This is a genomic window from Methylobacterium sp. 2A, from assembly GCF_009806555.1.
Taxonomy (GTDB): Bacteria; Pseudomonadota; Alphaproteobacteria; order Rhizobiales; family Beijerinckiaceae; genus Methylobacterium.
Genome location: NZ_VUOK01000029.1, coordinates 55620 through 167594, shown reverse-complemented (window position 1 = coordinate 167594; position 111975 = coordinate 55620). Strand labels below are relative to the sequence as shown.

Below are 111975 nucleotides of genomic sequence, written 5' to 3'. Positions count from 1 at the left end.
GACCTTTCGCGGGTCCAGGGCAGAGCCTTGGGTTCTTCTTCAGGGGCTCTGCCCCCGAACCCCTGCCCAAGGGCTCGCCCTTGGGAAACCCGGACTTTCAGAGCGGGCGGGCGCTGCCGAGCCGTGCCCCACGGGGCCGCCGGGCCGGTTTGTGCCGGGTCAGCGCGCTGAGCGCGGGAGCGGCGGCGATTCCGGCGCTGAGGACGGGGGCGCTGCCGGTGCCGGGCGTCGCAACCGCCACGGCGCTGGGCAGCCGGTCGGGGACCGGGCGGGCCGCCGAAGCCGGCGCCGCGCAGACGAGGAGCAGGGCGGCCGACAGGATCAGGGACTTGGTGGTCGTCTCGGCACGCATCCCCGGACTCTCCCTGCCGACAGGGTCGCGGCATCGACCGGGAACAACGCCGCCGGAGGCTTCGCGTTTCACCCCGCGGTCGATGGGAAGTGCCGAGCCAGCACGGCCCGAACCTGCGCCACCAGATCGGCTTCGGGACACGAGAACTGCGCCGGCCGCGCCGCCTTCCATTCGGCGTTGCTGGCGATGGATTCCGCCGCCCGGGCGCCCTCGATCAGGTCCTTGATCTGAACCTCCCCGGCCAGCCGCTCGTTCGAGCCCTGGATGATCGCCACCGGGGCGCGGCGGCGGTCGGCATACTTCATCTGCGCCTTCATGCCCGCGGACCCGAGATAGAGCTCGGCCCGGATGCCGTCGGCGCGCAGCAGCGCCACCAGCCGCTGGTAATCCGCCATGTTCTCGCGATCGAGGACCAGCACCACCACCGGCCCAGGCGCTTCGGAGCCGGCGAGCAGCGGGCTGTTCACGAGCTGCAGCGCCGAGAACAGGCGCGAGACGCCGATCGAGAAGCCCGCCGCCGGCACCGGCTCGGCCCGGAAGCGCCCGACCAGCCCGTCGTAGCGCCCGCCGCCCGCCACCGAGCCGAAGCGCACGGTCTGGCCGTCCTCGTTGGTGACCGGGAAGGTCAGCTCGGCCTCGTAGACCGGCCCGGTATAGTATTCGAGCCCGCGCACCACGCTCGGATCGGCCTGGATCACGTCATGGCCGTAGCCGGCGGCGGCGCACAGGCGCATGATCGCGTGCAGCTCGGCGATGCCTTCCCGGCCGGTCTCGGATTGGCCCACCGCGTCGTGCCAGCCGGCAAAAAACTTTTCCCAGAACGCCACCTTGTCGGCGCTGTCCGCGGCATCGGCCTGGAACGACACGTAGGCCAGGATCCGCCCGATCGCCGCCTCGTCGAGGCCCGCGCCCTTGGTGAAGTCGCCGCTCTCGTCCTTGCGGCCGGCACCCAGCAGCTGGCGCACCCCGTCGACGCCGAGCCGATCGAGCTTGTCGATGGCGCGCAGCACGGTGAGGCGCTGGCCGGCCCGGTCGTCACCCGCCAGCCCTGCGGCCTCCATCACGCCGTCGAGCACCTTGCGGTTGTTGACCTTGACCACGTACTGGCCGCCGAGCCCGAGCCGGTTCAGCGTGTCGGCCATCAGCATGCAGATCTCGGCATCGGCCGCGACGCTGCCGGCGCCCACGATGTCGGCGTCGAACTGCATGAACTGGCGGAAACGGCCCGGCCCCGGCTTCTCGTTGCGGAACACGTAGCCCGCCCGGTAGCTGCGATAGGGCTTCGGCAGCGCGTCGAAATGTTCGGCCACGAACCGGGCGAGCGGCGCCGTGAGGTCGTAGCGCAGCGAGAGCCACGCCTCGTCGTCGTCCTGGAACGAGAACACGCCCGCGTTCGGCCGGTCGAGGTCGGGCAGGAATTTTCCCAGCGCCTCGGTATACTCGACGAAGGGGGTCTCCAGGGCCTCGAAGCCGTAGAGCTCGAAACTCCGCCGGATCGTCTCCAGCATCCGGTGCTGCGCGGCGATCTCACCGGCGCGCCGGTCGACGAAGCCGCGCGGCAGGCGGGGCTTCAGGGTTTCGGGCTTGGCAGTTTCGGGCTTGGACATGTGAAGGCGTTCGCTTCTCGCGGGCTAGAGCCCGGATCCGGCATCGGATTGAGTCGCCCCCGGCGGCCGGGGATCCTGGCCCGGGCTCTAGAGCATGCCGGGCGAAAGGGGAATTCGGTTTGCGGAACCGTCAATGGGCCGGGACGCGCTCGTCTCCCCGCGAGGGCTACGCCGTCCGCCTATCGGGTCCGAACCCGCGCGTTTCCCTCCCCCGCAGAGGGGGGAGGGAGAGATGCGGGACCGCTTGTGACCTGTTTTCAAACGGAGTTGAGCTGATCCGGCAGCCAACACGAAAGCTGGGTCCGATTGCTCGGATCACCCTCAATACGGCGCCGTCAGCTTCAGCCAGAGCAGCACCGCGAGGCTCACCACGGCGATCGGCATCTGGAGCGGGCGCAGGCGGGCATGGGCGAGCGGCACCTCGCCGGAACGGGCCTGGATCGGGTCGAGGATCCCGATGAGGGCGTAGCCGAGGATCAGCAGCGCCAGGGCCGGCACCGCCTTCCCCATCACGGCGGCCAACAGGCTGAACAGCCCGAGCGCGTAGAGCACCAGCATCGTGACCATCTGCGACAGCCGTGGGCCGCCCTCGGTCCGGAAGCTGACGCCCCGGTGGACGCCGGCCAGGAACAGCAGGATCGAGGCTGCGTAGAGCAGGGTGAACAGGGCCACGAGGTAGTCGAGCGGCTGGCCGTTCAGCCACCACGCCGCCGCGGCGCCGGCCGCGATCGGCACCATCGGTCCGAAGCCGAACACGACGTCGAGCCAGGGGATCCGGCGCGGCTCGTGCGTGGTGAGGGTGCGTCCGGCGGCGTCGTCGCGCATGGCGGTCTGGCAGGCTCTCAGGTCGAGGACAGGGACAGGCTGGACGTCTGTTGCGCCGCAGCGCCGGGACGGTGAACGATCCCGCGCGGACCGGGTTCCGGGACCGGCCGCCGCGTCGCCGGTCTAACCCCGGCCCGTCCCATCCGCGAGGGTCTTCGCGAAGCTCTTGAGTGCGGCGGGGAAACGCGTTATCTGTGACGGGCCCTCACCACAAGGTCTGCGCCGCAGCGCGCCCGTGAGCCTGAGGGTCCTGCCAGTACGGTTTCGCCAATCTGATCCTCGGGCCCCTCGCCGCAGCGCGGCCCGCCCTTCGGCGCCCGTCCCCCGGGTGCTTGGCACAGAACCGGCCCTCCCACCTTCTCCGTCGGTTGCAAGACACCCATGACGCCACACCCCGACGCCCTCGCCGAGATCGAGACCGCGGAGCCGGCCGATCTGCCCGCCGATCGGCCCACCATGCCGGCCGCCCTCGAAGGCGTCCGCGAGGTCAAGCTCCAGGACCTCAAGTCGAAGACGCCCACCGACCTGACCGCCTTCGCCGAGGAGGTCGAGGTCGAGAACGCCTCGACCATGCGCAAGCAGGAGCTGATGTTCGCCATCCTGAAGCAGCTCGCTGCCAAGGAGGTCGAGATCATCGGCTCGGGCACCGTCGAGGTGCTGCAGGACGGCTTCGGCTTCCTGCGCTCCTCCGACTCGAACTACCTGCCCGGCCCGGACGACATCTACATCTCGCCGACCCAGATCCGCCGGTTCGGCCTGCGCACCGGCGACACCGTCGAGGGCCCGATCCGCGGCCCCAAGGACGGCGAGCGCTACTTCGCCCTTCTCAAGGTCAACACGATCAACTTCGAGAACCCGGAGAAGATCAAGCACAAGGTCCACTTCGACAACCTGACGCCGCTCTTCCCGACGAAGCGGTTCAAGCTCGAACTGGACAACCCGACCAAGAAGGATTTCTCGCCGCGGATCATCGACATCGTGGCGCCGATCGGCAAGGGCCAGCGCGCCCTGATCGTGGCGCCGCCGCGCACGGGTAAGACCGTGCTGATGCAGAACATCGCCCAGTCGATCACCCTCAACCACCCCGAGTGCTACCTGATCGTGCTGCTCATCGACGAGCGGCCCGAGGAGGTCACCGACATGCAGCGCTCGGTGAAGGGCGAGGTCATCGCCTCGACCTTCGACGAGCCGGCCACCCGCCACGTGCAGGTCGCCGAGATGGTGATCGAGAAGGCCAAGCGCCTCGTGGAGCACGGGCGCGACGTGGTGATCCTCCTGGATTCCATCACCCGCCTCGGCCGCGCCTACAACACGGTGGTGCCGTCCTCCGGCAAGGTGCTGACCGGCGGTGTCGACGCCAACGCCCTGCAGCGGCCCAAGCGCTTCTTCGGCGCCGCCCGCAACATCGAGGAGGGCGGCTCGCTCTCGATCATCGCCACCGCGCTGATCGACACCGGCTCGCGCATGGACGAGGTGATCTTCGAGGAGTTCAAGGGCACCGGCAATTCCGAGATCATCCTGGACCGCAAGGTCTCCGACAAGCGCATCTTCCCGGCGATCGACATCACCCGCTCGGGCACCCGCAAGGAGGAGCTGCTGGTCCCGCCGGATGCGCTCAAGAAGACCTACGTGCTGCGCCGCATCCTCAACCCGATGGGCGTCACCGACGCGATCGAGTTCCTGCTCGACAAGCTGCGCCAGACCAAGAGCAACAGCGACTTCTTCGACTCGATGAACACCTGAGGCGCCGGTTCAACGGGCGTCCCAACCCTCCACCTCATCCTGAGGTGCGGCGCAGCCGCCTCGAAGGAGGGCTCCAGGGATCGCGTGGCCGGCTGGAAGGCTCCTTCGAGGCCTCCGCTGCGCTCCGGCACCTCAGGATGAGGGGGGCGATTGGAGCGCCGGTGCACCTCTGCCTCTGTCCCGCTGCGGCACGAAAACCAGCGGCCGCACGATACGGCCGTTGACCTTCCCCTAACCGGACCCTGCCAAGAGTCCTCTCCGGGCGCCAGGTTGCGTAACGGCCCCGCGACAGCCCCGCCGGCCGGTCCATTCCGACGGCGGGGCTCGTCGCAGCGCCTCGGCTGGCGCAATCGCCGTCTTGCGCCCGTCATCGGATCCGTGACACTGGCGCGATGCCCCGCTCGCCCTGGACCGGCCCGCACCCGCTCCTCCTCGCCTCGACCAGCCCGACCCGGCGCCTCCTGCTGGAGGGCGCGGCGCTGCCGGTCGAGACCATGGCCCCCGAGGTCGACGAGCGCGCCCTGGAGGCTCGGAGCGCCGGCCTGTCTCCGCCCGATCTCGCCCTGCACCTCGCCCGCGCCAAGGCCGAATCGGTGGCGGCCCGGTGCCCCGGACGCCTCGTCCTCGGCGCCGATCAGGTGCTCGCTTGCGACGGCACGGTGTTCCACAAGCCGGCCGATGCCGCGGCCGCCCGGGCGCAGCTCGCCCGCCTGTCCGGCCGCACCCACGCGCTGCATTCCGCCGTAGCGCTGGCTGGGACTGTCCAAGATACCTTCGTGGAGACCGCCCGGCTGACCCTGCGCCCCCTCGATGACCGGGCGATCGCGGCCTATGTGGACTGCGCCGGCGAGGATCGCGTGCGGGCGAGCGTCGGCGGCTACCAGCTCGAAGGGCCCGGGATCCACCTGTTCGAATCGGTCGCGGGCGATCACAGCACGGTGCTGGGCCTGCCGCTGCTGCCGCTCCTCGCACGGCTGCGCGCCGCCGGGCTTCTGGCGTTCTGAAGGGGAGTTACCGTCTTGGCCGGACACGACCATTCGCACGGCGGCCACGGGGGGCATTCCCATGGTGGTCACGGCGGCCATGCCCACGGCGGATCTGGCGGCCACGTCCATGTGCCCAAGAATTTCGGGCCGGCCTTCGCGACCGGCATCGCGCTCAACACCGTCTTCGTGGTGATCGAGGCGATCTACGGCTATCTCGGCAACTCCATGTCGCTTGTGGCTGATGCCGGGCACAACCTGTCGGACGTGCTGGGCCTCGTGGCCGCCTGGGTCGCGGCGATCCTCGTACGCCGCCGCGCCACCGCGCGCTTCACCTACGGCTATCGCGGCTCCTCGATCCTGGCCGCCCTGTTCAACGCGGTGTTCCTGCTGATCGCCATGGGGGCGGTGATCTGGGAGGCGCTGGTCCGCTTGGTCCACCCCGAGCCCGTGGCCGGCATCACCGTGATGGTGGTGGCCGCCATCGGGATCCTGGTGAACGGCGTCACCGCGTGGCTGTTCGCCAGCGGCGCCAAGGGCGACATCAACATCCGCGGCGCCTTCCTGCACATGGCGGCCGATGCCGCGGTCTCGGCCGGGGTGGTGATCGCCGGCCTCGTGATCCAGCTCACCGGGCTGGCCTGGCTCGACCCGGCGGTCAGCCTCGTCGTCGCCGGCCTCGTGGTCTGGGCGACCTGGGGGCTCCTGCGCGACAGCGTGGCGATGTCGCTCGATGCCGTGCCGCCGGAGATCTCCCCCGAGGCGGTGACCGGCTTCCTGCGCGAGCGGCCCGGCGTCGCCGACCTTCACGACCTGCACATCTGGCCGATGAGCACCACCAGCGTCGCCCTGACGGTCCATCTCGTGATGCAGGAGGGCCATCAGGCCCATCGCGTGCCCGGAAACGGCTTCCTGTCCGAGACCGCCGAGGGCCTGCGCGCGCGCTTCGGCATCGGCCACGCCACGATGCAGATCGAGGAGGCCGGCGGCCCGGCCTGCCGGCTGGCGCAGGATTGCGCGGCGTGACCACCGGAACCCCCCGCGCCTTCGTGGTCGGCCACCCGATCGCCCATTCGCGCTCGCCGCTGATCCACGGCCACTGGCTCGCCGAGCACGGCATTGCCGGCTCCTACGAGCGCCTGGACGTGGCCCCGGAGGCCTTTTCGAATTTCGTCCGGGCCCTGCCCGCATCGGGCTACCGGGGCGGCAACGTCACGATCCCCCACAAGGAGGCGGCCTGCCGGCTCGCCGACACCCTGACGCCGCGGGCGGAAAAGATCGGCGCGGTGAACACCCTGGTGGTCGGTCCCGATGGGCGGATCCATGGCGACAACACCGACGCGCCGGGCTTCTGCGCCCATCTCGATCACAGCCTGGGGGCGGACTGGCCGGCGCGGGGGACCGGCACCGCCGTGGTGCTGGGTGCTGGCGGCGCGGCCCGGGCGATCGTGGTCGGGCTGGCCGAGCGGGGGATGCGGCGCATCCGCGTCGCCAATCGCACCCTGGCCCGGGCCGAGGCGGTGGCGGCGCTCGCCCCCGGTATTGCCGACGCCCTCGCCTGGGACGACCTGCCGGCGGCGCTGAAAGAAGCCGGGCTCCTCGTCAACACCACCTCGCTCGGCATGAAGGGCCAGCCGCCCCTCGCCCTCGATCTCGCGCCCCTGCCGCGGGAAGCCGCGGTGGCCGACATCGTCTACGCGCCGCTCGAAACCGATCTTTTGGCAGCGGCGCGCCGCCGGGAACTGGCCGCCGTGGACGGGCTCGGCATGCTGCTGCACCAGGCGGTGCCGGGTTTCGAGGCCTGGTTCGGGCCGCGCCCGGCCGTCACCCCCGCTCTGCGCGACCGGATCGTGGCGGATCTCGCCCCGGCTCTGGCCCCATGAGGCCGAAGGCCGGGTCCGGACCGATCGTGCTCGGGCTCACCGGCTCGATCGGCATGGGCAAATCGGCCACCGCGGCGCTGTTCGCCCAGCGGGGCGTCCCGGTCCACGACGCGGATGCCGCCGTCCACGCGCTCTATGGGCCCGGCGGCGCGGCCGCGGCGGCGATCGGGGCGGCTTTTCCCGGCGTGCTCGACGCGGACGGCGGCGTCGACCGGACACGCCTGCGCGCGGCGGTTCTGGACGCCCCCGACCGGATGGCCGCCCTGGAGGCGATCGTGCATCCCCTGGTCCGGGCGGCCAGCACGGATTTCCTGGCCCGGCACCGGACAGCGCCGCTCGTCGTCCTCGACATTCCCCTCCTCTACGAGACCGGCGGCGAGGGCCGCTGCGACGCGGTCGCGGTGGTGAGCGCGCCGCCCGAGATCCAGCGCGCCCGGGTGCTGGCCCGCCCCGGCATGAATGAGGCCGCCTTCACGGCGATCCTGGCCAAGCAGATGCCGGACGCCGAGAAGCGGGCGCGGGCGGATTTCATCATCGACACGAGCCGGGGCTTCCCCGCGGCAGAGGCCGAGGTGGCGCGGATCGTCACCCGGCTGACCCAGGACGGAGAATCGGGTTAAGGCGAAGGCCGAACAGCGCCTCGATTCTCGGGTCGGTGCGCTTCGCGGCGAGTGATGCCATGGCGGACCGGCTTCGGGACAAGGTGACGCTCGTGACCGGCGCAGGCCGCGGCATCGGTGAAGCCATCGCGCGGGCCTTCGCGGCCGAGGGCGCGTTCGTCTGGGTCACCGACCGGGACACGCCGGCCGGTTGCGCGGTCGCCGAGACGATCGGCTGCGACCGGGCACGGTTCGCACCGCTCGACGTACGCGACGAGGCGGCCTGGGAGGGCGTGATGGCGGATCTCATGGCCCGGCACGGCCGTCTCGACGCGCTCGTCAACAATGCGGGCGTCACCGGGTTCGAGGACAGGCCGGTCGCGCACGATCCCGAGACCGCCACCCTGGCCGATTGGCGGGCGGTCCACGCGACGAATCTCGACGGCGTCTTCCTCGGTTGCAGGGCTGCGATCCGGGCGATGCGGCGGACGGGGAGCGGCGCCATCATCAACATCTCGTCGCGTTCTGGCCTCGTCGGCATTCCGATGGCGGCGGCCTACGCCTCCTCCAAGGCGGCGATCCGCAACCACACCAAGACGGTGGCGCTGTACTGCGCCGCTCAGGGGCTGAACGTGCGCTGCAATTCGGTTCATCCCGCCGCGGTGCTGACGCCGATGTGGGAGCCGATGCTGGGGAATGGCCCCGACCGCACAGACCGCATGGCCGCCCTGGTTGCCGATACGCCGTTGCGGCGCTTCGGGACCCCGGAGGAAGTCGCGGCGGTCTGCGTCCTGCTCGCGTCCGACGAGGCCGCCTACATGACCGGTGCTGAGATCAGCATCGACGGCGGGTTGCTCGCCGGCACCGCAGCTACCCCCGGAGGCTAGAGCCGACACGTCCCGCGCCGTGAGATATTCAAGGCGGAGTGCGTGTCATCTTGGAGGCACATGCGCGATGAGAGGCCGCCCATGATGCGAACAGGGTGGATGATCCGGTCGCCACAGGCTTTCGTCCGCCGCTTCGGGTCGAGGCCTGGGTGGCGCGCCGGGCGAGGGGCCTGCTTCATCCTGGCTCTGCTCGCCATTGCGCCGGCCCGCGCGCAATACACCGCATCCTGCCCGCCCCCCAAGAAATTCGCCGCTGGCGCCTGCGTCACGGCCTGTCCGGCCGGCTACGAGGACCAGGGACGTGTCTGTGTCTATCGCAACATGTCCCGGTGAGTGCCGGATGTCGATGAAGGGCCGGGCTCTCGATTATCCTCTTGCTGAACCGCCCACACGCCGTGTCGCGGGTGCAGCGCGCTCAGGATGCGGCGGTCACATCCCGCTCTTCGGGTGAACCGAGTATCTCCTCGACCAGACGCGGCTTTCTCTCGAGCATCGCGAGAAGGACGAGCGCGGCGCCCTGTGGCCGCCGACGCCCCTGCTCCCACTGCCGGAGGGTATCGACCGGCACGCCGATGCTGCTGGCAAAGACGGGCTGCGAATTGCCGGTGCGTTTGCGGATCGCCGCGACGTCGACCTGCTTCGGAATGTGCAGGCGAAGACCGTGATCGGGATCCCCCGCATCGTGTCGGCGAATTTGCGCGAACCCGTCCATGAGGTCGTTGAAGATGTCGTCGGTCACATCGTTCATGTCGAAGGCCTTTCCCAAGAGAATGCGCTTCCCAGCGTCTGAAACAACGAGATCACATCATTCAATCTTGTGGGATCGACGTGCATCTTTGATGGATTTGATCTCTGCATGCAAAGATTTGATCTGTGCATCAGTAAAATTCGCCTGCTGATTTTTGGCCAGGATGGACATGAGAACGGCAGGCGACGCGGCATCGAAGTAGGCGACCAGGATGCGGTAACCGCCAGGTCCGCCCCAACGTACTTTCCGCAAGCCGCCGGAGCCTCGCACGATCGCGCCCGCACTTGGGGCCCGCGCAACTTGCAGGACCATGTCGTCCCGGTCGGCCTCCGTCAGCCCGAGCCGGGCACAGCGCGCCATGAAGGCAGCTGTCTCATGCGTCTCATGCAGAGGCTTCTTCACGGGTTCCTCCGTAGGTCATTGACCTATGGCGATCAAGGTCCTTCCCGGTCGGCGAACGGAACGTGCGACTCATTTTGATCCTTGCGCGGGGAAGCTTAACTGCGCTGGCCTATCCAAATAGGATCCGCCCCCAACCTGCTGAGCCGCGAGACCCATGCTGCGCGAGATCGTCCTCGACACCGAGACCACCGGTACGGAGGCCAAGGGCGGCGACCGGCTGATCGAGATCGGCGCCGTCGAGCTCCTCAACCACATCCCCACGGGCCGGACCTTCCACCGCTACTGCAACCCGCAGCGGGCGGTCTCCGAGGGGGCGTTCAACGTCCACGGCCTGTCGGACGCGTTCCTCGCCGACAAGCCGGTCTTCGCCGAGATCGTCGGCGAGCTGCTGGATTTCCTCGGCGACGGGCGTCTCGTGATCCACAACGCGCCCTTCGATGTCGGCTTCCTCAACATGGAATATGCCCGGCTCGGCGACCGCGCCCCGCCGCCGATCCGGCTGGAGGACGTGGTCGACACCCTGCCGATGGCCCGGCGCAAGCACCCGGGCGCGGCCAACAACCTCGATGCCCTCTGCGCCCGCTACGGCATCGACAACACGAAGCGCACCAAGCACGGGGCGCTGCTCGACGCCCAGATCCTGGCCGAGGTCTATGTCGAATTGCTCGGCGGCAAGCAGACCAGCCTCGGGCTCATGGAGGCGGCGGTCGCCGCCCCCGCCGCAGGATCGGCCGCCCGGCAGGCGAGCGCCGCGGCGCCGCGCCCGTACCGGAGCCGCCTGACCGAGGACGAACGCGCCCGCCACGACGCCTTCCGGGCCAGCCTCGGCGCCGCCGCGATCTGGGGCGACTATATCGGCACCGACGAGCCCGCCTGACGCGACCGGCAGACCCGCGTCCCGAGGTGTTGCGGCGCAGCGGGACGGGGTTTATTGCAACGCACAATCCACGCTCGGCCTACCATCGGTCGGATGGTGAGGATGGTCCATGCGGTGGCTTCGGCGCGTAGGTCCCAGCCGTGACAGGAAGGCCGCGACAGCGAGGCGCACACGCATGACCGACGATCTCGGCAGCCACGACGGGGAGCCGACCCGCGGGTCCGGCGCCTCGCCCTGGGCCGACCTGATCGAGGCGACCCGACTCACCGGGCTCGGCCGCCTGGACGAGGCCACCGCGCTGATCCAGCGCAGCCTCGGTGGTGCCCCGCAGGCCCGCCGTGAGGCGGCCGCCCCCGAAGCGCATCCCGTCCCGGCACGGGATCCGGCCGAATCCGGCCCGCGGGTGCGCGAGGTGGTCGAGCAGGTCGTGCGCGGTCTCGCGCCCGTCCTGAAGGGTTTGGGCAAGCCCCTGCGTCAGCCCGCGCCGCCCGCCGACCCCTCGGGTCCCCCGGGGGGCCGGTTCGTCGCCCTGAGCCATACGGAAGCCGCCGGCAGCCGCGACTACAAGCTGTTCATCCCGAGCCGTCCGGATGCCCGGGCGCCGCTCGTCGTCATGCTGCACGGCTGCACGCAGAACCCGGACGATTTCGCGGCCGGCACCGGCATGAACATCCTGGCCGAGCGCGCGGGCGTGTTCGTGGCCTATCCGGCGCAGAGCCGGCAGGCTCATGCCCAGCGCTGCTGGAACTGGTACGATCCCCGCGATCAGGCCCGCGGCTCGGGCGAGCCGGCGATCATCGCGGGCCTCACCCGCGCGATCATGGCCGAGCACCCGATCGACCCGGCCCGGGTCTACATCGCGGGCCTGTCGGCGGGCGGCGCGGCGGCCCTCAACATCGCCCGGGCCTATCCGGATCTCTACGCCGCCGTGGGGGTGCATTCGGGCCTCGCCGCCGGCTGCGCCCGCGACCTCGGCTCGGCCCTGATGGCCATGCAGGTCGGGGCGCCCGGCCTCGCCGCACCGATGCCGTTCGGGGCGCCCGCCGCGGCGACCCGCGTGCCCACCATCGTCTTCCACGGCGAGGATGACGGGACGGTCAGCGTGCGCAACGCCGATCAGGTGCTGGCGCAGGCCAATGTCGCGGGGCTGACCGCGCGGTCCGAGACCATCGAGGGCCGCGGCCATCCCTTCACCCGCACCCGCTACCGGGATTCCTCCGGCCGGGTCGTGGTGGAGGATTGGCGGGTGCGCGGCGCCGGCCACGCGTGGTCGGGCGGCCACCCCGAGGGCAGCTACACGGACCGCGACGGCCCCGACGCCTCCCGGGCGATGCTCGACTTCTTCGCCGAACATCGGTTAGGCCCGAAACGCCGGTAAGGGGTTCCCAAAGGGCGAGCCCTTTGGCGGGGTCCAGGGGCAGAGCCCCTAGGTCTTTGCAGGGCTCTGCCCTGCACCCGCAAAAGGTCCCGGACCTTTTGAAACCAGGACTTGCGATGACCACCATTCCGACCCTGAACGGCCTCGGCGCCATCGCCGACCGGTACGACCTGATCCTCTGCGACGTCTGGGGCGTGCTGCATGACGGTCAGAAGGCCCACGGGCCGGCCGGCGCGGCGCTGATCCGCTTCCGCGGCCTGGCCGGGGACCGGCCGCGCCGGGTGGTGCTGGTCTCGAACGCGCCCCGGCCCGGGGACGGCGTGGGGCGGATCCTCGACCGGTTCGGGGTGCCGCGGGAGGCCTACGACGCGATCCTCACCTCGGGCGACCTCACCCGCGGCCTGATCGCGGCGCGGCCCGGCGCCCGGATCCGCCATATCGGGCCGGAGCGGGATCTCGGCATCTTCCAGGGCCTCGATCTCAGCCTCGTGCCGGAGGAGGAGGCCGACCTCGTGGTCTGCACGGGCCTGTTCGACGACCGCAGCGAGACCGCCGATGATTACCGGCCGGAGCTGACGCGGCTCGCCGCCCGCGGGCTGACGATGATCTGCGCCAACCCCGACCTCGTGGTGGAGAGCGGCAACCGCCTGATCCCCTGCGCGGGCCTGCTGGCGGCGGCCTACGCGGAGATCGGCGGCGCCGTGGTCTATGCCGGCAAGCCGCACCGGCCGGTCTACGAGGCGGCGCTCGCCAAAGGCAGCGATCTCGCGGGCGCCCCGGTCGACCCGGCCCGGGTCCTGGCGATCGGCGACGCGATCCGCACCGACATCGCGGGCGCGCGGGGCTTCGGCATCGCGAGCCTGCTGGTGGCCCGGGGCATCCACGCGGAGGAACTCGGCGTCACGGCCGAGCACCACCGGCTGGGCGACATCGCGGACTGGCTCGGCCGGCAGGCGGTGCATCCCGATGCGGTGATCGAGCGGCTGAGCTGGTAGCCGGCCCTCGACCTGCCGGATGGGAGGCCAGCCGATCGGGGCGGTGGCCGGAACGTCATGGGTGCGGGTCCCCTCGCCGCCCTCGGTCATCTCGTCGGTGTGCTGGCTAACGACCCCGGCTCCCCACCGCTCACGGTCGGTGAGAGTATCACGACCGGCACCTTGACCGACGCATTGCCGGTGGCGTCCGGCGAACGCTGGCGCACCCGAATCGGCGGATTGCCGCTGCCCGATATCGATCTCACCTTGATCTGGCGCGATCGGCCGGGTTTATCGTGGGATTTGGCGAGACACGCTGCGCTTAAGCCTGAAATCGGGCCTTGGCGTTACTTAGCCGACATACCACATTCGGAAGCATGCCCGGTCGCCCACGGAGACGCTACACCGCCTTCCTCGTCGCCGTGACGCCGGAGCGCTCCCGCAAGGCGCCGCGTCCCGTGGTCTACGCGGTGATGAAGCCCAATGCCGAGGAGGCCCTGGAGGCCGTACGCGGCGTGGCCGACGCCCGGGCGGCGGTCGCCCTGGTGGGCAGCCTGTCCACCCGGATCGCCAAGGCGCTCAAGCTGAAGCCCGACGAGCCGCGGACGGTGTGATCCACCCGCCTCCGCCGGCCCCTCAATCCACCGCGAGCCGGTAGCCGACGCCGCGCACGGTCTGGAGGAAGACCGGATTGGCGGGATCGACCTCGGTCTTGCGGCGCAGGCGGTTGATCTGCACGTCGACCGTGCGCTCCGCTGCCGCCCCATCGGGGCCCGCGAGCTGCTCGCGCTCCACGTTGGCGCCGCCCGCCAGCGCCAGGATGGTCAGGATCTCGCGCTCGCGCTCGGTGATGCGGATCAGTTCGTCGTCCCGGCGCAGCTCGCCCCGGTCGATCCGGAACGCGAAGGGCCCGAAGGTCACGGTCTCGGGGGCCGCCTCGCGGGGACGCACGCCGCGCTTGATGATGTTGTTGAGCCGCAGCGTCAGTTCCCGCGGCTCGAAGGGTTTGGGCAGGTAATCGTCCGCCCCGATCTCCAGGCCCATCACGCGGTCGTTCGGGTTGGAGCGGGCGGTGAGCATCAGGATCGGCACCCGGGAGGTCTCGCGCACGCTGCGGGCGTAGTCGAAGCCGTTCTCGCCCGGCATCATCACGTCGAGCACCATGGCGTCGAACACCACGCTCTGGGCCCGGGCCCGGGCCTCGGCGGCGCTCGCGGCCGCGGTGACCCGGAACCCCTGGTCGGTCAGGTAGCGGGCGAGCAATTCGCGCAGGCGGCGGTCGTCGTCGACCACGAGGACGTGCGGGGCCTCGTCGGGCAGGTCGGCCCGGGCGGGATGGCTCATGCGCCGCCCCCGCCGGAGCCGTTCCCGATCGCGCCGCGATCGGGCGTGGCTCTCAATCGTCGTTGGGCCGCGCTCTCCTGCGCCGAACCGGTGCCCCCGTCGGCGGCGGGCGCTCCCGTCCCGCGGCGCGCCATCAGGCGCTGGACCGCCGGGCGGTCCTCGGGCTCGATCATCGCCATCAAGAAGTCCTCTGGCGAGCCCCGGGAATCCGGTGCCGCCAGCGCCCGGGCGAGGCGGCGCGCCTGGACGCGGGTCAGGTCGGCGGCGAGCTCCGCCCCCGATTCCGTGCAGTACAGGAGGCGCTGGCGCCGGTCGCTCGGGCCCGGCTTCTGCGCGACGTAGCCCTGGCCGATCAGGTCCTTCAGGACCCGGTTGAGGCTCTGCTTGGTGATCCGCAGGATGTCGAGGAGCTCGGCGATGGTCAGGCCCGGATAGCGGTCGACGAAGTGCAGCACCCGGTGATGCGCCCGGCCGAAGCCGTAGGCCGACAGGATCCGGTCGGGATCCCCCACGAAGTCGCGATAGGCGAAGAACAGGAGCTCGATCAGGTCGTCGCTGCCGAGGGCGGCCGGCGCGGCGCCCGGGACCGGTGTCGCCGCGAAAATCTCCTCACGCGGGGCTGTCCGTGGCACGGGGCGGCCGCTCCCAACGGGTGATAGGTCAGTCCCCGTGACGTTTCTCAAGGCGGCCCGAATCCGTCAACCCTGGCCGCCGCGCCGACGCGGCTGTTGCGGGCACTCCGTCCCGTCCGCTACGCAGGGCCGTCGGGGCAATGGGAGCGGTCGGACGCATGGCGCAAGCAGCTGGACCGGCATCACGCCGCCTCTGGATCCGCAACCCCCTCGCCATCCTGGCCGCTGGGGCGGAAGGCGGGATCGTGGTGGAAGGCACCCGGATCGTCGAACACGTGGCGGCGGGCGCCCGGCCCGCGGCCCCGGTGGACGAGACCTTCGACGCGTCCCGCCACGTGGTGATCCCCGGGCTGATCAACACCCATCACCACGCCTTCCAGACGCTGACCCGCGCCCATCCGATCGCGATCAACAAGCCGCTCTTCCCCTGGCTGAAGGCGCTCTACACGATCTGGGGCCGGATCACCCCGGAGGCGTTCCGGCTGGCCACGCGGGTGGCCTATACCGAGCTGCTGCTCTCGGGCTGCACCACGGCGGGCGACCACCATTACCTGTTTCCGAAGGGGCTGGAGGATTCGGTCGACGTCCAGGTGGACGAGGCCCGGGCTCTCGGCATCCGCGCCTTCGTGACCCGCGGCTCGATGAGCCTGTCCGACCGGGAGGGCGGCCTGCCGCCCCAGGCGCTGACGCAGGACGACGACACGATTCTCTCCGACAGCGAGCGGGTGCTGAACCTGTTCCACGATCCCGCCCCCGGCGCGATGGTGCAGATCGGGCTCGCGCCGTGCTCGCCGTTTGCGGTGACCCAGCGCCTGATGCGCGAGAGTGCGGATCTCGCCGCCCGCCACGGCTGCCGCCTGCACACCCATCTCGGCGAGACGCTCGACGAGGACGATTACTGCCAGTCGATGTTCCAGTGCCGGCCGGTGGAGTATCTGGAGGAGGTCGGCTGGCTGAACGACCGGGTGTGGCTCGCCCACGGCATCCACTTCAACGATGCCGAGGTCGCCCGGCTCGGCAAGGCGGGGGTCGGCGTGTGCCATTGCCCGACCTCCAACATGACCCTGGCATCCGGCCGCTGCCGCACCTGCGAATTGGAGGCGGCGGGGTCCCCCGTCGGCCTCGGGGTCGACGGCTCGGCCTCGAACGACAGCTCGAACCTGATGGAGGGCGTGCGCCACGCGGTGATGCTGAGCCGGCTCACCTATGGCGCGGAGGCGGTGACGCATCTCGACGCTTTGCGCTGGGCGAGCGAGGGGTCGGCGGCGTGCCTGGGCCGCTCGGACATTGGGAAGATCGAACCGGGGCGGGAGGCGGATCTCGCGCTGTTCACCCTGGACGAATTGCGCTTCTCCGGCGCCCACGACCCGCTGGCGGCCCTGGTCCTGTGCGGGGCCACCCGAGCCGACCGGGTGATGGTGGCGGGGCGCTGGCGGGTGATCGACGGGCAACCGCTCGGGATCGATGTGGGTCGCCTGCGCGCGGATCATTCGCGGCTGGCGGTGGCGCTGTTCGGGGACGCGTAAGTCCTGGTTTCAAAAGGTCTGCGACCTTTTGCGGGTGCAGGGCAGAGCCCTGCGGACGGTTTCGCCGAGTCCCTGGGAGCGTTCCGCGCGGCCTTGAGCCAACCTTGGCAAGGCCGCGCGCGTCTCTCAGAACAGCCCGTCGATCTGCCCGTTGGCATCCAGCCGGATCGTGTCGGCGGCCGGCACCCGGGGCAGGCCCGGCATGGTCATGATCTCCCCGCAGATCGCCACCACGAAGCCGGCGCCGGCCGAGAGCCGGACGTCGCGCACGCCGACGATGTGGCCCTCCGGCGCGCCCATCAGGGTCGGGTCGGTGGAGAAGGAGTACTGCGTCTTGGCCATGCAGATCGGCAGGTTTCCGTAGCCGTCCTTCTCGAAGGTCGCGAGCTTGCCGGCGGCCTTGGTCTCGATCTGGATGTCGGCGGCGCCGTAGAGCCTGGTGGCGATCGCCCGGATCTTGTCGGTGAGCGGCGCTTCGGTCTCGTAGGCGTACCGGATCGGCGCCGGCTGGGCTTGGGCAAGCTTCACCACGGCGCGGGCGAGATCCTCGGCCCCGGCCCCGCCCTCGGCCCAATGGCGGCAGGTGATCGCCTCGACGTCGAGGCGCTCGCGGCACAGCTCCTTGAGCCGGGCATGCTCGGCATCCGTGTCGGCGTAGAAGTGGTTGACGCCGACCACCACCGGCAGGCCGAAGCCGCGCAGGTTGGTGACGTGCCGCGCCAGATTCGCAAACCCCTTCTCCAGGGCGTCGAGGTTCTCGGCCCCGAGGTTCTTCTTGTCGACGCCGCCATGCATCTTGAGGGCGCGGATGGTCGCCACCACCACCACCGCCGAGGGAGTGAGGCCCGCCTGCCGGCACTTGATGTCCAAAAACTTCTCCGCGCCGAGATCGGCACCGAATCCGGCCTCCGTCACCGTGTAGTCGGCGAGCCGCAGGCCGGCCCTCGTGGCGATCACCGAGTTGCAGCCATGGGCGATGTTGGCGAAGGGGCCGCCATGGATCAGCGCCGGGTTGCCCTCCAGCGTCTGCACGAGGTTCGGCTGCAGGGCGTCCTTGAGCAGCACCGTCATGGCGCCGGTCGCCTTCACGTCCTTGAGGGTGACGAGCTTGCGGTCGCGGGTCTCGGCGATGACGATCCGGCCGAGGCGCTCCTCCAGGTCGGCCAGATCCTTGGCGAGGCAGAACACCGCCATCACCTCGGAGGCCACGGTGATGTCGAACCCGTCCTCGCGCGGGAAACCGTTGGCGACGCCGCCGAGCGACTGGGTGATCTGGCGCAAAGCCCGGTCGTTCATATCGACGACGCGGCGCCAGTGGATGCGGCGGACGTCGATGTTGAGCTCGTTCGCCCAGTAGACGTGGTTGTCGATCAGCGCGGCCGCGAGGCTGTGGGCCGCCGTGATGGCGTGGAAGTCGCCCGTGAAGTGCAGGTTGATCTGCTCCATCGGCACGACCTGCGCCTTGCCGCCGCCGGCAGCCCCGCCCTTCATGCCGAAGCACGGCCCGAGCGAGGGCTCGCGCAGGCAGATCATGGTCTTGGCGCCGATGCGGTTCAGCGCGTCGCCCAGGCCCACCGTGGTGGTGGTCTTGCCCTCGCCGGCCGGGGTCGGGGAGATCGCGGTGACCAGCACGAGCTTGCCGGGCTTCTTGTTCTCCAGCCCGGCGATGTAGCCGTGGTCGATCTTGGCGATGTGCTTGCCGTAAGGGTGGAGCGCGTCATCCGGGATGCCGAGCGTCTCGGCGACCTGCGCAATCGGCTTCAGGGTCGCGGCGCGGGCGATCTCGATGTCTGACGGCATGGGCGTTCCCCTCCTGAGTCGCGGGCTCGGTGCCCGCCGCCGGCTGTTGCCGTGCGGATATCCACCCGTGCGGGCGGCCGCCCGCGAACGGCGGCGCAGTGTGCGTCAAACGGATGGGAAATGCGCGTCGATTTTTCTGAGGTGGCGGACAAAACAAGTTTTTTGGTTCGCAGCCTGACACGCGCCTGCAGGGTGCCACCGGGCGGGCTTTCCTGCCCACACCCTCATCCTGAGGTGCCAGCGTCAACGCGCTCCGAAGGAGGGCTCCAGCCGGCACTGTGATCCCTGAAGGGCTCCTTCGAGGCCCGCTGACGCGGGCACCTCAGGATGAGGTCTGTGGATGGGATTGCCCGTGCCGCAACCGGGGCCCGTCAGCCCCCCGATTTCTTGGCCTTGTCGGCGGCGCCCGGCGCCTCGTGCGGCTGCGGCGCGCCCTTGGGCAGTTCCGGGTTCTCGGGGTTGTGCGGCGCGGCCACCGGGGCCGGCACGGTCTCGGCGGTGGCGGTCGGCTTCTCGATCTCGGGCAGCCCGTCCTTGAGCTTCGCGTTGATCTGCGCGAGGTCGTCCGGCTCGGGGTTCAGGTCCTTGGCGTGCTGCCACTGGAACTTGCCTTCGAGCCGCCGGCCCGCGCGCCAGTAGGCGTCGCCCAGGTGATCGTTGATGGTCGGATCGCCGGGCTTCAGCTCGACCGCCTTCTCCAATTCGCGCACCGCGTCGTCCCAGCGGCCGAGGCGGTAATAGGCCCAGCCGAGGCTGTCCACGATCATGCCGTCCCGCGGGCTGGCCTCGACCGCCTGCTGCAGCAGCTTGAACGCCTCGTCGATATTGGTGTTCTGATCGACCCAGGAATAGCCGAGGTAGTTCATCACCTGGGCCTTGGCGGCCGGCTGGCCGGCCGGCACCAGGGACAGCGCCTTCTTCAGGTCGGCCTCGGCCTTCGGCCATTGCTTGGCGCGCTCGTAGGCGGTGCCGCGGAAGTAGTAGGTCGTCCAGTAGTTCGATTGCGGCCGGTTGCCGATCAGGTCGATGGCGCGGGTGTAGGTGGCGGCCGCCTCCTCGTACTTCTTGTGCGCGCGCTGGACGTTGCCGAGCGCCGTGATCACGTCGATGTCGTCGGGATGCGCCTTCATGGTGGCGTCGAGGTGCTCCAGCGCCTCGTCGCTCTTGCCCATCTGCTCCAGGTTCAGGCCGATCTGGATGTCGGCGTTGAGCTTGAGCGGGGAATTGGCCGGGATCTGCGCGTAGGCCTCGTTGGCGCGCTCGGGCTGCTTCATCCGGTCCAGCGTGTCGGCGAGCGTCAGCCGGGCGAGCGCGTGGTCGGGGGCGAGGTAGAGGGCGAGCCGCAGGTAGATCACGGCGGGCAGCTCGTCGCCCTGGGTCGAGCCCGCCGAGCCCAGCCCGTACAGCACCTCGGCGGCGCCCTCCTGGGCGTTGGCGATCAGCCGCGTGAGGGGCTTGCCCTCCTTGAGCTTGTCGAGGGCGTCGCGCACCAGCGGGTGGCGGGGCGAGAGCTGGTCGAAATCCGAATAGGCCTGGATCGCGAGGTCGGTGCGGCCGAGGCTGGCTTCGAGCCGCGCGTAGGCGTCGACGATGCGCAGGGTGTTGTGATCGGCGTCGTAGGCGGCCTTGAGGCGCCGCTCGGCCTCGGCGTTGTCGCCGGTCACCGAGGCGATCAGGCCGGCATGGTAGTCGCGGAACGTGTTGTAGTAGCGCTCGCCGCGGAGCTTGTTGACGGTCTCCAGCGCCTTCTTGCCGTCGCCCGCGCCGGCATACGACCAGGCGGTGAGCAGCGTGGCGGTGAGATCGGTCGCCGCACCCCGGCCGCTGCGCGAAAAATTCTGGCGGGCGGCGGCCCACTGGCCGGCCTTGATCTGGCGCACCCCGAGGGAGAGGTTGGCGAGCCCGTTGGTCGGATCGCGGGCGATCAGCTTCTCGGCGGTGCGGAACGCATCCGGCAGGGCGCCGTCGGCCAGGAGCGAGATGAAGGCGCGCTCGACGAGTTCGGCGTTGCGCGGGTCGGCCTTCACGGCCTCGCGGTAGAAGGTGGCGGCGGCCGCCGTGTCCCGGGCGGCGCCCGCGATGTAGGCGGAGAGGAAGTTGCCCTCCAGCGAATCCGCGGGCTCGAAATCGGTGACGGGGGCCGATTCCTTCGGCTGCGCGGCCAGCACGGCCTGCGGCAGACCGGCGGCGAGCAGAAGGGCGAGCGCCGAAACGCTCCGGCGGGCGCGGGATGTCATCATGAACCGATCGCGGCTCCTGGGCGCCGGGCCGCCAAGGGGCCGGGCGCGAAACGGGCGGGTTATCCCCGAAAAATCGCCGGGGACACTGAACCCATCCCGCCAGCCCCGCAAGGCGAAAGGATGGCGCGGGGCGTGGTCCGGATCAGGCGGACATCACCAGTTCGACAGCCAGACTGTCGCGCACGGCCGTGAGGGAAGCGTCCTGCAGGAGTTCGGTGACGGGCTCCGCTGCCAGCGCCGCGACGGCGCGGTCATAGACGGCGCAGCAGGCCGCGCTGGTCAAGCGCGAGCCGTACAGGATGCCGTCGGCATCGCTCATCGTGTGGATCGCGCGGCTGAGATGCGGGCCGTGGTGATGGGCCTTGGCGCGGGCGGCATCCGTGGAGATACCGAGGCGGAGCAGGCCGGTGGTGCGCAGGTCGATGACGGTCAGCGGCCTGGACGCGCTGACCCGCGTCACGCCCCAGCGCGCGATTTCCGCCGCGCCGATGCGGCGTCGGCGGCGGTTTTCGAAGCGATCCCGGATCAGCGTCTCGGCAATGCCTGTCGTCAGGTCCGCGGCGAGGTAGAGGACTTTGAAGCCGTCGTCGGGACTGGAGAAACGTGACCGGCCGAAGCCCATGCCGAGGGGAGTCGATCGATATGACAAGGGTGTGACGCGGTAATAGCTGATCGGCTGGAAGGCGAGGGCGAGGCTGGCGAGAACCGCGTGATCGAGCCTCGGCTCACGCGAAGTCATCGCGGGCCGCGTCGATGACGGGAGCAACCCGTCCGCGCTTCAGGTCTTCGAGCGGTGATCCGCCGCGCGCATACGGTTCGATCAGCCACAACCAGGCGGTGCGCGGATCGCCGACAATCGCCAGCACCGGTGCCAACCCTTCGACCGGGCGGCCATCGACGAACTGGGCGAGGGGGAACAGGTGCTTGCGTGTCCCACTCAGCAAGCCCACCACCGCGCCGTTGCGCCGCCAGTCCTGCAGGGTGGATCGCGCGATCCCGAGGCGGGCCGCAATCTCGCCCGCGCCTGCCAGGGGCCCGGCCCACTCTTCCAGCGTCACCGGAAGCGCGCGGGCCGCGAGCCGCTTCAAGCCCTCCCGCCGATCGATCATTGCGCCCGCCGGCGCGCCGCGACTGACTTCGAGGGCGCCCTGTGGGTTCAGGATGAGTGTCTGCGCCGCCCCTTCGCCGGATTTGGACGGGCCCGGTCCTTCATCAGCCTTCAGATGGTCCAGGACGGCGTGCATGGCCCGGACTGCATCACCCTGCCCTACTGCCCGGCCGACCGCAGCCATCAGGCCTGCCGTATGCTCCAACGATTCCGGCTTCGCCCCCGGATTGCGCCTCCGGAGCACGGCCAGCACGTCGTCGGACCGGATATCGAGTTCGTCCCGCCCAGCCGCGAAATCCCGTGCCATCGGGGCAACCCTCCAGCTTCGCGTATTTTCGTCCGGATTGTGCGGATTGTCCAGAGCGTGGGTCCGCCCTCACATATTCGGATAATTCGGCCCGCCCGGCCCCTCCGGCGTCACCCAGTCGATGTTCTGGTTCGGATCCTTGATGTCGCACGTCTTGCAGTGGACGCAGTTCTGCGCGTTGATCTGGTAGCGCACCCCGTCGCTCGCCGAGGCGTCCTCCACCCATTCGTAGACGCCGGCCGGGCAGTAGCGGCCGGACGGCCCCCCGTAGACGTCGTGCTCGGAGCGCTTCTGCAGCTCCATGTCCCGCACCTTGAGGTGGGGCGGCTGGTCCTCCTCGTGGTTGGTGTTCGACAGGTAGACCGAGGAGAGCCGGTCGAAGGTCAGCTTGCCGTCGGGCTTCGGGTAGGTGATCGGCGTCACCTCCGCGAGCGGCTTGAGGCAGGCATGGTCCGGCTTGCCGTGCGAGAGCGTGCCGAACGGCGAGGCGCCCAGGATGCTGGTCGCCCACATGTCGATCCCGCCGAGCCCGACGCCGACCAGCGTGCCGTATTTCGACCAGAGCGGCTTGACGTTGCGCACGGCCTTCAGGTCCTGCCCGATCGGGCTGTCGCGCCAGCCGGCCTCGTAGGCGGTGAGCTCGTCCCCGGCGCGGCCCGCCTTCAGGGCGTCCGCGATGGCGTCGGCCGCCTGCATGCCGGACAGGATCGCGTTGTGCGAGCCCTTGATCCGCGGCACGTTCACGAAGCCCGCCGAGCAGCCGACCAGGCAGCCGCCGGGGAAGACGAGCTTCGGCACCGATTGCCAGCCGCCCTCCATGATGGCCCGCGCGCCGTAGCCGATGCGCTTGGCGCCCTCGAAGGTCTCGGCGATCATCGGATGCGTCTTGAACCGCTGGAACTCCTCGAACGGCGACAGGGTCGGGTTCTCGTAGTTCAGGTGCGTGACGAAGCCGACCGAGAGCAGGTGGTCGTCGAAATGGTAGAGCCACGAGCCGCCGCCGGCCTTGTTGGGCAGCGGCCAGCCCATCGTGTGGCGCACGAGGCCGGGTTCGAACTTGCCGGGCGCGAGCTGCCAGAGCTCCTTCACGCCGAGCCCGTACTTGAAATGGTCGCTGTGCCGGTTGAGTTCGAACCGCCGGATCAGCCCCTTGGTCAGGTTGCCCCGGGCGCCCTCGCCGAACACCGTGTACTTGCCGCGCAATTCCATGCCGCGGGTGTAGTCGTCGCGCGGCTCGCCGGACTTGCCGATGCCGAGATCGCCCGTGGCGATGCCCGCCACGGCGCCGTTCTCGTCGAACAGCACCTCGGAGGCCGGGAAGCCCGGATAGATCTCGACGCCGAGCGCCTCGGCCCGGGCGCCCAGGTACTTGCACGTGTTCGAGAGCGAGCCGACGAAATTGCCGTGGTTCGACATGAGCTTGGGGAAGAACAGGTTCGGCAGGGTGAGGCCGCTGTTCTTGGTGAGCATCATGAATTCGTCGCGCTGGACCTGCGTCTTCAGCGGCCGCTCCGGGTCCTGGCGCCAGTCCGGCAGCAGCCGGTCGAGGCCGATCGGGTCGATCACCGCCCCCGACAGGATGTGGGCGCCGACCTCCGAGCCCTTCTCGACGACGACGACCGAGATCTCCTCGCCGATCTCGGCGGCGCGCTGCTTCAGGCGGATCGCGGTGGCGAGGCCGGCGGGGCCTGCGCCCACCACGACCACGTCGAAATCCATGCTCTCGCGTTCGGGCAGCGCCATCCTCGCCTCTCCGTGTTCTTGTCTCAGGGGCGCCGCGGCGACCCTCCTGCTGCCGTCTCAAGCGATTCCAGGCTAGAAAGGCAAGTTGCCGACGCTCACGCTCAAGGCAAAGTTCCCTTTGCCGCACCCGAGAGGGTTATCGGGGTCCTTCCATCCACTCCCTCATCCTGAGGTGCGGCCTGAGGTGCGGCGAAGCCGCCTCGAAGGAGCCCTCCAGCCAGCCGCACGATCCCTGGAGCCCTCCTTCGAGGCTTCCGCTGCGCTCGGCATCTCAGGATGGGGGGTGGGACGATCCGTGTCCGGGGATTCCGGCACCGCGTTGTTCGGTCACGCAAGTCGGTCACACAAGTCGGTCACACAAGTCCTTGGCGGCTGACGCGTTTCAAGAGTTGTCCACAGGCTGCTGTGACCCCACATGATCATCCTCATGCCGAGCCCCACCGACGCGCAAGCCGACCTGATCGCCTATCTCGACTTCCACGTGGAGGCCGGCGCCGACGCGGCGCTCGACGAGCACCCGCACGACCGCTTCGGCGAGGCCGACGCGCCCGCACCCGCCTTACGCGCGCCGCGCCGGGCGGCGCCCCGGCCCGCCGAACAGCCCGTCAGCCCCGTCGCCAACACGCTCGTGCCGCCCCCCGGCTCGGCCCCGCCCGCCGCGGCGCCGCGGACCTTCGGCCGTGCCGCCAGCGCCCAGCCCGACGAGGCGGCGAGCGACGCCCGCGCCCGGGCGCGTCAGGCCAGGACCCTCGACGAGCTGGAGCGGATCCTGGCGGATTTCGACGCCTGCCCGCTGCGCTTCACCGCCAAGAACCTCGTCTTCGCCGACGGCAATCCCGAGGCGCGGGTGATGTTTCTGGGCGAGGCGCCCGGCGCCGACGAGGACCGGATCGGCAAGCCGTTCATGGGCCGCTCGGGCCAGCTCCTCGACAAGATGATGAAGGCGATCGGCCTCGACCGGACGAGCGCCTATATCGGCAACATCGTGCCCTGGCGGCCCCCGGGCAACCGCAACCCGACGCCCCAGGAGGTGGCGGTGTGCCGGCCCTTCGTGGAGCGGCAGATCGAGCTGGTCGATCCCGACATCATCGTCTGCCTCGGCGCGCCCGCGACCCAGACGCTGACCGGCTCCAAGGACGGCATCCTCCGGACCCGCGGCCGGCTGTTCCCGTACAAGCTGCCGAATCGCGAGGTGAAGCTGCTCGCCACGCTCCATCCGGCCTTCCTGCTGCGCCAGCCGGTGCAGAAGCGCCTGGCGTGGCGGGATTTTCGCGCCCTGCGCGCCCTGCTTGACGGGAAAGCTTGACCGCGCAAGCGGAACCGGCTCTCCCCTCCCGCCATTAGAGCTTCGGTCCCGCCGGCGGTTCGCCGCCGTCCGGACAGGACGACGCACACCCTTTGCGTCCCGCCCGCGGCGGCCGGCGCAGCAGCATCGATGGCGGGACCCCATGCGCTGGGAAGATCTACGCAGCTCCGACAACGTCGAGGATCGCCGGGGCGAGGGCGGCGGTGGCGGCATGGGCTTTCCCGGCGGCGGCGCCGGCGGGCTCGGCATCGGCACGATCGTGGTGCTGCTGATCATCAGCTACTTCACGGGCATCAACCCGGCGATCCTGATCGGCGGCGCCGAGCGGATCGGCGGCGGTCACAGCCAGCAGGAGCAGCCCGCCGATCCGCAGACGCAGGCCAAGCGCCGTCAGGCGCCCACCGACGAGAGCGGGCGGTTCGCGTCAAAGATCCTGGGCAACACCGAGGATGTGTGGAGCCAGATCCTGCCGCAGCAGACCGGCAAGCAATACACCCCGACGACCCTGGTGCTCTATACCGGCGGCACCCGCTCGGGCTGCGGCTCGGCCCAGGCCGCGATGGGGCCGTTCTACTGCCCGCTCGACAAGAAGGTTTACCTGGACACGGGCTTCTTCAAGGAGATGGCCTCGAAGTTCGGCGTGAAGGGCGATTTCGCCTACGCCTACGTGATCGCCCACGAGGTCGGCCACCACGTCCAGGACGTGCTCGGCATCCTCGGCAAGGTCCAGGCGCGCCAGCAGCAGGCGTCGAGCAAGACCGAGGCAAACGCCCTGTCGGTGCGCATCGAGCTGATGGCCGATTGCCTCGCGGGCGTCTGGGCCAAGAACTCCAACGACAAATACGCCGAACTCGACCAGGGCGACATCGACGAGGCCCTGAACGCCGCAGCCCAGATCGGCGACGACGCGCTGCAGCAGCGCGCGCGGGGCTACGTGGTGCCGGATTCCTTCACCCACGGCTCCTCGGCTCAGCGCCAGCGCTGGTTCTCAGCCGGCTACAAGAGCGGCCAGACCAAGGCCTGCGACACGTTCCGGACGGCGGCGGGGAACTGAGCCCGGATACCCGCTTCAGAATCCACCCGCTCTTCGCGCGTGGAGCCCAGTGAGCCAGGGCAGAGGGCAGCGCCACGCTTCCGGATGTCGCGGCTCCCCCGAGTCGCTTCCGTGCGCTCGCGATGACGAGAGGGACTGCGGGTCGGACCGATCCACGGACCCCGCGCTCAATCGCTGAGCGCGGGTTCTGCCGTTCCGTCGGCAGCTGGAATTGATGGATGTGGGATTCTGCAGTCCTGTTTCATCCCGGGCGATCTTAAGGAGGCCGCAATGGCATCCCTCGCGGTGACAGCGAAAGGGCAAGTCACGCTCGAACGGGACCTGCTCCAACATCTTGGCGCCGGACCCGGGCAGCAGCTCGACGTCGAAAAACGACCGGGCGGTGAGCTGCGGATACGGGTTGCGCGACCGGCCGGCACCATCGATGATTTCTTTCATGTCCTCGATGGCAAAGTGAGGCCGGATAAGCCCCTGACGATCGAGGCGATGAACGACATCACCGCCGCGGGCTGGGCCGGCGTGCAGGACGGCGAATGAACGTCTCCGTCGATACAAACGTGTGGGCGCGTGCGATTCTGGCCGACGATCCCGAACAAACGCGCGGCGCGAAACCTGCTCCGGAACCCGGCCTTGATCGCGGTCCCGCTCCCGTGCCTGTGCGAGCTGGTCTGGATCCTGCGGCGGGGCGCCAAGCTCGCGACGGCCGATGTGGCGGCCGCGATTCGCGCGTTGCTCAATGCCGGGAACGTCGCCCTGAACCGGCCCGCCGTGGAAGCCAGGCTCGCGCTGCTCGAAGCCGGCGGTGATTTCGCCGACGGCGTCATCGCCCATGAAGGCCGCTGGCTGGGCGGCGAGACCTTCGTCTCCTTCGATCGGAAGGCGGTCGCGCTGCTGTCGCAGCAGGGCGAAACCACCCGGCTCCTGATCTGATCGCAGATCCGGGCGGACCCCCGCCGACCGGGGCGGGTCAGGCCTTGCTCAGCCGCCGCGCGTTGGCCTGGACCTTCCGCCGGTAGCTGCGGATGACCTTGCCGTTCGAGGCCCCCGCGGCGAGCATGAGGGCGGCCTCCCCGGCGGCCAGCATCTTCTCGGTCACCATCAGCTGCGCCTCGGCCTGAGCCGCGGGACCGCCCAGGGCGAACATCGCCAGGCGCTGGGCGATCACACCCTGCGCCTCCAGCCCCAACATGGCCAAGTCCATGCCTGTCATCCACCAACCGAACAGCATCGCGTTCCTCATGTTGCCCTAGGCAACGGCCGAGCCTGGATCGGGGTCCCGGCATGTGCCCAGGCCTGCGCTGGATGCAAGCGTTATCCCGCATTGCGGCATCATCGCTTTGCGCCGCTCCGGCGGATGCCGTAAGCGCCCGGGAGATTTCCGGACAGCGCCCGCCCCATGATACGCCTGGACAAGATCACCAAGCAGAACGGGCGGCAGCTCGTCTTCATCGAGGCCTCGGCCGCGCTCCAGCGGGGCGAGAAGGTCGGGCTCGTCGGCCCGAACGGGGCCGGCAAGACCACCCTGTTCCGGATGATCATCGGCCAGGAGCAGCCCGACGAGGGGCAGGTCTCGGCCGACCGGGGCATCACGATCGGCTATTTCAGCCAGGATGTCGGCGAGATGTCCGGCCGCAGCGTCGTCACCGAGGTGATGGACGGCGCCGGCCCGGTGAGCGCGGTGGCGGCCGAGCTCGCCGAACTCGGCGCGGCCTTGGCCGACCCGGACCGGGCCGATGAGATGGACGCCCTGGTCGAGCGCTACGGCGAGGTCCAGGCCCGGTTCGAGGAGCTCGACGGCTACGCCCTGGAGGGCCGCGCCCGCGAGGTGCTCGACGGTCTGAGCTTCAGCCAGGCGATGATGGACGGCGATGTCGGCGCCCTCTCGGGGGGCTGGAAGATGCGCGTGGCGCTCGCCCGCATCCTGCTGATGCGCCCGGACGTGATGCTCCTCGACGAGCCCTCGAACCACCTCGACCTGGAGAGCCTGATCTGGCTCGAATCGTTCCTGAAGGCCTATGACGGCGCCCTGCTGATGACCTCGCACGACCGCGAGTTCATGAACCGCATCGTCACCAAGGTGATCGAGATCGACGGCGGCGCGCTCACCACCTATTCGGGCGATTACGCCTTCTACGAGGGCCAGCGGAAGCTGAACGAGGCGCAAGCCCAGGCGCAGTACGAGCGCCAGCAGGCGATGCTGGCGAAGGAAATCGCCTTCATCGAGCGGTTCAAGGCCCGGGCCTCCCACGCCGCGCAGGTGCAGAGCCGGGTGAAGAAGCTCGACAAGATCGAGCGCGTCGAGCCGCCCCGGCGGCGGCAATCGGTGGCGTTCGAGTTCCAGCCGGCGCCGCGCTCCGGTGACGACGTCGTGATGCTGAAAGGCGTGCACAAGCGCTACGGCAGCCGCACGATCTACGAGGGGCTCGACTTCTCGGTGCGGCGCAAGGAACGCTGGTGCGTGATGGGCATCAACGGCGCCGGCAAGTCGACGCTGCTGAAGCTCGTGACCGGCACCACGGAGCCCGACGACGGCTCGGTCACGGTCGGCGGCAGCGTCAAGCTCGGCTATTTCGCCCAGCACGCCATGGACCTGCTCGACGGCGACCGCACCGTGTTCGAGACCCTGGAGGATGCGTTTCCGCAGGCCGGCCAGGGCTCGCTGCGGGCGCTCGCCGGCTGCTTCGGCTTCTCGGGCGACGATGTCGAGAAGCGCTGCCGGGTGCTCTCGGGCGGCGAGAAGGCCCGGCTGGTCATGGCGCTGATGCTCTACGACCCGCCGAATTTTTTGGTGCTCGACGAGCCGACCAACCACCTCGACATGGGCACCAAGGAGATGCTGATCGCGGCGCTGGCCAATTACGAGGGCACGATGCTGTTCGTCTCGCACGACCGGCATTTCCTGGCCGCGCTCTCCAACCGGGTGCTGGAGGTGACGCCCGACGGCATCCACCAGTATGGCGGCGGCTACACCGAGTACGTGGCCCGCACCGGCCAGGAGGCGCCGGGCCTGCGGAGCTGACGGCCGACCCTGCGACGGCGGCTCCGCTTAACCCATCGGACAACCCGGGTTAGGCTCGCCCGAAACGGCTGGGTGCCAGACGCCGTGCGACGCCTGCTCAAATTCCTCCACACGATGGGCTCGGCCGGGCTAATTGGGGCGCTGGCCTCCCTGGTGGTCATGCTCGCGTTGACCCCGCACCCCTCCGCCCTGCCGGGCTACGCCGCCATGCGGGGCGCGATGGGTGCTGTGGCCACCTGGGTGTTCCTGCCCTCGCTCGCCGTGACGCTGATGTCGGGCCTGATCGCCATGGCGGTCAACCGGGCCTACATCAACGCTGGCTGGGCGTGGCTGAAGCTCGCGACCGGCGTGCTGATGTTCGAGGGCGGGCTGGTCTACGTGCAGGGGCCGATGAGGCAGGAGGCGGAGCAGAGTGCCCGGGCGCTGGCCGGCCGCCTCGATCCGGCGGCACTGGCGGTCTCCTTGCCCGGCGAGCGTGGAACGCTGTGGGTTCTCCTGGCGATTTCGGCCGCCAACGTCGCCCTCGGGATCTGGCGGCCGCGCCTCCTGCGGATCCCGGGCTAGGCCCGACGCTCGCTTATTTCCCAATACAGAAGCCGGCAAACAACCGATCGAGCACGTCCTCGACCCTGACATGGCCTGCGACCTCGCCGAGCGCCCGAACGGCGAGGCGAAGATCCTCGGCGACGAGTTCCGGCGGCCCGTCGGCCCCGGCGACCAGACGGTCCAGATGGGCGGTGCAGGCCTCCAGGGCGGAGCGGTGGCGCGCCCGGGTGATCAGCGCATCGCCCTGCCCCACACCAGCTTCAGCTTGCGCCTGGATGGCGTCGAGAAGGTCCTGCAGGCCCTGGCCGGTCCGGGACGAGACCCGCATGACGCCGTCCGATCGCGGCTCTTGAAAGCCGGCTAATAGATCGGCTTTGGTGTGCACCGTCAGGACTGGGACGGCGGCGTCGGCGAGGTCGGGTTCCTCGCCTCCCGGCGGCACCAGCGCCAGCACGAGATCGGCCGTCTCGATCCGCGCACGGGTCCGCCGGATCCCTTCGGCCTCCACGGCCTCGGCCGTCTCGCGCAGCCCCGCGGTATCGACCAGCAGAACCGGGAGGCCGCCGAGATCGAGCCGCACCTCGATCGCGTCCCGCGTCGTGCCGGGCGTATCCGCGACGATGGCGACCTCCCGCCGGCTCAAGGCGTTCAGCAGCGTCGATTTTCCAGCATTGGGCGCGCCCGCCAGAACAACGGTGAACCCGTCGCGCAGACGCTCGCCCCGGCGCCCATCGCGCAGGACGGTGGCGATCTGGTCGCGCAGGGCGGCGGCCCGGCCGAACAGGGCGGCGTCGAGCCCGGCCTCGTCCACGTCGCCCTCATCGGCGAAATCGAGGGCGGCTTCCGCGGCGGCGAGGCAATCGATCGCTTCCGCGCGCCAAGCCGCGACCTGTCGGCTGAGGGCGCCGTCGAGCTGGCGCAGGGCCTGCCGCCGCTGGCCCTCCGTCTCGGCGTCGATCAGGTCGGCGACCGCCTCGGCCTCGGCGAGATCCATCCGGCCATTGAGCACCGCCCGCCGTGTGAACGCACCGGGACCGGCCGCGCGGCATCCCGGCATCCGGGAGAGGACGGTGAGAACGCCCATGCGCACCGCCGGCCCGCCATGGAGGTGCAGTTCCGCCATGTCCTCGCCGCTATAGGTGTTCGGCCCCGGAAGCCACGCGACGAGCGCCCGGTCGAGCTCGGCCCCGTCGGCCGGGTCCCGGAGCACCCGCAGGGAGAGCCGGCGCGGGGACGGCAGGGCGCCGCACAGGGCGATGAGGACATCGCGGGCGGCCGGTCCGCTGAGGCGGATGACCGCGACGGCCGCCCGACCGAAGCCGCTGGCGGGGGCGAAGAGGGTTTCGGTCTCGGTCATGGCTGCAGCGTCGCGCAAGCTTCGCCTTCTTCGGGCCGCGGGAGGTGTTTCACGTGAAACAGCCCGAGCCCTATACCCCATCCGGCGGCCGGGCCGATCCCGCTCGACGCAGAACCGTCGAGCCCCGATGGAGGCCAGGATGCACCCCACGCGCCGCACGCTCTGCCGCAGCCTGCTCGCCGCACCGCTGATCCTGTCGATGCGGCGCGCGACGGCCGCGGCCGACCCCGACATCACGGCGATCGAGCGGCGCATCGGCGGCCGGATCGGCGTCGCGGCCGGCTCGGCGGACCGCATCCTGCTCCACCACCGGGCGGATGAGCGCTTTCCGATGTGCAGCACCTTCAAGGTCCTGGAAGCGGCGGCGGTGCTGGCGCGGGTCGATGCTGGGTCCGAGACCCTCGACGCGATGGTGTCGTACGGGGCAGGCGACCTCCTGAGCTATGCCCCCGTAACCCGGAAGGCCCTGGCGGCGAGCGGCGGCACCGGACGGCTCTCCGTGGCCGAACTCTGCGCCGCCGCGCTCGTCTGGAGCGACAACACGGCGGCCAACCTGCTCCTCGCACGTATCGGCGGACCGGCTGGCCTGACCGCGTGGCTGCGGGGCATCGGCGATCCCGTCACCCGGCTCGACCGCGATGAGCCGACCCTGAACAGCGCCCTCCCCGGCGACCCGCGCGACACCACCACCCCGGAAGCGATGCGTAGGACGCTCGGCCGGATTCTGCTCGGCTCCCTCCTGGCGCCGCCGTCGCGGGACCGGCTGGAGGCCTGGATGGCCGGGAGCCAGACCGGCCTCAAGCGGCTCCGGGCCGGCCTGCCCCGGGACTGGACCATCGGCGACAAGACCGGCAGCGGCGACAACGGCACGGTCAACGACGTGGCGATCCTGCAGCCGCCGGGGCGTGCGCCCGTCACGGTGGCGGTGTACATCACCGGCTCCACCCTGCCCGCCGCCGCGGTCGAATCGGCGCATGCCGAAATCGGCCGGCTCGTCGCCGCGCGGATCGCCGCCGCGTGAACCGTCCTGCGAACGTCATGGCCAAATCAGCCCCGAAGACCACCCGGGCGACCCAGGCCCTCGATAGAGCCGGCCTCCGCTACAGCCTCCACGCCTACGATTACGATCCCGATGCCCCGCGCATCGGCCTCCAGGCCGCGGAGGCGCTGGGCGTGCCGCCCGGCCGCGTGCTGAAGACCCTGATGGCGGCGGTCGACGGGCGCACGGTGTGCCTGCTGGTCGCGTCCGACCGGGAGGTTTCGATGAAGCGCGTGGCGGCCGCCTTCTCGGGCAAGGCCGCCGCGATGCTCAAGCCCGCCGATGCCGAGCGGCTGACCGGCTACCATGTCGGCGGCATCAGTCCGCTCGGGCAGAAGCGGCCGTTTCCGACGGCGATCGATGCCGGTTCCCTCGGCGACCCGGGCGCCGAGATTCACATCAACGGCGGCGGACGGGGCCTGCAGATCCGCCTGACCGAGGGGGATCTGGTTGCGGTGCTGAAGGCGCTGGTCGTGCCGCTGGCCGGGGAGCCGAGGGAGGGTTAAGCGCCCGTTTACCCTGTTCCGCCACGGTGCCGAGCTGTCTCGGAACGGGTGCGGCATGCGGATGATGGGGCGCAGAGAGACGATGGCGCTCGGATTCGCCCTGCTGCTCGCCGGCCCCGGCGCGGCTGCGGATCTCGACGTGCGGGGTCCCTACGCGCCGCCGCCGAGCGCCCGGCTCCGCTTCTTCCCGCGCAGCGACGGCGTCGACCGCCCGCCGGTCTACGCGTTTCGGACCCGCCCGGTGCCGGTCGGCTGCACGCCGCGGCGGGCGCCTGTGCCCACCGACGCGCCGGACGACCCGAGCTATGTCGGCTCCGAATACGGTCTGGCGCATCCGAGCTATTACGGCTTCACGCCGCCGCTCGGCGTGGACGATCCGTTCGGTCGCTCCCTGTTGCCCTACTGTCCCTGATTCCCCTCCCCCGCATCATGCTCTAGACGGGCGGTCCCGCCCCTCCGGAGCCCCGTGCCGTGCCCGATTCGGTCCCCCAGCGCTTCAGCGATCCCGTGGCCCTGCGCCAATGCGTGGCCGCCTGGCGGGAAGCGGGCGAGCGGATCGTCCTGGTGCCCACCATGGGCGCCCTCCACCGGGGGCATCTCGCCCTTGTGGCGGAGGCCCGGCGGCTCGGCGACCGCGCGGTGGTCAGCATCTTCGTGAACCCCACCCAGTTCGGCCCCAACGAGGACTTTTCGCGGTACCCGCGGGATCTCGAAGCCGATCTGACCCTCCTGGGCGAGGCGGAGGCCGACGCCGCCTGGACCCCCACGGTCGAGACCATGTACCCGCCGGGCTTCGCCACGCGGATCGAGGTTGGGGGCCTGTCGGAGGGTCTCTGCGGGCCGTTCCGGCCCGGTCACTTCGCCGGGGTCGCCACGGTGGTGACCAAGCTCCTGAATCAGGTCCGGCCCGACATCGCCCTGTTCGGCGAGAAGGATTTCCAGCAGCTCCGGGTGATCCAGCAGGCGGTGGCCGACCTCGACATCGGGGTCGAGATCCGCGGCGTCCCGACCCTGCGCGAGCCCGACGGCCTCGCCCTGTCGTCGCGCAACCGCTACCTGTCGCCCGAGGAGCGCGCCATCGCCCCGAAGCTGCACGCGGTGCTCTCCGAGATCGCCCTCGCCTCCCGCAACGGCACGGGCGTCGCCGGACGGATCGCCGCCGGCCGCGCCGCCCTGGAGGCGGCGGGCTTCCGGGTCCAGTATCTCACAATCTGCGATGCCCGCACCCTGGCGCCGGTCGAGCGCGTCGACGGCCCGGCCCGGGTTCTCGCAGCCGCCTTCCTGGGCCGGACGCGGCTGATCGACAACCTCGCGGTCTGAGGCACCTCATCCCGTCATGGTTTCGAAAGGTCGTGACCTTTCGCGGGTCCAGGGCGGAGCCCTGGTCATCATCTCAGGGCTCTGCCCCGAGACCCCGCCAAAGGGATGATCCCTTTGGAATCCTCCGGGTCTTGCGGATCGGCCATCAAGGGCTCCCGGGCTGCTCGGCCTCCCCCGTCCCGGCCGCGTCGAAGAGCTTCCGGAGCACACGCAGCACCTCGAACGGCTCGAACGGCTTCTCCAGCCGGCGCACGCGGGCGAAGCGGGTGGGCAGGGACGATCGGTCGTAGCCGGTGGTGAACAGGAACGGGATGCCCCGGGCAATGAGCCGATCCGCGACGGGGTAGACCATCTCGCCGGCCAGGTTCACGTCCAGAACTGCCGCCTCCGGCGGGGTGCCGCCGTCCAGAAGGGCGAGGGCCGCCCCGACCGAAGAGGCCGGGCCGAGCACGGTGACGCCGGCCTTCCGCAGGGCCTCCTCCAGCTCCTGGGCGATGAAGTACTCGTCCTCCACCGTCAGGACGCGGCGGTCGGAGAGGGCACCGTCGGGCATCTTCGTGACTCTGCGTCGGCCGCCGGTCTGCGCCGACGCCCGGATCGTGCCGGGAAAGCGTCACTCTTCCATCACGTAGATTGGTATCGCCGGCCGGCGCGGCGATGCCCGTGGCCGTCAAGCCACCACCCCGGAATATCGCCCGCCGCCTTACCCTGTGGTGTTGGCGTCCCGGTCCCGACCTGCTCTCTGCTCGCAGCGTGATCAGAGTACGCCCGGCCCCTGCCTTCCTGGCCGCTACCCTCGCCGTCGCGTCGCCCGCCCGGGCCGGCGACGCCATCGAGGGCATGGCGGGACCCTACGGCGAGCGCCTGCGCTACGACGAGAAGGGCTTGAGCCTCACCTTCCCCGAGTCGGACATCACCCTTCAGATCGGCGGCCGGCTCCACCTCGATGGGGCTGGCGCGCGCTTCAGCCGGCCCGAGGGGCCGGAAGCCTTCCCCGACACTTTCGCGGTGCGCCGCTCCTGGATCGAGCCGACGCTCACGATCGGCCGGGACTGGGTGATCGCCTTCCAGTACGATTTCAGCGATCCGGTGCTGCCGATCAACGACGCGTTCGTGGCCTGGAAGGGGCTGCCTGACACGATCGTGACGCTCGGCAACATGAAGGTGCCGCTGAGCCTTGAATGGCTGCAGAGCAACAACAACACGCTGTTCGTCGAGCGCTCCCTGGCCAACGCCTTCGTGCCGGACCGCCGGTTCGGCTTCGCCATCGGCCGCCACGGCCAGGCCTGGACCGCCGTGGCCGGCGTCTTCGGCAACGCGGCCAGCAACGGCATCACGGGGAACGGGATCGCGGCTGCGGGGCGGGCGACCTGGGCGCCGATCCTGGAGGAGCGCGAGACCCTGCATGTCGGGCTCGCCGGGATCTATCGCAGCCGCTCCCGGAATGACGGCGATTTCAGCTTCTCCACCACCCCGGAGGCTGCCCTGTTCACCCGCTCCTTCGTGGAGACCGGAGACCTGCCCGACGTCGCGAGCGTGTCGCGGATCGGCACCGAGTTCGCCTACCGCAACGGCCCGTTCCTGGTGCAGGCCGAGTACATCCGCGCGCAGATCGAGCGTTTCGGCGGCCCCGGGGGGGCCGCCCCGGGTCTCGGCTTTCAGGGCGGCTACGTGGAGGCGGCGTGGGTCCTCAACGGGGAGGGGCGCGGCTACGCGCTCACGCCGAAAGGAGGCACCACCTACGCGACCTTCAAGGGCGTCACCGTACCCGAGGGGCAGCGGGTCTCCCGGGGCGGGATCGGCGTGTTCGAATTGGCCGCGCGCTACAGCACCATCGACCTCGACGCCCGGGGCTTCCGCGGCGGCCTCGAACGGGACGTGACGCTCGGCCTGAGCTGGTACCCGGAGCCCAATCTCCGCCTGATCGCCAACTACATCCACGGCCGCGTGCGGCCGGGCGAGACCCAGGTCGACACGGTCGGGCGTGCGCCGTTCTCGGTCGATACCGTGGTCGGGCGCCTGCAGATCTACTGGTGAGGTCCGGGTTCCCAAAGGGCGAGCCCTTTGGCGGGGTTCGGGGGCGGAGCCCCTGAGACGTTCACCAGGGCTCCGCCCTGGACCCGCGAAAGGTCTCGACCTTTCGAAACCACGACCTTGCGATGGGGAATGCGCTCAGACGGCCCGGCGCAGGACCGAGCGGAACGGGCGGCGCTCGGGGCCCGGCTCGGTGGGGGGCTCCGGGGTCTCGGGCGGTGCGGTCAGGACCTCGGCCCGCACCGGGCGCGGCGCCGCGAAGGCCGCGCCCTGCGCGAAGGGCACGTCGAGGTCGATCAGGTCGGGGATATCGGCCTCGTCGGCGACGCCCGTGGCGACGAGGCGGATCCCGACCCGCGCCAGGGCCGGCCCCGTATCCTCGACCGCGATGTCCGACAGGCTGCCCCCCGCCTGCGGCCGCAGCAGCATCGCGGCCGGCACCCGGACCTGCCCGATGCCGAGGGCGGCGAGTTCCACCGCGTCGAAGCGCAGGTCGTCCGGCCGGTCGAGGCTGAAGCCGATCCGGCCCCGCAGCGGCATCAGCAGGCCGCGCTGGCCGGCATCGAGGCCCCGCCAGCTCGCCTGCGGCAGGGCGATCACCAGCCCGGCCAGGGACGGATCCTCCGCCACCGTTCGGCCGAGCTCGCGCAGCAGGCCGGGCTCGAACAGCGAGAGCGGCGAGAGGCTGTAGGTCAGCAGGGTGCCGCTGCCGCGGCGGGCGAGGTGCCGCACCACCAGGGAGGCCCGCTGCAGCATGCGGCGGTCGAGCTCGGTGGTGCGTCCGTAGCGCTCCAGCACCGGCAGGAACGTCTCCGGCTCGACCGGGGCCGCGGGGCTCGAACCACCGATCCGCAGCCGCGCCAGAGCCTCGTAGGCCACGACCTTGCGCTGGGGCAGGCTGACCACCGGCTGCAGGTGGATCTCCAGCCCGTCCCCCTCGAAGGCCCGGATGATCTCGGCCTCGCTCGCCGGGTCCCGCACGGGCCGGGGCGGGATCGGACGCGTCTGAACCGGCCGCGGCGGGATCGGCCGCGGCGGGATCGGCGCGGATGCCGGCGGTTCGGGCGCCGGCGGCTCCTGGACACGCCGCTGGAAAGCCGGAGGCGGAACGGCCGCCTGGATCGGTGCAGCCGCGATCGGCTCCGGTGGAACCGGTGCGGGCTGGAACGGCGCGGGCGGGGCCGGCACGGGCCGGGCCTTGAGGCTCGCGACCTCGGCGTCCTGCGTGCTCACCACCGTGGTGAGGTCGCGCACGATGCCCGAGAGGAGGCCGAACTCGACGGTCAGTTCCTCGATCTGGGCCCGCAGCGCCGCCTCGCCGGACTCGGGGGGAGGCTTGGCGGCGGCAGTCTCGACCTTGAGCAGGCGCCGGGACAGGAGATCGACTTCGCCCGACAGTTTCTCGCAGCGTGCCGTCAGGGTCTTGATGCGGGCGAGGGCGAGGCCGGACCCCGCGGCCGCAACGGCGCCGAGCGTCAGGGCACTCCAGAGCGGCAGGAACACGGCGAGCGGCCCGAACACGACGAGCCCGAGAAGGGAAGCCGTCAACAGCCCCGCGTACCGGCCGAGGACCGGGACCATCGTCTGAACACCTGCCGGATTCGCGCGCCGGTCGCCGGGGGAGGTCCCGGGCGAAGCCCCGCCGGGCGCGAATCGAATCCGTCGATCAATGGCCCGGAGGGGCGGGCGCGGCAAGACCGTGGGCGGGCGCCCATCGATCGGGCCCCTGTTAATTCCGTGCGGTGTGACGCCCGCGCCCGCTGGAACGTTGCGGAATCGTCACGGCCCGCCCGATTGCGTGACGAGCCGGGATGGGTTGTGCGCGTTGCAAATGCGCGGGTCAGCAAAAGGCGCCATAAAGCGTGGCCATGAGCTTCGTATCTCCGCGTAATCCCCGACTTTGCACCGTTCTCGGCGCCGGCGCGCTCCTGGCCGTCTGCGGCACCACCGCGTCCCGCGCGGCCGATCTCGCCGCTGATCTCCCGCGGCAGGCGCCGGCCTTCACCATGGTCGATCCCAGCACGTGGATCGTGACGCTGAGCGGCTCGATCCAGGCGATCCCGCGCTACCCCGGGGCGGCCGACTACACGGCGGTGTTCTATCCCTCGGTCGACATCCGCAAGGTCGGCGAGCCGCGCCGCTTCTCGACGCCGGATGACGGCTTCAGCTTCGCGCTCTTCGACAACGGGACCTTCCGGATCGGCCCGACCGGGCGGATCGTGCCCGGACGCTATTACGGCGACGACCGGCGGCACCTGTTCGGCTTCCGCGACGCGCGCGTCGCGGTCGAGCCCGGGGTGTTCGCGGAGTTCTACCCCGTCTCGTTCATCCGCACCCGCGTGGAAGCCCGGCAGGGCGTCTACGGGCATCACGGCACGGTGGGCTCCGTGGCGGCCGACTACCTGATCCCGGTGGACAAGTTCCTGCTCTCGATCGGGCCGCGCTTCAACATCGGCGATGCCAGCTACGCCCGGAAGTACTTTGGCGTGTCGCCGATCGAGGCCGCGCTCAACGGCCGCGTCACCCCGTACGATCCGGCGAGCTTCTACTCCGCGGGCGTGCTCGGCGGCATCACCTACACGCAGAGCGAGACTTGGTCCTACACGGCCTATGCCGGTTACACCCGCATCCTGGGCGCCTCGGGCGACAGTCCCCTGGTGCGCCGGCCCTTCGGCAATCCCAACCAGTACCAGTTCGGCCTGCGGATCGACTACGCGTTCCGGATGCCGGCCCTGTTCTGAGCTTGCGCGGACCGCACCGGGCCCCGACATTCGGTCGATCCAGTTTACGGAGGCTCGAATGGATGCGACGCGTGCGGACCTGCTGATGCGGGTCGAAGGCATGACCTGCGACGGCTGCGCCGCCGCGGTGATCCGTACGGTCAAGCGCCTCGATCCCGGGGCCGAGGTCCAGGTGGACCGGGCAGCGGGACGGGTGGCGATCCGCACCGACGCGCAGGCGCTGGCGGTTGCCGATGCCCTCACCAAGGCCGGCTATACGGCCACGGCCATGACGGGCTGAGGCAAGGTTTCGAAAGGTCGCGACCTTTCGCGGGTCCAGGGCAGAGCCCTGGTGCTGCCGGGCGAAACCCGGGTCTCAGGGGCTCTGCCCCCTGAACCCCTGCCAAAGGGCTGAGCCCTTTGGAAACCCGGGATCGCGGGGCGATCAGCCACTAGGAGCGGGTCAGGTACATCCCGGTCAGCAGCAGGGCGAAGGCCGCGAGGCCGAACAGGCCTTCCTTGCGGTGGGTGGTGTCGAGGAAATGGGCGGCGGCGCCGGCCGCGCAACAGGCGGCTCCGAGACCGATCGTGAGCGAGGACATCGATGTCTCCCCCACCGCGCGTCGCCGGGGCGACGCTGCGAAGCGAGGTCGCCCGGGTGCCTGCCGGGCACCGGTGCCCGGCCAGGAATCGGGGACAGGACAGGTTTGCACGGGCGGAATTCGCTGGCAAGTGGTATTCATCAGGTCTTCATAGTCTGGCGAAAAGTAAAGCAGCGCTGTCTGTTCTATGCGCACGTTGAACGTATAGAAAATACGGTATTCAACGTCCGACCCGGCACACCCAGCGGTTGAGCCGCCATGGCCCGCGCCGGCGCGCCCCGTTGACCGCCCGGCCCGGCCGCCTTTAGACCGGTGGGCAACCCGCCCGGCCTGCAGCGTCCCTCAGGGATCCGACCCGGCGACAATTCCGCCGATCCGGCCCGCAGATCCTGTTCGAGACCCGATGCCCATCCCCTCCCCCGACCGGTTCGACGTCGCGGTCGTCGGCGGCGGCCATGCCGGCGTCGAGGCGGCCGCCGCCGCGGCGCGTTGCGGCGCGCGCACCGCCCTGGTCACCCATGATCCCGCCACGATCGGCGCCATGTCGTGCAACCCGGCGATCGGCGGCCTCGGCAAGGGCCACCTCGTGCGGGAGGTCGATGCCCTGGACGGGCTGATGGGCCGGGTCGCGGATGCCGCCGGCATCCAGTTCCGCCTGCTCAACCGGCGCAAGGGGCCGGCCGTGCGCGGACCCCGGACCCAGGCCGACCGGAAGCTCTACGCCGCCGCCATGCAGGCGGCCATCGCCGAGACCCCGGGCCTGACCGTGCTGGCGGGTGCCTGCGAGGATCTGATCCTCGATGCGGAGGGCCGGATCCGGGGCCTCGTCCTGGCGGATGGGCGCAGCCTCGCCTGCGGCGCGGTGGTGCTGACCACCGGCACCTTCCTGCGCGGGCTGATCCATATCGGCGAGCGCCAGATCCCGGCCGGCCGGGTCGGCGAGGCGCCGGCCGTTGGACTGGCCCGGACCCTCGACCGGTTGGGCCTGCGCCTCGGCCGCCTGAAGACCGGCACCCCCCCGCGCCTCGACGGCCGGACCATCGACTGGGCCGGGCTGGAGATGCAGGAGGCCGATGCCGATCCGGTGCCGTTCTCGACCCTCACCGAGCGTATCACCAACCCGCAGATCCGCTGCGGCATCACCCGGACCACCCAGGCGGTCCACGACCTGATCCGCGCCAACCTGCACCGCTCGCCGATGTATTCCGGCGGCATCGCCAGCCGCGGCCCGCGCTACTGCCCGTCGGTCGAGGACAAGGTGGTGCGCTTCGGCGACCGCGAAGGTCACCAGATTTTCCTGGAGCCCGAGGGGCTGGACGACCCGACGATCTACCCGAACGGCATCTCGACGGCTCTGCCGGAGGCGGTGCAGCACGACCTCGTCCGGCTGATTCCCGGGCTGGAGCGGGTCGAGATCCTGCGGCCGGGCTACGCCATCGAGTACGATTACGTCGATCCCCGGGAACTCGACACGGGCCTTCAGGTGAAACGCTGTCCCGGCCTGTTCCTGGCGGGGCAGATCAACGGCACCACCGGCTACGAGGAGGCGGCCGGCCAGGGGCTGGTGGCCGGACTGAACGCCGCGCGCCAAGCGGGCGGTCTTGGGACCGCGACCTTCGACCGGGCCGAATCCTATCTCGGCGTCATGATCGACGACCTCGTGACCCACGGGGTCAGCGAGCCCTATCGGATGTTCACCTCGCGCTCGGAATACCGGCTGTCCCTGCGGGTCGACAATGCCGATGCGCGGTTGACGCCGCGGGGGATCGCTTTGGGCTGTGTCGGCTCGGCGCGGGCGAGCCATTTTGCGGCATCCCAGCAGGCGCTCGACGCGGCCCGCACGCGGCTGGACGCGCTCGCGCTGACGCCGAGCCAGGCTGCCGGCCACGGGATCAGCCTGAACCACGACGGCATCCGGCGGACGGCCTTCCAGCTGCTCGCCTATCCGGAGATCGCATGGCGTGACCTTGCGGCGATCTGGCCGGACCTCGCGGCCGTTCCGGCGCCGGTTGCCGACCGTCTGAAGACCGACGCGACCTACGCGGTCTATCTCGACCGGCAGAATGCCGACATCGCGGCCTTCCGCCGGGATGAGGCGGTGCGGCTGCCGGCGGGCCTGGACTACGCGGCGATCAGCGGCCTCTCCAACGAGATGCGCACGAAGCTCGAGACCGTTCGGCCCGGCACCCTCGGGCAAGCGGCGCGCATCGAGGGCGTGACGCCCGCGGCCCTGACGCTGCTGGCTGCCCATGCCCGGCGCGGGGACCGCATCGCGGCTTCCGGCCTATGATGCGGTGGTGCGGAATGGGGATGCCGGCTGGCGACCGGGGCGACGACCTGATTTCCCAGCTACCCCCTCATCCTGAGGGGCCGGAGCGCAGCGGAGGCCTCGAAGGAGGGCTCCAGGCATCGCGGAGGCTTCCGGAGCCCTCCTTCGAGGCGGCTTCGCCGCATCTCAGGATGAGGTGGAGGATGGGATGGATGGGGGCGGAGTTCGCCTCCGCCTGCCTCCAGGCTCACCGATGACCGATCCGGACCGCGCGCGCGTCCTCAAGGCCGCGAATGTTTCACGTGAAACAGCCGAGCGCCTGGACCTCTACGTCGCCCAGCTTCGCCGCTGGCAGCCGATCAAGAACCTCGTCGGCCCCGCCACGCTCACCGAGGTCTGGAGCCGCCACATCGACGACGCGCTCCAGCTCCTCGACCTCGCTCCGGAAGCGAAAACCTGGCTCGACCTCGGCTCCGGCGCCGGCATTCCGGGGCTGATCCTCGCCATCGCGGGGGCCGAGCGCGGTATCCGGGTCGATCTCGTGGAGAGCAACGCGCGCAAATGCGCCTTCCTCACCGAGACGGCCCGGCTCACCGGCGCCCCGGCCCGAATCCGCAACGCACGGATCGAGTCGGTGATCGGCGACTATGTCGGAACCGCCGAGATCGTCTGCGCCCGGGCCCTCGCGCCCCTGCCTCAACTCCTCGCCTGGACGGAACCATTGTTGAAAACGGGCACCACCGGACTGTTTCCGAAGGGCCGGGATGCGCATGCTGAATTGACCCAGGCTGCCGCGCAGTGGACAGTCGTTAACGACCTCGTGCCGAGCCGGACCGATTCCGATGCCCGGATCGTGCGCGTCACCGCCCTCGCCGCCCCGAGTCACCGATGAGCGAAGCCATCCTCGGCGAGCCCGCCGACCGGTCCATGGAGTCTTCCGTGCGTCGCCCCGTCCGCGTCCTGGCCCTCGCCAACCAGAAGGGCGGCGTCGGCAAGACCACGACGGCGATCAACCTCGGCACCGCCCTGGCGGCGATCGGCGAGGACGTGCTGGTGATCGATCTCGATCCCCAGGGCAACGCCTCGACGGGTCTGGGCATCGACCGGGCGAACCGGCGGGTCTCGACCTACGAGGTGATGGCGGGCGAAGCCTCGCTCGCCCAGGCGGTGATCCCCACGGCGGTGCCGCGGCTGTCGATCGCGCCCTCCACCATGGATCTCCTCGGGCTGGAGCTGGAGCTCGCCACCCTGCCCGACCGGGCGCATCGCTTGCGCGGCACGCTGAAGAGCCTGACCCAGGCGCCGAGCCTGAGCCGGATCAGCTACGTGCTGATCGACTGCCCGCCCTCGCTCAACCTCCTGACCATCAACGCCCTGGCGGCGGCCGATGCCGTGCTGGTGCCGCTGCAATGCGAGTTCTTCGCCCTGGAGGGTCTGAGCCAATTGTTGCGGACGGTCGAGCAGGTGCGCGGCGCCCTCAACCCGAAATTGACGATCCAGGGCATCGTGCTGACGATGTTCGATCCGCGCAACAACCTCTCCGCCCAGGTGGTGGCGGATGTGCGCGGCTTCATGGGCGACAAGGTCTACGAGACCGTGATCCCGCGCAACGTGCGGATCTCCGAGGCGCCCTCGCACGGCAAGCCGGCCCTGCTGTACGACCTGAAATGCGCCGGCAGTCAGGCCTATCTGCGCCTCGCCTCGGAGGTGATCCAGCGCGAGGGCCGGGTTCCGGCGGCGGCCTGAGGGCGCGTAGAGAGACCCCCGAAAAACGGGGTGCGTGTGGAGCGTGAGACGGGTGGCAAGCATGGCGGAGGAGGGGGCAAGACCCCGGCTGGGGCGCGGTCTCGCCGCGCTGATCGGCGATTTCGGCGATGCCGCGCCGGCGCCCGAGAAGGTCGAGGGGCAGCGCAAGGTCGCCATCGAGTTCCTGCGGCCCAACCCGCGCAACCCGCGGCGCAGCTTCGGTGAGGTCGAACTCGCGGAGCTGGCGACCTCGATCACCCAGCGCGGCCTGATCCAGCCGATCGTGGTCCGGCCGATCGGCGACGTGCCGGGCACGTTCGAGATCGTGGCCGGCGAGCGGCGCTGGCGGGCGGCCCAGCGGGCCGGGCTCGACGAGGTGCCGGTGGTGGTGGTCGAGATCGACGACCGCGCCTCGCTGGAATTCGCCATCCTGGAGAACGTCCAGCGCAGCGACCTGAACCCGATCGAGGAGGCTTCGGGCTACGAGCGCCTGATGCAGGACTTTTCCTACACGCAGCGCGATCTGGCCGAGATCCTGGGCAAGAGCCGCAGCCACTTGGCCAACACCCTGCGCCTGCTCAACCTGCCGCCCGCCGTGCAGGACCGCTTGGCCGCGGGCGAGCTGACCGCCGGCCATGCCCGCGCCCTGCTGTCGGTGAAGGACCCGGAGGGTCTCGCTCGTCGGGTCGTGGCCGAGGGCCTGTCGGTGCGGCAGGTGGAGGCCCTGGCGTCGGCCGAGGCCGAGCCCGCCGAGACCCCCCGCCCCGGCCGCCCGCGCCTCTCGGCCGAACGCTCCGCGCCGGTGCGCGACCTGGAACTGCGGATCCGGCGGGCGCTGGGCGTCGAGGTGTCGTACCGTCCGAAGGACGAGACCTCGGGCGAGATCCGGATCCGCTACGAGACCCAAGACGAGCTGCAGGGGCTGCTCAACCGGTTCAAGGTCTCGGACGGCTGATCGGAATCAGGGTTTCCAAAGGGCGAGCCCTTTGGCGGGGGGGCGGGGTGGAGCCCCGACATCGCGGTGCTACCGCCGCCGCCGCGCGCCCGCCTCCGCGACCCGCAGCAGCGCCGCGGAGGCCAGGGCGTGGGCGAGCTCCGGCTCGGCCCGCCGGCAGGCCAGGATGGCCGCCTGCAGGGCCGCCACGGCCTGACGCAGGGTGCCGGGCGCCCAGGCGCCGAGCTGCCCCTCCAGGCTCGCCTTGCGCTTGAAATGCAGCCCCCGCCACGTCGCCACCATCATGGCGGGCGTCTTGTCGGGATTGTCGAGCCGGGTCGTCAGCAGCGTCAGGGCGTGCCGCAGGGCCGAGCCCAGCACCACGCCGGGATCCAGACCCTCGTGCCGGAACCGCCGGTAATCGCGCTCCACGGCCTCCCGGCGCCCGTCGAAGGCGGCGTCGATCAGGGTGTTGAGCACGCTCGCCGCCACGTCGCTGGTGACGGCCTCGACGTGATCGAGCGTCACGGTCCCCTCCCCGGCCGCGTAGAGGGCGAGCTTCTCGATCTCCATCAGGCTCGCCCGCCGGTCGCCGCCGAGGCTGCGGGCCAGGACCTCCCGGGCCGCGCGATCGATCCGCAGGCCGCGCTCCTGCAGGGTCCGGTCGATCAGGTCGGCGAGCGTGCGCTCGTCGTCCGCGTAGCAGGGAATCGCCAGCGCCCGGGGTGAGCGCTCGCACAGGGTGCGCAGGGGGTTGTTCTTGGCGAGGTCGCCCGCCTCCACGACGATCCGGGCCTCGGCCACCGGCGCCCCCAGCACCGCTTCGACCGCCGGCGCGTAATTGCGGCTCCCGGGGCGGACCCAGATCGACCGGCGGCCGCCGAACAGGCCCATCGTGCCGGCCTCGTCGCAGAGGCGGCCGGGATCGGAGGCCAGGGCGTCGCCGTCGATCCGGACCAGCGCGAAGGGATCGGCCGGGTCGGGCACGAAATCCTCGGCGAGCTTGCGGGCGCGCTCGGTCACGAGGCCGGTATCGGGGCCGTAGACGAGAATCACCGGGATGCGCGGGTCGGGCCCGCGCCGGATCAGCCCCTCGATCTCACCGGCCTTGACGGCGACCACGTCGGCTCACGGCTTCGTCGACAGCACGGCGGCCAGCCGGCTCTTGATCTGATCGGACAGCACGCCGGCGAGCCGGATCTCGGCGTCCCGCGCCGCCCGCTGGCTGGCGAAGCGCTGGACCGAGCGGTCGTAGGTCGCGGTCGAGGTCGCCACACCCTCGGTGTAGACCTTGCTGCCCGCCATGTCCTCCAGGCTGTACGTGATGTTGGCCACCAGGGTGCCGGCCTCGGCGCGGCCGGTGGTCGAGGATACGATCGGGGTCTGCACGATCTCGGAACCCGAGAGCTTCAACCGGTAGCGCTTGGTCGCGGGCTGGCCCGACCCGTCGAGGTCGAACACCAGTTCGCTGCGCAGGTAATGGCCGAGCCGCTCCTGCCCTTGAGCCATCGCGACGTCGTCGACCTGCACGGAGGCGAGCAGCGCCTGGACCGATTCGCCCGAGGCGGTCGGCCCGTAGAGCGGACGGAAGCAGGCCGACAGGCTCAAGCCCAGGCTGGCCACGCAGGCGAGGCGTGCGATCCGCCCCGCAACCGATACGCCCGAACTCGCCATCACGCCTTCGTTCCGCCCCGCTGTGCCGGATCGTTCTAGCGCGGACAGGGGTGTCCGCGCCATCAAGCTACGCGGCGGGTGTTACGATTCCTCTGCGGCGAGAGCGTGGTCGTCGGGTTTCAGAGTGTCGCCAGGTAGCCGGAGACGGTGACCACCGCCAGCACGGTCGAGACCAGCACCACGGTGGCGGTCAGGTCCGCTTCGCGCCGGTAGAATTCCGCCAGCATGAACGGCCCGGTGCCGGTGGGCAGCGCCGCCATCAGCACGGCGGTGTGCAGCAGGAGGGGCGGGAGACCGAACACGTACCGGCCGAGCCCGTAGGCGAGCAGCGGATGGGCGGCGAGCTTCAGCCCGACCAGCAGAGCCGCGACCCGCCTATGCGCATCCTTGTCCTGTCCGCCCCGGCTCCGGCGCTTCTGGGCCAGGAACAGGCCGAGCGCCACCAGCGCACAGGGCGAGGCCGCGCCGCCGAGGAGTTTCAGGAACGTCTCCACGGGCGCCGGTACGGCGAGGCCGAGGCTCGGCACCAGGGCGCCCAGCGCCGGCGCCACCAGCAGCGGGTTGCGGATGAGGGACCGGCCGACCGCCAGCCAGATCGGCACGCGCGGGCTCGCCTCCCTGTCCCCCTGTCCGCCCCCCTGCCCGCCCCCCTGCCCGCCCGCCGGAACCGCCCGGCGCAGCCCGGTCTCGATCAGCACGATCGCCACCGCGAACACCGCGCAGACCGTGAGGATCACCGCCACCGTGGTGGGGGCGAGCGCCTCCGGCCCGAAGGCGACCAGCGCCAGGGGGAAGCCCATGAAGCCGGTATTGGCGTAACCCGCATTGAGCCCGTCCAGGGCGGCATCCGCCAGGGGACGCCCGGCCCCGCGCTGGATCAGGACGGTGAACGCGAAGACCGCGAGGCTGCTCAACCCGAAGGCGCCGATGAAGCCGGGCTTCCAGAGGGCGGCCCAATGGGCATGGGCGGTGACGTCGAACAGCAGCGCCGGCAGGGCCAGGAAGACCACGAACCGGTTCAGCTCCGTCGTAGCGGCGGCGCCGAGCACGCCGATCCGCCGGGCGAGCCACCCGGCGAAGACGAGTGCGAAGATCGGCAGCACGACCAGGAGGGTCGACAGCATGGCGGGTCCGGATCGGAGGACAAGCCTCCGGCTCTAGGACGAAGTGCGTGCCGATCTCCAGTGCCGGGGGCGGGAACCTGCCATGCCGGCATCACCGTGGCGCCTGCTCCCGAGCCCTCTACCAGCGGTAGATCAAGCTGCCGATCACCGTGGCCGGGGCGCCCCGGTAGCAGTAGCCGGCCTGGCAGGTCGTGTAGGTCCGATCGAAGATGTTGTACGCGTTGATCTGCGCCCGGAAGCCGGTGTACTTCGGATCGAGAGCCGCAAAATCGTAGGCGACCAGGGCATCGAACAGCGTGACGGTCGGGTTGCGCGCCGTGTTCTCGTCGTCGGCGAAGCTTGTGCCGTTGTAGCGGATGCCGCCCCCGATCTGGACACCGCGGAGCGGCGAACCGAGGGGGAACTGGTAGGTCCCGAAGGCCGAAACGGTCGTGCCGGGAATGCCCGAGAGCGTGTTGCCGTCGATCGGCGCGCCCGTCAGCAGCGAGGTCTGCCGCAGGTAGCGGAAGTTCAACTGCGTGATGGCGACGGTCAGGTTCGTGCCGGGTGCGAAGTTGGCGGTCAGCTCGGCCTCGAAGCCCTTGGACTCGACCGCACCCGTGGCCACCGCATTGGCGAGGCTGGTCGGATCCTGCCTCAGGATCGACGACTGCACGATATCGAAGCCGGCAAACGAGCCGGTGATGTTGGTGTCGGGGATCGCGACCTTCACGCCGGCTTCGATCTGGTCGCCCGTGGCCGGCCTGAAGGTGCGCCCCCGCGCATCGGCGCCGAGCTGCGGCGAGAAGGTCGTCGCATAGCTCGCGTACGGCACGAAGGCCGGTGACAACAGGTAGTTCAGGCCCAGCCGATAGGTGAAGGCTGCGTCGGTCTGGTGCTGCGGCGCGCCGGGCACGAAAGCGCTGTCGCTCGACGTAGCCTGATTGACCCAGTCGTGCCGGCCGGTCAGCGTCAGGACGAGCCGGTCCCACTTCGCCTGCTCCTGCAGGTAGAGGCCGACCTGATCCTGTCCCTGCGTGCTGCCCGAGTTCAGCACCGGCCGCGGGATGAAGGTCCGATATCCGAAGCGTGAAAAGTTCGTGACGCCGGCGAGATCGAGATCGGGGACATTGAAATCGAACCCGTAGCGGCGGGTCCAGTCATAATGCAGATAGTCCAGGCCGCCGATGAGCGTATGAGTGATCGGCCCGGTCCGGAAGCGGCCCTCCAGCTGGTTGTCGAGGGCGACCGATTGCAGGGTCTCGCGGAAGAAACCCGCGACGCGCTGCGCAGACAGACCGGTGATCCCGGTAATCTCCGTATAGGGAAAATCGCCCCCGACGCCCTGGTAGCGGAAGTTCTGGCGGAACGTGAGGTCCGGCGTGAACCGGTGTTCGAAGGCGTAGCCGATCCGATACTGTTCCTGCTTGAACGTGTTGAAGCCGGCATCGCCCTGGTAGAGCCGCGTCACCACGAAGCCCGGCGCATTGTAGAAGGCGGCCGTGCCCGGCAGGCGCGTCTGCTGATACTCCGTCAGGATCGTCAGCGTCGTGTCCGCCGCGGGCTTCCAGGTGAAGGCCGGCGCGACGGTGACGCGATCGTCGGTGGCCCCGGGCAGGAAGGTGTCGGATTGGCGCACGACGCCGGTGAGGCGGTAGGCCATGGTGCCGTCCGAGCCCGCGACGGGGGCGCCGATATCGAAGTTGCCCTGGTAGCGGTCGAAATTGCCGCCCTGGAACCAGACCTCGCCGAAGGGCGCGAAGACCGGCCGCTTGCTGGTCACGTCGACGATGCCGCCGGGCGAGCCCAGCCCGTAGAGGCTCGAGGCCGGCCCGCGCAGGATGGTCAGCGCCTCGGTGCCGTAAGGCTCGATGCGCGGCACCGTGAGGCCGACGGCGGATTGGCGCAGGCCATCGCGGAAGACGCCGTCATAGGTCTCGGAGAAGCCGCGGATGTAGAAGGCATCGTTGCGCGGGTCGAAGCCGAACACGTTGGTCGACAATCCCGGCGTGTAGGCGAGAGCCTCGTTGACGCTCTGGACGTTGCGGTCATTGAGCTGCTCCCGTGTGACCACCGAGACCGATTGCGGGGTCTCGATCAGCGGCGTGTTGGTCTTGGTCGCGGCCGGGCTGACGCGGGCGGTATAGCCGGTCACGCCGGAGGGGCCGCCGCCGCCACCGCTCATGACCGCGCTGTTGCCGTCGCCGCCGCTGACATTCGCGCTCAGCGGGGCCGTCGGCCGGACGGTCTCCACGGTCAGTTCGTTGAGATGCACGTTCGGCTCCTGCGCGAGGGCAGGGCCGGCCAGGGCCGTGGAGGCGAGAAACAGACTGTATCGTACGCGACGCATCGACATGAGAGAGTTCCGGACGCGCCGTCCCGCGGCGCAGTCCGCTCCCATCCCGTCGTCACGGACCAGAGATCAAGTCGAAAACGTGTTTCTTTTCACACACTTGGAACACTTCAAAATCTGGCGCGCCGGGCGCTGATCCGACCGATCCCGGCCCCTCATCAACCGTCAATAAGACCGCGAGGAGGTGCCTGCCTCGGCCTGAGCAAATCGCCTCTACCGGCGGTAGATCAGGGTGCCGATCACGGTCGCCTCTGGACGTTGCGGTCGTTGAGTTGCCCGCGGGTGACGACCGGGACCGATTGCGGGGCCTCGATCAGCGGCGTGTCGGTCTTGGTCGCGGTCGGGCTGAGGCGGGCGACGTAGCCGGTGACGCCGGACGGCCCGCCCCCGCCGCTGGTGGCCGCCGTGCCGCCATCACCGCCGCTCACGTTGGCGCCGCCCCGCCCCGCAGCGGAAATCTCGTTGCGCTGAACGCTCCGGTCCTGGGCATGGGTGGGACCCGCGAGGGCCGGGGCGGCGAGGAGCAGCGCGAGGGGGGCGGTACGCATGGACATCGAGAACCCTGGTTTCGTGCCTTGGGGGTGGCACTTGGCTCACGATGGTTCGATCACGTATTGTTGATCCATGAAAATGCGCTTGTCGATCAAATACTTAGAAGGCATAAAACTGGGACGGTTCGAGCCTAGAACTCCAGCGGCGGCTCGCGCAAAGCCTCGTTCTCCCGGGTGCAGACGGCCTGATCGGGGGGCGTTCCGGCGTCCGCCATGGCGGCACGAAGTTCGGTCCGGGCCTTCTCCAGATCGGCTCGGAAGGTCGGATCGCCCATCAGCGCGGCGAAGACCGACGTGCCGGTGAGGCGCCCCGCCACCACGTCGCTGAGCCAATGCACGCCGCACACGACGCGGCTCTCACCGTAGGCCCGCCCGCGCACCAGGATCGCGGTCGCCTTCTCGGGCACCAGGGCGGCCAGGATCAGCGCGTAGGCCCAGCCCTGGGTGGCGTGGCCCGAGGGATAGCTGAAGCTGTCGGCGAGCTTCTGGGTCCGCTGCACGCAGATCGGCGCCTCGTTGCCCACGAAGGGGCGCAGGCGCCGGTAATGCACCTTCGGACCCCGGGTGGCATGGGCGAGGTCGAGGCGGGCACGCTCCAGCAGGTTGATCACCGCCGGAACCCGGGCCTGATCGATCCGGGTCCCGAGCACGCAGGCGAAGTTCTCCAGCACCGCGGCCGCGCCCTCCGCCACGTCGTTGGCGGCGATCTCCCAGCGGGGGCTGCCCTTGAGGGCGCGGGTGTTGGCGAAGGCCGCCCGGTCGGCCTTGTCGAGGGGCGCATCGTGGGCCGGGGGCGGCGGCAGGATCTGGACCGCGTCCGGCAGCGCCGCGTCGGCGAGATAGGGCTTCACGGCCGGCTTGCCGGGCTTGAGCGTGTCGGCGCCGAGGGAGGGCGGGGCCGAGGGGATCGACGAAGGGGCGGGCGACGGGGCGGGGCCGGGCGCCTCTTCGGCAAGGGCCGGGATGGCGGATGCCAGCAGAAGGACGAGGACCGCCGAAGCGAAGGGGGGCCGGAGCGGGAGGCGCATCATCGGATCCGGGGCTCTATCGGATGCTTCCGCGGGGTGCTCCCGCTCTGCCGGACGAACGGTTCAGCCGGCCCCATCAGTCCGTGCACAGGCGAAGGATCGTGTCCAGGGGCGCTCGACCCGGGCCGGACGCGGCGATTGACCAAAGGAGCCGCCGTCAAGCTTGGAGCGAGCCAGATGACCTAAGCTGCTTGTCCCGGGGGTAGAATCAAGCTGCCATGATCGAAGCGGACGCAACCATGTCATTGGCCGACCAAGCCCAGGTCGCGGACCTGATGGCGGCGCAGATCGAGGTGCTCCTGATGGACCTCCATCGGAGACGGGCCGAGCTGACGGCGCAGATTGCCAGCCTGCAAGGGCAGGGTTCGAGCGGACTCACACGGATCGACAAGATCCGCACCGACCTGAACGCTCAGATAAACAGCAGTTTGGCAGCCATCGATACGCTGATCGAGGAGACCGAGACGGCCGCCCGCGGGCTCAGACGCGAGGCAGGGTTGGCGTGACCATCTGAGCCGCGCCTGAAGCCGGGGCGAGGGCGGTGCAGCATGATCGCGAGGGCGCCCGCTATCCTCCGGGCGCCCTGCCCTGACCGCCCTCAGGCCGCCCGGATCGCGGTCGCGACCGCCTCCGGATGCTCCTCGTGCGGGCTGAGCGCCCCGGGGATCGTGGCGCCCGTCACCCGGCCGGAGGCGATCAGCGCGTCCATCTCGGACCCCGAGCGCCGCGGCGCGCCTTCGGGGCGCAGGACAAGGACCGGCGGCAGGTCGCCCGCGAACAGGGCGAGGAAATCCGCGCGGCTGCCCACCGGGTCGAGGCCGCCGGTGACGAAGGCGGCGGTGCCGAACCGGCCGTTGCGCTGGCGCGTGATCGCGTGCTTGTCCCGGATCAAAGCCGGCGTCACCCGGGCGGGATCGGCGTAGACATGGGCGCGCATCATCCGGCCGATGATCGGCGGGCTGATGTTGATCCGGTAGAGCGCCTCGCCGAGGAGCGGCGCCTCCACGGCCCGGCGGATGCGCGGGAACCAGTGGGCGCGGCCCGGCATCGCGGTGGGCAGCGGCCCCCGCCAGGTCGGCGCCACCAGCACCAGCCGGCCGAAGGTCTCGGGGTGGCGCCGCGCCGCCGCGACCAGATAGCCGGCGCCGTGGCCGGCCGCGACCCCGAGCGCGTAGGGACCCGGGGCGGCGTCGAGCAGCGCGTCCAGGAAGGCGTGAAACGTCTCCGGCGCCAGCGGCACCCGCGCCCGCTCCCGCGCGCCGAAGCCCGGCCAGTCGGGGATTCGGCAGCGGTAGTCGGACCCGAGCGCGCGGGCGAGGGCCTGCATCTCGGCCCGGGCCGAAATGGTCGAGAGGGCCGGCAGCAGCAGCGCCTCCCGTCCCTGCCCGATCACGTCGCAGGGCGTCGGCACCGGCCGGTCCGCCACCGTGAGGTTCAGCGCCTGCGTTTCCATCCGGCGGTCCAGCGATCGGGGATCCCAAAGGGCCGCGCCCTTTGGTGGGTCGCCAGGGCAAAGCCCTGGCCGATGGCAACGCGCGTCAGGTGCGCAGCAACTCGTTGATGGCGGTCTTCGACCGGGTGCCGGCATCGACGCGCTTGACGATCACCGCGCAGTACAGGCCCGGGCCGGGCGAGCCGTCCGGCAGGGCCTTGCCGGGCATCGTGCCCGAGACCACCACCGAGTAGGGCGGCACGCGGCCATACATCACCTCGCCGGTGGTGCGGTCCACGATCTTGGTGGAGGCGCCGATATAGACGCCCATCGACAGGACGCTGCCCTGGCCGACGATCACGCCCTCGGCCACCTCGGCGCGGGCGCCGATGAAGCAATCATCCTCGATGATCACCGGGTTGGCCTGGAGCGGCTCCAGCACGCCCGCGATCCCGGCGCCGCCCGAGATGTGGCAGTTCTTCCCCACCTGCGCGCAGGAGCCGATCGTCACCCAGGTGTCGACCATCGTGCCCTCGCCGACATGGGCGCCGAGATTGACGAAGCTCGGCATCAGCACGGCGCCCGGCGCGATGTAGGAGCCGCGGCGCACGAAGCAGCCCGGCACGGCGCGCAGGCCCGCGGCGCGGAACTCGGCCTCGCCCCAGCCGGCGAATTTCGACGCGACCTTGTCCCACCAGGGCGCGCCGCCGGGGCCGCCCGCGATCGTCGCCATGTCGTTGAGGCGGAACGAGAGCAGCACCGCCTTCTTCAGCCACTGGTTGACCACCCAATCGTGGTTGCCGCTCTTCTCGGCGACCCGGGCCTTGCCGGAATCGAGCAGGTCCAGCGCCGCCTCCACGGCCTCGCGCACCGCGCCCGTCGTGGCGGTCGAGATGGCGGCGCGGTCCTCCCAGGCGGCTTCGATGGTCTGGGCGAGATCGGAAAGCGGGGTGCCGGCCTGGGACATGACGATCGAAACACTCTCGTGGCGGGTGCCCGTGCTTACAAGCGGGCACCGGGGCTGTCACCTGAGGCGATGCCGTCGATCGCCGCCAGGAGCGCGCGCACCTGATCGAGGTCGGCCACCAGATCCGCGAGGTCGTCCGCCAGCGTATCGTGGACGGCCTGGGCCGCCTCCGGAAATTCCTCCAGCACGCGGCGCATCAGGCTCGGGGTGATGCGCATGACCTCGGCGGCGCTCTCGGCGCGGGCCACGGTCGGGCGCGTCCCGCGCACGAACAGGGCGAGCTGCCCGATCAGGGCGGAGCGGCCGGCCCGCACCGGCGCGGTCCGGGCATCCCGGGAGTCGAGCCGGATCGTGCCGGACAGCACCACGAAGCCGCCATCGGCCGGGTCGCCGCGGGAAAACAGCAGGTCGCCTTCGGCGAGTTCGCGGCGCTCGGCCGCGAAGGTCAGCAGGCGCAGGGCATCCCGATCGAGGAAGCCGAACAGGGGCGCGGCGGCGAGGATCGCGATATCGTCGTCGAGCCCCAAGAACGCCTCACCACCCTGCGCATACGCGGACCGATTGATCGCATACACGTAAAACGGCTTTTGGTCAGGGCAGCAACTTGTATCCACCGCCCTCCGTGACCAGGATCGCGGCGGTGGCGGGGTTCGGCTCGATCTTCTGGCGCAGCCGGTAGATATGCGTCTCCAGCGTGTGGGTGGTGACGTGGGCGTTGTAGCCCCAGACCTCGGCGAGCAGCGTGTCGCGGTTCACCACGGCCCGCCCCGCCCGGTAGAGGAAGCGCAGGATCGCGGTCTCCTTCTCGGTGAGCTTCAGCTTCGAGCCCCGCTCGCCGACCAGCAGCTTGGCGCCGGGCCGGAACGTGTAGGGGCCGATCTGGAACACCGCGTCCTCGGAGGCCTCGTGGCTGCGCAGGTGGGCGCGGATCCGGGCCAGCAGGATCCCGAACTTGAACGGCTTGGTGACGTAGTCGTTGGCGCCCGCCTCCAGCCCCTCGACGTGGTCGGCCTCGGAATCCTGGGCGGTCAGCATGATCACCGGCCCGCGGAAGCCGCCGGCGCGCATCCGGCGCACGGCCTCGCGCCCGTCGAGATCGGGCAGGCCGACATCCATCACCGCGAGGTCGATGCGCTCCGTGGCCACCCGCCGGATCGCGTCCGCGGCATTCGCCTCGGTGAAGACCGTGAACTCGTCGCAGAGATCGAGCTGCTCGGTGAGGGTGTCGCGCAGGATCGCGTCGTCGTCGCAGATCAGCAGGCGGTAGGCATTCGGCATCGTCCGGGTCCCAGGACAGGCCGCCGGCGGGGGGAGGGTGATCCTCCCGGGGGCAGCACGCAAGACTAACGGTTCTCGGCAGGATCACGGCGATTCTGCGGAGGCTTTCGTTTCCGCACCCTTCCGCCGTCGGGGCGGAGGACGCCGCGGCGAACGGGATGGCTGCGGTAGCCGGGCCGCGGCGCCGGACCCGGAAGGCGCGCCCCGCGTGCTGGCGACGGGGCGATCTCCTCCCAGGTCCCGGCTTGCTTCCACGGGTTCCGGCCAAGGATAGGGCGGCCTTTGTGGCCGGAAATTGCCTTGCGCGCAATTTTCATCTGTCCGGATGCGGATATCCGGCATAAGGCGCGCGGATCGGACCCGGCCGGCGCGGCACGGGGGAGGGCGGATATGCGGCGGCGGGCGAGGAGAGGGGCGGAGGACGGGAGCCGCGCGACGATCCGCGAGACGCTGCGCGAGATCCGCGTGCGGGCGGTGATCGGCGACCGGTGCCGGGGCCACCTGCTGGTCGGCCCCACCGTGATCCCCTGCGCGCTCGGTTCCGGCGGGATCGTCGTCGACAAGCGCGAGGGGGACGGCGGCTCGCCCCGCGGACGGTTCCGGCTGCGCGGCGGCGCCTACCGGCCCGACCATCTCGGGGTCCGCCCGCGCACGGCGCTGCCGCTCCGGGCGACGCGGCCCGGCGACGGCTGGTGCGACGACAGCCGGGACCGCCGCTACAACCGCCCGATCCGCCTGCCGGCGCCCGGCATCAGCGCCGAGACGCTCTGGCGGGAGGACGGGCTCTACGACATGGTGATCGATCTCGACTATAACCGTGGCCCGATCCGGAAGCGGCGGGGCTCGGCGATCTTCCTGCACCTCGCCCGGGACGGCTACCGCCCGACGGAGGGCTGCGTCGCGCTCGCCCGGGCCGATCTGCTGCGGCTGCTGCGTCGGCTCGGGCCGCGGACGCATCTGCGGATCGGGTGAGGGTGGCCCGGCGGCCTCCGCGCGACCGCTGCGATGACGGTCGGAATAAAATCTCTCGTCCGTGAATACTGATTTCGTATTCCCAGCCCGACTGCGTCGCCCGCCCGCCGCCCGGGCGGGCGCAGCGTAGAACGGGATCGACATCTCTTGATGTCGACTTCGACGCCCAGCCAGAAGAACAGATTTCAGCTGTACTGGTCGGCGGAGCGACTATAGAATTATTTCGCGTCACGGACAGTGATGCTGCATGACAGGCAACCGGGCGGGCGAATAAAAATTATCAATATTCAGTTTGATTTCGAGAATGTTGCATGATAAATCATCATTAACGATAAATTCAGGTTATCGGGCGAGGCGGCAATGCAGGAAAATTGCGTTTGCTACGCTGTCGATTCCAATTACTTGTTTCCAGCGACCCTGAGCGCCCTGCAGGTCAGGAGCAAGACGCCGCAAGACCGGGCCGACGTCGCCATCGTGTGCTTCGACGAGCCGAACGACAACACACGCTTGGCCTCGACGATATCCAGTACCTACGGGATCACATTCATCCAGGTGCCCCAAGCGGAGCTTGAGGGTGTGCCCCTCGCCTATGCGCGGTTGTTTCTCGACAAGGCATTGCCGACGCAATACAAAAATCTGGTTTATATTGACGGCGACACGCAGGTGCCGAACTCCCTCGAGGACCTGTTCGGTCCCGGTTTGGCGCAATACGACTTCATGGCGGCCCGCGACGCCATGACGTTGATCGTCAATGACAATACGAGATTGGCGAAGCGTATCAAACGATATTTTCGAACGCTCGAGATCGATGAGTCGGATCACGAGAGATACTTCAATTCCGGCGTCATGAAGCTCAAGAGAAGCGTCATCGGCGACCTGCGGTCGGAGATCAAGGGCCTGCTCGCCCGGAAGACGAACGAGTTCACGTTCTTCGATCAGGATGCCCTGAACATCGTCTTGTCGGGCAACAAGAACCTGATGTCGATGAAATGGAATTTTCCGACCTTTCTCATGAACTACAGCCATTTTCGCGAGGTGCCGGCCCATCTGCTGCACTTCTGCTCGAACCCGCGACCCTGGCACGGCCCTTTCCACCCCTGGGGAGAGTCGTATTTTCAGGTCTATACCGAATTTGCCAAATCGTTTCCGAACACCAACCAGAAAACGCAGCCGCTCACGGGCCTGCGGAAGGTCAAATATATCCTGCAGACCCGGTACAAGAGCATCGTCGAACCGTATCTGTGGGATAACGCCTATTCCCGCAACAAGAGAGTGGAGCAGGAAAGCGATACGATCATCTGAACGGAGAGGTTTCGGGTCTGGCCAAAAGCCTGTTTCGAGCGTAACTGGAAACACCCGGCGCCGCCTCGGCCCCATGACGGCCGGGCCGTACCGGAGAGCGGAGCGAAAACTGCTATCACCCCATCGAATCTGCTCCTTTTCGCGTCGAGATGATAGATAAAGCAATCTATTACGGTTCTCGAAAAACGGCTGATCGTATACGTCGTGTAGACGAGGATCCCAGGAGGAACGTATGCGTCTGGCCGTGATCGGATCGGGCTATGTTGGGTTGGTGACCGGGGTCTGCCTGGCGGATTTCGGCCATTCGGTCGTCTGCGTCGACAAGGATCCCGCGAAGATCGCGGCCCTGAACGCGGGGCGCATGCCGATCTACGAGCCGGGCCTGAGCGATCTCGTCGCGGAGAACGTCGCCCAGGGCCGGCTGGCCTTCGGGACGGATCTCGGCCCCGCGGTCGCGCAGGCGGAGGCCGTCTTCATCGCGGTCGGCACGCCGTCGCGGCGCGGGGACGGCTTCGCCGACATGACCTATGTCCGCGAGGCCGCGCAGGAGATCGCCCGCTCGCTCAAGGGCTTCACCGTCATCGTGACCAAGTCGACCGTCCCGGTGGGGGAGGGCGATGTGGTCGAGCGGATCGTGCGCGAGATCGCCCCGGAAGCGGATTTCTCCGTCGTCTCGAACCCGGAATTCCTGCGCGAGGGCGCGGCGATCTCCGACTTCAAGCGGCCCGACCGGATCGTCATCGGCGTGGATGATCCCCGGGCCGAGGCGGTGATGCGCGAGATCTACCGTCCCCTGTACCTCAACGCGGCGCCGATCCTCGTGATGGGCCGGCGCACCGCCGAACTCACGAAATACGCCGCCAACGCGTTCCTGGCGACCAAGATCACGTTCATCAACGAGATCGCCGAACTCTGCGAGGCCGTCGGCGCGGACGTGCAGGCCGTGGCGCGGGGAATCGGCCTCGACGGCCGGATCGGGTCGAAATTCCTCCATGCCGGTCCGGGCTACGGCGGATCCTGCTTCCCGAAGGACACGCTGGCGCTGGTCAAGACCGCGCAGGACCACGAGGTGCCGTTGCGGATCGTCGAGACCGTGGTGGCGGTCAATGACGGCCGCAAGCGCGCCATGGCCCGCAAGGTCATCCGCGCCTGCGGCGGCTCGGTGCGGGGCAAGACGGTGGCCATGCTCGGCCTCACCTTCAAGCCGAACACCGACGACATGCGCGAGGCCCCCTCCCTGGCGATCGCCACCGGCCTGCAGGACGCGGGGTGCCGCGTGCGCGCCTACGATCCGGAGGGCCTGGAGCAGGCCCGCCCGCTGATGCCGGGCGTGGACTTCGCGGAGGATGCCTATGCCTGCGCGGAGGGGGCCGACGCGGTGGTGATCGTGACCGAGTGGAACGCCTTCCGGGCCCTCGACCTCGCCCGGCTGCGCGCGATCATGGCAAGACCAGTCTTGATCGATCTGCGCAATATCTACGAACCGGAAACGGCCCGTCGCCACGGGTTTTCCTACACGAGTATCGGGCGGCCAGGCGACGGTCCCGCCATCGACGTGTGAGGACGCCGCGGAGCGGCCGCACCCGGACGGGGCGTTGGACGGGAGGAGGGCTCAGGATTGCGCTACGACGACACCAAGAAGATCCTCGTGACGGGCGGGGCCGGCTTCCTCGGCTCACACCTATGCGAGCGGCTGCTCGCCGACGGACATGACGTCCTGTGCGTCGACAACTTCTACACCGGGACGCGGCGCAACATCGCGCATCTGATGGATAATCCGCGCTTCGAGATCCTGCGCCACGACGTGACGTTCCCGCTCTACGTCGAAGTCGACGAGATCTACAATCTCGCCTGCCCGGCCTCGCCGGTGCATTACCAGTTCGATCCGGTCCAGACGACGAAGACGAGCGTCCTCGGCGCCATCAACATGCTGGGCTTGGCCAAGCGCCTGCGGATCAAGGTGTTCCAGGCTTCCACGTCGGAAGTCTACGGCGACCCGGAAGTGCATCCGCAGGTCGAAGAATATTTCGGCCACGTCAATCCGATCGGCTTCCGCTCCTGCTACGACGAGGGCAAGCGCTGCGCCGAGACCCTGTTCTTCGACTACCGGCGTCAGCACAATCTGCCGATCAAGGTCGTGCGCATCTTCAACACCTACGGCCCGCGCATGCACCCCAACGACGGCCGCGTCGTGTCGAACCTGATCATGCAGGCGCTCCGGGGCGAGGAGATCACGCTCTACGGCGACGGGGAGCAGACGCGCTCGTTCTGTTACGTGAGCGACCTCATCGAGGGCTTCGTCCGCCTGATGGATAGCGGGCCGGAGGTGACCGGGCCGATCAACATCGGCAATCCGAACGAGTTCACGATCCGGGACCTCGCCCACTTGGTGATCGAGCTGACGGGCTCGCGCTCGCGGATCGCCCACCGGCCGTTGCCTCCCGACGACCCGCGGCAGCGCCGGCCGGATATCGGGAAGGCGAAGGCCCTTCTGGATTGGGAGCCGACCGTGCAGCTCCGGGAGGGGCTGGAGCGGACGATCGCGTATTTCCGCACGATGCTTTAGGGCCTGTCGGACGGCCAGTATGGGGTTCCCCAAGGGCGAGCCCTTGGGCGGGGTTCGGGGGCGGCGCCCCGTGATCGGGCGAAGCCCGACACCAGGGCTCTGCCCTGGACCCGCGAAAGGTCTCGACCTTTCGAAACCGGGACCTGAGCGGGGCTGCGCTACCCTTTCGGCTTGCGCGCCCCGAAGATGGCGGTCCCGACCCGGACATGGGTGGCGCCGAGCTGGATCGCGGCCGGGAAATCCGCGCTCATGCCCATGGAGAGGATCGGCAGGTTGTGCTCCTTGGCCAGCCGGGCCAGCAGGGCGAAATGCGCCGAGGGCGGGTCCTCCGCGGGGGGGATGCACATCAGCCCCTGGATCGCCAGCCCGTGCGTGTCGCGGCACTCGGCCAGCAGGGTGGCGAGCTGATCGGGCAGGACGCCGCCCTTCTGCGGCTCGGCGCCGGTATTGACCTGGATCAGCAGCTTCGGGGTGCGGCCGGATCGGGCGATCTCCTTGGCGAGCGCGGCGGCGAGCGACAGACGGTCCAGGGTATGGATCACGTCGAACAGCGCCACGGCCTCGCGGGCCTTGTTGGATTGGAGCGGCCCGACGAGGTGCAGCTCCACATCCGGGTAGCGGTCGCGCAAAGCCGGCCATTTGGCCGTGGATTCCTGCACGTAGTTCTCCCCGAACACCCGCTGCCCCGCCTCGAGCGCCGGCAGGATCCCCTCGGCCGGCACGGTCTTGGAGATGGCCACGAGCTGGATTTCGGCCGGATCGCGCTCGTTATCCTCGGCCGCCCGGGCGATCGCCGCCCGCACCTCGGCGAGGCCGGCCGCGACGTCAGCCTGCCCGACCGGCGGCTTTTCCGTTGCGTGCCCCATCCCGTCCGTGGGCGGTGCGTTCGGTTCGGTAGCCGCGTCGTCCATACCTGCCTGTCCTGTCGCTGCCGGCGCCGGTCCGGACCTATGCGCTCGCGCGCCCCGCGCAAGCCCGAATCGCGCGCTCCGTTGACCGGCTCCCGCGCAGATATGCTATCGCGGCGCAACCGTGCCGCCGGTGTTCCGCAGAACGACCGACGCGCCCCTGACCCCGCCCGGATCCATGACCACCAGCACCGCCCCCCAGCCCGTCGAGCGCTACAACGCCAAGGATGCCGAGCCCCGCTGGCAGGAGGCCTGGGCCGCGCAGCGCCTGTTCGAGACCGACAATTCCGATCCCCGCCCGAAATACTACGTGCTGGAGATGTTCCCCTACCCGTCGGGGCGCATCCATATGGGCCATGTCCGCAACTACGCGATGGGCGACGTGGTGGCCCGCTACAAGCGCGCCCGCGGCTTCAACGTGCTGCACCCGATGGGCTGGGACGCGTTCGGCCTGCCGGCCGAGAACGCCGCCATGGAGCGCAAGGTCAACCCGCGGGACTGGACCTACGCCAACATCGCGTCGATGCGCGACCAGCTGAAGGCCATGGGCCTGTCGCTCGACTGGAGCCGGGAGATCGCGACCTGCGATCCCGACTATTACAAGCACCAGCAGCGCATGTTCCTGGACTTCCTGGACAAGGGCCTCGTCACCCGCCGCACCGCCAAGGTGAACTGGGACCCGGTGGACCACACGGTGCTGGCCAACGAGCAGGTGATCGACGGGCGCGGCTGGCGCTCCGGCGCGCTCGTGGAGCAGCGCGAGCTGACCCAGTGGTTCTTCAAGATCACCGATTTCGCCGAGGACCTGCTGACCGCCCTCGATGGCTTGGATCGCTGGCCGGAAAAGGTCCGGCTGATGCAGAAGAACTGGATCGGCCGCTCGGAGGGGCTTGAGGTCCGGTTCAGCCTCGCCCGGCCAATCGCCGGCGCCGCCGAGTCGGTGACCGTCTACACGACCCGGCCCGACACGCTGTTCGGCGCGAAATTCCTGGCGATTGCGGCCGACCATCCGCTCGCCGCCGCTCTGGCCGCGGACCGGCCGGATCTGCAGACCTTCATCGAGGAGTGCCGCCGCACCGGCACCGCCCAGGCCGCGATCGACACCGCCGAGAAGCACGGCTTCGATACCGGCCTCACGGTGCGCCATCCCCTGGACCCGTCCTGGGAACTGCCGGTCTACGTGGCGAACTTCGTGCTGATGGAATACGGCACCGGCGCAGTGTTCGGCTGCCCGGCCCACGACCAGCGCGACCTCGATTTCGCGAACAAGTATGGGCTCGGCAACACGCCCGTCGTCTGCCCCGATGGCCAGGACCCGGCGAGCTTCGTGATCACCGACACCGCCTATGTCGATGACGGGCGGATGATCAATTCCCGCTTCCTCGACGGGATGAGCACCAGCGAGGCCTTCGAGGCCGTGGCCCGGCGGCTCGAAGGGGAGGGGGTCGCCACCCGCAAGGTGCAGTTCCGCCTGCGCGACTGGGGCGTCTCGCGCCAGCGCTACTGGGGCTGCCCGATCCCGATCATCCACTGCGAGTCCTGCGGGCCGGTGCCCGTGCCGGTGGCCGACCTGCCGGTGAAGCTGCCGGAGGAGGTGTCCTTCGACCAGCCCGGCAACCCGCTGGAGCGCGACGCGGCGTGGCGCAACGTGCCCTGCCCGCATTGCGGCGCGCCGGCCCGGCGCGAGACCGACACGATGGACACGTTCGTGGACTCGTCCTGGTACTATGCCCGCTTCACCGCGCCCTGGCTCACGGACGCGCCGACCGACCGGGCGGTGGTCGATCGCTGGCTGGCGGTGGACCAGTATATCGGCGGCATCGAGCACGCGATCCTGCACCTGCTCTACGCCCGGTTCTTCATGCGGGCGATGCGGGAGACGGGCTGGGCGGGCGTCTCCGAACCCTTCGCCGGCCTGTTCACCCAGGGCATGGTGGTGCACGAGACCTACAAGGATTCCGCCGGCGCCTGGGTGCCCCCGGCCGAGATCCGCTTCGCCACCGAGGAGGGCGAGCGCCGCGCGTTTCACGTGAAAACTCAGGCGCCGATCGCGATCGGCCCGATCGAGAAGATGTCGAAATCGAAGAAGAACGTGGTCGACCCCGACGACATCATCGCGAGCTACGGGGCCGACACGGCGCGCTGGTTCATGCTGTCCGACTCGCCGCCCGAGCGCGACGTGATCTGGACCGAGGAGGGCGTGCAGGGCGCGGCCCGGTTCGTCCAGAAGGTCTGGCGGCTGGTGAACGCCGCCGGCCAAGCCACGGGCGACGGCGCCGCGGATCTCGCCCTGCGCAAGGCCGCCCACCGGGCGCTGGCCTCGGTGCAGGACGATATTGAGCGCCTGCGCTTCAACCGCTGCGTGGCCCACATCTACACCCTGGCCAATGCGCTGGAGGACGGCTTGCGCGGTCCGGTCTCGCCGGCAGCCGCCGAGGAGGCGGCCGGGATCCTGGTGCAGCTCATCGCCCCGATGATGCCGCATCTGGCCGAGGAGTGCTGGGCGGTTCTGGGGCGGCCGGGCCTCGTCGCGCAGGCGCCCTGGCCCGAGGCCGAGGCCGGGCTTCTGGTCGAGGACGAGATCACCCTGCCGGTCCAGATCAACGGCAAGAAGCGGGCGGATGTCACCGTGCCGCGCGACGCCGACGCGAAGGCCGTGGAGGCCGCGACCCTGGCGCTGGAGGCGGTGCAGAAAGTGCTGGAGGGCAAGGCGCCCCGGAAGGTGATCGTGGTGCCGGGGCGGATCGTGAATCTGGTGGTGTGATCTATCGAGCCGCGTAATCCCATCCTGTTCCTCATCCTGAGGTGCCCGCGTCAGCGGGCCTCGAAGGAGGGCTCCAGGGATCGCGCGGCTGGCTGGAGGGCTCCTGCGAGGCCTCCGCTACGCTCCGGCACCTCAGGATGAGGGGGCGCGTGGGATAAGCGGACTGAAGGCGATGACAACCCTGCTGTCCGAGGCCCATCTGATGGCTCTGGGGTCTCCAGGGGCCATCATCACGCCTCTCCGCGACCGTGGCTGGAGGCGCAGACATGAAAGTCAGATACGATCCGGAGGCTGACGCCCTCGACCTGCGCCTGGCCGACACATCGGTCAGCGAGAGCGAGGAGATGCGACTCGGTATCATCGTTGATTTCGATGCGGAGGGCCGCGTCGTCGCCATCGAGATTCTGGATACCAAAGCGCATCTCTCGCCTGGCATGGATCTCGCGCATCTAAGCGCGGCGTGATCCGCTACGGCGCCGCCAAACCCGGATCCTGCCCGCTGGCTTCCAGGCCACGGCGGACGAGCCCATCCCGCTTCGCCCACGCGACGAAATCGGCAAGATACGCCACCCCCGCCGGGCGCCCGACCGGCAGGCCCATCGCCTGCGGGATCTCCATGAAATGCCCCGGCAGCAGCCGAACCTCCGGATGCACCGCGGCGTAGGCGGCGAGCGGCTGCTCCACCCCGGCCGCCACCGCCAGCCCGTCCCGCGCGAAGGCCGTGACCGCCTCGGCCGAGGTCGGCGCCCGCACCAGGGTCGCGTGTTTCGGACTCCGGCTCAGGAACAGGTCGTAGGCGCTGCCGCGCCCCACCGAGACCCGCACGCCGTCGCGGTCGACCGCCTCCAGGGACCGGATCGGCGAGGCCTCCGGCACGAGGTAGCTGCCGGCGATCAGCACGTAGGGCGCCGTGAAGGCGATGCCCTCGGCCCGCTTCGGGTCGATCGCCAGGAAGCAGATGTCCCAGATGCCCGACCCCGCCGAGCCCGAGACCGCGCCGGCCCCGGGAAGGTCAAGAACGTCACCCTCACGCCGAGCCGCGCCGCGAGCGCCCGGGCGAGGTCCACCGAGACACCCGTGGGCCCGTCCGGTCCGGCCTGCGCCAGCACCGGGTTGCCGAGGTTGATCGCCGCCCGGAGCGTGCCGGTCGGGGCGAGGTCGTGCAGGACCTTCGGATCGGGCGCCTTGGGCTCAGGCGTCATGGGCCTCGTCTCCGCACGGGCGAGGGCCGGGGTGAGAAGCAGGCAGAGCGCCGCAAGGACCCGCATCAGGCGCGCTTGACCTGACGGGCCGCCGGAGCCTCCCCCCTGAGGCCACGTCGGCGGCGGCGCGCCAGCATGTTGAGGCCCTCCACGCCCGCCGAGAACGCCATGGCGGTGTAGATGTAGCCCTTCGGCACATGCGCCCCGAAGCCCTCGGCGATCAGCACCATGCCGATCATGATCAGGAAGCCGAGCGCCAGCATCACCACGGTGGGGTTGCGGGCGATGAAGGCCGAGAGCGGCTCGGCGGCGATCAGCATCACCGCCACGGCGACGATCACCGCCGCCATCATCACCGGCACGTGCTCGGTCATGCCGACCGCCGTGACGATCGAGTCGATCGAGAAGACGAGGTCGAGGAGCAGGATCTGGCCGATCGCCGCGCCGAAGCCGAGGCGGCCGCCGGATGCGTCCGGCTTCGGCTCCGGATCCACGGTATGGTGGATCTCCTTGGTGGCCTTCCAGAGCAGGAACAGGCCGCCGCCGATCAGGATCAGGTCGCGCCAGGAGAAGTCCTGGCCGAATGCCGAAAGGACCGGCTCGGTCAGGTGCACGATGAACGCCACGGTGCCGAGGAGCCCGAGCCGCAGGATCAGCGCCAGCCCGATGCCGATCCGCCGCGCCCGGGTCTGCTGCCCGGCCGGCAGCCTGTTGGTCAGGATCGCGATGAAGATCAGGTTGTCGACGCCGAGCACCACCTCCATCACCACGAGGGTGGCGAACGCGGCCCAGACGGCGGGCTGGCCGGCGAGCTGGATCAGGTCGGTCACGGACGGGGCGCCTCGCTGGTCGGGAACAGGCGACTGCCGAGGGCGCTGATGTCGAACGAAGCCGGGCCGCGCACCGGTTCCGGGGCGAAGACCTGCAGGATCTTCGGGAGGACCTTGAAATGCGCCGGCGTGTGCGTGGTCAGCTCGCCGTCGGTGTTGACCGGCCGGGGCCGGCGGGTCGAGATCCGGATTTCCTGCGCGTGGAAGGCGCGCACGTCGGCCGCGCGGCCGTGCGTGCCCCGCCGGAGCGCCGGCAGCAGCGCGATCAGCCGCCACCAGTGATTGATCTCCAGGCTGTAGAAATCGAGCTTGCCGTCATCCACCGCGGCGCTCTCCGCCACCGTCATGCCGCCGCCGTAGTGCCGGCCGTTGCCCACCGAGACCTGGATGGTGGTGACTTTCTCCACCACGCCGTCATGCTCGATCGTCACCGTGAAGGGCCGCACCCGGCGCAGCACCCGCACCGCCGCCACCGCGTAGCCCAGCACGCCGAACGTCTTCTTCGAATCCGCCGTCAGCTCGCCCGCGAGTTCCGCCGAGAAGCCGATGCTCGCCACGTTGAAATAATAGTGGCCGTTGACCCAGCCGAGATCCACCGGCCGCGCCTGCGCGGTCGGGATGAAGCGGGCCGCCGCCAGGGGATCGAGCGGGAGGTTGAGCGAGCGGGCGAGGTCGTTGGCCGTGCCGAGCGGCAGGATCGCGAGCGGCAGGCCCGTCTCCACCAGGGCCGGGGCGGCGAAATTCATGGTGCCGTCGCCGCCGCCGAGGATCACGAGCTCGACCGCCCCTGCCTGCTTGCGGATCTCGTCGCGGCAATCGGCGTCCGGCGGCGGCTCCACGGGCTCGATTCCGCCCGCGCGCAGGATCCGGCGAACCTCGTCGAGGTCGAGGCCGCCGTTGCGGGCCTTGGCGTTGCAGATCAGCAGAGCCCGGCGCGGCGCGTCGCTCATCGGGCGCTCCCGAAGTGCATAGATAGGGAGGCCGGCCCGTCCAAGGTGTTGAGCGGAGACCCGACGCTATCGCCAGGCACCGATTGTGCCCAGGCCCCTTTCCCGGGCGCATGCAGCGCCAGCGGAATGCGACCCGGGATCCAGCACACGACGTCGCGCAGCGTCCAGCTGATCAACCTGTGCCGCTGACGCGGCTCTTCTTGTGCTGGATCCCGGATCAGGTTCCGCTGTCGCTCCACCTGTCCGGGAAAGGGGGGCCCGTCATAGGCCAGAGTGGATCCCATGCCACGCGCCCGGCTGAACACCGTGAAAGGGCTGATCGGGCAGGCCTCGGTTTCAGGTCGGACCACAGGACCCTCGGTGCGCGGTGGGGAGCGGGCGAGACGGAACCGGGGGACGGCCAACGCCAAGACTGTCCCCGACTTGGTACCCAAACGCACGAACGCAACCCCATCATCCCCGCAATCCAGGGCTGGTCACGGCCGTCGGATGCGTCAGGATGCGAGGCGCGCCCGAAACCGCCGTGGAACCTCCTCCCTACGCGGGCGCGTTCCCACAGATGTCCGCCCCGGCCGCCAGGAAGGCACCGATGTCCGCCACCCGCCCTGTCCGACCTCAGACGCTCGCCCTCGGCCTGTTCCTGCCGCTCGCCCTCGTGGGCCATGCCGCGGCCCAGCAGCCGGGTGCGGCGAGCCGGGGAGGCTGGGTCGACCCGCCGCCGCGGGCCGCGAAGGACTCGATGAAGGAGCCGATGAAGGCCGCGATTCCCCGGAACCAGGAGACGGCCGCCGCGAAGGCGCCGCGCGAGACCGCGCCGGTGCGTCAGGCCGCCAAGCCGGAACCGGGCGAGGATTCCCTGCCGAAGGCCGCGGCGACGCGGGCGCCGGGCCCGAAGCGGGCCGCCGCCCTGGAGCGTCCGCCGGTCCGGGAGAGCCTGCGCCACCGGGACCATCACGAAGCGCGCCGCGACACCCATCGCCCGCACCGCCTCGCCGAGACGCCGGCCGCGATCGGCCCGGCGCCGGGCCTGTCCGCCGAGCGCGCCGCCGCCGCCCGGTCGCTGACGGCGAGCTATCTCGCCACCGTCTCGGGCCCCGACGACACCATGGTGGGGGCGGCGACCCGGTATTACGCGACGCGCGTGCGCTTCTACGGCCGCCCGGTCACTACGGCGGGGCTGGTGGCCGAGAAGCGCAGCTTCGTCCAGCGCTGGCCGGAGCGGCGCTACGAGCCGCGGGCGATGCGCGCCGCCTGCGATGCCGAGACCTGCACGATCCGGACGCTGGTCGATTTCCGCACCGCCAATCCCGGGCGCGGCGCCGTCTCCAGCGGCGAGGCCGAGCTGATCCTGGAGGTGGGCTTTGCCGGCACGCGGCCCTACATCCTGGGCGAGACCGGCCGCGTCCTGCGGCGGAGCATCCAGGCCGGGACCCTGGCCGCCTCGCCCGGCAAGGCGTAAGGAGCCTGTCGCCGTCGTCCCCTGCGCCGCGGCGGCGGATGACCGAGGGGACGAATCCCGGCATCGAACGTATTGTGAGGCGCCCCCGCGCAGATCCCGGCAGGTCGTTTCCGGGTCGCGTTCGGGTGGCGCCGGGATCGGGTGAATGACGTCTTCGACATCGGTGGAACAGGAGGCGGAACCGGCCCGTCCGGCGCTCGACGATCCCGGCCGCCACGCCCTGCGCGCGGCGATCCGGGATGAGGTCGCCCGCGCCCGCCCACGCCCCGTGGCGGTCCGGACCCTCGAACTCCTGGCCGAGGCCGCCTGCGTCCCCGACGAGGCCGGGACCGGTATCCGGGTGCTCGACCGGCAGGGCAACCTGCGCCACCGGGACGGCACCGACGCGCCGATGTCCCTGGCGGATCTCGTCGCGGAGCTGCGGGACCGCCACCCCGCCCTGTTCCTGCCCCCCGAGCCCGAGATCGAACCGGCCGCGTCCGCCGCGGAGGAGCCCCGGGATTCCGCGTTGCTGACCGGCGCCTACGAGATGAAGGCCGCCACCGCGCGCTTCGTCGGGGCGCAGTCCGAGCGGGCCCGCTCCCTGGCGGAGCGCTCCTCCGAGCAGGGCCGTGTCCTGGCCCAGAACGCCGCCGGCCGGTTCGCGACCCTGCGGACGCGCCTGCGCGGCCGGCTCGCCCGCCCGGCCGAGGCGGAGGGCACGGCGGCCCCGGGGACGGATGCGGCGGCGGCCTGGAACAGCGGGCCCGGCCGGTTCGGCGAGACGCTCCGCGACGGACTGGACCGCTTGCGCGGCCGGGTCGGCTCCGGCGACGGCGTGGATGACGGCACGCACCGGCAGCGCCGCCTGCTCCTGGGCGCGGCCGCCGGCACCCTGGCGGCGGTGATCGTGGCCGGGCTCGTCCTGGAGGGAAGCGGTCCCGACGCGCCGCGTCCCGCCGCTCCGGCGGCCCCCCGGACGGAGGCTCCGAACGGCGCCGCACCCGGCGGCACCGCCGCGAACGCCCCGGCCAACACCCCCGATACGGTCACCCCGCCCCCCGAGACGGCCGGCGACGCCGAGCCCGACACGCCGCTGCCGCCGAATGCCGTGGCGGGGCAGGCCCAGGTGATCGACACCGCCACCCTCAAGGTCGGCGGCAAGGTGGTGCACCTGTTCGGCGTCGAGTGGGTGCGGGGCGGCCAGGCGGAAGAGCTGGCCCGCTACATCGGCAGCCGTCCGGTGACCTGCCAGCCCGCCCCCGGCAGCAGCACCATGAACTGCCTCGTGGACGGGCGCGACCTGTCCGAGGTGGTGCTGTTCAACGGCGGCGGCCGCGCCTCCCCGGAGGCGAGCCCCGAACTGGTCGCGGCCGAGGATCACGCCCGGAGCGAGCGGCTCGGCGTGTGGAAGCGCTAGGCATGCCGGCCGAAATCTTTGGACGGACCGCCGATGGCCGCCCGGTCGCCCGCCACGTCCTGAGCCGGGACGCCGTGCGCGTCGCCGTCATCGAGTTCGGCGCCGCCGTCACGGCGATCGATGTGCCCGACCGGGACGGCCGCATGGCCAACGTCGTCCTCGGCCTCGATACGCTCGCGGGCTACGAGACCCTGAGCCCGAGCTTCGGCGCCATCGTCGGCCGCTACGCCAACCGCATCGCGAACGGGCGCTTCAGCCTCGACGGGCACAGCTACCAGCTGCCGCTGAACGAGGGGCCCAACACGCTGCATGGCGGCCCGCGGAACTTCGGCAAGCAGCTGTGGCGGGCGGACGAAGCGGACACGACGCGCCTCGTCCTGAGCCGCCGCTCACCGGACGGGGAGGAGGGGTTTCCCGGCAATCTCGACGTCCGCGTCACCTACAGCCTGCCGGCGGACGGCGTGCTGCGCATCGAGTATGCCGCCGTGACCGACCGGCCTACGATCCTGAACCTCACCAACCACAGCTACTTCAACCTCGCCGGGGAGGGGGCCGGCAGCGTCCTCGGCCATCGGGTGCAGGTCGAGGCCGATGCCTTCGCGCCGACGGACGCGACCCAGATCCCGACCGGCACGCTCCAGCCGGTCGCCGGCACGCCGTTCGATTTCCGCAACCCCCGGAGCCTGGAGGAGCGGATCCGCACCGGGGATCCGCAACTCGCCTATGCCAAGGGCTACGACCACACCTTCGCGCTGCGCGGCCCCGCCGGGACCCTGCGGCGGGCCGCAACCTGCACCGATTCCGGCAGCGGGCGCCGGCTCGACGTCTGGACCACGCAGCCGGCGCTGCAGCTCTACAGCGGCAACAATCTCGACGGCACGCTGATCGGCCCGTCTGGCCGGATCTATCGCTCCGGCGACGGGGTCTGCTTCGAGACGCAAGCCTTCCCCGACGCCCCGAACCACCCGAACTTTCCCTCCGCGGTGCTGCGGCCGGGCGAGACCTTTGTAGCCACGACGGAGTTCCGGTTCTCGGTGGTGTAGGCGACGACGGTCCTGCATCGGGATCCGTCAGCGCGCCTCTCCCGCCCCCTTGTGGGGAGGAGTTGGAGGTGAGGGTGGCGCCAAAGGTACCGCGGCGCCTGATCCTGTACTAGCCGCGCCGTGCAGGTCACGCCGAAGGGCTGGATCGCCCTGAGAACCGAGCTCGGGCTCGATCCGGCCTCATGCGGCCATGCGATCGGGCTCCCATGACGCGAGTTCCCCGGGCATCGGCAGCGCGGCGGCCGGCGCGGCCGGGTGGGGGTGCCACGTCTCGCCGAGCGCCAGCAGCGCAGCCTTCACGGCGTCGAGCTGCGACGGCTCGCCCTCGGCCATGCCCTCGGCGGCCGCCACCTCCTTCAGGTGCTCGTCCCAGGCCCAGCGCCGCAGGATCTCCCGCTTGCAGCCGGGCAGCAGCCGGGGATGGTCGAGCACCTGCGCCGGCGTGGCGAACACCGCCGCGGGGTTGATGAGCGCCCGCTCCAGATCCGGAAGCCCGGCCGTATTCCTGCGGCCTCCCGCGGCGCGTCGGACCGGCGGGCGCGGGGGCCGCGGCCGCGGGCCGGGCCGCCAGGACGGGATCGTCGGCGCGACCGGCGTCGGGCCGGTGACGCCGGTCTCGGGCTCGACGGTGTAGTCCAGGCCCTGGCGCTCGGCATAGGCGATCGCCTGCGCCCTCGTGGGGAAGCTGAGCTGGACCTGCGTGGCGAGGGGATCGTCGCCGGCCGTCCAGCCCATCAGGGGCTCGATCTCGGGCGGCGTCTCGCGCGCGATGGTGAGGAGCCACGTTCCCGTCCGGGCGCGGCCCGCGGTGTCGACCGGGCGCTCGCGGCGCCGGATCCGGGCCGCGCGGCCGGCGAGCCAGCTCGGCGGCGCCGCCACGGGCGGATTGTTGTGGCCGATTCCGATCGTCCGTTCCTCCATGGTGACCTCCCGATGGGTCTCGATATCTTGACCGGGACCGGAGCGCCGCAGGGGCCCCGATCCCCTCTCATCCCGAAGGCCGGTGCATCCTCCGGGACGCAATGTGCGGGTCCTTCATGCGGTCAGGCTCCGAGGAGCCCGAGCCGCGCCGCCGCCTGGACGCCGAAACTCGCCGCGAAGGACAGCAGCGCGGCGTCCCAGGGCGTCAGGGTCGGGGCCGCGGCCGGCGGAACGCCCCGGGTGAGGGCGAGGCCGAGCCACGCGAAGCCCGACAGGCTGAAGAGCCCGGCCGCGACCCAGGGCAGGGCCGCGGGCGGGCAGGGCGCCGCGAGGGCGAGGCACATCACGGCGGTCAGCAGCCAGCTGACCAGCACGGATTCGCCGGTCTCGCCCGCCGGGTCACCGGCGCGGTGCCGCCGGCGGCGCCAGAGTTCGTTCCGGTGATGGTTCAGGTTGAACGTCGCCATGAAACGCCCTCCGGGTTCAGTTCAGGGCGGATCCGGGCGCGCCCCGTCCACGGTCCCAGCGGCGGGTGAAGGCCGCCGGGAAGAGCGGCCGGCTTAGGCTCGGCTCCGGCGCGGATCCCGCGTCGAGGGCCTGGAGCGCCGCCAGGATCTCGTCGATCGGGACGGGCTCGGCCCGGCAGCCCGGCAGGCAGCGCAGGGTCGGGCTGGATTCGATCGCCCGGGCGTCGGAGGCCCAGGAGGCCAGGATCGCCCGCTTCTCGGGCGTGGACAGGCCCGGATAGGTCAGCACCTCGCGCGGGTGCCGGAAGACATCGCCCGGCGCCACGAAGGCCTCGAACGGGTCGACCGCCGGGGCCCGGAGATTGGCGGCCGCCACCGGGCCGAGACGCTCGATCCCGGTCTCGACCGGGCCGGCCTGAAGGAAGGGGGTGTCGATCTGCTGCATGAAATCCTCCGCGTGCGGGCAAAGGCTGGGGCGGCCGGCACGCCCTTTCGGGTGCGCGCCGGCCGCCGCGTCATGCGGTCCGTCTCACAACGCCCTGGCGGCGCTCAGTGCTTGGACGCCGAAGCGCCGCTGCCGTTGATGGCGATGCGGCGCCGACGCTCCGGCGCCTCGGCCGCGCGCGGCAGCGTCACGGTGAGCACGCCGTTGCGGAAGGTCGCCTCGGCCTTGTCCTCCTGCACCGCGAAGGGCAGGGCGATCGAGCGCTCGAAGCGGCCATAGCTGCGCTCGGAATAGCCCCGCTCCTTGTCGGTGGTCTCGGCGCGCTTCTCGCCCTTCAGGGTCAGCACGCCGTCCTCGATCAGGAGCTCGACATCCTTCTCGTCGAGCCCGGGCAGCTCGGCGGAGACGCGCAGGGCGCCGCCATCCGCCTCGACAACCTCGACGCTCGGCCAGCCGAAGCTCCGGCTCGCCAGACCCGAGCCTGTCAGGCTCGGCACGCCAAATCCGTTGAAGACGTCGTCGAACAGGCGGTTCACCTCGCGGTGCAGCGCCAGGAACGGGCTCGCCGGCTCGTTCGGCAGGCCGGCCGGGGCCGGGGCGCTGGTGCCGCGGTTCCAGGGGATCAGATCTCTCACGCTCATGATGCGCTCTCCATCGCAGATGTAGCCCGTTGCGGAAGCGGGCCTCCGGATCCGGGGACCCGCAAGAGAGTGTCGTCTGACGTGTCGTCCGTCCGGCCCCGGCGGGGCCCGGGCCGGAGGATGCGGGATCAGGCCGCCTTGGCCTCGCGCTCGCGGGTGATCTGCGCCGGGGCGTTGTCCTGCCCGGACGTCGCCGAGACGCCGCCGATGGCGATGCGGCGCGGCTTCAGGGCTTCCGGCACCTCGCGCTTCAGCGCGACGGTGAGCAGGCCGTTCTCCAGGCTCGCGCCCACCACCTTCACGTGCTCGGCCAGATTGAAGGTCTGGCGGAAGGAGCGCGCCGCGATGCCGCGGTAGAGGTACTGCTTCTCGCCCTCCTGGCCCGCTTTCTGGCCGGTGACGAGGAGGGTGGTGTCCTGCTGGGTCAGCTCGATCTCGTCGGCCGTGAAGCCCGCCACCGCCATGGTGATGCGGTACTGGTCCTCGGCGACCTTCTCGATGTTGTAGGGCGGCCAGGCGGCGGACGGCTCGACGCGCTCGGCCTGGTTGAGCAGATCGAACAGGCGGTCGAACCCGACGGACGACCGGAACAGGGGCGAAACGTCGTAAGTCCTCATAACCACATCCTCCATTGAGCAACGTGACTACAAGCGACGCCGGACACCGAGCCCGGCGCCCTCACGCGAGCCCGTTTCGGGCCTCGCACGCGCGTAACGTGTGGATGGCGAGCGGGTTCCGCAAGCGGACGAAAATTTTTGCGGTTTTGGCGAGAGGGGTTAGAGCGGCGCGATCGGGCCCACGCGTCTCCCTCCCCCGCAGAGGGGGAGGGGAAGCTGCGGATACGAGGCCCCCCACTCCTCAGCCGACCGCGTCCTCCACCAGGATCTCGCGCTTGCCGGCGTGGTTGGCCGGGCCGACAATGCCCTCGACCTCCATCCGCTCCATCAGCGAGGCGGCGCGGTTGTAGCCGATCTGAAGCCGGCGCTGGATGTAGCTGGTCGAGGCCTTCTGGTCGCGCAGCACCACCTGGACGGCCTGCTCGTAGAGGTCGCCCCCGGCCTCGCCGAACGAACCCTGGTCGAACACCGCCCCGTCGAGTTCGAGTTCCGCCGCGCCGGCCTTGCCCTTGCCGCCCTTCTCAGGCGCGCCCTCTTCCTCATCCGCCGTGACGGCGTCGAGGTAGCTGGGGCGGCCCTGGCGCTTGAGGTGGGCCACGACGGTCTCGACCTCGCTGTCCGAGCAGAACGGCCCGTGGACGCGCGTCGTGCGCCCGCCGCCGGCCATGAACAGCATGTCGCCCTGGCCGAGCAGCTGCTCCGCGCCCATCTCGCCGAGGATCGTGCGCGAGTCGATCTTGCTCGTGACCTGGAAGCTGATCCGGGTCGGGAAGTTCGCCTTGATCGTGCCGGTGATCACGTCCACCGACGGGCGCTGCGTCGCCATGATCAGGTGGATGCCCGCCGCCCGCGCCATCTGGGCCAGACGCTGGATCGCGCCCTCGATGTCCTTGCCGGCCACCATCATCAGGTCGGCCATCTCGTCCACCACGATCACGATGTACGGCAGAGGCGCGAGGTCCATCGCCTCGTCCTCGTAGATCGCCTCACCGGTATGGCGGTCGAAGCCCGTCTGGACGGTCCGGGTCAGCACCTCGCCGCGCTCGGCCGCCTCGGCGACCCGGGCGTTGTAGCCGTCGATGTTGCGGACCGCGATCTTGGCCATCTTCTTGTAGCGCTCCTCCATCTCGCGCACGGCCCATTTGAGGGCGATGACCGCCTTCTTGGGATCGGTGACGACCGGGGAGAGCAGGTGCGGGATGCCGTCATAGACCGACAACTCCAGCATCTTGGGATCGACCATGATCAGGCGGCACTCCTCGGGCTTGAGCCGGTAGAGCAGCGACAGGATCATGGTGTTGATGGCGACCGACTTGCCCGAGCCGGTGGTGCCGGCGACGAGCAGGTGCGGCATGCGCGCGAGGTCGGCGATGATCGGCTCGCCGCCGATGTTTTTTCCTAAGCACAAAGCCAGCTTGTGCTTGCTCTCGGCGAAATCCGTGGAGGCCAGCAGCTCGCGCAGATACACCGTCTCGCGCTTGGCGTTCGGCAATTCGATGCCGATGGCGTTGCGGCCGGGGACGACCGCGACACGGGCGGAGACCGCCGACATCGACCGGGCGATATCGTCGGCCAGCGCGATCACGCGGCTCGACTTGGTGCCGGGCGCCGGCTCCAGCTCGTACAGGGTGACGACCGGGCCGGGCCGCACCGCCAGGATGTCGCCGCGCACGCCGAAATCGCCGAGCGTCGCCTCCAGCATCGTGGCGTTCTGCTCCAGGGCATCGGCCGAGATCAGGCTCGCCTGCGACGGGCCGCGGGGGGCGGCCAGCAGGTCGAGGGCCGGCAGGGCGTAATCCTCGGGCCGGAGCGGCGGCGCCGGGGCACGGCGGGCCGGAACCGGGGCGGCGGCCGGCGGGGCGACCCGGGACGCCGTGGGCTCGGGCGGGGGCGGCTGAGGGCGCTGCGGCGCGCGCTGGGGCGAGGACGATTGCGGCGCGGGCTGTTGCGCAGCCTCGAAGCCCTCGGCCTCGTCGTGCGGCATCAAGGTGTGGTCGGCCTCCCCCTCGGCGGGCGCCGCGTCGAAGACGGGCTCGCGCCGGCCCGGGCCGGGCTGGGCGCCCCCGGGCAGGTGGTCGGCCCAGGGCAGGTCGGCATCCGTGAAGGCCCGCCGGGCCGCCAGCGCCGGCGAGGCGCCGTCGAAGGGCTCGGCCCGGCCCGCGCGCCATCCGGCGATCCGGTCGGCGACCGCGAGGCGGAGCCGCATCAGGCCCTGCGCCAGGGCACCGACCCCCACGAGGCCGAGGCCCGGCTCGTCGGCCTCCTCGCGCTCCTCGCGGTTCCTGACCGGCGGACGCCGCACGGGATAGGGCTCGTCGTGGAACGCCTCCTCTTCGACGACACCGAAGCGGCAGGCCCCGGTGAGGCTGAGGATCGCCACCGCGGCATAGGCGAAGCCGACGAGATGGGCCGCGGCCGACGAGACCGCCCCGACGATCACCCGGGCCATCGACAGCAGCCCGTCGCCGGCCACGCCCCCGAGACCCGTGGGCAGCGGCCAGCGCGTGGTGGGCGGCAGGGCGCTCGCCACCGCGCTCGCCGCGCAGAAGCCGATGATCCAGAGGGCGATCCGCATCCCGCCGTCGGGCAGGTCGCGCTCGCGCATCAGCCGCACGCCCCAGAGGGCCGGGGGCAGCACGAAGGCGAGCGATCCCAGCCCGAGGATCTGCATGCAGAGATCCGCCACCACCGCGCCCGGCTGGCCGAGCACGTTGTGGGCGGGATGGTCGGTGGCGTGGTTGAGGCTCGGGTCGTCGATCGACCACGTGGCCAGAGCCACGGTCAGCGCGACCGCGCCGGTGAACAGCACGAGCCCGCCGAGTTCCGTCAGGCGCTTGCCCAGGAACGGGCGGACGCTGTCGACGAAGGTATCGTAGGGCGATGCGGGACGGCGAAGCGAGCGCATGCGGGACCGGACGCGGAGCGGGAACGTACCCGGAAGGCTAGGCATGGCCGCCTTAACGAGCCGCTAAGGTTGAGGAAGCCTGACCGGCCTTCCCCCAGGCCGCGTCCGCGCCGGGCCGAAGGGTGCAAACCGCGTCCCGCTGTGGCACAGGAGCACCCATGAACATCGACGGCCAGCCCTACCGCACGATCTTCCCGGACCCGGACGGGATCAGCGTCCAGGTGATCGACCAGACGCGCCTGCCCTTCGCGTTCGAGCTGAAGCGCCTCGCCACCCTGGACGACGCCGCGGTGGCGATCCGCACCATGATCGTGCGCGGCGCACCGCTGATCGGCGTCACCGCGGCCTACGGGCTGGCGCTCGCCATGCGCGAGAACGCCTCCATGGAGGGGATCGACCGGGCGGTGGCCGCGCTCGCCGCCACGCGGCCGACCGCGATCAACCTGCGCTGGGCACTCGACCGGGTCGCCGCCAACCTGCGGCAGGTCGCCCCCGACGAGCGCTTCGCCCGCGCCTTCGCGGAGGCCGGCCGGATCGCCGAGGAGGATGTCGCGAGCTGCCGCGCGATCGGCGCCCATGGCGGCCGGATCATCGCCGATCTGCACAAGGCCAAGGGCGGGAAGCCGATTACCGTGCTGACCCACTGCAATGCCGGCTGGCTCGCCACGGTGGATTGGGGCACGGCGCTGGCCCCGGTCTACGCCGCCCACGCGCTGGGCGTGCCGGTCCATGTGCTGGTCGACGAGACCCGCCCGCGCAGCCAGGGCGCGGCGCTGACCGCCTTCGAGCTGAACGGCCACGGCGTGCCCCACACGGTGATCGCCGACAATGCCGGCGGCCACCTGATGCAGCACGGGCAGGTCGACCTGTGCATCGTGGGCTCGGACCGGACCACGGCGCGCGGCGACGTGTGCAACAAGATCGGCACCTACCTGAAGGCGCTGGCCGCCCACGACACCGGCGTGCCGTTCTACGCGGCGCTGCCGTTCTCGACGATCGACTGGACGCTGCAGGACGGCGTGACGGAGATCCCGATCGAGGAGCGCGACGGGCGGGAGGTCACCCACATGACCGGGCGGCTGCCTGACGGCGGCTTCGCCACGATCGAGGTTGTCTCGCCCGGCAGCCCGGTGGCCAACCCGGCCTTCGACGTGACGCCGGCGCGGCTGGTGACCGGGATCATCACCGAGCGCGGCGTGTGCGACGCGAGCGCCGAGGGGCTGTACGGGCTCTATCCGGAGCGGCGGAAGGCGGCGTGAGAGAGACGCCCGGAATCGGGGCGTTTGGCAGCACATGAACTTTGAACAGGCAGCGCGTAGCGAGCCGAAGGCCGTCCTTTCCCTGCTAGCCGGCGTCCGTTCCTCGAACTATGTTTGTCGAGGGCGGCGATGGGCAGGCTTGCGCGAATCGGGAACGTGGTGATCCGGATCATTCCCGGCGATCATCTGCCCCCGCACTTTCACGCCATCGGGCCGGACTTCGAGGCGTTCATCGTGATCGAGACGCTGTTGATTTTTCGGGGCAGCCTCCCGCCGCGGGCGCGTCGGGCGGTCATGACGTGGGCCACGGAGAACCACGCCGCGCTCGTTGCCGAATGGAATCGCGTGAACCCGCGCTTCCCGATCGCCAGAGTGCCGTCATGACGCAATCTCTACCTCGGATCGCTGCCGTCTCTGCCGTGAGTGACACGGCGCTGCATGTCTCTTGGAAAGGCGGGGGCGAGGACGTGATCGAGCTGGCCGGTTGGATTGCCCGAGGGTGTCCAATCTTGGAGCCGCTCAAGGAACCGGCTCTGTTCCGCAAACCCGGGCTGACCGACTACGACGCCGTTGTGTTCTGGGGCGACGAGGACGGGGATCTGGGAATTGACGCCTATCATCTGAGCCTGCTGGCCGAAGAGCAACGCGCGTTCAAGGCTTTGGACCTTGCGGCTTGGCAGGCGGAGATGGCCGTATCGGATGAAGAGGCCGCGGATCTGCTCCGAACCTCCTTCGATCAATTCAATACCTGGAAGGCGGGAACAGCGGTTGTGCCATCGCAGGTGGCGATGCTGTGCCGGGCGATGGCGCGCGATCCGCTGCTCGTTGAGGCCCACTATCAACCGGACAAGGACTGGCTCACCTCTGGCGCGGCCTGAGTCTCCTTGCCGCCCGCACGGACGGCCGGATACAGGCGAGCCTCATGTCGCCGCGCGGTCGGCCCCGGCCTGAACGCTCCAAATCGCCGCCAGCATCTCGTCGATCGCCGATCCGGTCTCCACCGGCTGCACGCTGGCCGTCTGGTCCGTCTGGAGGCGCGGCAGGCGGCGGATATGGGCCCGGACGCCCTTGAGCAGGCGGGGCAGGTCCGCGCACAGCACCTCGCCGGCCGCCTTCGCCATGGCGTATTCGGTCAGGCCGGCCGGCCGCTCGGCGACCGCGACGCTCGACGGGTAGAACACGGCGATGGGCTGCGGGCCGGCCGCGCGCAGGCCGGCGCAGAGTTCGTAGAAGGCGTGGACGTAGAACGCCATCATCTCCCCGAGCAGGGCGGGATCGAGGCCCCGGCCGCGCTTCCCGAAGATGAACGGCGTCGCGAAATAGTAGAGCTGGTCAAAGGCCGCGCCGGCGGGGATCTGCCCGGCGATCGGCTGCCGCACGTCGAGCTTGAGGACAGCACAGGTCCCGCCGGCCGCGCGGATCTCTTGCGCGACTGCGTTGGCCTCGCCGTCGCCGACCGCGTAGGTGAGGGTGACCTCAGCCCCGCCCAGGGCCAGCAGCTTCGCCGTCAGCGCGCCGAGGCCGCGCGACCCGCCGACCACCAGGGTCCGGCGGCCCGCGAACGCATGCGGCTCAACGAGACCCCGCAGCGCGTCGACGCCGGGCTGCTCCGTCGGCGGCGCGCGCCGGAACGCCTCGACGGTCCCGCTCAACGCAGCGCCCGTCACCCGCATGGTGACGAGGTTGAAGCGTTCGTCGTCGCGCAGCACGGCGTACCGCATCGCCGACCCGACCGCGTCCGCCCCGCGGGTCGCCGAGAAGCCACGGAAGATCGAGTGCAGGCCCGGGCAGACCATCCCGACGAGCTTCGACAGGCCGGCGAGATCGACCAGGAAGCCGGGGCCGAGTGCGGCCGAGGCCTTCGGGAAGGCCGCCGCCATGGCGTCCGCACGGGCCTCCAGCGGGAAGCTGTGCGCGTCGGGCTCTGCGGGCTGAGAGGACGGGTCGGTGCGAGGGGACAGGTCGATCCGGGTGACCGCCACATCATCGACGAGGATGGTGAGCTGCGCGCGCCCGGCATCCGGCCGAAGCCGGCACAGGTCGCCGACATGGATCATCCTGTCGAACCGGACCGTCAGGGCGCCGACCCCGTCGAGGAGATCCCCGGCGGCGTCGAGGGCCCACAGCACGGCATGGATCCCGTGCACGACCGGCCGCCCGGCTTGCATACGCCGGGCCGCCTTGGCGTCCATGTGCATCGGGTTGGTGTCGCCCGACAAAGCCGCGAAGGCCTGCTGGTCCTCAGGCGTGAAGCGGCGCTCGGGCAGGTTGTCCAAGGCGGCCCTCATAGGGTTTCCAAAGGGCTGAAGCCCTTTGGCGGGTGCTCAGGGTGGAGCCCCGAGACGATGACCAGGGCTCCGCCCTGGACCCGCGAAAGGTCTCGACCTTCCGAAACCACGACGTGATCCATCAGGCGTGCGCGCTCTTCGCCGGACCCTTGGCCTGCAACTTGGCCGCGATCAGGTCGGCGAGGGCGCCGACGCTCGTGAGCTTCTCGATCTCGGCGCTCGACATCCGGATGCCGAAAAGCTCCTCCGCGGCCAGGAGGATGTTGATGTGGCTCGCCGAATCCCAGCCCTCCACGTCGTCGGCCGTCGTCTCGGGGCGAAGCTCGATCGCATCGTCCGCCAGCACGTCCCGGAAGATCTGCGTCAGCCCGGCATAGATGGCTTGCTGCGTCATCGGGTGGTCTCCACGATCGTCATGGGTAGCGCGGGGTGTTCGGGGGCCGGCAGGTCGAGGCGCCAGCGCGTCGTGCCGTCCGCCGCCGTGCCGTCCGCCGCGAAGCCGAGGCGGGCGTAATGGTCGCTCACCATCCCGTTCTTCGGCGTCGGCCGGTAGGTGCCGACGAGGGCGCGGGCGCCCATCCGGGCGGCCTCGGCGGCGAGCACCGCCAGCGTCGCCTCCTCGACCCGCCGCTTCAGCACGCGGCAGCTCATCAGCCACGTGTCGATCACGCAGTCGGTCCCCTGCAGGCGGCCGATCACGACCGCGATGATGCCGTTGTCGCCGAACCGGTCCCGGAGCCGGAGGTGCAGCCCGAGGGCGCCCGGGTCGGCCATCACGGCGCGGATCTCGGCCTCGTCGGTGCGCTGCGTCGTCAGGTTGAACTGGTTGGTCTTGTTGATCAGCTGGACGACCCGCGCGAGGTTCACGCTGTCGAACCGCGACCATTCCAGGACCATCTGCAGGCCCCGGAGATAGGATCCCAGGTCGGTGGCCCCCGCGAGTGCGGCATCCCGCTCGGCGTTCTGCCGGTACTGCGCGGTGCGGTCGCGATCGTCGGCGGTGAGGACGACGCCCTCGAAATAGCCGGCCTCCGCGAGGCAATGCGGGACCAGCGCGGGGTCCTCCGGCACCTCCGGCACGGCGACCATCGGCAATTCGGTCCGGACGAGGTCGCGCTCGAACGGGTTGTCGTCGACGAAGACGAGGCTGTCGAGCCCGATATTGAGCCGCCGGGCGATCTCCCGGAGGTTGGTGGCCTTGTCGTCCCAGTTGGCCACGAAGCAGGCGATGTCCTGGCGCTTGAGCGCCATCTCGGGATGGCGCTCGAACGGCGCCAGCGCGTTCGCGGAATCGTTCTTGGAGCAAACGGCGAGCAGGATGCCGCGCTTGGCCTGATCGAGCCCGAAATGCTGCACGGCGAGGAACGCCTCTCCCTGCGCGTCGCCGTTGCCGATCACGATGCCGTCGAGGCCGTCATCGCCGATCACCCCGCCCCAGAGGGTGTTGTCGAGATCGAACACGAGGCATTTGGCCGTGAGGCCCTGCCGCGCCGCCACGACCCGCGCCACCAGCTCGCCGTAGCGGGGCGCCGCATTCGGCGGGATCTCCTGCTTGGCCCGATGCCACAGCACGGGGTTGTGCCACGGGCCGATCCCGTGCCGGGCCGCGGCATCGTCCACGGCGATCAGGTCGATGCCGGCGGGGTCGGCACGCTCGCGCAGCCGCGCGTTCAGGCGGGTCACGAAACGGTGGCGCGAGCCCGGCATCCGGTGCTCGTTGCTGCCGAACAGGGCCGGAAACACCGGCAGCACCGTCTGCTGCAGCACCCGGGCTCCGAACCGCGCCTGCGCGGCCGTCCAGAGGCCTTCGAGGTGCCCCGCCATCCGGTCGAGGGCGGCGTCGGCCTCAGCCAGGTCCGCCAGATCCCGCGCGCCCTGGGTGAGGTGGTGCGCGTCGAGGGCGATCAGGATCGTGTCGGGCGCGAAGGCGAGAAGCTCCGGTCCCGGCGCTTCGAGTTCCTGCAGGTACTGGCCGTAGCCGGTCTCGTGCAGGGTCAGCCAGATGCCGCGGCGCAGGGCGGCGACCCGGAGGGCCGGGAACAGATGGCTCTGCGTCGCCGAGCCGAGGACGGCAAGGCGCACCGGCTTCGTGGTCAGGTGGGGCGGCTGGTCGGGGAAGCGCTTGCGCAGCCCGGCATCGACGCGATTGGTCTGCACGAAATCGAGATCGGTCCGCGCCAGGGCTGCGAGGCCCGCCCAGGCCCGGGCCGGATCGGGCTCGGCCAGGGCCGCCGCGAGGCGGTCGCGCCAGTCGTCCGGCGGAGCCGGGAGCCAGGAAAGGCCGGGGGATGTCATGGACCCGCTCTCCGCCTCAGCCGAGATGCCGGATGTACATCCGCGTGTAGTCCTCCCAGGTGACGTGGCCCATCGGGGCGTAGTGGTAGATCCGGCCGGGCTGCGCCCAATCCAGTTCGAGCCGTTCGGCGACCGCCGGATGCACCGGCACCTGCATCGTCCCCCAATTGTCGAGGGCGGACGGGTCCGGCAGCGCGGGGGCGATGCCGAGCTTGCCGCAGCAATAGGCCATCAGCTCCCGGTAGAGCAGGCCGCTCGGATGGCCGAGCCAGTGGAAGAGCTGCTGCGTCCGGGCATTGTCGCGGACGAAGGCCCCGAGATCGCAGCGGTAGGTCGAATCGACCGCCGCGAGGGTCTCGTCCTCCATCTCGAGGAGGCGGGCGAAGTTCTTGGCGAGGCCCGGCACCGCGAGGTCCCGGTAGGCGACGAACCGCTGTTCGGGATCCGGGATGTCGCCGCGCAGCCGGGCCAGCAGGCCGTCGGCGAAGCGCACCGGACCGCTCGCGGCGGCATCGGCCTCCGCGCGCGGGTCCCGGCCGTAGATCAGGCCGTCGAACGGCCAGAAGGTGCGCCGGAGCAGGTTTGGATACCCGAAGCGCGCGACGCCCGGCGGAACCGAGTCCCGCTCGTACCGCTCGGCTTCCGCGATGCCCTGGATGAAGACGGCATGCGCCCGATCGACGATCGCCTGCAACGCGGGAGATGGGGTCGGGGTCGCGTGCAGGGCGAGAGAATGAAACTCGAATTCTTCTTTCAGCTCATCGATCTGCGAAAAGAAAGAAGCCAAGTCAGAGGCATTGCAGTTTCCGACGAATACGACTTGCCTTCTTGACGACAGCAGCATGCGCACCTCTGGCACGCCGACCGGCGTGATGGTTCAACCGAGACCGTCCTGATATCCCGCCGGGCATCGACCGTCGATACCGAGGGTATAAAAATATCAGGAACCGGATTCTGGACATCCGGCCGGCTTCGCCATCACGGTACTGCTGCGCTCAAGGCTCCCAGCGGTGGAACACGGCGCTGTCGAAGGCGAAGACCGGCTCGCCGCGCTGGTTCACTCCCGTGTTGCGGGCGAAGGCCAGCCCCCAGCCGGGCCGCGAGGCCGAGGCGCGCTTGTCGGTGAGCTTGGCGCTGAACCGTATCGTGTCGCCCGCGTAGACGGGCTTCAGCCAGCGCAGGTTCTTGAAGCCGGGGGAGGGGCCAGCCTCGGGCACGGGGCCGCGGGCGGCCGTGTAGGCGGCGTCGCGGGCGCGGGTGGTGAGCAGCCGGTTCATGTAGGCGGCGGCCGTGTGCCAGCCCGAGGCGCACAGCCCGCCGAAATGGCTGCGCTTGGCCGCCTCGGGGTCGATGTGGAAGGCCTGCGGGTCGTAGGCGCGGGCGAACGCGATGATCGCCTCGGCGCTGAACGGGTAGGGGCCGAGGTCGCGGGTCGAGCCGATCTCGGCCTCGCGCAGGAAGGGCAGGATCTCGGCATCCTCCGGTTCCGTCACGGGGCCGGGCTCGCCGATCGCGACGGGCCGCGGCGGCAGGGGATCGGTGCCGCGCCGGGCCAGCATCACGGTGAAGCGCTGGGTCAGCACCGTCTCGCCCCGCTGGTTGCCGAGGGCGACCTCCGCGGTCACGAAGCCGAGCCCCGGCTTCGAGGCCGAGTCCCGGATCCCGAGGACCCGGAAGGTCAGCGTCAGGGTATCGTCCGGCAGCACCGGCCCGAGCCAGCGCAACTCGTCGATCCCCGGCGCGCCGAGGGACGAGCCGCCCCGGAACGGCCCCCGCTGGAGCAGCCGCATGCCGAGCGCGGCCGTGTGCCAGCCCGAGCCGATCAGCCGGCCCGCGAAGGTTCCTTCCGCCGCCGCCTCATCGAGGTGGAACGGCTGGAAATCGAAGTGCTTCGCGTAGCTCACGATGGCGTCGCGGGTGACCGTCAGCGGCTCGCCGACGATCACGTCGCCGACGGAGAAATCTTCGAAGGCGGGATCGGGCATGGCGGGTGCGTCCGGGGAGGATCAGTTGGCGAAGCGGAAATGCAGCACGTCGCCGTCCTGCACCACGTACTCCTTGCCTTCCAGCCGCAGCTTGCCGGCGTCCCGGGCACCGGCCTCGCCGTTCAGCGTCGTGTAGTCCTTGAACGCGATGGTCTCGGCCCGGATGAAGCCCTTCTCGAAATCCGAGTGGATCACCCCGGCGGCGCCCGGCGCGCGGGTGCCCTTGGTGATCGTCCAGGCCCGGGCCTCCTTGGGGCCGACCGTGAAGTAGGTCACGAGGCCGAGGAGATCGTAGCCGGCGCGGATCACCCGGTTGAGGCCGGGCTCGGCGAGCCCCACCGCCTCCAGGAACTCGGCCTGGTCGGCCTCCGGCATCACGGCGATCTCGCTCTCGATCTTGGCCGAGACCACGACTGCCACGGCGCCCTCGGCCCTGGCGCGGGCGAAGACCGCGTCCGAATAGCTGTTGCCCTTGTCGGCGTCGCCCTCGTCGACGTTGCAGACGTAGAGGACGGGCTTGGCCGTCATCAGGCCGAGCGACTGGAACAGCTTCTCCTCGTCGGGCTTGCGCTCCACCAGCCGCGCGGGCTTGCCCTCGCGCAGGAGGGGCAGGGCGCGGTTGACGAGGTCGAGGCTCTCCTTGGCCTCCTTGTCGGAACCCTTGGCCTTCTTCTCCAGGGCCACGGCCCGGCGCTCCAGGCTGTCGAGGTCGGCGAGCATCAGCTCGGTCTCGATGGTCTCGATGTCGGCGGCCGGATCGACCTTGCCCTCCACGTGGGTGACGTCGCCGTCCGTGAAGCAGCGGACCACGTGGGCGATGGCGTCGACCTCGCGGATATTGGCCAGGAACTGGTTGCCCAGGCCCTCACCCTTCGAGGCGCCGCGCACGAGGCCGGCGATGTCCACGAAGGTCAGCCGGGTCGGGATCTTTTCCTTCGAGCCCGCGATGCGGACGAGGTCGTCGAGCCGGGGATCGGGCACCGCCACCTCGCCGACATTCGGCTCGATGGTGCAGAACGGGTAATTGGCCGCCTGGGCCGCCGCCGTCTGCGTCAGCGCGTTGAAGAGGGTCGACTTGCCGACGTTCGGCAGGCCGACGATGCCGCATTTGAAGCCCATGGATCGGTCCTAGTGTTCGGTCACGACGGCCTCGGGGCCGACCATGAAGGGGTTGAGGATGGTGGTGCCGCGGACCGTGCGGTCGTGCTGGTAATCCTCCGAGAGGAGATAGCGGCATCCGGCGCGCATCGCAGCGGCGAGAATGATGCAATCCCACCACTGGAAGGTCGTCTCGGTCCGGATCGACCAGGCCCGCGTGATGAGTTCGAGATCGGTCGCACCCTGGGAGAAGGGTTGCAGTTCCAGTGTCATGCGCCGCATCTCCGCGCTGTCGACGGCGACCTTCCCGCGCAGGACCGCATTGTGGATCTCGCCGATCACCTGCGGACTCACGACGAGGGCCTCGCGGGCCGCGAGCGTCGCCAGCCAGTGCGTGGCCGTCCGTTGCTTGTCCGGAAAACGATCATCGCGGGCATACAGGAAGACGTTCGTATCGACGAAGACCAGATCAGTCGTCATCGTACAGCTGGTCTCGGGTCGGAGCCTTGCCGTTCTCGTCCAGAACGTGGAGGGGCGGTCCCGCCAGGAACCGCTCGATCGCCTCCCGCTGCGTCAGCGGCCGGCCGACCCGCTGCTCGACGGCCTCGGCGATGAAGCGCGACAGGCTCTTGCCGTCGCGCGCGGCCGCGACGCGCGCCCGCTGCAGCAGGGCCTCGTTCATCGTCACGGTGACGTTCTTCATGGCAGCCTCCGAGGCCGATCCATATCGTGTTCCCGTGTTTTCGTGTCAATTTTTCGCGCCCAGCGTCTTCACCTCGTCCCAGCCGCGGCCCGCCATGGCGAGGTGGACCTTGTTCTGGAAGCTCGCATCCTCGCCGGCCGCCAGAAGCGCGGCGTGGTCGGCGACCGCCCGGCAGAGATCCTCGACCCAGGGCTGCTCGGCCTTGCCGAAATCGTTGAGCACGTACGAATGCACCAGTGCCTTGTCGCCGGGATGGCCGATGCCGAGCCGTACCCGGCGATAGTCGTTGCCGCATTGCGCCGTGATCGAGCGCAGCCCGTTATGGCCGGCATTGCCGCCACCGAGCTTCACCCGGAGCTTGGCGGGGGCGAGGTCGAGCTCGTCATGGAGCACGATCACGTCGGCCAGTGGGATCTTGTAGAAGCGCTGCGCCTCCGAGACCGAACGGCCCGACTCGTTCATGAAGGTCGAAGGCTTCAGCAGGATCGCCCGCTCGGTGCCGAGAACCACCTCGGCGGCCTCGCCCTGGAAGCGATGGCGGAACGGGCTCGCCCGGTGCTGGCGGGCGATCGCGTCGATGGCCAGGAAGCCGATATTGTGCCGGTTGCCCGCGTAGCGCGCGCCCGGATTGCCGAGGCCGACGATCAACTTCATAGCGCGGGCTTTCAGTAGAATCAGGTCGGCGCGGTCTGTGGCACGCTTCCGCGCAGACCGCACCCCCGGTCGGCGCACCAGCCCCGTGCGCCAGCGCACCGCAGCATTCGAACCCGAGGCAGAGTATTCCCGTTGAGAGGTCACCAACGGCCAAGAAAAGCCGAGCGATCAAGACCGCCCATCCGTTCATGATGGCGACGATCTTCCTCACCCGACACGATTGACCGGATGACGTCCCGCTGAAGTCAACCGAAAACGTTCGGAGATCATCATGACGATCCGCATGCTCGCCGCCGCCGCCCTGGTCGCCGCGGTTGCCACGCCGGCCCTCGCGCAGGGCCTGGACTCGAAGCACTCGCCCTATCCCGCCTCGGCCTATTCGGGCTGGATCGGCAACGCCACGGTGGCGTCGCAGGCCCCCGCCGCCTACGGCCGGCCGCTCGCCTACCGCTACGCCGGCCCGCATGCCGGCGGTCCGGCGAACGCCCTGCCGCGGTACTGAGGCGACCCAGGATCCGGGTTTCCAAAGGGATCATCCCTTTGGCGGGGTCTCGGGGCAGAGCCCTGAGATGATGACCAGGGCTCTGCCCTGGACCCGCGAAAGGTCTCGACCTTTCGAAACCAGAACGGGGGGCCGTGTCAGGTTGGCGCCCCCGCGCGGATCTCCCTCGGCCGCAGGGTCCCGACCAGGAGATCCACCTGGCTCACGAGCCGGGTGAGCGATTGCCCCCGGCCGAGGGCGGGCCGCTCCGGCAGCGGCCGGTCCGCACCCAGAGCCGCCAGGGCCGCGACGATCCAGGCCCGCCACGCCTCGGCCTCCGGGTCCACGGCTTCGGGGGCGTGCCGCAGCACGGTGAGCCGGGCGCTGATCCGGCGCAGGGTCGCGTCGGCCACCAGGGCGGATTCGACCTCCGGATGGCGGCCGGCCCGGGGCTGCTGCAGGGCCCGCGACAGGGCCGCCTCCAGGTCGTTGAGGGCAAGGCCGCCCGCCCGGGCCCGACCCGGGATTGCGGCCTCCCGATCCGGCCCGGCGGCGACACCCAGCACGGCCTCGGCGTAGGCGGCGTGGGTCTTGAGGACCCGGCGCAATTCCTGACGGACCTGATCGGGCTCCCAGATCGGCCAGAGCACGAGGCAGCTCGCCACCGCGATCACGCCGCCCAGCACCGTGAAGCCGCCCCGCATGGCGACGATCTCCCAGGAGCTGTGGCCGGGCTCCAGGAGCTCCACCAGCAGCACCACGAGGGGCGTCAGGCAGGCGATGAAGAAGCCGTAGGAGATCTGCCGGGCCGCGAAGCCGACGATCGACAGCACGAGGATCATCCCGGCCTCGGCGAGCGGGGTCGTGGCGTAGTAGGCCAGCACCGCACCCACGAGGCCGCCCAGCACCGTGCCGCCGATCCGCTCCAGCGCCCGCTGCCACGTCGCCGCGTAGAAGGGCTGCATGGTCAGCACCACGGTCATCACCAGCCAATGCGTGAAGGCGCCCGCATAGGTCAGCGTCGCGGCCAGCGCCGGAGCCGCCACCGTGCTCGCCCGGAGCGCGTGGCGCAGGTTCGGTGACGCGAAGGTGAAGTTCTGCCGCAGCGGTTCGACGTAGCGGGTCCAGCGGTCCAGGCGGCCGCCCTCCGTGAACGTGCCGCCGGGGCGGTAGCCCTCCGGGGTCGAGAGCTTGGCGCCGATCCGCACCCGCCCGACGATCCGCTCGGCGAGCCGCGCCAGGGTCGGATCCTCCGCGAGACCTTCGGCGGTCCGGGCGATGGAATGCTCCAGGCGGCCGAGATCGAGATCGACATCGTCGCGGATCGCCCGGGCGATGGTCACCAGCAGGGGGCGCAGGCGGCGCAGGAAGATCTTTGCGAGAGCACGGCGGCGGGCATCCGGGCGGCTGTCGATCAGCTCGCCGACCGCGATCAAGGCCGAAAAGATCTGCTCGGCGCTCTCCAGGCGCAGCAGCGCCTGGGCGGTCCGGTCCGAGACGCGCTCCCGGGAGCGGACGAGGTCGAGGATCATGGTCCGCGCGGTCTCGATGCTCGTCCGCACGCCGCGCCGGTGGCCGCGCGCGTGGCCGTCGAAGGCCGCGGTGTCGGGCTCCGGCAGGGCGACGAGCCGTTCGAGATCGCCGCAGAGCCGCGCGAGGTCGCGCCAGACCTCCGCCACCGCCCGATGGGCCGGCCGGTAGGGGTGCAGCCGCCAGATCACCAGGGCCAGGAACGTCGCCCAGAGGCCGCCGGCCGCGAACATCACCACGGTGGTGGCCGCCTGCGCCAGGGTGAGCGGCCGGTCGAGGGCGATGCACAAAACCACCACCAGCACGTTGCCGGCCGCCTGCGCCTGCACGCTCCAGACGCGGGCATACGAGCAGGCGAAGATCAGCGCGCAGGCCGCCGGGACGACGACGGCCAGGCCCAGGGGCTGAATCAGGCCGAGCCCGGCCCAGAGCAGGCCGCCGAGGATCGAGAAGGCGCTGAGTACCCGCAGGCGCGCCCGCATCGGCCCGCCCGTGTCGCAGAAGCAGGCGAGGTTGGCGGCGAGCGCCATGGTCAGCAACGGCGGCCATTGCAGCCAGATGTTGATCAGGATGACGACGCCGAACGCGAAGGCGGCGCGTACGCCCTCCACGAGGCGGATGTTCCGCAGGTCGAGGCCGGTCGGCAGCCGTCGCAGGTCGGCGCCGGGGCGGTTCAGGCTGCCCCGGCCGGCGGCGTTCCGGCGGCGCCGGTCGCGCGCGGGCGGCGATGCGGGGGGACGGGCTGCTGTCGGACTCGGGGCGGGCAAGCGCGGTCTCCGGACGCGGGCATGACGCCCCGGCATGAACCTGCGCCCGGCCTGTTCGGATCCGTCCGGCCGCGCAAGCCTTTTCGCGCATGACGGGCCGGCCGGTCCGCGCGGGCTCACGGCCGTCAGGCCCACCGCCGAGGTCGCCGGCCGGGAGCCGAGCCGATCCCACCGGAACACGGCACCTGAGGCGAGGGACCGGCCTTCGCGCCGAAGAAGATCAGCATGGTCCGGCGCGTGATTGAAATCGTTATCATTATAATCTTTCGCAAGATCTCGGGCGCGGCTTGTCGAATCATTGTCGGGATGAAACATCGCCCGGCAGCGGACTGGGGCAGACTTGATCATCAAGGCCGATGGGATTGTCTTGAAATTCATCAGCCGCTCGATCTGACGAGATGGTGATTTCAGACTATGCTCATGGGACATCGCCGCGCGACGCTGCCGTCATTTGTCCTGGCCGTCGTGCTGAACAGCGTCGCCGCAGCCGAAGAGCGCTCCGCCGGCGCTGACGTCGTTCTCGAAGAACTCTCCGTCGCGGGAACGTCCGCGCCCCGCGGACTGGTGCCGGCCTATGCCGGCGGGCAGGTGGCGCAGGGCGGGCGGCTCGGCGTGCTCGGCAATGTCGAGGCGCGCAAGGCCCCCTTCAGCATCGCCAGCTACACCGACACCCTGATCCGCGACCGGCAGGCGCGGACGGTCAACGAGGCCCTCGTCCTCGACCCCTCGGTCCGCGCCACCCAGAGCACGGGGGCGCCGTTCGATTCCTTCTCGGTGCGCGGCTTCCCCGCCAACGAGAACACCAGCGGCGAGGTCGCGTTCGACGGGGTGTACGGCGTCGCGCCGAGCTTCCGCATCTTCACCGACTATGCCGAGCGCATCGAGGTGCTGAAGGGCCCCTCCGCGGCGCTGACCGGGGTGGCGCCGAACGGCGCGGTCGGCGGCGTGATCAACGTGGTGCCGAAGCGCGCCGGCACGGATCTCACCCGGGTCACCCTGGATTACGGCTCGGCAGCCAACGGCGGCCTCCAGCTCGACACCGCCCGCCGCTGGGGTGACCAGAGGGAATGGGGCGCCCGGCTCGTCGGCAGCCTGCACGGGGGCGCCACGCCCTTCGACCACCAGTCCGAGACGGCGGGCGTCGGGGCGCTGGCCCTCGACTACCAGGGCGAACGGTTCCGGGCCTGGCTCTACCTGCTGGCGCAGACCGACCGGTTCGACGCGCCCCTGCGCCCGTTCCAGCTCAAGGCCGGCGTGCCGGTGCCGCGGGCGCCCGCCGGCCGCCTGAACCTGACCCAGCCCTGGGAATATTCCGATATCGACGATCGCGGCGGCCTGCTGCGCACCGAGTACGACCTCACCGACCAGCTCACCCTGTTCGCCGATGTCGGCGGCTCGCGGAGCACGGTGGAGCGCTACTTCCAGTCGGCCCCGACCATCCTCAACCAGCGCGGCGACACGACCAGCACGCCGCAATTCTACGCCCTCGGCGTCGATCGCCTGACCTATGATGGCGGCCTGCGGGCGCGGTTCGAGACCGGGTTCCTCCACCACGCCGTCACCCTGCAGGCCTCGGCCTACGCGGAGGAGACGGGGCGGTGGGTATCCCCCGGCCGCGGCGCCTACCTGTCGAACCTCTACGCGCCGCGCCGGGTGCCCTACATCGCGCCGGTTGACGGGGCCGGCCGGCCGCGCCTGTCGGACAGCACCCTGTCGGGGATCTCGGTGGCCGACACGCTCGCGGCGCTGGACGAGCGCATCCTGCTGACGCTCGGGGTGCGCGGCCAGCGGGTCGAGGCCCACAATTACGTGTCGAATGTCGGCACGCTGACAACCTCCTACGACAGGAGCGCCACCAGTCCGGTCGCCGGCCTCGTGGTCCGCCCCTGGGAGGCCGTCTCGCTCTACGGCAACTACATCGAAGGGCTGAGCCGCGGCGATCTCGCGCCGGCTTTGGCCAAAAACTCCGGCGAGATCCTGGCGCCGTCCGTGGCCCGGCAGGTCGAGGCCGGCGTGAAGCTCGATCTCGGCCGGCTCGGCGCCACGCTCGCGGCCTTCCGGATCACGAAGCCCGGCGGCGAGCTCGGCCCGCAGAACCGCTTCGCGGCGACCGGCGCGCAGCGGGTGAGCGGTCTCGAGCTCAACGTCTTCGGCGAGATCACCCCGCAGCTGCGGGCGCTCGGCGGCGTGACGCTGCTCGACGGGCGGCTCGTCCGGACCGCCCTCGCCGCCAATCTCGGCCACCGGCCGATCGGGGTGCCGGCGGTGCAGGCGAGCCTCGGCGCGGAATGGGACCTGCCCGGCCTGACCGGCCTGACCCTCGACGGCGCGCTGATCTACACCGGGCGCCAATTCGTCGATCTGGCGAACCGGCAGGCCCTGCCGGACTGGGCGCGCCTCGATCTCGGCCTGCGCTACGCGACGGTGATCGGGGGCCGGCAGACGACGTTCCGCGCCAACGTGGAGAACGTGACGGGGACGCGGTACTGGACCGGGGTCGCCTCGTTCGGGACCTTCTTCCAGGGCGCGCCGCGCACCTACCTGCTGTCGATGGCGGTGGATCTCTGAGCGGGACGTCGCGGGCCGCCGGGACGAAGGCGGCCGGCCCCCGCTTGTCCGGGGCGACCCCACCGGGCCGAAGCGGGCGGCCCGATGCCGTCTGTTCGCGCCGGGACCGTTCGCGCGGCTCCAGCCAGCCACGCGCGTCTTCGAGGTCGGGCGCCCGGCTTCGGCGTGCGGCCCTCGCAATCCGGCCGGACCGTGATACCTGACGGCGGACAGCTCGCCTGGAGCGCCAGCCATGGCCTACGCGACCACGATCGAAGGCACACGCTTCACCTTTCCGGACCTGCGCAGCCTGCTGGCCAAGGCGACGCCGGAGCGATCCGGCGATCAGCTGGCCGGGCTCTGCGCCGAGGGGCCGGTGGAGCGCCTCGCCGCGCAGATCGCGCTGGCCGACCTGCCGCTGAAGGCCTTCCTGGCGGAGGAGCTGATTCCCTCGGAGAAGGACGAGGTCTCGGACCTCATCGCGCGCCGGCATGATCCGACGGCCTTCGCGCCGGTGGCGTCGCTGACGGTCGGCGCGTTCCGGGAATGGCTGCTCGCGCCGGCGGCCGACGCGCAGGCGCTCGCGGCGCTGGCCCCCGGTCTGACGCCCGAGATGGTGGCGGCCGTCTCAAAGATCTGCCGGCTGCAGGATCTCGTGGCGATCGCCGCCAAGCGGCCGGTGGTGACGCGCTTCCGCTCCACGATCGGCCTGCCCGGCCGCCTCGCCACCCGCAACCAGCCGAACCACCCGACCGATTCCTCGGCCGGCATCCTGATCTCGGCCCTCGACGGGCTGCTGATGGGCTCGGGCGACGCGGTGATCGGCGTGAACCCGGCCACGGATTCGCTTCCGGACTACATCCGGATCGTCGAGCTCCTGGAGACCCTGCGCCTGCGCCTCGACGTGCCGACCCAGCATTGCTGCCTCGGCCACGTCACCGTGGCGATCGAGGCCATGGCGCGGGGGGCGCCGGTGGACCTCGTGTTCCAGTCGGTGGCGGGCTCGCAGAAGGCCAATGCCGGCTTCGGCGTCGATCTCGCCGTCCTGCGCGAGGCCGCCGAGGCGGCGCGCGCGCTGGGCCGCTGCCCGGAGGGCGGGCAATGCATGTATTTCGAGACCGGCCAGGGTTCCGCCCTCTCGGCGGATGCGCATTGGGGCGTCGATCAGCAGACCATGGAGGCGCGCGCCTACGCGGTGGCGCGGGAATTCGATCCGCTCCTCGTCAACACGGTCGTGGGCTTCATCGGGCCGGAATACCTCTACAACGGCAAGCAGATCATCCGGGCCGGGCTGGAGGACCATTTCTGCGGCAAGCTGCTCGGCCTGCCGATGGGGGTGGACGTCTGCTACACCAACCACGCCGATGCCGACGGCGAGGACATGGACGCCCTGCTGACCCTGCTCTGCGCGGCGGGCGTCAACTTCGTCATCACGGTGCCGGGGGCCGACGACGTGATGCTGAACTACCAGTCCCTCTCCCACCACGATGCGGTCTTCGCCCGCGAGACCCTGGGCCGCCCGCCGGCCCCGGAATTCGAGGCGTGGCTGCGCGCGGTGCGCATCACCGACGCGCAGGGCCGGCTCGCCGGTGCGGCGGGCGAACTGCCCCCGGCGCTCGCCGAGGCGTCGCGCCTCCTGCCGGGACGGGCGGCATGAGCGCGCCCGAAACCAAGCATGCCGGCGCCCCGTCGCTGCGCGACCTGCGCGCGCTCACCCAGGCCCGCATCGCGCTGGGTGCCCACGGCGCCGGCCTGCCGACCGGGGCGGCGCTCGCCTTCGGGCTGGACCATGCCCGCGCCCGCGAGGCGGTCTGGACGCCCCTCGATACGGGGGCGATCCGCGAGGCCCTGCGGGCCGAGGGGCTCGACGCGGTGGAGCTCCGCGCCAACGCCGCCGACCGGGCCGAGTACCTGCGCCGACCCGACCGGGGGCGCATCCTGCACCCGGATTCGGATGCCGTCCTCGACGGGCTTGGAACGGGCTTCGACGTCGCCCTGGTGATCGCCGACGGGCTCTCGGCCACGGCGGTCGCCCTCAACGCGGTGCCCACCGCCGCCGCGCTCGCCGCGCGGGTGCGGCGGGCCGGCTGGAGCCTCGCGCCGGTCGCGGTGGTGCAGCAGGGCCGGGTGGCGATCGGCGATCCGATCGGCGCCCGGCTCAAGGCGCGCTGCGTCGTCGTGCTGATCGGCGAGCGGCCGGGCCTGTCGGCCTCCGACAGCCTCGGCTGCTACATCACCTGTGCGCCGGAACCGGGCCTGCCGGATTCCCGGCGCAACTGCATCTCGAACATCCGGCAGGACGGGCTCGCGGTCGAGGCGGCGGCCGACCAGATGGAGGCCCTGCTGCGGGCCATGATGGCGCAGGGGACCAGCGGGGTCGGCCTGCGCCGGGACAGCCGCGTGAGCCCGCCGGCGCCGCCCCTCCCGGAGGCGTAGGGCGCCCTCTCGCGAGGCGCATCACGTCATGGTTTCGAAAGGTCGGGACCTTTCGCGGGTCCAGGGCGGAGCCCTGGTGCCGGGCTTCGCCCGAGCTCGGGGCTCCGCCCCCGAACCCCGCCAAGGGGCTGAAGCCCTTTGGAAACCCGGGATTCGGGCAGCGGCTGGGACAGGCGCGTCGGCAGATCGGTCAGGCGCAGGGACCGGCGCAGGGCGCGGGACAGGGCGTCGACCAGCATGCTCAGGAGCGCCGTGGCCACGATCAGCAGCGCGGCGACGTCCAGGCGCACCTCCGAGATCGCGGCGTCGATGGAGAAGCCCAGCGTCGCCACCCCCAGGATGCCGAAGATCGCGCTCTCGCGCAGGATCAGCTCCCAGCGATAGAGCAGATAGGCCAGGAACTGCCCGTAGAGCCGGGGCACGGTCTCGTAGCTGTAGAGGTTCAGGCCGGTCGGCGCGTCGGGGCGGTAGGCGAGGCCGTCGGCGTGGCGCCCCATCAGGTAGCCGACGATGCCGGCATTGTGGATCGTCAGCGCCAGGATCGCCGGCAGCATCGACGGGCCGAGGAGCTGCAGCAGCACGTAGGCCAGCATGTATTCCGGCGTCGAGCGCACCACCACCAGGAGGACGCGCCCGAAGGGCTGCCCGATCGGCCCGGCGAAGCGGCGCGAGGCGAGGGGGAACAGCACCAGCGCGCCGAGGCCGGTCGCGACCAGCGCGATCTGGGCGAGCACCAGCGTCTGGAGGGTGCCGGGCAGGATCTGCTCCGTCACGATCGGCCGGAGCCAGACCCAGAACCGGCCCCAGGTCGCCGGGTCGAGGAGCGCGCCGGACCGGAGCGGGCTCGGCACGATGTCGTGGCCGAGGAAGCGGCCGAGGCTGGTGAGCCAGTCGGTCGTCCCGACGGTCTCGGGCAGGGCGAGGATGCTGCCCACGAGCAGGACCGGCAGGGTCGAGAGGCGCATCCAGAGGCGGCGGGAGCCGATCAGCAGGTAGAAGATCAGGAGCAGCGCCCCGGCCTCGGCGTAGCGGCCCTGCCGGAAGGCGGATTCGAGGTAGAAGCCCATGGTGGGCAGGCCGATGAAGCCGAGCACCAGGGTCGAGCGCATGGCGCATTCGAACCGGTAGAGCGTGTAGTGGCGGAAGGCCGGGCCGACCTCGGGCAGGCGCGCGTACAGGAAGGCCGAGAGGGCGCCGGCCCCCTTCGGCAGGACCCGCAGGGCGGAGAGATCCGCCTCCTCGATGATCTCGGCATAGACCTTGGCGCAGATGCCCGCGTAGGGCAGCGCGATGGCCAGGATGCCGGTGATCGCCGACAGGCCGAACACCTGCGTCAGCAGCAGCGCCCAGAACAATTCGTGGACCGAGCGCAGGCCCGCGCAGGCGAGCCGCACGCTCCGGACCTTGGCGAACGGGATGGCGAGGACGAAGCCGGCCCCGGCCCCGATCGTGACCCCGAGGATCGCGAAGGCGACGGTGTAGACGACGCTCCAGATCTCGACCGCCGGGAAATCCGGGTGGATCAGGCCGGCGAGCAGGCGCCGCAGGTCGGCCCAGGGATGGAGGCTGGTGACGGCGAGATCGGCCAGCAGGAGCGCCGCCGCCGCCGCCCCGACGAACCAGCGGGTCGCCGCGGCGTAGCCCCGGCCGGCCGTCAGGCGGAGGACGTTCACGCGGCCGTCCCCCGCGCGATACGGCGGGTTCCGGCCGAAGCCCGGGCCGCGGCGGGATAATCCGGGTCGCCGGCCAACGCGCCCTCCCGCCCCTCCCCCGCAAGGGGGGCGGGAGATGCGCGGTGCCCGCCAGCCCTATCCGATGAGGTTCTGTGAAGCCGCAAGTCTGCACGGGAGAGAGGGCTCGTGGCGCCCGCCGAGGCTGTCGGCGCACGCGTGTCGTCCGCCGTGATTGCAGCGCGATCCGGCGCAGCCCCAGGCCGCTGCGCAGTGGCTCGTCCGGTCTCCGTCAGCATGGGGCGCTCTCCATCCAGCTCCCGGACGTCAACGATGCCCATCACGTGGACCGTCACCGCGCCCGTGTCGAGCCGCGGGCCAGGAGGCAGCCGCTGAGGACCACCTTCCGGACCGGCTGATCCGGCCGCTCGATCCGCTCGAACAGCAGCCGCATCGCCTGCGCGCCGATCTCGGCGACGGGCTGCTCGATCACGGTCAGGCCCGGCTCGGCGAGTTCGGTCCAGGGCTCGTTGTCGAACCCGGCCAGCGCCAGATCGCGCGGGAGCGCCAGATTCAGGGCGCGGGCTGCCCGCACCGCCCCCATCAGGATCAGCCCGTTCGAGACGATGAGGGCCTCCGGCCGGTCGGCCTCCTGGAACCAGCGCGCGGCCTCCTCCATCGCGGCCGCCGCGTTCGGGGCGACGCTGCGGATCCGCGGCGCCAAGCCATGCCGCCGCAGGGCCTCCTCGTACCCCGCCCGGCGCTCCAGGGCGGTCGAGCTCGTCGAGCCGAACAGGCCGCCGATCCGGGCGTAACCCTGGGCCGCGAGGTGATCGACCAGGGTCGCGCAGGCCGCCCCGTTGTCGAGCACGACGCTGTCATAGGCGCCCGGCGGCCCCGACCGGTCGATCAGCACGACGGGGAAGTCGAACGCGCGGGCGCCGAGGTCCTTCGTGGTGGTCACGGTCGGCGCGAAGATCACGCCGGTGACCCGCTCCTCCTCCATCAGGCGCAGATACATCGCCTCGCGGGCGGGATCCTCGTCGGTGTTGCACAGGATGACCCGCATGTCGGCGCCGAAGGCCGCATCCTCCACGGCCCGGCTCACCGCCGTGAAGAACGGGTTGCGGATGTCGGCGACGATCAGGCCGATCGTCCGGGCCGATTGCGAGCGTAGCCGCCGGGCGGAGAGGTTGGGCCGGTAGCCCGTGGCGCGCACCGCCGCCTCCACCTGCTCGCGCAGGGCCTCGCTCACCGGCCCCTGGCCGAGGGCGCGCGACACGGTCGCGGTCGAGACGCCCGCCGCGCGGGCGACATCGCGGATTCCCACCTTCATCGCCGGACCATCCGGAAATCGTTTCCAGCCCTGTTGCACGATCATTGACACTCTACCGGTCGAGGCACAACCGAAACGCCCGGGTTCGACAGCGCCGGATGTTGACATGCGTTGTGAAAACGTTTTCAGTGACCGCAACGAACAGGCGGCCGGGGAGTCGTCGCTCGCGACGGGAGGAGGGCACGCCATGCTCGCACCGACACCGACATGTGCGCCGCGCATCCTCGTGCGCACCGGGGCCGCGCCCGCCGACAAGGACGCGGCGATCCGCGAGGCCGCCCAGCTCCTGACCGCCGCCGGCTGCATCGACGCGGGCTACGGCGCGAGCATGCTGCGCCGCGAGGGGGTGGCGAACACCTATCTCGGCCACGGCGTCGTCATTCCACACGGCATGGTCGACGACCGGCACCTCGTCCGCCACAGCGGCCTCGCGGTCCTGCAGGTGCCCGACGGCATCCTCTGGCACGACGGGCAGACGGCCCATCTGGTGGTGGCGATCGCGGCGCAGTCCGACACCCACATCACGGTGCTTCGCCGGCTGACCCGCCTGATTCAGGACGAGGCGCGGCTGGAGCAGCTGCGCACCACGACGCGCGAGGGCGACATCGTCGAGGCCCTGTCGCAGGATACGGTTCCGGGCGCGTCGGGCCAGACTGGATCGGCTCCCGCCGCGGACCTGCGCCAGCGCTTCGACTGGACGGTCGATTATCCCACCGGCCTGCATGCGCGGCCCGCCGCCCACTGGGTCGAGGTGGCGAAATCCTGCCCGGCCCGGATCCAGGTGCGTCACGGCACCCAGGTCGCCGACGCCAAGAGCCTGATCGGCCTGCTCCAGCTCGGCCTGCACTGCGGCGACGAGATCACGATCTCGACCGAGGGCGACGACGAGGCGGGCGCCCTGGCGAAGATCTGCGCGGCGGTGACGGGTCTGAGCGCCGGCGAGAAGGCGGCGGCGCAGCGGGCCGCGGAGGCCGCCGCCAAAGCCGCCGCCCTGGCGGCCGGTCCGGTCGCCGGCTGGAACCCCTCGGACGCGCCGCGGATCCTGGCGGGGATCGGCGCGAGCCCCGGGATCAGCATCGGGCCGATCCACGTGCTGGCCGGCGCGGAGATCACGGTCCCCGACGCGCCCGAGCCCCTGACCACCGGCGCCGACCGCCTCCATCACGCGCTCGCCGTGACCACCGATCAGCTCAAGGCGCTGGCCGACGACACCGAGCGGCGCCTCGGCAAGGCCGATGCCGGGATCTTCCGCGCCCAGGCCGAGCTGATCGCCGACACGGACCTGATCACGCTCACCTGCCAGCTCATGGTCGAGGGCCACGGCGTCGCCTTCGCGTGGCATACGGCCGTCGAGCGCATCGCCGGCCAGCTCGCCGCCCTCGGCAACCCGGTCCTGGCCGGGCGGGCCGCGGACCTCCGCGACGTCGGCCGCCGGGTCCTGGCGCAGATCGACCCGGCCCTGAGGAGCGGGCATGCGCTGCCGGAGGAGCCCTGCATCCTGATCGCCCCCGACCTCGCACCGTCCGACACGGCCGGCCTCGATCCGACCCGGGTGCTCGGCCTCGCCACGGCCCAGGGCGGCCCGACCTCCCACACGGCAATCCTGGCCCGGACGCTCGGCATCCCCGCCCTGGTGGCCGGCGGCCCCGGGCTGCTGGGGCTCGCCGACGGCACGAAGGCGATCCTCGACGGCAGCACCGGCCGCCTCTATCTCGATCCGAGCCGGGCCGATCTCGCGTCGGCCGAGGCGTGGCGCGACCGGCAGCGCCGGCAGGCCGAGGACGAGGCGCGCGCGCGCGCGCTGCCCGCCCGCACCCGGGACGGCCATGCCCTCGCGATCGGCGCCAACGTCAACAATCCCGAGCAGGTCCCCTTCGCGCTCGATCAGGGTGCCGAGGGCGTCGGCCTGATGCGCACCGAGTTCCTGTTCCTGGAGCGCGGCGACACCCCCTCGGAGGACGACCAGTACGCCACCTATGCCGGCATGCTGAAGGCGCTGGGCGGCCGTCCGCTGATCGTGCGCACCCTCGATATCGGCGGCGACAAGCAGGTCTCGCACCTGCACCTGCCGAAGGAGGAGAACCCGTTCCTGGGCGTGCGCGGCGCGCGGCTGCTGCTGCGCCGGCCGGACCTGCTGGAGCCGCAGCTGCGTGCCCTCTACCGGGCGGCGAAGGACCATGTCGGCTCCGCGGCCCCGACCGGCCAGCACGCGCCGCTCTCGATCATGATGCCGATGATCACCTCCGTGCCGGAGGTTCTGCGCCTGCGCGGCATCGCCGAGACGATCCGCGCCGAGATCGGCGCCCCCTACGTGCCGCTCGGCATCATGATCGAGGTGCCGGCCGCCGCGATCCAGGCCGATGCGCTGGCCCGCCACTGCGACTTCTTCTCGATCGGCACCAACGACCTCACGCAATACGCGCTCGCCATCGACCGCCAGAACACGGAACTCGCCCCCGAGGCGGATTCCCTGCACCCGGCGGTGCTGCGGCTGATCCACATGACCTGCGAGGGCGCCGCGCGCCACAAGCGCTTCGTGGGCGTCTGCGGCGGGATCGCGGGCGACCCGTTCGGCGCCTGCCTGCTGGCGGGGCTCGGCGTCCATGAATTGTCGATGACCCCGCGCGACGTGCCGGGCGTCAAGGCGCGGCTGCGCGGCGCCGACATGAGCGCGCTCCGGGCGCTGGCGAGCCAGGCCTGCGAGCAGGAGGATGCCGCCGCGGTCCGGGCGCTGGAATCCGCGCTCGTCGCCGGCTCAGAGCACGCCCCGGGGGTCGCCGCGTGAGCCCGATCGTCACCCTGACCCTCAACCCGGCGATCGACCAGACCGTCGTGCTCGACGCGCTGGAGCCCGGCACGGTCCATCGCGCCCGGTCGGTGCGGTCCCATGCCGGCGGCAAGGGCGTCAACGTCGCCTGCTGCCTCGCCGATTGGGGGCTGCCGGTCACCGCCACCGGGATCCTGGGGGCGGACAACGCCGCCCCGTTCGCGCAGGTCTTCGCCGAGAAGGGCATCGCCGACCGCTTCGTGCGCGTCCCCGGCGAGACCCGCACCAACCTCAAACTGCTCGACCGGCGGACCGGCGACACGACCGACATCAACCTGCCCGGGCTCGGGGTGACGGACGACAGCTTCGCCGAGGCCGAGGCCACGCTGCTCGATCTGGCCGTCCGCGACGCCTGGGTGGTGCTGGCCGGGAGCCTGCCCGGGGCGCTGCCGCCGGACACCTACGCGGCGCTCACGCGCCGCCTGAAGGCCCGGGGCGCCCGGGTGGTGCTCGACGCCTCGGGGCCGCCGCTCGCCGCCGTCCTCGATGCGGGGCCGGAGGCGCTGCCCTTCGCGGCGAAGCCGAACCGGCACGAGCTGGAGGAGTGGATCGGGCACGCCCTGCCGACGCTCGACGCCGTGCGGGCCGCCGGGATGGGCCTGCGCGACCGGGGCATCCCGGTGGTGGTGGTCTCGCTCGGGCCCGAGGGCGCGCTGGTCCTGACGCCGGAGGGGAGCGTTCACGCGGAGCCGCCCGCCACCGAGGTCGCCAGCACGGTCGGCGCGGGGGACGCCCTGGTGGCGGGCCTCGTGGCGGCGCTCCGGGCCGGGCTCGACCCCGACGCGACCGCCCGGCTGGCCGTGGCCTTCGCGGCCGGGAAGCTGACCCGCGCGGGCGCCAGCCTGCCGCCCCGCGCCACCGTCGAGGCGCTGATGCGCGCCGTCCGCGTGGCGCCCGCCGATCATCGCGAGGCCTGAGCGCACGGACGCTGCGCCGGTCTCCAAACCGCGACCTCATCCTGAAGTGCCGCAGCGAAGCGGCGGCCTCGAAGGAGGGTTCCAGGGATCGCGGCGTCTTCTGGAGGGCTCCTTCGAGGCCCGCTGACGCGGGCACCTCAGGATGAGGTCGAGACAGGGACGACGCGTATTTCCATCCGCTCCGCGCCGCCTCGGCCCGGAGGCCGAGATGAAGCCAAACTAGGGAGGAACCCATGGCCCAGTTGCTGGCGGTGGTCGGAGGCGGCGACCTCTCCACCCATGCCGTCCTCGCCCTCGAGGCGCTGCGCAAGGCCGCCAAGCGGCGCAACCAGCCGATCGCATTGGAACTGCGCGGCGCGCCGGGCGCCAACCCCCTGCCGGAGGCGGCGATCCGCGAGGCCGGGGCGGTGCTGCTCGTCGGCCCGGGCGATCTCGGCGAGGGAAGGTTCGGGTCCCTGCGCCGGGCGCGGGCGGCCATCGAGGACGTGCTCACCGACGTCAACGGCGTCCTCGACCGGGTGCTGTCCGGCCCCGGGGAGGCGGCGGCCGGGGCGGAGACCGGGGCGAAGCGGATCGTCGCGATCACCTCCTGCCCGACCGGGATCGCCCACACCTTCATGGCGGCTGAGGGGATCCAGGCGGCCGCCGAGGCGCTCGGCCACACGGTCCGCGTGGAGACGCAGGGGTCGGTCGGCGCCCGCGACACGCTCACACCCGCCGAGATCGCCGCCGCCGACATCGTGCTGATCGCGGCCGATACCGGCGTCGACCGGGCGCGGTTTGCCGGCAAGCGCGTCTACGCCACCAACACCAAGGCGGCGATCCGCGACGGCAAGGGCCTGATCGCCACCGCGCTCGCCGAGGCGCAGGTGCAGGCGGCCGGCGGCGACGCCGAGGCCCCCGCCGGGCCGGAGGCGGCCGAGCGGAAGGCCGGCGCCTACAAGCATCTGATGACCGGCGTCTCGTTCATGCTGCCCTTCGTGGTGGCGGGCGGCCTGCTGATCGCGCTCGCCTTCGCGGTCGGCGGCATCGACGCCATGGCGCCCGGCAATGCCGGCACGCTGGGCTACGCCCTCGGGCAGATCGGCGCCAAGGCGGCCTTCGCGCTGATCGTCCCGGCGCTTGCCGGCTACATCGCCTACTCGATCGCCGACCGGCCCGGGATCGCGCCCGGCATGATCGGCGGCATGCTGGCCGCCAACCTCCAGGCCGGATTCCTCGGGGGCATCGCGGCCGGGTTCATCGCCGGCTACACGGCCCGGTTCCTCAACACGCATATCCGGCTGCCCAAGACCCTTGAGGGGCTGAAGCCGGTCCTGATCCTGCCGCTGCTCGCCACCACCGTCACCGGCCTCCTGATGATCTACGTGGTCGGCGTGCCGGTGGCGGCGGTGCTGGCGGCGCTCACGACCTGGCTGAAGGGCATGCAGGGGGCGAGCGCCCTGGTGCTCGGGCTCGTGCTCGGCGGCATGATGGCGATCGACATGGGCGGCCCGATCAACAAGGCCGCCTACGCGTCGGCGGCGGCTCTGCTCTCCTCCGGCGTCGATGCGCCCATGGCCGCCGTGATGCTCGGCGGGATGACGCCGCCGCTGGGCCTGGCCCTCGCGACCCGCCTGTTCCCGGCCCGCTTCACGCCGGCGGAGCGCGAGGCCGGCGGCGCGGCCGCGGTGCTGGGCGCGGCCTTCATCACCGAGGGGGCGATCCCCTTCGCGGCGGCCGACCCGCTCCGGGTGATCCCGTCGCTGGTCGCCGGCTCCGCGGTGGCGGGCGCCCTGGCGTTGACGCTCGGCGTGACCCTGAAGGTGCCGCATGGCGGCCTGTTCGTGCTGCCGATCCCGAACGCCGTGACGAATCTGCCGGGCGCCGTCCTGGCGCTCGCCGCCGGCACCCTGGTCACCGCCGCAGCCGTCGGCCTGCTCAAGAAGCGCCCGGCCTGAGCCCGGGCTGAGCCCGGCGCACGACCGGGCCATCGCGTCAGAACGACGTCATCGGCGGATACCGTCAGGGTTTCAAAAGGTCCGCGACCTTTTGCGGGTGCAGGGCAGAGCCCTGCGCGATGACGTCTGGGCTCCGCCCCGACACCCCGCCAAAGGGCTTCAGCCCTTTGGGAACCCGTTTCATCCGGCTGAACCACGATCGCGTCGGAAGGGCGGCGGGGTTCGCGGGGCTCGGTTTCGGACAGCCCGGATAGTGTTCAAGTCATGTTCATCTCGGCGAGCCGGATCCTGGCAATGGAATTTCGTCGGCTGGGGAAGAACAAGCCGATTACAAGTCGGTGGTGTTGGGAAATTTTGCGCGCATCCCTCTTCCGAATAGAGCGCGAGCACTTACATCGTGACCGCGGCGATGAGGCCGCTCAAGGACAATCACGATGATGAAGCGTGTCGCCGTGGCCGCTGTTGCGGCGAGTGCCCTGCTGGCCGCCGGTCAGGCTGCCGAAGCGAAGGGCTGCATCAAGGGGGCCATCGTGGGTGGCATCGCCGGACACTACGCCGGACATGGTGTGCTGGGCGCGGTGGGCGGCTGCGTCGCCGGCCGTGCCTTGGCCAACCGTCAGGCCGAGCGCCAGCAGGCGGCCCCGTCCGTGAGGACCGGCGGTCCGGCACGCCCCAGCCAGGGCGCTGGCGGCTACGTCGGCTACTGAGTTGATGATGGCGCCGCGCGGATACGCGGCGCCATGTTCTGCCTGTGCAGGAACGAGGTGGCCCTGCGTCTGGAGCACGCGTGACGGCAGCCCTGCGCCGCGATCCGTCGCCACATTCGGCGCCCTTGGGTCTGTCGGATGCGACGGGTGCAGCCGGTTGCCGGGCCAGCCCGTGTTTCACGTGAAACAGACGCGCAGGACGTCATGGAGATCCTGAGGCCCGCAGTCCCGGCCCAGGCAATCGATGCCGATCCCACGGGCGATCGCTCCGGAGAAGCGGGTCGTGCCCAGGAGCCCGTGCATCGTGATGGCGCCGGCGCAGGGGAGGGCGCGTGCCTGCCGCCGGATCAGGCGCGGGCCAGGGCAGCCTCGAATTCCGCGTCCGGCAGATGCGCGCCCCCCGTGGTCCAGACCACGTGGGTGGCCGAGGCGAGATCCGTCGGCGGCGCCTCGGCCAGGAAGCGGCCGAGGGCGGCGAAGCCGGAGGCCGCGGAGGGTTCGAGGCGCAGCCCCGCGCCGGTCCAGAGCACCTTCAGCCAGTGAAACAGATCCGCGTCGGGGACGGTCACCACCGCGTCGATGAGCGGGCCGACGGTCCGGGCGACCAGCAGGGAGGCGCGCGCGACGGCGAGGCCATCGGCCGCGGTCCGGTTGTCGAGCCCGAGCTCGTAGACGCTGACCGGGCGGTCGAGGCCCGCAGCGAGCTGCACGAGCATGCAGGGCGCAGCCACCGGCTCCACGAAGACCGGCCGCACCGCATCGCCGAACAGCAGCGTCAGGCCGAAGGTCACGCCCCCCGGGGCGCCGCCGACGCCGCAGGGGAGATAGACGTAGAGCGGATGCGCGGCATCGACCGCGATCCCGGCCGCCGCGAGCTGGCGCTGAAGGTCGAGCGCCGCCGCCGCGTAGCCGAGGAACAGGTCGACCGAATCCTCATCGTCGACGAAATGCGCGTCGGCCCGGTCCCGGAAGGTGTCCCGGGCGGCCGCCACCGCGAGGCCGTAATCCCCCGGATGCTCGACGACGCGCGCCCCGAGCTGGCGCAGGCGCTGCTTCTTCCAGGCCTTGGCGTCGTGCGACATGTGGACCTCGACCTGAAAACCGAGGGCGCGGCCCATCACGCCGACGCTGAAGCCGAGATTGCCGGTGCTGCCGACCGCGACGCTATGCCGGGCGAAGAGATCGCGGAAGGCGCCGGACGCGAACGCCGCGTAGGACAGGCCGGGCCGCAGGAGCCCCGCCGCCTCGGCGAGCGTCTCGGCATAGGCCAGGACCTCGTAGACGCCGCCGCGCGCCTTGATGCAGCCGGTGACCGGCAGGTCGTGGTCGGCCTTGATCCAGACGGAACCGGGCGCGTCGCCGAGCAGGGTGCGGGCGAGATCGGGTCCGGCCGGCATGAGCGGCGAGTCGATCCGGCCGTCCTCCGTCCCCGCGAACAGCGCGGCCAGGAGCGGATCGAAGCGCCGCCAGCGCGCCTCCGCACCCCGCATGTCGGCTTCGGAAAACGCCGACGCCGCCAGCACCGACGCGGCGTCCCTGCGGTGGGGATTGCGCCAGACCATCGGCTCGGCCCGTCGTACCGGCGCAGGAATGGCACCGTCGCCGGAGGTCCCGCGCGGCAGGGCATTGACGGTCATGGCATCCTCGTGGGCAGGTGTCGGCGTGCGTGCTCGGCCCTGCCTACGCCCTGCGCGGCGGCTCGGGCAGTCCCGTCGTCGATGGTCCTGCCACGGATCGTTCCCCGCCGCGTCCCCGCACCCCTCTTCCGGGGCTCAGCGGCCGCCCCGATCGCCGCGCGGCATGAGGCGGCGGCCGAAGGCGCGGCTGACCGGCCTCGGCGCGATGACGTCGATGTTCACGCGGGCGGGCCGGACCACCCGTGTCGGCGCCGTCGTGGATGCCCGCGGCACCGGCATCGCCGCAGCGAAACCGCACGTTGGCGAACGCGGTGCCGCCGAGGGGGCCGGACCGATCTCCGGGACGCGCCCGCGTGCCGATGAGACCAGCCTGCAGGTCGGCCGCCCAGGCGATACGGTCCGGACGCGAGCGGGCCGGCCTCAGGCGGCGGAGGTCCGCTTCGACACCGATGCGAGCGGCGGGGCATGCCGCAGGTCGGGCGGCGTCTTGAAGTCCCGGGCCGCGCCGCGGGACGCCTGGACGCCGCGCGGGAAGCCGCTGCGATCGCGATAGGAGCGTTTCCGGCCCGCCGCGCGGCTGTGCCGGGCCGTGCTGGCCTGGGCGTCGATCAGGTCGACCGCCGTGATGCCGATCAGCAGGGCCAGGGCGACGGCGACATTGCCCCGCTTCGGATTGTCCGGCCGGAACGCCGTCAGCACGGTCGCGATGTCGAGACCGTCGCCGGCGACCCGGCTCCACAGGCCGAGGTTCTTGTCGACCGACAGCGACAGGATCCCGCTGCCGATCTCCCGGGCGCCGTAGACGCGCACCAGGGCCTCCTTGCCCTCCATGCCGAGCGCCCGGGTGATGCTCCGGGGCGCCAGGAGTTCGGTGAGGCCGAGGCCGAGGCTGAACCAGCCGAGCCCCTTGGCGAGGCTGTCCGGCACGCCGCGCGAACTCGGCCCGGAGCGCAGGACCTTCGGATCGCCCTCGGAGCGCGTGATGTTCGAGAGGCTCGCTAGGCTTGAGATGTTCGTCATGGTCTTCCTCGCGAAGGGTCAGGGCTTGAGTACGACCTTGATGCAGCTGTCCTGCTTGTCCCGGAACACCCGGTACATCTCGGGTCCCCTGTCGAGCGGGACCTCGTGCGTGATGACGAAGGAGGGATCGATCTGCTCCTCCTCGATCCGGCGCAGGAGATCGCCGGTCCAGCGCTGGACATGGGTCTGTCCCATGCGGAACGTCAGGCCCTTGTTCATGGCCGCGCCCATCGGGATCTTGTCGGCCAGGCCGCCATAGACGCCCGGGATCGAGATCAGGCCGCCCGGCCGGCAGACGTAGATCATCTCCCGCAGCACGTGCGGCCGGTCGCTCTCGGCGAGGACGATCTGCTTGGCCCGGTCGTAGATCGTATCGGGCATGGCGGGGCTGACGTGGCTCTCCATGCCGATGCAGTCGATGCACTTCTCGGGACCCTCGCCCCCGGTCAGCTCATTGAGCCGCTCGACGACGTTCTCGGTCTCGAAGTTGATGGTGATGGCGCCGCCCGCCTCGGCCATCTCCAGCCGCTCCGGCAGACAGTCGATGGCGATGACCTGCTCGGCGCCCAGCAGCACGGCCGAACGGATCGTCATCTGGCCGACCGGTCCGCAGCCCCAGATCGCCACCGTATCGGTGGGCTCGATGTCGGCCTGCACGGCCGCCTGCCAGCCGGTCGGGAAGATATCCGAGAGGAAGAGCAGCTTCTCGTCGGGGATGCCCTCGGGCACCTTCTGGACCGTCGTGTCGGCGAACGGCACGCGCAGGTACTCGGCCTGGCCGCCCGGATAGCCGCCGGTGAGATGCGTGTAGCCGAACAGGCCCGCGGTGGTGTGGCCGAAGACCTTGTCGGCGAGGTGCTTCTTGCGGTTGCTCCGCTGACAGACGGAGAAGTAGCCGCGCTTGCACTGGTCGCACTCGCCGCAGACGATGGTGAAGGGCACCACCACGCGGTCGCCCTTCTTCACCTTGCCGTTGAGCCCGCGTCCGGTCTCGACGACCTCGCCCATGGTCTCATGGCCCATGACGTCGCCCGGCAGCATCGCGGGGATGAAGTTGTGGAACAGGTGAAGGTCGGAGCCGCAGATCGCGCAGCTCGTGACCTTGATGATGGCGTCGCGCCCGTCCTCGATCTCCGGATCGCTGACGGTGTCGCAGCGGATATCTTCCTTCCCGTGCCAAACCAGGGCTCGCATGGCCGTCTTCTCCCATCGGCTGAGATGCGGGCGCCAGATCCGGGCGGTACGACCGTTCCGGGCTGGGCGCTCGCGGGGATGGTGGTCGGTGTTGCAACGCGGCGAACCGGGGCGGGGGCGGCCCCGCGCCTGTGGACTATCCCCTGGAAACCCCGGGCGTGAGCGAAGGGTTTCGGACTGGAAGAAGACCAATCGCGCAGGCGGCTCGGATTCGCGCCGGACCGGCGGAGAGACCCGGACCGTCCCGAACGGCGCGCGGCGTCATGCGGGCCCACGATCCGACCTTCCGGATCGAAGCCCGTCCCGAACGGCTGCGCCTTGGATCGAGGAGGGGGCCTGCCACCCGGGAGAAACTCTCGGCCCAGCGGATTGGTCAGCCGGGCATGCCCGTCGGCCGCGAACTGCCCGGCTCCGGACGGCAGATGCGAGATCAGGGCAGCGAAGCGCGCCCGGTGCGGTTCGATCTCCCGCAGGGCGGATCGGAGGCGCTCCTCCGCGCGGATCCGGACGGCGGTCACGTGGACGTGACAGAGCACGCCCGGCACGCTGCCGCCCGCGTCCCGAAGCCCGACATGACGATGGGCGGCGTGACGTGATCTGCCCCCGCGCGGTGATCCCAGCCGGGGAACGACCCCCGGCAGCCGCGTGGCTATAGAGCCGGTGTGAGGCCCGCGCTCGCCGACGCGGCCTCGAAAAAGCGCACTATTTTGCGAGAACGCGCGCGGAGCCTAAGCGTACAGTGTAAATGGTGCTGTGCCGGTCATTACCGTGTCCTCCCTGACACAACTCCCCCGATTCTCACACGATCTCTCTGTTTTGGCTTCTTTTGTCGTTGCGACGCGAGTGCCTTCGTATGAGTGTGCCCTCCGGCGGCACGGAATTATAACGCCACAAACGTCCGAGCTGCGACGCGGGCGCGTCGACAAGTCGGACCAAGGGGGGCTCGATGCTGAAGACGATTGGCACAGCAACGCTTGCCATGGCTTGCTCGATCGCGGCGGCTTTCGCGAGTCCGGTCACACAACCGGGCGAACAGGTCGGCCTCGCGGCCGGCTTTCCGCTTCCGGAAGGTTTCTATGCCATCGACACGTTCAGTGTCGGACGCTCCGATTATCGCCACGCCCCCGACATCGGCGTGAACATTCCGCTGATCATCTGGTCGTCGCCCTACAAGATCTTCGGCGCTCGAATCGAGCCGCTGCTCGCGGTCCCGTCCGTGTTCGTGAGCCCGCACAACCCGGCGCCGATCCCCAACCGGGATGCCAGCATCTTCTTCAACCCGATCATCGGCAGCACCTTCGCCTGGAACCTCGGGGGCGGACTCGGCGTGTCGTACCTGATCGGCGCCTATCTCCCGGTGGGGGACCGGGGCTCCCTCGGGCTCGGTTTCGCCGGGACGCCCCTCGTCCCGCAGACGGCCTCGACGACCCTGCGCCAGAGCTTCTTCACGACCTTCGTCGGCGACGGCAGCCTCAACCTGACGGCTGCGCTGACCTACAACCTGACGCTGGATCCCGCAGCCCGCTTCGGCGGCGCCGTCGGCGCGGCGCTCGGCCCGATCCCCAATGCCGACACGATCAACCTCGACCTGACGGCCACGAAGAAGTTCGGCCGTTTCGAGATCGGCCCCGTCGCCTATGCCTACACCGATCTGCCGGTGAACCGCGGCAACCCCCTCTATGCCCGCTACCAGTCGCAGGGCTACATCGCGGTCGGCGGGTTGATCGGCTACAATTTCGGGCGGTTCGCCGTGCAGACTTACGTGACCCGGCAGGTCATCGCCCGCGAGACGCTGAGCGCCACGGGCCTGCGGCAGCGCAACGAGGAGACCCGCGGCTGGCTGCGCATCGTCGTGCCGTTCCCGACCGGCGGCGGAGAGGCGGCGGCTCCGGCCCCGGCCCCGCTCCTTCACAAGGGCTGACGACGGCCCTGGGCGGGTCGGAGCGGGGGCCGGCCCGCTCCCCGGGAGGCTGCCGGCCGCCTGCCCGCCTCGGTGGCGGCGCGGCCCTGTGGCGTCAGGTAGGGGAGGAACAGGTTCAAAACCTGCTGCGCACCCCAGTCGATATGGGCGGGCGTTATCGCGTCGATGCCCCGGCGTGAGCGCAGATAATCGATCCAGTACGCGGACACGATCCACGCGTTGATCACTAGCGGGTCGAGCCGGTCGGCCGGGATCGCCATCAGGCCGGCCTGCTCCATCGCCTCCAGGGCCTGGCGGGTGAGGGTCTGCCCCTCATCGCTGAGAGTCTTGAGACGCGGGCGGAGCTGTGGCGCGAGGCGGAAGACGACCCCGCCGTCCCGATAGAAGAAGCGCCATTCCCACATCGTCCGGAACCAGCCCGTGAGGTACGTGCGGTACCGGTCCGTGCCATCGTGGCTGGCGGCATAGGCCGTGGCCGTCGCCCGCAGGGCCTGCTCGAACTCGGCGAACAGCGCCTCCAGCACCTGCTCCTTGCGCTGGAAATGGTAATAGAGGTTGCCCTCGTTGATGCCGACCGCCTCGGCGATCTCGGCCGTCGTCACCGTCCCGGGTCCGCGCGCGTTGAAGAGGGCGCGGCAGGCCTCCAGGATGCGGGCGCGCGTCCTGCGGGGTGCGCCGGGCTTCGCCCTGGAGCGGGTCGTCCCCTGCGCCGCGCCGCCCGCTCCCGTCATCCGCGTCTCACCTGAAGCCTCTAAGACCCCGGGGACCTTAGACGCTCCGCGCCCGGCGCTCAATTAAGGTGATTACCTGTTGACCGGTTTAAGGTGCATACCTTAGAAGAGGGCACGGATTCAGCGGGGGCTTCTTGCGATGCGGATGGCGGAAGACCGGGTGATTGCGGCACGGGACGGGCAGGCGGCCGAGGTGGAACACCTCGACGTTCTGGTGATCGGGGCCGGCATCTCGGGGATCAGCGCCGGCTACGCGCTTCAGACCCGCTGCCCCGGCAAGCGCTATGCGATCCTCGAAGGGCGGGATTCCCTCGGCGGCACGTGGTCCCTGTTCCGCTACCCGGGGCTGCGCTCGGATTCGGACCTCTACACGTTCGGCTTCAGCTTCCGGCCCTGGACCGAGGACAAGTCCATCGCCGACGCCGCTTCGATCCTGAAGTATCTCCAGCAGACGGCCTCCGAATTCGGCATCGATCGCAGGATGCGCTTCGGGCAGCGCGTGGTCTCCGCGGCCTGGAATACGCCCGAGGCGCGCTGGACCGTGGAGGTCGAGGCCGGCCCGGAGCGGCGGCGTCTCACCTATACCTGTCAGTTCCTCTACGTCTGCGCCGGTTATTACGATTACGACGGTGGATACGCGCCGGAATGGCCCGGGGCCACCCGGTTTTCCGGCCGGATCGTCCACCCGCAGGCTTGGCCGGAGGATCTCGATTACGCGGGCAAGCGGGTCGTGGTGATCGGCAGCGGCGCCACCGCCGTCACCCTCGTGCCGGAGATGGCCAGGACGGCAGCCCATGTGACGATGCTCCAGCGCTCGCCGACCTACATCGTCTCGCTGCCGGCCAGGGACCGTATCGCCCACTGGCTGAAGCGACGGCTCCCCGCCACCCTCGCCCACCGGCTGGCCCGGTGGAAGAACATCGCCCTGAGCATGTTCTTCTATCAGTTCGCCCGCCGGAAGCCGGAGGCCATGACCCGCCGGATCCTCGGCGGCATCCAGGCCCAGCTCGGTGCCGGCTACGATGTCGGAACGCATTTCACGCCGCGCTACAAGCCCTGGGACCAGCGCCTCTGCCTCGTGCCGGACGGCGACCTGTTCAAGGCGATCCGGGCGGGGCGGGCCTCCGTCGAGACCGACACGATCGAGACCTTCACCGAGACGGGGCTGCGTCTGACCTCCGGCAAGACCCTGCCCGCCGATCTCGTCGTCTCGGCGACGGGACTGAAGATCAAGATGATGGGCGGCGTGCGCCTCAGCGTCGACGGGGTGCCGTTCGATCCCGCGCAGGCCTATTTCTACAAGGGCATGATGTTCAGCGGCGTGCCGAACTTCGCCCTGGCGCTGGGCTACACCAACGCCTCGTGGACGCTGAAATGCGAGCTGACGGCGGGCTATGTCTGCCGCCTCCTGAACCGGATGGACGCCAGGGGCGAGCGGTGGTGCGTGCCCCACCGGGGCGGAGCCGTCGGCGAGGAGCCGATGATCGGGTTCACCTCCGGCTATATCGAGCGGGCGCGCCACCTCATGCCCAAACAGGGGGCGGCGCGGCCCTGGAAGCTCCATCAGAACTACGTGCTCGACCTCGCCAACCTCCGCTTCGGCCGCCTCGACGACGGCACGATGGAGTTCGGCGGCCGGCGCGAGGGCGCGAACCGCGCGGCCTAGGGCCGGACCCGATCGCCGGGCCATCGGACTCTGTCGTGTCCCGTGCGCGGCCCTGAACCTGTGTTGTGACGCGCTCTCTTGCGCCGAACCGGTGGCCATTCCGGCGCAGAGCGCTCCGGGGGATCGGCCGCCTTCCATCCTGCCGAGGGAACGGGGCCATGTTCGATCTGAAGGGGCGC

General features: G+C 70.7%; 105 protein-coding genes and 1 pseudogene (1 of these 106 cut by a window edge). 53 read left to right on the top strand and 53 right to left on the bottom strand.

Annotated features, from left to right (window positions below):
- Positions 1-97: 97 nt before the first annotated feature.
- The 3 genes from FVE89_RS15345 to FVE89_RS15335 form a co-directional block, all read right to left on the bottom strand.
- Positions 98-352, bottom strand: a complete 255-nt coding sequence (locus FVE89_RS15345; protein ID WP_160534795.1) for a hypothetical protein — start codon at positions 350-352, stop codon at positions 98-100.
- 68 nt (positions 353-420) lie between these two features.
- Positions 421-1959, bottom strand: a complete 1539-nt coding sequence (gene hisS / locus FVE89_RS15340; protein ID WP_160534794.1) for a histidine--tRNA ligase — start codon at positions 1957-1959, stop codon at positions 421-423.
- Positions 1960-2280: 321 nt separating this feature from the next.
- The gene (locus FVE89_RS15335; RefSeq protein WP_160534793.1) at positions 2281-2784 is read right to left on the bottom strand and encodes a DUF3429 domain-containing protein; all 504 of its coding nucleotides are present in this window, start codon (positions 2782-2784) and stop codon (positions 2281-2283) included.
- Between the two features lie 456 nt (positions 2785-3240).
- Here FVE89_RS15335 and rho point away from each other — a divergent pair, with 456 nt between their 5' ends.
- The 6 genes from rho (at position 3241) to FVE89_RS15305 (ending at position 8879) form a co-directional block, all read left to right on the top strand.
- Entirely contained in the window at positions 3241-4527 is a 1287-nt protein-coding gene (gene rho / locus FVE89_RS15330) for a transcription termination factor Rho (protein WP_160534886.1), read from the top strand.
- A 392-nt stretch (positions 4528-4919) separates the two neighbouring features.
- Positions 4920-5531 carry a Maf family nucleotide pyrophosphatase gene (locus tag FVE89_RS15325; RefSeq protein ID WP_160534792.1) on the top strand — a complete coding sequence of 204 codons (612 nt, stop codon included), beginning with the start codon at positions 4920-4922 and terminating at the stop codon, positions 5529-5531.
- 15 nt (positions 5532-5546) lie between these two features.
- Positions 5547-6536, top strand: a complete 990-nt coding sequence (locus tag FVE89_RS15320) for a cation diffusion facilitator family transporter (RefSeq protein ID WP_160534791.1) — start codon at positions 5547-5549, stop codon at positions 6534-6536.
- Complete coding sequence (locus tag FVE89_RS15315; RefSeq protein ID WP_160534789.1) at positions 6533-7393, top strand: shikimate dehydrogenase; 861 nt, start codon at positions 6533-6535, stop codon at positions 7391-7393. The genes FVE89_RS15320 and FVE89_RS15315 overlap by 4 nt, the downstream gene beginning before the upstream one ends.
- Positions 7390-8013, top strand: a complete 624-nt coding sequence (gene coaE, locus FVE89_RS15310) for a dephospho-CoA kinase (protein ID WP_160534788.1) — start codon at positions 7390-7392, stop codon at positions 8011-8013. Before FVE89_RS15315 ends, coaE begins: the two co-directional genes overlap by 4 nt.
- Positions 8014-8072: 59 nt before the next feature.
- Positions 8073-8879 (top strand): glucose 1-dehydrogenase, encoded by an 807-nt coding sequence (locus FVE89_RS15305; protein ID WP_160534787.1) that lies wholly within the window; start codon positions 8073-8075, stop codon positions 8877-8879.
- 415 nt (positions 8880-9294) lie between these two features.
- On the opposite strand, the gene FVE89_RS15300 is transcribed toward FVE89_RS15305, so the two are convergent.
- Positions 9295-9627 carry a helix-turn-helix domain-containing protein gene (locus FVE89_RS15300; protein WP_160534786.1) on the bottom strand — a complete coding sequence of 111 codons (333 nt, stop codon included), beginning with the start codon at positions 9625-9627 and terminating at the stop codon, positions 9295-9297.
- Positions 9628-9684: 57 nt separating this feature from the next.
- Positions 9685-10029 (bottom strand): hypothetical protein, encoded by a 345-nt coding sequence (locus FVE89_RS15295; RefSeq protein ID WP_160534784.1) that lies wholly within the window; start codon positions 10027-10029, stop codon positions 9685-9687.
- Between the two features lie 154 nt (positions 10030-10183).
- Between FVE89_RS15295 and dnaQ the strand changes: the two genes are divergently transcribed.
- The 4 genes from dnaQ to FVE89_RS15275 all read left to right on the top strand — a co-directional run bounded on the left by dnaQ (position 10184) and on the right by FVE89_RS15275 (position 13872).
- A complete protein-coding gene (gene dnaQ / locus FVE89_RS15290) occupies positions 10184-10906 on the top strand; it encodes a DNA polymerase III subunit epsilon (RefSeq protein WP_160534783.1) in 723 nt (240 codons plus the stop codon).
- Positions 10907-11081: 175 nt separating this feature from the next.
- Complete coding sequence (locus tag FVE89_RS15285; RefSeq protein WP_160534782.1) at positions 11082-12284, top strand: PHB depolymerase family esterase; 1203 nt, start codon at positions 11082-11084, stop codon at positions 12282-12284.
- A gap of 116 nt (positions 12285-12400) precedes the next feature.
- Positions 12401-13279, top strand: coding sequence for a TIGR01459 family HAD-type hydrolase (locus FVE89_RS15280; protein ID WP_160534781.1), 879 nt, complete (start codon positions 12401-12403; stop codon positions 13277-13279).
- A 356-nt stretch (positions 13280-13635) separates the two neighbouring features.
- Positions 13636-13872, top strand: coding sequence for a hypothetical protein (locus FVE89_RS15275; protein ID WP_160534780.1), 237 nt, complete (start codon positions 13636-13638; stop codon positions 13870-13872).
- Between the two features lie 22 nt (positions 13873-13894).
- Here FVE89_RS15275 and FVE89_RS15270 read toward each other — a convergent pair whose 3' ends face one another.
- Positions 13895-14602 carry a response regulator gene (locus tag FVE89_RS15270; RefSeq protein WP_160534779.1) on the bottom strand — a complete coding sequence of 236 codons (708 nt, stop codon included), beginning with the start codon at positions 14600-14602 and terminating at the stop codon, positions 13895-13897.
- Positions 14599-15207, bottom strand: a complete 609-nt coding sequence (locus FVE89_RS15265) for a MarR family transcriptional regulator (RefSeq protein ID WP_342390073.1) — start codon at positions 15205-15207, stop codon at positions 14599-14601. Before FVE89_RS15265 ends, FVE89_RS15270 begins: the two co-directional genes overlap by 4 nt.
- Positions 15208-15392: 185 nt before the next feature.
- Here FVE89_RS15265 and FVE89_RS15260 point away from each other — a divergent pair, with 185 nt between their 5' ends.
- Complete coding sequence (locus FVE89_RS15260) at positions 15393-16760, top strand: 8-oxoguanine deaminase (RefSeq protein ID WP_160534778.1); 1368 nt, start codon at positions 15393-15395, stop codon at positions 16758-16760.
- Positions 16761-16886: 126 nt separating this feature from the next.
- Here FVE89_RS15260 and FVE89_RS15255 read toward each other — a convergent pair whose 3' ends face one another.
- From FVE89_RS15255 to FVE89_RS15235, 5 genes are all read right to left on the bottom strand, one after another.
- Complete coding sequence (locus FVE89_RS15255) at positions 16887-18560, bottom strand: formate--tetrahydrofolate ligase (RefSeq protein WP_160534777.1); 1674 nt, start codon at positions 18558-18560, stop codon at positions 16887-16889.
- A 371-nt stretch (positions 18561-18931) separates the two neighbouring features.
- The gene (locus tag FVE89_RS15250) at positions 18932-20800 is read right to left on the bottom strand and encodes a tetratricopeptide repeat protein (RefSeq protein ID WP_160534776.1); all 1869 of its coding nucleotides are present in this window, start codon (positions 20798-20800) and stop codon (positions 18932-18934) included.
- A gap of 142 nt (positions 20801-20942) precedes the next feature.
- On the bottom strand, positions 20943-21539 hold the full coding sequence (locus tag FVE89_RS15245) for an RES family NAD+ phosphorylase (protein ID WP_160534885.1): 597 nt from the start codon (positions 21537-21539) through the stop codon (positions 20943-20945).
- Complete coding sequence (locus tag FVE89_RS15240) at positions 21526-22215, bottom strand: hypothetical protein (RefSeq protein WP_160534775.1); 690 nt, start codon at positions 22213-22215, stop codon at positions 21526-21528. The genes FVE89_RS15245 and FVE89_RS15240 overlap by 14 nt, the downstream gene beginning before the upstream one ends.
- Before the next feature lie 69 nt (positions 22216-22284).
- On the bottom strand, positions 22285-23958 hold the full coding sequence (locus FVE89_RS15235; RefSeq protein ID WP_160534774.1) for an electron transfer flavoprotein-ubiquinone oxidoreductase: 1674 nt from the start codon (positions 23956-23958) through the stop codon (positions 22285-22287).
- A gap of 427 nt (positions 23959-24385) precedes the next feature.
- Here FVE89_RS15235 and FVE89_RS15230 point away from each other — a divergent pair, with 427 nt between their 5' ends.
- The 4 genes and pseudogenes from FVE89_RS15230 to FVE89_RS15215 all read left to right on the top strand — a co-directional run bounded on the left by FVE89_RS15230 (position 24386) and on the right by FVE89_RS15215 (position 27248).
- Positions 24386-25264 (top strand): uracil-DNA glycosylase, encoded by an 879-nt coding sequence (locus FVE89_RS15230; RefSeq protein WP_246730790.1) that lies wholly within the window; start codon positions 24386-24388, stop codon positions 25262-25264.
- A 142-nt stretch (positions 25265-25406) separates the two neighbouring features.
- Positions 25407-26318 carry a neutral zinc metallopeptidase gene (locus tag FVE89_RS15225; protein ID WP_160534772.1) on the top strand — a complete coding sequence of 304 codons (912 nt, stop codon included), beginning with the start codon at positions 25407-25409 and terminating at the stop codon, positions 26316-26318.
- A gap of 270 nt (positions 26319-26588) precedes the next feature.
- On the top strand, positions 26589-26855 hold the full coding sequence (locus FVE89_RS15220; RefSeq protein ID WP_160534771.1) for an AbrB/MazE/SpoVT family DNA-binding domain-containing protein: 267 nt from the start codon (positions 26589-26591) through the stop codon (positions 26853-26855).
- Positions 26852-27248: pseudogene (locus FVE89_RS15215) on the top strand (type II toxin-antitoxin system VapC family toxin). The gene FVE89_RS15220 and the pseudogene FVE89_RS15215 overlap by 4 nt, the downstream one beginning before the upstream one ends.
- A gap of 37 nt (positions 27249-27285) precedes the next feature.
- On the opposite strand, the gene FVE89_RS15210 reads toward FVE89_RS15215, so the two are convergent.
- Positions 27286-27546 (bottom strand): hypothetical protein, encoded by a 261-nt coding sequence (locus FVE89_RS15210; protein ID WP_160534770.1) that lies wholly within the window; start codon positions 27544-27546, stop codon positions 27286-27288.
- Between the two features lie 168 nt (positions 27547-27714).
- Here FVE89_RS15210 and FVE89_RS15205 point away from each other — a divergent pair, with 168 nt between their 5' ends.
- Together FVE89_RS15205 and FVE89_RS15200 are read left to right on the top strand one after the other, a co-directional pair.
- On the top strand, positions 27715-29337 hold the full coding sequence (locus FVE89_RS15205; RefSeq protein WP_160534769.1) for an ABC-F family ATP-binding cassette domain-containing protein: 1623 nt from the start codon (positions 27715-27717) through the stop codon (positions 29335-29337).
- An 84-nt stretch (positions 29338-29421) separates the two neighbouring features.
- Positions 29422-29901 carry a hypothetical protein gene (locus FVE89_RS15200; RefSeq protein WP_160534768.1) on the top strand — a complete coding sequence of 160 codons (480 nt, stop codon included), beginning with the start codon at positions 29422-29424 and terminating at the stop codon, positions 29899-29901.
- 13 nt (positions 29902-29914) lie between these two features.
- Here FVE89_RS15200 and mnmE read toward each other — a convergent pair whose 3' ends face one another.
- Positions 29915-31240 carry a tRNA uridine-5-carboxymethylaminomethyl(34) synthesis GTPase MnmE gene (gene mnmE, locus FVE89_RS15195; protein WP_160534767.1) on the bottom strand — a complete coding sequence of 442 codons (1326 nt, stop codon included), beginning with the start codon at positions 31238-31240 and terminating at the stop codon, positions 29915-29917.
- A gap of 139 nt (positions 31241-31379) precedes the next feature.
- Between mnmE and bla the strand changes: the two genes are divergently transcribed.
- The 4 genes from bla to panC all read left to right on the top strand — a co-directional run bounded on the left by bla (position 31380) and on the right by panC (position 34105).
- On the top strand, positions 31380-32261 hold the full coding sequence (gene bla, locus FVE89_RS15190; protein WP_160534766.1) for a class A beta-lactamase: 882 nt from the start codon (positions 31380-31382) through the stop codon (positions 32259-32261).
- A 17-nt stretch (positions 32262-32278) separates the two neighbouring features.
- A complete protein-coding gene (locus tag FVE89_RS15185; RefSeq protein ID WP_160534884.1) occupies positions 32279-32785 on the top strand; it encodes a YbaK/EbsC family protein in 507 nt (168 codons plus the stop codon).
- An 82-nt stretch (positions 32786-32867) separates the two neighbouring features.
- Positions 32868-33197 (top strand): hypothetical protein, encoded by a 330-nt coding sequence (locus tag FVE89_RS15180; RefSeq protein WP_246730788.1) that lies wholly within the window; start codon positions 32868-32870, stop codon positions 33195-33197.
- A gap of 59 nt (positions 33198-33256) precedes the next feature.
- Entirely contained in the window at positions 33257-34105 is an 849-nt protein-coding gene (gene panC, locus FVE89_RS15175; RefSeq protein WP_160534764.1) for a pantoate--beta-alanine ligase, read from the top strand.
- Between the two features lie 145 nt (positions 34106-34250).
- Here the strand turns inward: panC and FVE89_RS15170 are convergent, their stop codons facing one another.
- The gene (locus tag FVE89_RS15170; protein ID WP_160534763.1) at positions 34251-34658 is read right to left on the bottom strand and encodes a response regulator; all 408 of its coding nucleotides are present in this window, start codon (positions 34656-34658) and stop codon (positions 34251-34253) included.
- 200 nt (positions 34659-34858) lie between these two features.
- Between FVE89_RS15170 and FVE89_RS15165 the strand changes: the two genes are divergently transcribed.
- Positions 34859-36142, top strand: a complete 1284-nt coding sequence (locus FVE89_RS15165) for a porin (RefSeq protein ID WP_160534762.1) — start codon at positions 34859-34861, stop codon at positions 36140-36142.
- A 135-nt stretch (positions 36143-36277) separates the two neighbouring features.
- On the opposite strand, the gene FVE89_RS15160 is transcribed toward FVE89_RS15165, so the two are convergent.
- A complete protein-coding gene (locus FVE89_RS15160; RefSeq protein ID WP_160534761.1) occupies positions 36278-37720 on the bottom strand; it encodes an EAL domain-containing protein in 1443 nt (480 codons plus the stop codon).
- Between the two features lie 287 nt (positions 37721-38007).
- Between FVE89_RS15160 and FVE89_RS15155 the strand changes: the two genes are divergently transcribed.
- Both FVE89_RS15155 and FVE89_RS15150 read left to right on the top strand, forming a co-directional pair.
- Positions 38008-38880, top strand: a complete 873-nt coding sequence (locus FVE89_RS15155; RefSeq protein WP_202130827.1) for a MipA/OmpV family protein — start codon at positions 38008-38010, stop codon at positions 38878-38880.
- 58 nt (positions 38881-38938) lie between these two features.
- The gene (locus tag FVE89_RS15150; protein WP_160534759.1) at positions 38939-39160 is read left to right on the top strand and encodes a heavy-metal-associated domain-containing protein; all 222 of its coding nucleotides are present in this window, start codon (positions 38939-38941) and stop codon (positions 39158-39160) included.
- 151 nt (positions 39161-39311) lie between these two features.
- Here FVE89_RS15150 and FVE89_RS30545 read toward each other — a convergent pair whose 3' ends face one another.
- A complete protein-coding gene (locus FVE89_RS30545; protein WP_167627704.1) occupies positions 39312-39461 on the bottom strand; it encodes a hypothetical protein in 150 nt (49 codons plus the stop codon).
- A gap of 403 nt (positions 39462-39864) precedes the next feature.
- Here FVE89_RS30545 and mnmG point away from each other — a divergent pair, with 403 nt between their 5' ends.
- From mnmG to FVE89_RS15130, 4 genes are all read left to right on the top strand, one after another.
- Entirely contained in the window at positions 39865-41751 is a 1887-nt protein-coding gene (mnmG, locus tag FVE89_RS15145) for a tRNA uridine-5-carboxymethylaminomethyl(34) synthesis enzyme MnmG (RefSeq protein WP_160534758.1), read from the top strand.
- Positions 41752-41983: 232 nt separating this feature from the next.
- On the top strand, positions 41984-42622 hold the full coding sequence (rsmG, locus tag FVE89_RS15140) for a 16S rRNA (guanine(527)-N(7))-methyltransferase RsmG (protein WP_160534757.1): 639 nt from the start codon (positions 41984-41986) through the stop codon (positions 42620-42622).
- Positions 42619-43476 carry a ParA family protein gene (locus FVE89_RS15135; protein WP_160534756.1) on the top strand — a complete coding sequence of 286 codons (858 nt, stop codon included), beginning with the start codon at positions 42619-42621 and terminating at the stop codon, positions 43474-43476. The genes rsmG and FVE89_RS15135 overlap by 4 nt, the downstream gene beginning before the upstream one ends.
- 61 nt (positions 43477-43537) lie before the next feature.
- On the top strand, positions 43538-44431 hold the full coding sequence (locus FVE89_RS15130) for a ParB/RepB/Spo0J family partition protein (protein ID WP_160534883.1): 894 nt from the start codon (positions 43538-43540) through the stop codon (positions 44429-44431).
- A 69-nt stretch (positions 44432-44500) separates the two neighbouring features.
- Here FVE89_RS15130 and holA read toward each other — a convergent pair whose 3' ends face one another.
- The 6 genes from holA to FVE89_RS15100 all read right to left on the bottom strand — a co-directional run bounded on the left by holA (position 44501) and on the right by FVE89_RS15100 (position 51122).
- Positions 44501-45532, bottom strand: coding sequence for a DNA polymerase III subunit delta (holA, locus tag FVE89_RS15125; RefSeq protein ID WP_160534755.1), 1032 nt, complete (start codon positions 45530-45532; stop codon positions 44501-44503).
- A gap of 6 nt (positions 45533-45538) precedes the next feature.
- Positions 45539-46084, bottom strand: coding sequence for an LPS assembly lipoprotein LptE (gene lptE / locus FVE89_RS15120; RefSeq protein ID WP_160534754.1), 546 nt, complete (start codon positions 46082-46084; stop codon positions 45539-45541).
- Positions 46085-46203: 119 nt separating this feature from the next.
- Positions 46204-47208 carry an AEC family transporter gene (locus FVE89_RS15115; RefSeq protein WP_160534753.1) on the bottom strand — a complete coding sequence of 335 codons (1005 nt, stop codon included), beginning with the start codon at positions 47206-47208 and terminating at the stop codon, positions 46204-46206.
- A 118-nt stretch (positions 47209-47326) separates the two neighbouring features.
- The gene (locus tag FVE89_RS15110) at positions 47327-49543 is read right to left on the bottom strand and encodes a TonB-dependent siderophore receptor (protein WP_160534752.1); all 2217 of its coding nucleotides are present in this window, start codon (positions 49541-49543) and stop codon (positions 47327-47329) included.
- Positions 49544-49779: 236 nt separating this feature from the next.
- Positions 49780-50088 (bottom strand): hypothetical protein, encoded by a 309-nt coding sequence (locus FVE89_RS15105; RefSeq protein ID WP_342389722.1) that lies wholly within the window; start codon positions 50086-50088, stop codon positions 49780-49782.
- A 134-nt stretch (positions 50089-50222) separates the two neighbouring features.
- Positions 50223-51122: a phosphatase PAP2 family protein gene (locus tag FVE89_RS15100; RefSeq protein ID WP_160534751.1), complete on the bottom strand. Its 900-nt coding sequence runs from the start codon at positions 51120-51122 to the stop codon at positions 50223-50225.
- Positions 51123-51337: 215 nt separating this feature from the next.
- Here FVE89_RS15100 and FVE89_RS15095 point away from each other — a divergent pair, with 215 nt between their 5' ends.
- On the top strand, positions 51338-51625 hold the full coding sequence (locus FVE89_RS15095) for a hypothetical protein (protein ID WP_160534750.1): 288 nt from the start codon (positions 51338-51340) through the stop codon (positions 51623-51625).
- A gap of 92 nt (positions 51626-51717) precedes the next feature.
- Here the strand turns inward: FVE89_RS15095 and FVE89_RS15090 are convergent, their stop codons facing one another.
- From FVE89_RS15090 to FVE89_RS15075, 4 genes are all read right to left on the bottom strand, one after another.
- Positions 51718-52572, bottom strand: coding sequence for an alpha/beta hydrolase (locus FVE89_RS15090; RefSeq protein WP_160534749.1), 855 nt, complete (start codon positions 52570-52572; stop codon positions 51718-51720).
- A gap of 85 nt (positions 52573-52657) precedes the next feature.
- Positions 52658-53518 carry a 2,3,4,5-tetrahydropyridine-2,6-dicarboxylate N-succinyltransferase gene (gene dapD / locus FVE89_RS15085; protein WP_160534748.1) on the bottom strand — a complete coding sequence of 287 codons (861 nt, stop codon included), beginning with the start codon at positions 53516-53518 and terminating at the stop codon, positions 52658-52660.
- A gap of 35 nt (positions 53519-53553) precedes the next feature.
- Complete coding sequence (locus FVE89_RS15080; RefSeq protein ID WP_160534747.1) at positions 53554-54045, bottom strand: Crp/Fnr family transcriptional regulator; 492 nt, start codon at positions 54043-54045, stop codon at positions 53554-53556.
- Between the two features lie 64 nt (positions 54046-54109).
- Positions 54110-54796, bottom strand: coding sequence for a response regulator transcription factor (locus tag FVE89_RS15075; protein ID WP_160534746.1), 687 nt, complete (start codon positions 54794-54796; stop codon positions 54110-54112).
- Between the two features lie 390 nt (positions 54797-55186).
- Here FVE89_RS15075 and FVE89_RS15070 point away from each other — a divergent pair, with 390 nt between their 5' ends.
- The 4 genes from FVE89_RS15070 (at position 55187) to FVE89_RS15055 (ending at position 59636) form a co-directional block, all read left to right on the top strand.
- Positions 55187-55768 (top strand): L,D-transpeptidase family protein, encoded by a 582-nt coding sequence (locus tag FVE89_RS15070; RefSeq protein WP_160534745.1) that lies wholly within the window; start codon positions 55187-55189, stop codon positions 55766-55768.
- Positions 55769-56128: 360 nt separating this feature from the next.
- Complete coding sequence (locus FVE89_RS15065; protein WP_160534744.1) at positions 56129-57070, top strand: glycosyltransferase; 942 nt, start codon at positions 56129-56131, stop codon at positions 57068-57070.
- 232 nt (positions 57071-57302) lie between these two features.
- On the top strand, positions 57303-58631 hold the full coding sequence (locus tag FVE89_RS15060) for a UDP-glucose/GDP-mannose dehydrogenase family protein (RefSeq protein ID WP_160534743.1): 1329 nt from the start codon (positions 57303-57305) through the stop codon (positions 58629-58631).
- 57 nt (positions 58632-58688) lie between these two features.
- Positions 58689-59636 carry a UDP-glucuronic acid decarboxylase family protein gene (locus FVE89_RS15055; RefSeq protein WP_160534742.1) on the top strand — a complete coding sequence of 316 codons (948 nt, stop codon included), beginning with the start codon at positions 58689-58691 and terminating at the stop codon, positions 59634-59636.
- Positions 59637-59794: 158 nt separating this feature from the next.
- On the opposite strand, the gene FVE89_RS15050 is transcribed toward FVE89_RS15055, so the two are convergent.
- Positions 59795-60502, bottom strand: coding sequence for a YggS family pyridoxal phosphate-dependent enzyme (locus FVE89_RS15050; RefSeq protein WP_202130835.1), 708 nt, complete (start codon positions 60500-60502; stop codon positions 59795-59797).
- A 220-nt stretch (positions 60503-60722) separates the two neighbouring features.
- Here FVE89_RS15050 and leuS point away from each other — a divergent pair, with 220 nt between their 5' ends.
- Positions 60723-63308, top strand: coding sequence for a leucine--tRNA ligase (leuS, locus tag FVE89_RS15045; RefSeq protein WP_160534740.1), 2586 nt, complete (start codon positions 60723-60725; stop codon positions 63306-63308).
- Between the two features lie 266 nt (positions 63309-63574).
- Positions 63575-63772: a DUF2283 domain-containing protein gene (locus tag FVE89_RS15040; protein ID WP_160534739.1), complete on the top strand. Its 198-nt coding sequence runs from the start codon at positions 63575-63577 to the stop codon at positions 63770-63772.
- A gap of 4 nt (positions 63773-63776) precedes the next feature.
- Here FVE89_RS15040 and FVE89_RS31170 read toward each other — a convergent pair whose 3' ends face one another.
- The 3 genes from FVE89_RS31170 to FVE89_RS15025 form a co-directional block, all read right to left on the bottom strand.
- A complete protein-coding gene (locus FVE89_RS31170) occupies positions 63777-64229 on the bottom strand; it encodes a transporter substrate-binding domain-containing protein (protein ID WP_342390072.1) in 453 nt (150 codons plus the stop codon).
- A gap of 346 nt (positions 64230-64575) precedes the next feature.
- Positions 64576-65340 carry a TerC family protein gene (locus FVE89_RS15030; RefSeq protein WP_160534738.1) on the bottom strand — a complete coding sequence of 255 codons (765 nt, stop codon included), beginning with the start codon at positions 65338-65340 and terminating at the stop codon, positions 64576-64578.
- Positions 65337-66290, bottom strand: a complete 954-nt coding sequence (locus FVE89_RS15025) for a lipid kinase (protein ID WP_160534737.1) — start codon at positions 66288-66290, stop codon at positions 65337-65339. Before FVE89_RS15025 ends, FVE89_RS15030 begins: the two co-directional genes overlap by 4 nt.
- Positions 66291-66879: 589 nt before the next feature.
- Here FVE89_RS15025 and FVE89_RS15020 point away from each other — a divergent pair.
- The 3 genes from FVE89_RS15020 (at position 66880) to FVE89_RS15010 (ending at position 70191) form a co-directional block, all read left to right on the top strand.
- Positions 66880-67749 (top strand): hypothetical protein, encoded by an 870-nt coding sequence (locus tag FVE89_RS15020; RefSeq protein WP_246730786.1) that lies wholly within the window; start codon positions 66880-66882, stop codon positions 67747-67749.
- 145 nt (positions 67750-67894) lie between these two features.
- Positions 67895-69148: a nuclease gene (locus tag FVE89_RS15015; protein ID WP_160534735.1), complete on the top strand. Its 1254-nt coding sequence runs from the start codon at positions 67895-67897 to the stop codon at positions 69146-69148.
- A 2-nt stretch (positions 69149-69150) separates the two neighbouring features.
- The gene (locus tag FVE89_RS15010; RefSeq protein WP_160534734.1) at positions 69151-70191 is read left to right on the top strand and encodes an aldose epimerase family protein; all 1041 of its coding nucleotides are present in this window, start codon (positions 69151-69153) and stop codon (positions 70189-70191) included.
- A 180-nt stretch (positions 70192-70371) separates the two neighbouring features.
- Here the strand turns inward: FVE89_RS15010 and FVE89_RS15005 are convergent, their stop codons facing one another.
- The 6 genes from FVE89_RS15005 to FVE89_RS14980 all read right to left on the bottom strand — a co-directional run bounded on the left by FVE89_RS15005 (position 70372) and on the right by FVE89_RS14980 (position 76187).
- Complete coding sequence (locus FVE89_RS15005) at positions 70372-71112, bottom strand: NADH dehydrogenase ubiquinone Fe-S protein 4 (RefSeq protein WP_160534733.1); 741 nt, start codon at positions 71110-71112, stop codon at positions 70372-70374.
- Positions 71113-71234: 122 nt separating this feature from the next.
- A complete protein-coding gene (locus FVE89_RS15000) occupies positions 71235-71579 on the bottom strand; it encodes a hypothetical protein (RefSeq protein WP_160534732.1) in 345 nt (114 codons plus the stop codon).
- 16 nt (positions 71580-71595) lie between these two features.
- The gene (locus FVE89_RS14995; RefSeq protein ID WP_160534731.1) at positions 71596-72024 is read right to left on the bottom strand and encodes a hypothetical protein; all 429 of its coding nucleotides are present in this window, start codon (positions 72022-72024) and stop codon (positions 71596-71598) included.
- 104 nt (positions 72025-72128) lie between these two features.
- A complete protein-coding gene (locus FVE89_RS14990) occupies positions 72129-72665 on the bottom strand; it encodes an Hsp20/alpha crystallin family protein (RefSeq protein ID WP_160534730.1) in 537 nt (178 codons plus the stop codon).
- 128 nt (positions 72666-72793) lie between these two features.
- The gene (locus FVE89_RS14985) at positions 72794-73282 is read right to left on the bottom strand and encodes an Hsp20 family protein (RefSeq protein WP_160534729.1); all 489 of its coding nucleotides are present in this window, start codon (positions 73280-73282) and stop codon (positions 72794-72796) included.
- Between the two features lie 241 nt (positions 73283-73523).
- Positions 73524-76187 carry a DNA translocase FtsK gene (locus tag FVE89_RS14980; protein WP_160534728.1) on the bottom strand — a complete coding sequence of 888 codons (2664 nt, stop codon included), beginning with the start codon at positions 76185-76187 and terminating at the stop codon, positions 73524-73526.
- Positions 76188-76345: 158 nt separating this feature from the next.
- Between FVE89_RS14980 and mtnA the strand changes: the two genes are divergently transcribed.
- From mtnA to FVE89_RS14965, 3 genes are all read left to right on the top strand, one after another.
- Entirely contained in the window at positions 76346-77446 is a 1101-nt protein-coding gene (mtnA, locus tag FVE89_RS14975; protein ID WP_160534727.1) for an S-methyl-5-thioribose-1-phosphate isomerase, read from the top strand.
- Positions 77447-77602: 156 nt separating this feature from the next.
- A complete protein-coding gene (locus tag FVE89_RS14970) occupies positions 77603-77830 on the top strand; it encodes a DUF4160 domain-containing protein (protein WP_348644697.1) in 228 nt (75 codons plus the stop codon).
- Complete coding sequence (locus FVE89_RS14965; RefSeq protein ID WP_160534725.1) at positions 77827-78324, top strand: hypothetical protein; 498 nt, start codon at positions 77827-77829, stop codon at positions 78322-78324. Before FVE89_RS14970 ends, FVE89_RS14965 begins: the two co-directional genes overlap by 4 nt.
- A 42-nt stretch (positions 78325-78366) precedes the next feature.
- Here FVE89_RS14965 and FVE89_RS14960 read toward each other — a convergent pair whose 3' ends face one another.
- The 9 genes from FVE89_RS14960 to pth all read right to left on the bottom strand — a co-directional run bounded on the left by FVE89_RS14960 (position 78367) and on the right by pth (position 86469).
- Positions 78367-79734, bottom strand: a complete 1368-nt coding sequence (locus FVE89_RS14960; protein ID WP_160534724.1) for an SDR family NAD(P)-dependent oxidoreductase — start codon at positions 79732-79734, stop codon at positions 78367-78369.
- Between the two features lie 121 nt (positions 79735-79855).
- The gene (locus FVE89_RS14955; protein ID WP_160534723.1) at positions 79856-80128 is read right to left on the bottom strand and encodes an acyl carrier protein; all 273 of its coding nucleotides are present in this window, start codon (positions 80126-80128) and stop codon (positions 79856-79858) included.
- On the bottom strand, positions 80125-82029 hold the full coding sequence (locus FVE89_RS14950) for an HAD-IIIC family phosphatase (protein WP_160534722.1): 1905 nt from the start codon (positions 82027-82029) through the stop codon (positions 80125-80127). The genes FVE89_RS14955 and FVE89_RS14950 overlap by 4 nt, the downstream gene beginning before the upstream one ends.
- 16 nt (positions 82030-82045) lie before the next feature.
- On the bottom strand, positions 82046-82873 hold the full coding sequence (locus tag FVE89_RS14945; RefSeq protein WP_281408978.1) for a WcbI family polysaccharide biosynthesis putative acetyltransferase: 828 nt from the start codon (positions 82871-82873) through the stop codon (positions 82046-82048).
- A 151-nt stretch (positions 82874-83024) separates the two neighbouring features.
- Positions 83025-84014: a MaoC family dehydratase gene (locus FVE89_RS14940; protein ID WP_160534720.1), complete on the bottom strand. Its 990-nt coding sequence runs from the start codon at positions 84012-84014 to the stop codon at positions 83025-83027.
- 21 nt (positions 84015-84035) lie between these two features.
- The gene (gene ychF, locus FVE89_RS14935) at positions 84036-85133 is read right to left on the bottom strand and encodes a redox-regulated ATPase YchF (RefSeq protein ID WP_160534719.1); all 1098 of its coding nucleotides are present in this window, start codon (positions 85131-85133) and stop codon (positions 84036-84038) included.
- Positions 85134-85142: 9 nt separating this feature from the next.
- Entirely contained in the window at positions 85143-85592 is a 450-nt protein-coding gene (locus tag FVE89_RS14930; RefSeq protein ID WP_160534718.1) for a PIN domain-containing protein, read from the bottom strand.
- Positions 85582-85815, bottom strand: coding sequence for a hypothetical protein (locus tag FVE89_RS14925; RefSeq protein WP_160534717.1), 234 nt, complete (start codon positions 85813-85815; stop codon positions 85582-85584). Before FVE89_RS14925 ends, FVE89_RS14930 begins: the two co-directional genes overlap by 11 nt.
- Before the next feature lie 45 nt (positions 85816-85860).
- Positions 85861-86469, bottom strand: a complete 609-nt coding sequence (gene pth, locus FVE89_RS14920; protein WP_160534716.1) for an aminoacyl-tRNA hydrolase — start codon at positions 86467-86469, stop codon at positions 85861-85863.
- Between the two features lie 271 nt (positions 86470-86740).
- Between pth and FVE89_RS14915 the strand changes: the two genes are divergently transcribed.
- On the top strand, positions 86741-86971 hold the full coding sequence (locus FVE89_RS14915) for a hypothetical protein (protein WP_160534715.1): 231 nt from the start codon (positions 86741-86743) through the stop codon (positions 86969-86971).
- A gap of 137 nt (positions 86972-87108) precedes the next feature.
- Here the strand turns inward: FVE89_RS14915 and FVE89_RS14910 are convergent, their stop codons facing one another.
- The gene (locus FVE89_RS14910; protein WP_160534714.1) at positions 87109-89283 is read right to left on the bottom strand and encodes an FUSC family protein; all 2175 of its coding nucleotides are present in this window, start codon (positions 89281-89283) and stop codon (positions 87109-87111) included.
- 384 nt (positions 89284-89667) lie between these two features.
- Between FVE89_RS14910 and FVE89_RS14905 the strand changes: the two genes are divergently transcribed.
- From FVE89_RS14905 to eutC, 3 genes are all read left to right on the top strand, one after another.
- On the top strand, positions 89668-91815 hold the full coding sequence (locus tag FVE89_RS14905; protein ID WP_160534713.1) for a TonB-dependent siderophore receptor: 2148 nt from the start codon (positions 89668-89670) through the stop codon (positions 91813-91815).
- A gap of 232 nt (positions 91816-92047) precedes the next feature.
- Positions 92048-93451: an ethanolamine ammonia-lyase subunit EutB gene (locus FVE89_RS14900; protein WP_160534712.1), complete on the top strand. Its 1404-nt coding sequence runs from the start codon at positions 92048-92050 to the stop codon at positions 93449-93451.
- Positions 93448-94230 (top strand): ethanolamine ammonia-lyase subunit EutC, encoded by a 783-nt coding sequence (gene eutC, locus FVE89_RS14895; protein ID WP_160534711.1) that lies wholly within the window; start codon positions 93448-93450, stop codon positions 94228-94230. The genes FVE89_RS14900 and eutC overlap by 4 nt, the downstream gene beginning before the upstream one ends.
- Positions 94231-94256: 26 nt before the next feature.
- Here the strand turns inward: eutC and FVE89_RS14890 are convergent, their stop codons facing one another.
- Together FVE89_RS14890 and FVE89_RS14885 are read right to left on the bottom strand one after the other, a co-directional pair.
- Positions 94257-95903 carry an ABC transporter permease gene (locus FVE89_RS14890; RefSeq protein ID WP_342389719.1) on the bottom strand — a complete coding sequence of 549 codons (1647 nt, stop codon included), beginning with the start codon at positions 95901-95903 and terminating at the stop codon, positions 94257-94259.
- Positions 95904-96252: 349 nt separating this feature from the next.
- Positions 96253-97236 (bottom strand): LacI family DNA-binding transcriptional regulator, encoded by a 984-nt coding sequence (locus FVE89_RS14885; protein WP_160534710.1) that lies wholly within the window; start codon positions 97234-97236, stop codon positions 96253-96255.
- A gap of 187 nt (positions 97237-97423) precedes the next feature.
- Between FVE89_RS14885 and ptsP the strand changes: the two genes are divergently transcribed.
- The 4 genes from ptsP (at position 97424) to FVE89_RS14865 (ending at position 103627) form a co-directional block, all read left to right on the top strand.
- Entirely contained in the window at positions 97424-100021 is a 2598-nt protein-coding gene (gene ptsP / locus FVE89_RS14880) for a phosphoenolpyruvate--protein phosphotransferase (protein WP_160534709.1), read from the top strand.
- Complete coding sequence (gene pfkB, locus FVE89_RS14875) at positions 100018-100980, top strand: 1-phosphofructokinase (RefSeq protein WP_160534708.1); 963 nt, start codon at positions 100018-100020, stop codon at positions 100978-100980. Before ptsP ends, pfkB begins: the two co-directional genes overlap by 4 nt.
- A 233-nt stretch (positions 100981-101213) precedes the next feature.
- On the top strand, positions 101214-102920 hold the full coding sequence (locus FVE89_RS14870) for a PTS fructose transporter subunit EIIBC (protein ID WP_160534707.1): 1707 nt from the start codon (positions 101214-101216) through the stop codon (positions 102918-102920).
- Between the two features lie 437 nt (positions 102921-103357).
- Positions 103358-103627, top strand: a complete 270-nt coding sequence (locus FVE89_RS14865) for a hypothetical protein (protein ID WP_160534882.1) — start codon at positions 103358-103360, stop codon at positions 103625-103627.
- Positions 103628-103974: 347 nt separating this feature from the next.
- Here FVE89_RS14865 and FVE89_RS14860 read toward each other — a convergent pair whose 3' ends face one another.
- The 3 genes from FVE89_RS14860 to FVE89_RS14850 form a co-directional block, all read right to left on the bottom strand.
- A complete protein-coding gene (locus FVE89_RS14860) occupies positions 103975-105264 on the bottom strand; it encodes a D-serine ammonia-lyase (protein ID WP_160534706.1) in 1290 nt (429 codons plus the stop codon).
- 420 nt (positions 105265-105684) lie between these two features.
- Positions 105685-106284 carry a hypothetical protein gene (locus FVE89_RS14855; RefSeq protein ID WP_160534705.1) on the bottom strand — a complete coding sequence of 200 codons (600 nt, stop codon included), beginning with the start codon at positions 106282-106284 and terminating at the stop codon, positions 105685-105687.
- An 18-nt stretch (positions 106285-106302) separates the two neighbouring features.
- Entirely contained in the window at positions 106303-107478 is a 1176-nt protein-coding gene (locus FVE89_RS14850; RefSeq protein WP_160534704.1) for a zinc-dependent alcohol dehydrogenase, read from the bottom strand.
- A 452-nt stretch (positions 107479-107930) separates the two neighbouring features.
- Here FVE89_RS14850 and FVE89_RS14845 point away from each other — a divergent pair, with 452 nt between their 5' ends.
- Together FVE89_RS14845 and FVE89_RS14840 are read left to right on the top strand one after the other, a co-directional pair.
- Positions 107931-108074, top strand: a complete 144-nt coding sequence (locus FVE89_RS14845) for a hypothetical protein (protein ID WP_160534703.1) — start codon at positions 107931-107933, stop codon at positions 108072-108074.
- A gap of 350 nt (positions 108075-108424) precedes the next feature.
- Positions 108425-109399 (top strand): transporter, encoded by a 975-nt coding sequence (locus FVE89_RS14840; RefSeq protein WP_160534702.1) that lies wholly within the window; start codon positions 108425-108427, stop codon positions 109397-109399.
- Here FVE89_RS14840 and FVE89_RS14835 read toward each other — a convergent pair.
- Positions 109387-110130, bottom strand: coding sequence for a TetR/AcrR family transcriptional regulator (locus FVE89_RS14835; protein WP_160534701.1), 744 nt, complete (start codon positions 110128-110130; stop codon positions 109387-109389). The genes FVE89_RS14840 and FVE89_RS14835 overlap by 13 nt on opposite strands.
- 145 nt (positions 110131-110275) lie before the next feature.
- Here FVE89_RS14835 and FVE89_RS14830 point away from each other — a divergent pair, with 145 nt between their 5' ends.
- Entirely contained in the window at positions 110276-111796 is a 1521-nt protein-coding gene (locus tag FVE89_RS14830) for an NAD(P)/FAD-dependent oxidoreductase (RefSeq protein WP_160534881.1), read from the top strand.
- A 158-nt stretch (positions 111797-111954) separates the two neighbouring features.
- On the top strand, positions 111955-111975 hold the 5' end (the start) of the coding sequence (locus FVE89_RS14825) for an SDR family oxidoreductase (protein ID WP_160534700.1). 795 nt of this gene lie beyond the right edge of the window; only the first 21 of its 816 coding nucleotides appear in the window; the start codon lies at positions 111955-111957; the stop codon falls past the right edge of the window.

Excerpts from the sequence above, each read along its gene's own strand:
- FVE89_RS14985 (WP_160534729.1), bottom strand. The coding sequence starts at position 73,282 with ATGAGGACTTACGACGTTTCGCCCCTGTTCCGGTCGTCCGTCGGGTTC.
- FVE89_RS15245 (WP_160534885.1), bottom strand. The coding sequence starts at position 21,539 with ATGACTTCGCGTGAGCCGAGGCTCGATCACGCGGTTCTCGCCAGCCTC.
- FVE89_RS14865 (WP_160534882.1), top strand. The coding sequence starts at position 103,358 with ATGAAGCGTGTCGCCGTGGCCGCTGTTGCGGCGAGTGCCCTGCTGGCC.
- FVE89_RS15150 (WP_160534759.1), top strand. The coding sequence starts at position 38,939 with ATGGATGCGACGCGTGCGGACCTGCTGATGCGGGTCGAAGGCATGACC.
- FVE89_RS15025 (WP_160534737.1), bottom strand. The coding sequence starts at position 66,290 with ATGAGCGACGCGCCGCGCCGGGCTCTGCTGATCTGCAACGCCAAGGCC.
- FVE89_RS15205 (WP_160534769.1), top strand. The coding sequence starts at position 27,715 with ATGATACGCCTGGACAAGATCACCAAGCAGAACGGGCGGCAGCTCGTC.
- FVE89_RS14830 (WP_160534881.1), top strand. The coding sequence starts at position 110,276 with ATGGCGGAAGACCGGGTGATTGCGGCACGGGACGGGCAGGCGGCCGAG.
- eutC (WP_160534711.1), top strand. The coding sequence starts at position 93,448 with ATGAGCGCGCCCGAAACCAAGCATGCCGGCGCCCCGTCGCTGCGCGAC.
- FVE89_RS15210 (WP_160534770.1), bottom strand. The coding sequence starts at position 27,546 with ATGCTGTTCGGTTGGTGGATGACAGGCATGGACTTGGCCATGTTGGGG.
- pth (WP_160534716.1), bottom strand. The coding sequence starts at position 86,469 with ATGAAGTTGATCGTCGGCCTCGGCAATCCGGGCGCGCGCTACGCGGGC.
- FVE89_RS15240 (WP_160534775.1), bottom strand. The coding sequence starts at position 22,215 with ATGGCACGGGATTTCGCGGCTGGGCGGGACGAACTCGATATCCGGTCC.
- FVE89_RS15225 (WP_160534772.1), top strand. The coding sequence starts at position 25,407 with ATGCGCTGGGAAGATCTACGCAGCTCCGACAACGTCGAGGATCGCCGG.
- FVE89_RS15235 (WP_160534774.1), bottom strand. The coding sequence starts at position 23,958 with ATGGCGCTGCCCGAACGCGAGAGCATGGATTTCGACGTGGTCGTGGTG.
- FVE89_RS14990 (WP_160534730.1), bottom strand. The coding sequence starts at position 72,665 with ATGAGCGTGAGAGATCTGATCCCCTGGAACCGCGGCACCAGCGCCCCG.
- FVE89_RS15010 (WP_160534734.1), top strand. The coding sequence starts at position 69,151 with ATGCCGGCCGAAATCTTTGGACGGACCGCCGATGGCCGCCCGGTCGCC.
- FVE89_RS15260 (WP_160534778.1), top strand. The coding sequence starts at position 15,393 with ATGGCGCAAGCAGCTGGACCGGCATCACGCCGCCTCTGGATCCGCAAC.
- FVE89_RS15110 (WP_160534752.1), bottom strand. The coding sequence starts at position 49,543 with ATGTCGATGCGTCGCGTACGATACAGTCTGTTTCTCGCCTCCACGGCC.
- dapD (WP_160534748.1), bottom strand. The coding sequence starts at position 53,518 with ATGTCCCAGGCCGGCACCCCGCTTTCCGATCTCGCCCAGACCATCGAA.
- bla (WP_160534766.1), top strand. The coding sequence starts at position 31,380 with ATGCACCCCACGCGCCGCACGCTCTGCCGCAGCCTGCTCGCCGCACCG.
- FVE89_RS15325 (WP_160534792.1), top strand. The coding sequence starts at position 4,920 with ATGCCCCGCTCGCCCTGGACCGGCCCGCACCCGCTCCTCCTCGCCTCG.
- FVE89_RS15185 (WP_160534884.1), top strand. The coding sequence starts at position 32,279 with ATGGCCAAATCAGCCCCGAAGACCACCCGGGCGACCCAGGCCCTCGAT.
- FVE89_RS15285 (WP_160534782.1), top strand. The coding sequence starts at position 11,082 with ATGACCGACGATCTCGGCAGCCACGACGGGGAGCCGACCCGCGGGTCC.
- hisS (WP_160534794.1), bottom strand. The coding sequence starts at position 1,959 with ATGTCCAAGCCCGAAACTGCCAAGCCCGAAACCCTGAAGCCCCGCCTG.
- FVE89_RS14930 (WP_160534718.1), bottom strand. The coding sequence starts at position 85,592 with ATGACGACTGATCTGGTCTTCGTCGATACGAACGTCTTCCTGTATGCC.
- FVE89_RS14965 (WP_160534725.1), top strand. The coding sequence starts at position 77,827 with ATGACGCAATCTCTACCTCGGATCGCTGCCGTCTCTGCCGTGAGTGAC.
- FVE89_RS15000 (WP_160534732.1), bottom strand. The coding sequence starts at position 71,579 with ATGGCGACGTTCAACCTGAACCATCACCGGAACGAACTCTGGCGCCGC.
- FVE89_RS14900 (WP_160534712.1), top strand. The coding sequence starts at position 92,048 with ATGGCCTACGCGACCACGATCGAAGGCACACGCTTCACCTTTCCGGAC.
- FVE89_RS15275 (WP_160534780.1), top strand. The coding sequence starts at position 13,636 with ATGCCCGGTCGCCCACGGAGACGCTACACCGCCTTCCTCGTCGCCGTG.
- FVE89_RS14910 (WP_160534714.1), bottom strand. The coding sequence starts at position 89,283 with ATGCCGGGGCGTCATGCCCGCGTCCGGAGACCGCGCTTGCCCGCCCCG.
- FVE89_RS14995 (WP_160534731.1), bottom strand. The coding sequence starts at position 72,024 with ATGCAGCAGATCGACACCCCCTTCCTTCAGGCCGGCCCGGTCGAGACC.
- FVE89_RS15270 (WP_160534779.1), bottom strand. The coding sequence starts at position 14,602 with ATGAGCCATCCCGCCCGGGCCGACCTGCCCGACGAGGCCCCGCACGTC.
- leuS (WP_160534740.1), top strand. The coding sequence starts at position 60,723 with ATGACCACCAGCACCGCCCCCCAGCCCGTCGAGCGCTACAACGCCAAG.
- FVE89_RS15070 (WP_160534745.1), top strand. The coding sequence starts at position 55,187 with ATGCGGCGGCGGGCGAGGAGAGGGGCGGAGGACGGGAGCCGCGCGACG.
- FVE89_RS14915 (WP_160534715.1), top strand. The coding sequence starts at position 86,741 with ATGACGATCCGCATGCTCGCCGCCGCCGCCCTGGTCGCCGCGGTTGCC.
- FVE89_RS15300 (WP_160534786.1), bottom strand. The coding sequence starts at position 9,627 with ATGAACGATGTGACCGACGACATCTTCAACGACCTCATGGACGGGTTC.
- FVE89_RS15305 (WP_160534787.1), top strand. The coding sequence starts at position 8,073 with ATGGCGGACCGGCTTCGGGACAAGGTGACGCTCGTGACCGGCGCAGGC.
- FVE89_RS14905 (WP_160534713.1), top strand. The coding sequence starts at position 89,668 with ATGGGACATCGCCGCGCGACGCTGCCGTCATTTGTCCTGGCCGTCGTG.
- FVE89_RS14950 (WP_160534722.1), bottom strand. The coding sequence starts at position 82,029 with ATGACATCCCCCGGCCTTTCCTGGCTCCCGGCTCCGCCGGACGACTGG.
- FVE89_RS14840 (WP_160534702.1), top strand. The coding sequence starts at position 108,425 with ATGCTGAAGACGATTGGCACAGCAACGCTTGCCATGGCTTGCTCGATC.
- FVE89_RS15060 (WP_160534743.1), top strand. The coding sequence starts at position 57,303 with ATGCGTCTGGCCGTGATCGGATCGGGCTATGTTGGGTTGGTGACCGGG.
- FVE89_RS15015 (WP_160534735.1), top strand. The coding sequence starts at position 67,895 with ATGACGTCTTCGACATCGGTGGAACAGGAGGCGGAACCGGCCCGTCCG.
- FVE89_RS15040 (WP_160534739.1), top strand. The coding sequence starts at position 63,575 with ATGAAAGTCAGATACGATCCGGAGGCTGACGCCCTCGACCTGCGCCTG.
- FVE89_RS14885 (WP_160534710.1), bottom strand. The coding sequence starts at position 97,236 with ATGAAGGTGGGAATCCGCGATGTCGCCCGCGCGGCGGGCGTCTCGACC.
- FVE89_RS15220 (WP_160534771.1), top strand. The coding sequence starts at position 26,589 with ATGGCATCCCTCGCGGTGACAGCGAAAGGGCAAGTCACGCTCGAACGG.
- FVE89_RS15115 (WP_160534753.1), bottom strand. The coding sequence starts at position 47,208 with ATGCTGTCGACCCTCCTGGTCGTGCTGCCGATCTTCGCACTCGTCTTC.
- FVE89_RS14945 (WP_281408978.1), bottom strand. The coding sequence starts at position 82,873 with ATGCTGCTGTCGTCAAGAAGGCAAGTCGTATTCGTCGGAAACTGCAAT.
- ychF (WP_160534719.1), bottom strand. The coding sequence starts at position 85,133 with ATGGGCTTCAAATGCGGCATCGTCGGCCTGCCGAACGTCGGCAAGTCG.
- FVE89_RS15250 (WP_160534776.1), bottom strand. The coding sequence starts at position 20,800 with ATGATGACATCCCGCGCCCGCCGGAGCGTTTCGGCGCTCGCCCTTCTG.
- FVE89_RS15230 (WP_246730790.1), top strand. The coding sequence starts at position 24,386 with ATGCCGAGCCCCACCGACGCGCAAGCCGACCTGATCGCCTATCTCGAC.
- FVE89_RS15345 (WP_160534795.1), bottom strand. The coding sequence starts at position 352 with ATGCGTGCCGAGACGACCACCAAGTCCCTGATCCTGTCGGCCGCCCTG.
- FVE89_RS14855 (WP_160534705.1), bottom strand. The coding sequence starts at position 106,284 with ATGACGAACATCTCAAGCCTAGCGAGCCTCTCGAACATCACGCGCTCC.
- FVE89_RS15020 (WP_246730786.1), top strand. The coding sequence starts at position 66,880 with ATGTCCGCCACCCGCCCTGTCCGACCTCAGACGCTCGCCCTCGGCCTG.
- FVE89_RS15130 (WP_160534883.1), top strand. The coding sequence starts at position 43,538 with ATGGCGGAGGAGGGGGCAAGACCCCGGCTGGGGCGCGGTCTCGCCGCG.
- FVE89_RS15170 (WP_160534763.1), bottom strand. The coding sequence starts at position 34,658 with ATGCCCGACGGTGCCCTCTCCGACCGCCGCGTCCTGACGGTGGAGGAC.
- mnmG (WP_160534758.1), top strand. The coding sequence starts at position 39,865 with ATGCCCATCCCCTCCCCCGACCGGTTCGACGTCGCGGTCGTCGGCGGC.
- FVE89_RS14850 (WP_160534704.1), bottom strand. The coding sequence starts at position 107,478 with ATGCGAGCCCTGGTTTGGCACGGGAAGGAAGATATCCGCTGCGACACC.
- FVE89_RS15135 (WP_160534756.1), top strand. The coding sequence starts at position 42,619 with ATGAGCGAAGCCATCCTCGGCGAGCCCGCCGACCGGTCCATGGAGTCT.
- mnmE (WP_160534767.1), bottom strand. The coding sequence starts at position 31,240 with ATGACCGAGACCGAAACCCTCTTCGCCCCCGCCAGCGGCTTCGGTCGG.
- FVE89_RS15100 (WP_160534751.1), bottom strand. The coding sequence starts at position 51,122 with ATGATGCGCCTCCCGCTCCGGCCCCCCTTCGCTTCGGCGGTCCTCGTC.
- FVE89_RS15280 (WP_160534781.1), top strand. The coding sequence starts at position 12,401 with ATGACCACCATTCCGACCCTGAACGGCCTCGGCGCCATCGCCGACCGG.
- rho (WP_160534886.1), top strand. The coding sequence starts at position 3,241 with ATGCCGGCCGCCCTCGAAGGCGTCCGCGAGGTCAAGCTCCAGGACCTC.
- FVE89_RS15255 (WP_160534777.1), bottom strand. The coding sequence starts at position 18,560 with ATGCCGTCAGACATCGAGATCGCCCGCGCCGCGACCCTGAAGCCGATT.
- FVE89_RS14940 (WP_160534720.1), bottom strand. The coding sequence starts at position 84,014 with ATGCCCGATCCCGCCTTCGAAGATTTCTCCGTCGGCGACGTGATCGTC.
- FVE89_RS15090 (WP_160534749.1), bottom strand. The coding sequence starts at position 52,572 with ATGGAAACGCAGGCGCTGAACCTCACGGTGGCGGACCGGCCGGTGCCG.
- FVE89_RS14980 (WP_160534728.1), bottom strand. The coding sequence starts at position 76,187 with ATGCGCTCGCTTCGCCGTCCCGCATCGCCCTACGATACCTTCGTCGAC.
- FVE89_RS15105 (WP_342389722.1), bottom strand. The coding sequence starts at position 50,088 with ATGCGTACCGCCCCCCTCGCGCTGCTCCTCGCCGCCCCGGCCCTCGCG.
- FVE89_RS15180 (WP_246730788.1), top strand. The coding sequence starts at position 32,868 with ATGGCGCTCGGATTCGCCCTGCTGCTCGCCGGCCCCGGCGCGGCTGCG.
- FVE89_RS30545 (WP_167627704.1), bottom strand. The coding sequence starts at position 39,461 with ATGTCCTCGCTCACGATCGGTCTCGGAGCCGCCTGTTGCGCGGCCGGC.
- lptE (WP_160534754.1), bottom strand. The coding sequence starts at position 46,084 with ATGGCGAGTTCGGGCGTATCGGTTGCGGGGCGGATCGCACGCCTCGCC.
- FVE89_RS14860 (WP_160534706.1), bottom strand. The coding sequence starts at position 105,264 with ATGACCGTCAATGCCCTGCCGCGCGGGACCTCCGGCGACGGTGCCATT.
- FVE89_RS14960 (WP_160534724.1), bottom strand. The coding sequence starts at position 79,734 with ATGAGGGCCGCCTTGGACAACCTGCCCGAGCGCCGCTTCACGCCTGAG.
- FVE89_RS14925 (WP_160534717.1), bottom strand. The coding sequence starts at position 85,815 with ATGAAGAACGTCACCGTGACGATGAACGAGGCCCTGCTGCAGCGGGCG.
- FVE89_RS14870 (WP_160534707.1), top strand. The coding sequence starts at position 101,214 with ATGGCCCAGTTGCTGGCGGTGGTCGGAGGCGGCGACCTCTCCACCCAT.
- mtnA (WP_160534727.1), top strand. The coding sequence starts at position 76,346 with ATGAACATCGACGGCCAGCCCTACCGCACGATCTTCCCGGACCCGGAC.
- ptsP (WP_160534709.1), top strand. The coding sequence starts at position 97,424 with ATGCTCGCACCGACACCGACATGTGCGCCGCGCATCCTCGTGCGCACC.
- FVE89_RS15005 (WP_160534733.1), bottom strand. The coding sequence starts at position 71,112 with ATGGAGGAACGGACGATCGGAATCGGCCACAACAATCCGCCCGTGGCG.
- FVE89_RS15065 (WP_160534744.1), top strand. The coding sequence starts at position 56,129 with ATGCAGGAAAATTGCGTTTGCTACGCTGTCGATTCCAATTACTTGTTT.
- FVE89_RS15075 (WP_160534746.1), bottom strand. The coding sequence starts at position 54,796 with ATGCCGAATGCCTACCGCCTGCTGATCTGCGACGACGACGCGATCCTG.
- dnaQ (WP_160534783.1), top strand. The coding sequence starts at position 10,184 with ATGCTGCGCGAGATCGTCCTCGACACCGAGACCACCGGTACGGAGGCC.
- coaE (WP_160534788.1), top strand. The coding sequence starts at position 7,390 with ATGAGGCCGAAGGCCGGGTCCGGACCGATCGTGCTCGGGCTCACCGGC.
- FVE89_RS14835 (WP_160534701.1), bottom strand. The coding sequence starts at position 110,130 with ATGACGGGAGCGGGCGGCGCGGCGCAGGGGACGACCCGCTCCAGGGCG.
- FVE89_RS15050 (WP_202130835.1), bottom strand. The coding sequence starts at position 60,502 with ATGGGGCACGCAACGGAAAAGCCGCCGGTCGGGCAGGCTGACGTCGCG.
- FVE89_RS15160 (WP_160534761.1), bottom strand. The coding sequence starts at position 37,720 with ATGGTCCCGGTCCTCGGCCGGTACGCGGGGCTGTTGACGGCTTCCCTT.
- FVE89_RS15095 (WP_160534750.1), top strand. The coding sequence starts at position 51,338 with ATGATCGAAGCGGACGCAACCATGTCATTGGCCGACCAAGCCCAGGTC.
- FVE89_RS15335 (WP_160534793.1), bottom strand. The coding sequence starts at position 2,784 with ATGCGCGACGACGCCGCCGGACGCACCCTCACCACGCACGAGCCGCGC.
- FVE89_RS14955 (WP_160534723.1), bottom strand. The coding sequence starts at position 80,128 with ATGACGCAGCAAGCCATCTATGCCGGGCTGACGCAGATCTTCCGGGAC.
- rsmG (WP_160534757.1), top strand. The coding sequence starts at position 41,984 with ATGACCGATCCGGACCGCGCGCGCGTCCTCAAGGCCGCGAATGTTTCA.
- FVE89_RS15155 (WP_202130827.1), top strand. The coding sequence starts at position 38,008 with ATGAGCTTCGTATCTCCGCGTAATCCCCGACTTTGCACCGTTCTCGGC.